Annotated in this window: 100 protein-coding genes, 8 tRNA genes, 4 pseudogenes and 1 riboswitch (1 of these 113 running past the window's edge); of the genes and pseudogenes, 15 read left to right on the top strand and 97 right to left on the bottom strand. The window is 42.5% G+C overall.

Translation table 11 applies throughout. The annotated features are described in order from the left end of the window. The 6 genes from ABHC48_RS14420 to ABHC48_RS14395 all read right to left on the bottom strand — a co-directional run. A protein-coding gene (locus ABHC48_RS14420; protein ID WP_173717277.1) for a hypothetical protein crosses the window boundary here: on the bottom strand, window positions 1-91 show its 5' portion. 62 nt of this gene lie to the left of the window's left edge; only the first 91 of its 153 coding nucleotides appear in the window; the start codon lies at window positions 89-91; the stop codon falls past the left edge of the window. Window positions 92-170: 79 nt separating this feature from the next. After that, complete coding sequence (pyrE, locus tag ABHC48_RS14415) at window positions 171-845, bottom strand: orotate phosphoribosyltransferase (RefSeq protein WP_118579037.1); 675 nt, start codon at window positions 843-845, stop codon at window positions 171-173. A 359-nt stretch (window positions 846-1,204) separates the two neighbouring features. After that, window positions 1,205-2,110: a dihydroorotate dehydrogenase gene (locus tag ABHC48_RS14410; protein WP_118579040.1), complete on the bottom strand. Its 906-nt coding sequence runs from the start codon at window positions 2,108-2,110 to the stop codon at window positions 1,205-1,207. Then, complete coding sequence (locus tag ABHC48_RS14405) at window positions 2,107-2,889, bottom strand: dihydroorotate dehydrogenase electron transfer subunit (protein WP_195699890.1); 783 nt, start codon at window positions 2,887-2,889, stop codon at window positions 2,107-2,109. The genes ABHC48_RS14410 and ABHC48_RS14405 overlap by 4 nt, the downstream gene beginning before the upstream one ends. Before the next feature lie 10 nt (window positions 2,890-2,899). After that, window positions 2,900-3,826 carry an orotidine-5'-phosphate decarboxylase gene (gene pyrF / locus ABHC48_RS14400; RefSeq protein ID WP_195699891.1) on the bottom strand — a complete coding sequence of 309 codons (927 nt, stop codon included), beginning with the start codon at window positions 3,824-3,826 and terminating at the stop codon, window positions 2,900-2,902. A 46-nt stretch (window positions 3,827-3,872) separates the two neighbouring features. Further along, window positions 3,873-5,168: a dihydroorotase gene (locus ABHC48_RS14395; RefSeq protein ID WP_195699892.1), complete on the bottom strand. Its 1,296-nt coding sequence runs from the start codon at window positions 5,166-5,168 to the stop codon at window positions 3,873-3,875. Between the two features lie 321 nt (window positions 5,169-5,489). Here ABHC48_RS14395 and ABHC48_RS14390 point away from each other — a divergent pair, with 321 nt between their 5' ends. Further along, on the top strand, window positions 5,490-5,690 hold the full coding sequence (locus tag ABHC48_RS14390; protein WP_008705499.1) for a cold shock domain-containing protein: 201 nt from the start codon (window positions 5,490-5,492) through the stop codon (window positions 5,688-5,690). A 293-nt stretch (window positions 5,691-5,983) separates the two neighbouring features. On the opposite strand, the gene ABHC48_RS14385 is transcribed toward ABHC48_RS14390, so the two are convergent. Further along, entirely contained in the window at window positions 5,984-6,241 is a 258-nt protein-coding gene (locus tag ABHC48_RS14385) for a hypothetical protein (protein ID WP_118579046.1), read from the bottom strand. An 86-nt stretch (window positions 6,242-6,327) separates the two neighbouring features. Continuing rightward, window positions 6,328-6,462, bottom strand: a pseudogene (locus ABHC48_RS14380) (DUF6783 domain-containing protein); the annotation flags it as partial. Here ABHC48_RS14380 and ABHC48_RS14375 point away from each other — a divergent pair. Then, window positions 6,400-6,552, top strand: a complete 153-nt coding sequence (locus ABHC48_RS14375) for a DUF6783 domain-containing protein (RefSeq protein ID WP_334285707.1) — start codon at window positions 6,400-6,402, stop codon at window positions 6,550-6,552. The pseudogene ABHC48_RS14380 and the gene ABHC48_RS14375 sit on opposite strands and share 63 nt — an antisense overlap. Here the strand turns inward: ABHC48_RS14375 and ABHC48_RS14370 are convergent. After that, entirely contained in the window at window positions 6,536-7,375 is an 840-nt protein-coding gene (locus ABHC48_RS14370) for a DegV family protein (protein WP_173718274.1), read from the bottom strand. The genes ABHC48_RS14375 and ABHC48_RS14370 overlap by 17 nt on opposite strands. 193 nt (window positions 7,376-7,568) lie before the next feature. Between ABHC48_RS14370 and ABHC48_RS14365 the strand changes: the two genes are divergently transcribed. Beyond that, window positions 7,569-8,072 (top strand): DUF5721 family protein, encoded by a 504-nt coding sequence (locus ABHC48_RS14365; RefSeq protein WP_195699893.1) that lies wholly within the window; start codon window positions 7,569-7,571, stop codon window positions 8,070-8,072. Window positions 8,073-8,077: 5 nt separating this feature from the next. Here ABHC48_RS14365 and ABHC48_RS14360 read toward each other — a convergent pair whose 3' ends face one another. The 6 genes from ABHC48_RS14360 to ABHC48_RS14335 all read right to left on the bottom strand — a co-directional run bounded on the left by ABHC48_RS14360 (window position 8,078) and on the right by ABHC48_RS14335 (window position 15,568). Beyond that, window positions 8,078-8,467: a sporulation initiation factor Spo0A C-terminal domain-containing protein gene (locus ABHC48_RS14360; RefSeq protein WP_173772382.1), complete on the bottom strand. Its 390-nt coding sequence runs from the start codon at window positions 8,465-8,467 to the stop codon at window positions 8,078-8,080. A gap of 267 nt (window positions 8,468-8,734) precedes the next feature. After that, on the bottom strand, window positions 8,735-10,801 hold the full coding sequence (htpG, locus tag ABHC48_RS14355) for a molecular chaperone HtpG (RefSeq protein ID WP_195699894.1): 2,067 nt from the start codon (window positions 10,799-10,801) through the stop codon (window positions 8,735-8,737). 191 nt (window positions 10,802-10,992) lie between these two features. Next, a complete protein-coding gene (locus ABHC48_RS14350) occupies window positions 10,993-13,470 on the bottom strand; it encodes a hypothetical protein (RefSeq protein WP_243284547.1) in 2,478 nt (825 codons plus the stop codon). A gap of 504 nt (window positions 13,471-13,974) precedes the next feature. After that, complete coding sequence (locus ABHC48_RS14345; protein ID WP_118579061.1) at window positions 13,975-14,232, bottom strand: glyoxalase; 258 nt, start codon at window positions 14,230-14,232, stop codon at window positions 13,975-13,977. 68 nt (window positions 14,233-14,300) lie between these two features. Further along, window positions 14,301-14,969 (bottom strand): HAD family hydrolase, encoded by a 669-nt coding sequence (locus ABHC48_RS14340; protein WP_118579064.1) that lies wholly within the window; start codon window positions 14,967-14,969, stop codon window positions 14,301-14,303. After that, the gene (locus ABHC48_RS14335) at window positions 14,966-15,568 is read right to left on the bottom strand and encodes a Maf family protein (RefSeq protein ID WP_195699895.1); all 603 of its coding nucleotides are present in this window, start codon (window positions 15,566-15,568) and stop codon (window positions 14,966-14,968) included. Before ABHC48_RS14335 ends, ABHC48_RS14340 begins: the two co-directional genes overlap by 4 nt. 152 nt (window positions 15,569-15,720) lie before the next feature. On the opposite strand from ABHC48_RS14335, the gene ABHC48_RS14330 reads away from it, so the two are divergent. Next, window positions 15,721-16,152 carry a hypothetical protein gene (locus ABHC48_RS14330; RefSeq protein ID WP_148462754.1) on the top strand — a complete coding sequence of 144 codons (432 nt, stop codon included), beginning with the start codon at window positions 15,721-15,723 and terminating at the stop codon, window positions 16,150-16,152. A 168-nt stretch (window positions 16,153-16,320) separates the two neighbouring features. On the opposite strand, the gene ABHC48_RS14325 is transcribed toward ABHC48_RS14330, so the two are convergent. The 16 genes and pseudogenes from ABHC48_RS14325 to ABHC48_RS14250 form a co-directional block, all read right to left on the bottom strand. Then, complete coding sequence (locus tag ABHC48_RS14325; protein WP_118579073.1) at window positions 16,321-17,988, bottom strand: glutamine--tRNA ligase/YqeY domain fusion protein; 1,668 nt, start codon at window positions 17,986-17,988, stop codon at window positions 16,321-16,323. Between the two features lie 255 nt (window positions 17,989-18,243). Further along, window positions 18,244-18,316: transfer RNA gene (locus tag ABHC48_RS14320), tRNA-Thr, on the bottom strand. A gap of 166 nt (window positions 18,317-18,482) precedes the next feature. Further along, the gene (locus tag ABHC48_RS14315) at window positions 18,483-22,580 is read right to left on the bottom strand and encodes an isopeptide-forming domain-containing fimbrial protein (protein WP_195699896.1); all 4,098 of its coding nucleotides are present in this window, start codon (window positions 22,578-22,580) and stop codon (window positions 18,483-18,485) included. Further along, the gene (locus tag ABHC48_RS14310) at window positions 22,577-23,212 is read right to left on the bottom strand and encodes a hypothetical protein (RefSeq protein ID WP_195699897.1); all 636 of its coding nucleotides are present in this window, start codon (window positions 23,210-23,212) and stop codon (window positions 22,577-22,579) included. Before ABHC48_RS14310 ends, ABHC48_RS14315 begins: the two co-directional genes overlap by 4 nt. A 1-nt stretch (window position 23,213) precedes the next feature. Further along, window positions 23,214-23,708 (bottom strand): signal peptidase I, encoded by a 495-nt coding sequence (locus ABHC48_RS14305; protein ID WP_195699898.1) that lies wholly within the window; start codon window positions 23,706-23,708, stop codon window positions 23,214-23,216. Continuing rightward, a complete protein-coding gene (locus tag ABHC48_RS14300; protein ID WP_347505731.1) occupies window positions 23,705-25,093 on the bottom strand; it encodes a hypothetical protein in 1,389 nt (462 codons plus the stop codon). Before ABHC48_RS14300 ends, ABHC48_RS14305 begins: the two co-directional genes overlap by 4 nt. Window positions 25,094-25,112: 19 nt before the next feature. Continuing rightward, window positions 25,113-25,889, bottom strand: coding sequence for a TasA family protein (locus ABHC48_RS14295; RefSeq protein WP_347505730.1), 777 nt, complete (start codon window positions 25,887-25,889; stop codon window positions 25,113-25,115). Window positions 25,890-25,910: 21 nt separating this feature from the next. Beyond that, a complete protein-coding gene (locus ABHC48_RS14290; RefSeq protein ID WP_173716453.1) occupies window positions 25,911-26,597 on the bottom strand; it encodes a hypothetical protein in 687 nt (228 codons plus the stop codon). A 10-nt stretch (window positions 26,598-26,607) separates the two neighbouring features. Continuing rightward, a complete protein-coding gene (locus tag ABHC48_RS14285) occupies window positions 26,608-27,096 on the bottom strand; it encodes a hypothetical protein (RefSeq protein WP_148462760.1) in 489 nt (162 codons plus the stop codon). 480 nt (window positions 27,097-27,576) lie between these two features. After that, entirely contained in the window at window positions 27,577-28,158 is a 582-nt protein-coding gene (gene sigH, locus ABHC48_RS14280) for an RNA polymerase sporulation sigma factor SigH (RefSeq protein WP_118579097.1), read from the bottom strand. 14 nt (window positions 28,159-28,172) lie between these two features. Continuing rightward, the gene (gene rlmB, locus ABHC48_RS14275) at window positions 28,173-28,904 is read right to left on the bottom strand and encodes a 23S rRNA (guanosine(2251)-2'-O)-methyltransferase RlmB (protein ID WP_148462761.1); all 732 of its coding nucleotides are present in this window, start codon (window positions 28,902-28,904) and stop codon (window positions 28,173-28,175) included. A gap of 50 nt (window positions 28,905-28,954) precedes the next feature. Further along, window positions 28,955-29,380, bottom strand: coding sequence for a ribonuclease III domain-containing protein (locus ABHC48_RS14270; protein WP_118579103.1), 426 nt, complete (start codon window positions 29,378-29,380; stop codon window positions 28,955-28,957). After that, window positions 29,365-30,774, bottom strand: coding sequence for a cysteine--tRNA ligase (gene cysS / locus ABHC48_RS14265; protein ID WP_173716451.1), 1,410 nt, complete (start codon window positions 30,772-30,774; stop codon window positions 29,365-29,367). The genes ABHC48_RS14270 and cysS overlap by 16 nt, the downstream gene beginning before the upstream one ends. A 94-nt stretch (window positions 30,775-30,868) precedes the next feature. Then, window positions 30,869-31,342 (bottom strand): 2-C-methyl-D-erythritol 2,4-cyclodiphosphate synthase, encoded by a 474-nt coding sequence (ispF, locus tag ABHC48_RS14260; RefSeq protein ID WP_118579255.1) that lies wholly within the window; start codon window positions 31,340-31,342, stop codon window positions 30,869-30,871. A 305-nt stretch (window positions 31,343-31,647) separates the two neighbouring features. Then, complete coding sequence (locus ABHC48_RS14255) at window positions 31,648-32,019, bottom strand: RidA family protein (RefSeq protein WP_148462763.1); 372 nt, start codon at window positions 32,017-32,019, stop codon at window positions 31,648-31,650. A gap of 184 nt (window positions 32,020-32,203) precedes the next feature. Next, window positions 32,204-32,287, bottom strand: a pseudogene (locus tag ABHC48_RS14250) (DUF6783 domain-containing protein); the annotation flags it as partial. Here ABHC48_RS14250 and ABHC48_RS14245 point away from each other — a divergent pair. Then, window positions 32,264-32,314, top strand: a pseudogene (locus ABHC48_RS14245) (DUF6783 domain-containing protein); the annotation flags it as partial. The pseudogenes ABHC48_RS14250 and ABHC48_RS14245 overlap by 24 nt on opposite strands. Before the next feature lie 40 nt (window positions 32,315-32,354). Here ABHC48_RS14245 and ABHC48_RS14240 read toward each other — a convergent pair. The 15 genes from ABHC48_RS14240 to ABHC48_RS14170 all read right to left on the bottom strand — a co-directional run bounded on the left by ABHC48_RS14240 (window position 32,355) and on the right by ABHC48_RS14170 (window position 48,613). Beyond that, a complete protein-coding gene (locus tag ABHC48_RS14240; protein WP_347505725.1) occupies window positions 32,355-33,857 on the bottom strand; it encodes a serine hydrolase in 1,503 nt (500 codons plus the stop codon). A 123-nt stretch (window positions 33,858-33,980) separates the two neighbouring features. Further along, window positions 33,981-36,350 (bottom strand): ATP-dependent DNA helicase, encoded by a 2,370-nt coding sequence (locus tag ABHC48_RS14235; protein ID WP_347505724.1) that lies wholly within the window; start codon window positions 36,348-36,350, stop codon window positions 33,981-33,983. 89 nt (window positions 36,351-36,439) lie between these two features. After that, window positions 36,440-37,219 carry a TIGR03915 family putative DNA repair protein gene (locus ABHC48_RS14230; RefSeq protein WP_347088824.1) on the bottom strand — a complete coding sequence of 260 codons (780 nt, stop codon included), beginning with the start codon at window positions 37,217-37,219 and terminating at the stop codon, window positions 36,440-36,442. Continuing rightward, entirely contained in the window at window positions 37,216-38,565 is a 1,350-nt protein-coding gene (locus ABHC48_RS14225; RefSeq protein ID WP_173716447.1) for a putative DNA modification/repair radical SAM protein, read from the bottom strand. Before ABHC48_RS14225 ends, ABHC48_RS14230 begins: the two co-directional genes overlap by 4 nt. A 347-nt stretch (window positions 38,566-38,912) precedes the next feature. Then, entirely contained in the window at window positions 38,913-40,232 is a 1,320-nt protein-coding gene (locus tag ABHC48_RS14220) for an aspartate kinase (RefSeq protein WP_226815274.1), read from the bottom strand. A gap of 73 nt (window positions 40,233-40,305) precedes the next feature. Beyond that, entirely contained in the window at window positions 40,306-40,986 is a 681-nt protein-coding gene (tsaA, locus tag ABHC48_RS14215) for a tRNA (N6-threonylcarbamoyladenosine(37)-N6)-methyltransferase TrmO (protein ID WP_148462800.1), read from the bottom strand. A gap of 80 nt (window positions 40,987-41,066) precedes the next feature. Beyond that, a complete protein-coding gene (locus ABHC48_RS14210) occupies window positions 41,067-41,411 on the bottom strand; it encodes a DUF1622 domain-containing protein (protein WP_173718265.1) in 345 nt (114 codons plus the stop codon). Window positions 41,412-41,498: 87 nt separating this feature from the next. After that, complete coding sequence (gene rlmD, locus ABHC48_RS14205) at window positions 41,499-42,656, bottom strand: 23S rRNA (uracil(1939)-C(5))-methyltransferase RlmD (RefSeq protein ID WP_148462769.1); 1,158 nt, start codon at window positions 42,654-42,656, stop codon at window positions 41,499-41,501. Window positions 42,657-42,672: 16 nt separating this feature from the next. Beyond that, entirely contained in the window at window positions 42,673-43,236 is a 564-nt protein-coding gene (locus tag ABHC48_RS14200) for a phosphatase PAP2 family protein (RefSeq protein ID WP_118579130.1), read from the bottom strand. A 176-nt stretch (window positions 43,237-43,412) separates the two neighbouring features. Continuing rightward, window positions 43,413-44,330: an LCP family protein gene (locus ABHC48_RS14195; protein WP_178090676.1), complete on the bottom strand. Its 918-nt coding sequence runs from the start codon at window positions 44,328-44,330 to the stop codon at window positions 43,413-43,415. A 107-nt stretch (window positions 44,331-44,437) separates the two neighbouring features. Beyond that, window positions 44,438-45,193, bottom strand: a complete 756-nt coding sequence (locus tag ABHC48_RS14190) for an immunoglobulin-like domain-containing protein (RefSeq protein WP_347505721.1) — start codon at window positions 45,191-45,193, stop codon at window positions 44,438-44,440. A 27-nt stretch (window positions 45,194-45,220) separates the two neighbouring features. Further along, window positions 45,221-45,955: a Wzz/FepE/Etk N-terminal domain-containing protein gene (locus ABHC48_RS14185; RefSeq protein ID WP_118579139.1), complete on the bottom strand. Its 735-nt coding sequence runs from the start codon at window positions 45,953-45,955 to the stop codon at window positions 45,221-45,223. A gap of 81 nt (window positions 45,956-46,036) precedes the next feature. Then, on the bottom strand, window positions 46,037-46,768 hold the full coding sequence (locus ABHC48_RS14180) for a CpsB/CapC family capsule biosynthesis tyrosine phosphatase (RefSeq protein ID WP_173716439.1): 732 nt from the start codon (window positions 46,766-46,768) through the stop codon (window positions 46,037-46,039). A gap of 52 nt (window positions 46,769-46,820) precedes the next feature. Beyond that, entirely contained in the window at window positions 46,821-47,519 is a 699-nt protein-coding gene (locus tag ABHC48_RS14175) for a CpsD/CapB family tyrosine-protein kinase (protein ID WP_118579145.1), read from the bottom strand. A gap of 173 nt (window positions 47,520-47,692) precedes the next feature. Next, window positions 47,693-48,613, bottom strand: coding sequence for a 3D domain-containing protein (locus tag ABHC48_RS14170; RefSeq protein ID WP_347505720.1), 921 nt, complete (start codon window positions 48,611-48,613; stop codon window positions 47,693-47,695). 243 nt (window positions 48,614-48,856) lie between these two features. Between ABHC48_RS14170 and ABHC48_RS14165 the strand changes: the two genes are divergently transcribed. Next, a tRNA-Gly gene (locus ABHC48_RS14165) sits at window positions 48,857-48,929 on the top strand. Between the two features lie 349 nt (window positions 48,930-49,278). On the opposite strand, the gene ABHC48_RS14160 is transcribed toward ABHC48_RS14165, so the two are convergent. The 11 genes from ABHC48_RS14160 to ABHC48_RS14110 form a co-directional block, all read right to left on the bottom strand. Next, entirely contained in the window at window positions 49,279-50,463 is a 1,185-nt protein-coding gene (locus ABHC48_RS14160) for a phosphoribosylaminoimidazolecarboxamide formyltransferase (RefSeq protein ID WP_118579151.1), read from the bottom strand. 106 nt (window positions 50,464-50,569) lie between these two features. Further along, on the bottom strand, window positions 50,570-51,283 hold the full coding sequence (locus tag ABHC48_RS14155) for an IMP cyclohydrolase (RefSeq protein WP_148462774.1): 714 nt from the start codon (window positions 51,281-51,283) through the stop codon (window positions 50,570-50,572). A 113-nt stretch (window positions 51,284-51,396) separates the two neighbouring features. Continuing rightward, window positions 51,397-51,479: riboswitch (ZMP/ZTP riboswitch) on the bottom strand. A gap of 280 nt (window positions 51,480-51,759) precedes the next feature. Then, window positions 51,760-52,533, bottom strand: coding sequence for a peptidoglycan recognition family protein (locus tag ABHC48_RS14150; RefSeq protein ID WP_173716436.1), 774 nt, complete (start codon window positions 52,531-52,533; stop codon window positions 51,760-51,762). Then, window positions 52,533-53,990, bottom strand: coding sequence for an IMP dehydrogenase (guaB, locus tag ABHC48_RS14145; protein WP_118579160.1), 1,458 nt, complete (start codon window positions 53,988-53,990; stop codon window positions 52,533-52,535). Before guaB ends, ABHC48_RS14150 begins: the two co-directional genes overlap by 1 nt. An 81-nt stretch (window positions 53,991-54,071) precedes the next feature. Continuing rightward, a complete protein-coding gene (locus ABHC48_RS14140) occupies window positions 54,072-54,578 on the bottom strand; it encodes a DUF6106 family protein (RefSeq protein ID WP_118579163.1) in 507 nt (168 codons plus the stop codon). Window positions 54,579-54,973: 395 nt separating this feature from the next. Continuing rightward, window positions 54,974-56,596 carry a chaperonin GroEL gene (gene groL, locus ABHC48_RS14135; protein ID WP_195699913.1) on the bottom strand — a complete coding sequence of 541 codons (1,623 nt, stop codon included), beginning with the start codon at window positions 56,594-56,596 and terminating at the stop codon, window positions 54,974-54,976. A gap of 44 nt (window positions 56,597-56,640) precedes the next feature. Beyond that, window positions 56,641-56,925 carry a co-chaperone GroES gene (gene groES / locus ABHC48_RS14130; protein WP_118579169.1) on the bottom strand — a complete coding sequence of 95 codons (285 nt, stop codon included), beginning with the start codon at window positions 56,923-56,925 and terminating at the stop codon, window positions 56,641-56,643. A 426-nt stretch (window positions 56,926-57,351) separates the two neighbouring features. Next, window positions 57,352-58,137: a GTP-sensing pleiotropic transcriptional regulator CodY gene (codY, locus tag ABHC48_RS14125; protein WP_118579172.1), complete on the bottom strand. Its 786-nt coding sequence runs from the start codon at window positions 58,135-58,137 to the stop codon at window positions 57,352-57,354. 354 nt (window positions 58,138-58,491) lie between these two features. Beyond that, window positions 58,492-60,570, bottom strand: a complete 2,079-nt coding sequence (topA, locus tag ABHC48_RS14120) for a type I DNA topoisomerase (protein WP_195699914.1) — start codon at window positions 60,568-60,570, stop codon at window positions 58,492-58,494. A 42-nt stretch (window positions 60,571-60,612) separates the two neighbouring features. Beyond that, window positions 60,613-61,497 carry a DNA-processing protein DprA gene (dprA, locus tag ABHC48_RS14115; protein ID WP_118579174.1) on the bottom strand — a complete coding sequence of 295 codons (885 nt, stop codon included), beginning with the start codon at window positions 61,495-61,497 and terminating at the stop codon, window positions 60,613-60,615. A gap of 42 nt (window positions 61,498-61,539) precedes the next feature. After that, a complete protein-coding gene (locus ABHC48_RS14110) occupies window positions 61,540-63,135 on the bottom strand; it encodes a YifB family Mg chelatase-like AAA ATPase (protein ID WP_330656130.1) in 1,596 nt (531 codons plus the stop codon). Between the two features lie 204 nt (window positions 63,136-63,339). Here ABHC48_RS14110 and ABHC48_RS14105 point away from each other — a divergent pair, with 204 nt between their 5' ends. After that, the gene (locus ABHC48_RS14105) at window positions 63,340-63,552 is read left to right on the top strand and encodes a helix-turn-helix transcriptional regulator (RefSeq protein ID WP_118579180.1); all 213 of its coding nucleotides are present in this window, start codon (window positions 63,340-63,342) and stop codon (window positions 63,550-63,552) included. A gap of 122 nt (window positions 63,553-63,674) precedes the next feature. On the opposite strand, the gene ABHC48_RS14100 is transcribed toward ABHC48_RS14105, so the two are convergent. From ABHC48_RS14100 to ABHC48_RS14070, 7 genes are all read right to left on the bottom strand, one after another. Continuing rightward, window positions 63,675-64,610, bottom strand: a complete 936-nt coding sequence (locus ABHC48_RS14100) for a YARHG domain-containing protein (RefSeq protein WP_272067042.1) — start codon at window positions 64,608-64,610, stop codon at window positions 63,675-63,677. Between the two features lie 37 nt (window positions 64,611-64,647). Then, the gene (locus ABHC48_RS14095) at window positions 64,648-66,063 is read right to left on the bottom strand and encodes an amidophosphoribosyltransferase (protein ID WP_148462780.1); all 1,416 of its coding nucleotides are present in this window, start codon (window positions 66,061-66,063) and stop codon (window positions 64,648-64,650) included. Between the two features lie 15 nt (window positions 66,064-66,078). Further along, complete coding sequence (locus ABHC48_RS14090; RefSeq protein ID WP_334285706.1) at window positions 66,079-68,055, bottom strand: fructose-1,6-bisphosphatase; 1,977 nt, start codon at window positions 68,053-68,055, stop codon at window positions 66,079-66,081. 21 nt (window positions 68,056-68,076) lie between these two features. Then, window positions 68,077-72,588: a PolC-type DNA polymerase III gene (locus ABHC48_RS14085; RefSeq protein ID WP_195699916.1), complete on the bottom strand. Its 4,512-nt coding sequence runs from the start codon at window positions 72,586-72,588 to the stop codon at window positions 68,077-68,079. Window positions 72,589-72,609: 21 nt separating this feature from the next. Beyond that, the gene (gene ispG / locus ABHC48_RS14080; RefSeq protein WP_118579186.1) at window positions 72,610-73,680 is read right to left on the bottom strand and encodes a flavodoxin-dependent (E)-4-hydroxy-3-methylbut-2-enyl-diphosphate synthase; all 1,071 of its coding nucleotides are present in this window, start codon (window positions 73,678-73,680) and stop codon (window positions 72,610-72,612) included. Between the two features lie 215 nt (window positions 73,681-73,895). Next, window positions 73,896-75,047: a toxic anion resistance protein gene (locus ABHC48_RS14075; protein ID WP_173773358.1), complete on the bottom strand. Its 1,152-nt coding sequence runs from the start codon at window positions 75,045-75,047 to the stop codon at window positions 73,896-73,898. Window positions 75,048-75,145: 98 nt separating this feature from the next. After that, window positions 75,146-76,645: a 5-bromo-4-chloroindolyl phosphate hydrolysis family protein gene (locus ABHC48_RS14070; protein ID WP_195699917.1), complete on the bottom strand. Its 1,500-nt coding sequence runs from the start codon at window positions 76,643-76,645 to the stop codon at window positions 75,146-75,148. A gap of 243 nt (window positions 76,646-76,888) precedes the next feature. On the opposite strand from ABHC48_RS14070, the gene ABHC48_RS14065 reads away from it, so the two are divergent. Beyond that, a complete protein-coding gene (locus ABHC48_RS14065; RefSeq protein ID WP_195699918.1) occupies window positions 76,889-77,914 on the top strand; it encodes a branched-chain amino acid aminotransferase in 1,026 nt (341 codons plus the stop codon). A gap of 329 nt (window positions 77,915-78,243) precedes the next feature. Here the strand turns inward: ABHC48_RS14065 and ABHC48_RS14060 are convergent, their stop codons facing one another. Together ABHC48_RS14060 and thyA are read right to left on the bottom strand one after the other, a co-directional pair. Beyond that, window positions 78,244-78,735 carry a dihydrofolate reductase gene (locus ABHC48_RS14060; RefSeq protein WP_148462787.1) on the bottom strand — a complete coding sequence of 164 codons (492 nt, stop codon included), beginning with the start codon at window positions 78,733-78,735 and terminating at the stop codon, window positions 78,244-78,246. Window positions 78,736-78,802: 67 nt separating this feature from the next. After that, the gene (thyA, locus tag ABHC48_RS14055) at window positions 78,803-79,651 is read right to left on the bottom strand and encodes a thymidylate synthase (RefSeq protein ID WP_118579195.1); all 849 of its coding nucleotides are present in this window, start codon (window positions 79,649-79,651) and stop codon (window positions 78,803-78,805) included. A 251-nt stretch (window positions 79,652-79,902) separates the two neighbouring features. Between thyA and ABHC48_RS14050 the strand changes: the two genes are divergently transcribed. Further along, on the top strand, window positions 79,903-80,418 hold the full coding sequence (locus tag ABHC48_RS14050) for a VanZ family protein (protein ID WP_118579198.1): 516 nt from the start codon (window positions 79,903-79,905) through the stop codon (window positions 80,416-80,418). Window positions 80,419-80,657: 239 nt separating this feature from the next. On the opposite strand, the gene ABHC48_RS14045 is transcribed toward ABHC48_RS14050, so the two are convergent. From ABHC48_RS14045 to ABHC48_RS13995, 11 genes are all read right to left on the bottom strand, one after another. Then, window positions 80,658-81,092: a hypothetical protein gene (locus tag ABHC48_RS14045; protein WP_195699919.1), complete on the bottom strand. Its 435-nt coding sequence runs from the start codon at window positions 81,090-81,092 to the stop codon at window positions 80,658-80,660. 11 nt (window positions 81,093-81,103) lie between these two features. Then, window positions 81,104-82,846 (bottom strand): ABC transporter ATP-binding protein, encoded by a 1,743-nt coding sequence (locus ABHC48_RS14040; protein WP_187566229.1) that lies wholly within the window; start codon window positions 82,844-82,846, stop codon window positions 81,104-81,106. After that, on the bottom strand, window positions 82,846-84,579 hold the full coding sequence (locus ABHC48_RS14035) for an ABC transporter ATP-binding protein (RefSeq protein WP_195699920.1): 1,734 nt from the start codon (window positions 84,577-84,579) through the stop codon (window positions 82,846-82,848). The genes ABHC48_RS14040 and ABHC48_RS14035 overlap by 1 nt, the downstream gene beginning before the upstream one ends. A 1-nt stretch (window position 84,580) precedes the next feature. After that, window positions 84,581-86,104, bottom strand: coding sequence for a 4-alpha-glucanotransferase (gene malQ / locus ABHC48_RS14030; protein ID WP_195699935.1), 1,524 nt, complete (start codon window positions 86,102-86,104; stop codon window positions 84,581-84,583). Window positions 86,105-86,317: 213 nt separating this feature from the next. Further along, window positions 86,318-87,973 carry a peptide ABC transporter substrate-binding protein gene (locus ABHC48_RS14025; RefSeq protein ID WP_118579210.1) on the bottom strand — a complete coding sequence of 552 codons (1,656 nt, stop codon included), beginning with the start codon at window positions 87,971-87,973 and terminating at the stop codon, window positions 86,318-86,320. A gap of 103 nt (window positions 87,974-88,076) precedes the next feature. Continuing rightward, window positions 88,077-89,087 (bottom strand): oligopeptide/dipeptide ABC transporter ATP-binding protein, encoded by a 1,011-nt coding sequence (locus tag ABHC48_RS14020; RefSeq protein ID WP_118579213.1) that lies wholly within the window; start codon window positions 89,085-89,087, stop codon window positions 88,077-88,079. Next, window positions 89,088-90,095 carry an ABC transporter ATP-binding protein gene (locus ABHC48_RS14015; RefSeq protein ID WP_118579216.1) on the bottom strand — a complete coding sequence of 336 codons (1,008 nt, stop codon included), beginning with the start codon at window positions 90,093-90,095 and terminating at the stop codon, window positions 89,088-89,090. A 15-nt stretch (window positions 90,096-90,110) separates the two neighbouring features. Further along, entirely contained in the window at window positions 90,111-91,469 is a 1,359-nt protein-coding gene (locus ABHC48_RS14010; protein WP_118579270.1) for an ABC transporter permease, read from the bottom strand. Between the two features lie 2 nt (window positions 91,470-91,471). Beyond that, window positions 91,472-92,416 carry an ABC transporter permease gene (locus tag ABHC48_RS14005; RefSeq protein ID WP_118579219.1) on the bottom strand — a complete coding sequence of 315 codons (945 nt, stop codon included), beginning with the start codon at window positions 92,414-92,416 and terminating at the stop codon, window positions 91,472-91,474. 380 nt (window positions 92,417-92,796) lie between these two features. Next, window positions 92,797-92,946: a hypothetical protein gene (locus tag ABHC48_RS14000; RefSeq protein ID WP_173716424.1), complete on the bottom strand. Its 150-nt coding sequence runs from the start codon at window positions 92,944-92,946 to the stop codon at window positions 92,797-92,799. A 76-nt stretch (window positions 92,947-93,022) separates the two neighbouring features. Further along, window positions 93,023-93,952: an alpha/beta hydrolase gene (locus tag ABHC48_RS13995; protein WP_118579222.1), complete on the bottom strand. Its 930-nt coding sequence runs from the start codon at window positions 93,950-93,952 to the stop codon at window positions 93,023-93,025. Window positions 93,953-94,346: 394 nt separating this feature from the next. On the opposite strand from ABHC48_RS13995, the gene ABHC48_RS13990 reads away from it, so the two are divergent. The 3 genes from ABHC48_RS13990 (at window position 94,347) to ABHC48_RS13980 (ending at window position 96,050) form a co-directional block, all read left to right on the top strand. Then, window positions 94,347-94,460 (top strand): DUF6783 domain-containing protein, encoded by a 114-nt coding sequence (locus tag ABHC48_RS13990; protein ID WP_319017302.1) that lies wholly within the window; start codon window positions 94,347-94,349, stop codon window positions 94,458-94,460. A 37-nt stretch (window positions 94,461-94,497) separates the two neighbouring features. Then, entirely contained in the window at window positions 94,498-95,607 is a 1,110-nt protein-coding gene (locus ABHC48_RS13985; protein WP_243284548.1) for a DUF5067 domain-containing protein, read from the top strand. Window positions 95,608-95,831: 224 nt separating this feature from the next. Continuing rightward, complete coding sequence (locus tag ABHC48_RS13980; protein WP_148462795.1) at window positions 95,832-96,050, top strand: DUF378 domain-containing protein; 219 nt, start codon at window positions 95,832-95,834, stop codon at window positions 96,048-96,050. Between the two features lie 40 nt (window positions 96,051-96,090). On the opposite strand, the gene ABHC48_RS13975 is transcribed toward ABHC48_RS13980, so the two are convergent. From ABHC48_RS13975 to epsC, 6 genes are all read right to left on the bottom strand, one after another. Continuing rightward, window positions 96,091-96,163 (bottom strand) — tRNA-Gly (locus ABHC48_RS13975). Window positions 96,164-96,166: 3 nt separating this feature from the next. Next, window positions 96,167-96,237, bottom strand: a tRNA-Gly gene (locus ABHC48_RS13970). Between the two features lie 40 nt (window positions 96,238-96,277). Beyond that, window positions 96,278-96,350, bottom strand: a tRNA-Gly gene (locus ABHC48_RS13965). A 3-nt stretch (window positions 96,351-96,353) separates the two neighbouring features. After that, window positions 96,354-96,424, bottom strand: a tRNA-Gly gene (locus tag ABHC48_RS13960). Window positions 96,425-96,521: 97 nt separating this feature from the next. Next, a complete protein-coding gene (locus ABHC48_RS13955; RefSeq protein WP_334285804.1) occupies window positions 96,522-96,707 on the bottom strand; it encodes a DUF6783 domain-containing protein in 186 nt (61 codons plus the stop codon). A gap of 151 nt (window positions 96,708-96,858) precedes the next feature. Then, the gene (epsC, locus tag ABHC48_RS13950; protein ID WP_195699921.1) at window positions 96,859-97,785 is read right to left on the bottom strand and encodes a serine O-acetyltransferase EpsC; all 927 of its coding nucleotides are present in this window, start codon (window positions 97,783-97,785) and stop codon (window positions 96,859-96,861) included. Window positions 97,786-97,897: 112 nt separating this feature from the next. Here epsC and ABHC48_RS13945 point away from each other — a divergent pair. Then, window positions 97,898-97,985, top strand: a tRNA-Ser gene (locus tag ABHC48_RS13945). An 87-nt stretch (window positions 97,986-98,072) separates the two neighbouring features. Then, window positions 98,073-98,143 (top strand) — tRNA-Trp (locus ABHC48_RS13940). A gap of 691 nt (window positions 98,144-98,834) precedes the next feature. On the opposite strand, the gene ABHC48_RS13935 is transcribed toward ABHC48_RS13940, so the two are convergent. From ABHC48_RS13935 to ABHC48_RS13875, 13 genes are all read right to left on the bottom strand, one after another. Continuing rightward, window positions 98,835-100,268 carry a nitroreductase family protein gene (locus ABHC48_RS13935; protein WP_195699922.1) on the bottom strand — a complete coding sequence of 478 codons (1,434 nt, stop codon included), beginning with the start codon at window positions 100,266-100,268 and terminating at the stop codon, window positions 98,835-98,837. Between the two features lie 2 nt (window positions 100,269-100,270). Continuing rightward, window positions 100,271-101,149, bottom strand: coding sequence for a dihydrodipicolinate synthase family protein (locus ABHC48_RS13930; protein WP_195699923.1), 879 nt, complete (start codon window positions 101,147-101,149; stop codon window positions 100,271-100,273). A gap of 10 nt (window positions 101,150-101,159) precedes the next feature. Then, window positions 101,160-102,596, bottom strand: coding sequence for an aldehyde dehydrogenase family protein (locus tag ABHC48_RS13925; protein WP_195699924.1), 1,437 nt, complete (start codon window positions 102,594-102,596; stop codon window positions 101,160-101,162). A gap of 14 nt (window positions 102,597-102,610) precedes the next feature. Further along, window positions 102,611-103,615, bottom strand: a complete 1,005-nt coding sequence (locus tag ABHC48_RS13920; RefSeq protein ID WP_158422654.1) for a 6-bladed beta-propeller — start codon at window positions 103,613-103,615, stop codon at window positions 102,611-102,613. A 4-nt stretch (window positions 103,616-103,619) separates the two neighbouring features. Then, entirely contained in the window at window positions 103,620-104,468 is an 849-nt protein-coding gene (locus ABHC48_RS13915; protein WP_195699925.1) for an SDR family oxidoreductase, read from the bottom strand. A gap of 16 nt (window positions 104,469-104,484) precedes the next feature. Further along, entirely contained in the window at window positions 104,485-105,534 is a 1,050-nt protein-coding gene (locus tag ABHC48_RS13910; protein WP_195699926.1) for a lactonase family protein, read from the bottom strand. A gap of 11 nt (window positions 105,535-105,545) precedes the next feature. Next, entirely contained in the window at window positions 105,546-106,499 is a 954-nt protein-coding gene (locus ABHC48_RS13905; RefSeq protein WP_158422651.1) for an ABC transporter permease, read from the bottom strand. After that, window positions 106,492-108,006: a sugar ABC transporter ATP-binding protein gene (locus ABHC48_RS13900; RefSeq protein WP_158422650.1), complete on the bottom strand. Its 1,515-nt coding sequence runs from the start codon at window positions 108,004-108,006 to the stop codon at window positions 106,492-106,494. The genes ABHC48_RS13905 and ABHC48_RS13900 overlap by 8 nt, the downstream gene beginning before the upstream one ends. Before the next feature lie 2 nt (window positions 108,007-108,008). Next, a complete protein-coding gene (locus tag ABHC48_RS13895; protein WP_158422649.1) occupies window positions 108,009-108,989 on the bottom strand; it encodes an ABC transporter permease in 981 nt (326 codons plus the stop codon). Window positions 108,990-109,067: 78 nt separating this feature from the next. After that, window positions 109,068-110,084 (bottom strand): sugar ABC transporter substrate-binding protein, encoded by a 1,017-nt coding sequence (locus ABHC48_RS13890; RefSeq protein ID WP_195699927.1) that lies wholly within the window; start codon window positions 110,082-110,084, stop codon window positions 109,068-109,070. Between the two features lie 124 nt (window positions 110,085-110,208). Continuing rightward, window positions 110,209-110,856 (bottom strand): dihydroxyacetone kinase subunit DhaL, encoded by a 648-nt coding sequence (gene dhaL, locus ABHC48_RS13885; RefSeq protein WP_158422647.1) that lies wholly within the window; start codon window positions 110,854-110,856, stop codon window positions 110,209-110,211. Window positions 110,857-110,871: 15 nt separating this feature from the next. Further along, entirely contained in the window at window positions 110,872-111,861 is a 990-nt protein-coding gene (gene dhaK / locus ABHC48_RS13880) for a dihydroxyacetone kinase subunit DhaK (protein ID WP_158422646.1), read from the bottom strand. A 269-nt stretch (window positions 111,862-112,130) separates the two neighbouring features. Continuing rightward, window positions 112,131-113,135, bottom strand: a complete 1,005-nt coding sequence (locus tag ABHC48_RS13875) for a LacI family DNA-binding transcriptional regulator (RefSeq protein ID WP_195699928.1) — start codon at window positions 113,133-113,135, stop codon at window positions 112,131-112,133. 259 nt (window positions 113,136-113,394) lie between these two features. Here ABHC48_RS13875 and ABHC48_RS13870 point away from each other — a divergent pair, with 259 nt between their 5' ends. Continuing rightward, the gene (locus ABHC48_RS13870) at window positions 113,395-114,210 is read left to right on the top strand and encodes an SDR family oxidoreductase (protein ID WP_195699929.1); all 816 of its coding nucleotides are present in this window, start codon (window positions 113,395-113,397) and stop codon (window positions 114,208-114,210) included. A 282-nt stretch (window positions 114,211-114,492) separates the two neighbouring features. On the opposite strand, the pseudogene ABHC48_RS13865 reads toward ABHC48_RS13870, so the two are convergent. Then, window positions 114,493-115,343 (bottom strand): annotated as a pseudogene (locus ABHC48_RS13865) (transposase); the annotation flags it as partial.

Here is a 115,343-nt window from a genome sequence, read left to right as displayed (position 1 = left end):
CAGTGGACACACCTGTCACCAGTGTGATAATCCCAAGTGCAATACTTCCGGCACCTACGCCAGATACGATTTTGTAAAGTTTTTCACTCATCAGCATTTCCTCCTTTTATCATTATGCCGCCAGTTGCCACAGCACACTTTCAGAATTTTTAATGCTGCATAGAATTCTCTTATTCTGCGCCGTACTGCTCATAGTATGCATCAATAGCAGCTTTTAATGTGTCATCAATGATGACTTTCCCTTTATACTCTTTGTTGTAAAGATGCTCTACCACCTCTGCCATAGTTACAATAGCAGTTGTCTTAAGACCATATTTCTCCTCAATCTCCTTTAAAGCACTCTTGGTACCCTGTCCGCGCTCCATACGGTCTACAGAAACCACAAGACCGATTGGAGAAACGTCACCCTGAGCTTTGATGATCGGCAGAGTCTCCTGAATAGAAGTTCCGGCTGTCGTAACGTCCTCGATGATCACAACCTTATCTCCATCCTCAATCGGGCTTCCAAGAAGAATTCCCTTATCCCCATGATCCTTTACCTCTTTACGATTGGAGCAATAGCGGATATCCTTGCCATACTCCTCGCTGATTGCCATTGTCGCTGCAACAGTCAGCGGAATTCCCTTGTATGCAGGTCCAAAAAGCACATCAAAATCCAGACCGAATTTGCTTTCAATTGCTTTTGCATAATACTGACCTAATTTTCTTAACTGAGCTCCTGTACGATAAAATCCTGTGTTTACAAAAAACGGAGTCTTTCTTCCGGATTTGGTTACGAAATCTCCAAATTTCAATACATTGCAATCAATCATAAACTCAATAAATTCCTGTTTATACTGTTCCATTTTTATCCTCCTCGTATATGGACTGTATCTGTTATTGGTCTTTCTTAAAGCATATTTGAAAAAGCTCTTGCATACGCCGGTTTCAAAGTAAAACCCGGTTACATTATTGTTCACTCCGTAATCAGTAATGTAACCTTCGCGCTCTCTTTATAGTAGCACAAAATATGGGCATGGTCAAAATCTCTTTTAAACCGCGAAGTAAAACCTATTTCAGTGTTACTGTTCACTCCGTTCACAGTAACACGCTTCGCGATGCACAGAAATCATGCATTCGCATGATTTCGCGCCGCACGTCTCGGGTTTTCTGTGAACTACGTTCACAAAAAACACCTCGCGGAATGTCACCAGTGAACAGTAACCTATTTCACACATCCAATCAGCTCATTAATATCTTCCACTTTCTGTCTCTCAAGGAATGCAGCCATACCATCCACAACCTCCTGAGTAGTGTATGGATTGATGAAATTTGCAGTTCCTACAGATACTGCGGTGGCGCCCGCCATAATAAATTCCAGGGCATCTTCAGCACTTGCAATTCCACCCATTCCGATGATTGGGATCTTCACTGCATTTGCCACCTGATAAACCATACGCACTGCCACAGGCTTCACAGCCGGACCGGACATACCGCCTGTTTTATTTGCCAGTGCAAACGTTCTGCGGTTAATATCAATCTTCATTCCGGTAATGGTGTTAATAAGGGAAACCACATCTGCACCGCCTGCTTCTGCTGCCCTTGCCATCTCTGTAATATCTGTTACATTAGGACTCAGCTTCATAATCACCGGCTGTCTGGCATATTTTTTTACTTCTCTTGTAATGGCCTCCAGAGCCTTGGGATTCTGTCCAAAGGCAATGCCGCCTTCCTTTACATTCGGGCAGGATACATTGATCTCCAGCATATCTACAGGCTCATTTCCAAGACGTTCCACAACCTCACAGTAGTCCTCTGTGGTCTTTCCGCATACATTTACAATGATCTTCGTATCGAATTTCTTCAGAAATGGAATATCTCTCTCACAAAAAACATCGATTCCAGGATTCTGAAGACCGATAGCATTCAGCATTCCTCCTGTGGTCTCTGCTACACGGGGTGTAGGATTTCCAGGCCACGGCACATTTGCCACGCCTTTTGTCACGACTGCACCAAGATTATTCAGGTCTACAAATTCACTATATTCCGCACCGGAACCAAATGTTCCAGATGCAGTCATTACTGGATTTTTCAGAGTCACTCCTGCAAGATTTACGCTCATTTTGCTCATAACTCCACCTCCGTACTTCTGAACACCGGACCGTCTTTACATACGCGCTTATTGTGTACATGAGAATGGGCATCCGTTTCTGTGGACTGGCATACACAGCCAAGGCAGGCACCGATACCACATGCCATGCGCTCTTCCATGGAAACCCAGCAGGGGATTCCCTTCTCCAGTGCATAGGCCTTGATGGCGCGAAGCATAGGCTTAGGACCACAGGCAAAAATCACGTCTGCTTCCAGGTCATTCCCCCGGATCGCATCCATTACATTTCCTTTGGTTCCGGCAGAGCCGTCTTCTGTTGCAATGTATACCTCACCATTTTTTTCAAATTCCTCATTTAAAAACAGCTCATCACGATAGCCAAGAACTGCAATCTTCTTAGCATCCAGCTGCTTCATGGTCTCCAGCATAGGCGGAACACCGATTCCTCCGCCCATAAGGAATACCCTCCTGCCAGCAGCCTCTTCCAGTGGAAATCCATTTCCAAGAGGTCCAAGAAGTTCAAGCTGTGCACCTGCATGCAGTCTGGAAAAGCTTTCTGTACCTGTTTTCGGACCTGTTACACGATAGACAAGGCGAAGTGCACCTTTTTCTTTATCAATTTCACAAAGACTGATAGGGCGTGGCAGCAGTTTGCTTCCATCCTGTGTATAAACGGAAACGAACTGTCCCGGCTTCGCATTCCCTGCAATGGTCTTTGTCTGAATCCACATGCTGTAAATGTCTTTTCCAATACATTCCTGGCTGAGGACTGTACAGGTTTCTTTTACCTTTGTACCCATTTTCTTCCTCCTAGCGGTTCTCAAGTGCAGTGCTGATATCAAGAATCATGTCTTTCACTGCCTGACGGGAAGCATCTGCATAGTTCGCTTCACCAAACTTTGCGTATTTCTCCTGCTTGTAAGCTGCAATAATTCCTCTGGAGGAGTTTACGATAGCGCCAAGACCATCTTTGTTAAAGAAATGTACAAGATCTGCACCCTTACCACCCTGTGCACCATATCCTGGTACCAGAATAAAGGTTTTTGGCATAAGTTTTCTTAATACTTTGCCCATTTCCGGATAGGTAGCACCTACAACTGCGCCTACATAGCTGTAACCGTCTCCCATAAGCTCATCTCCCCATTTGGCAACTTTCTCACCAACCCACTCATAGAGAGGACGTTTTTCAATTATTCTGTCCTGGAACTCACCGCTGGACGGATTGGAGGTCTTAACCAGAACAAAAATTCCTTTTTTCTCTTCTTTACAAACTTCCATGAAAGGCTTCACTCCGTCTGTTCCAAGATATGGGTTTACAGTTGCAAAATCCTCATTAAATGGAACATAAGTCTTGCTTCCCACCTGAACCTTTCCAAGATGTCCGACGGCATAAGCTGCAGATGTGGAACCGATATCACCACGTTTAATATCTCCAATTACTACAAGGTCTTTTTCCTTGCAATAATCTACAGTACGCTTGTAAGCCATAAGTCCCGGAATTCCAAACTGTTCATACATAGCGATCTGCGGCTTCACAGCAGGAATCAGATCGTATGTGGCATCCACAATTCCTTTATTGTACTGCCAGATTGCTTCTGCAGCACCTTCCAGAGTCTCTCCGAATTCCTTAAATGCAGCTTCCTGGATCTGCTTCGGAATATAATTCAGCATTGGGTCAAGGCCTACTACAATAGGGGCTCCGGTTTTCTTGATATTGGCAATAAGTTTGTTGATCATGGGTGTTTCCTCCTTAATATGTTTTCCTGGAAATTTCATTTTTTTCTTATTTAGCAGCAGAATCCTTGTACACAATCTTACCGTCGCAAATAGTGTATAGAATCTTTCCTTTCACCTCTTTGCCCTCAAATGGGGTGTTTTTGCCTTTGGAAACAAAGTCTGCTTTGTGAATGGTATATGGATTCTTAATGTCCGCGATTATCACATCTGCCGGATGTCCTTTCTGTAAGGTTCCACATGGCAGGTTCAGAATCTGAGCCGGATTGTAGCTCATCTTCTCTACAAGCTGGGAAAGAGTGAGGATTCCAGTCGCTACAAGAGCGGTGTAACTAAGTGCAAAGCTGGTCTCGATTCCCACAATTCCGAAAGCTGCGGTTCTCATGGAACCGGTTTTGTCTTTCTGGGTGTGTGGGGCATGATCAGTGCTTATCACCTGAATGTAGCCCTCCTTCAGACCTTCAATCAGCGCATCCACATCTTTCCTGGTACGGAGAGGCGGATTCATTTTATAGTTTGGATCATCTCTTTCAATATCATCAGATGTGAGTATAAAATGATGGGGGCAAACTTCTGCGGTTACATTCTCAACGCCTTCTGCCTTTAACATTTTCATCATAATTGCAACACCTTTTGTAGAACAGTGGCAAAGGTGCAGCTTAGCGCCTGTCTCAATGGCAAGCAAAGAATCTCTTGCCGCAATGGTATCTTCTGTGGAATTGCAGATTCCCGGAAGCCCAAGGCGTTTGGCGTTCTCATCCTCATTCATGCAGCCATTCCCACGAAGAGACATATCCTCACAGTGGTCAAAGATAGGAAGTCCGGCTTTCACGGCTTCTTCCATCGCCTGCTTGCAAAGGCTTGCTTTCATAACAGATTTACCATCTTCGGAAAGAACAGGTACTCCTGCTGCTGCCATGCCTGCAATATCAGAAAGCTCCTCCCCAAGTTCTCCCTTTGTCATGGCTCCTGCCTGGAGCACATGAATAGCGGAAACCTGCGCAGCTTTATTTTTCACATAGTTTGCACGGTCAGGGCTGTCAATAACCGGTGTGGTGTTCGGCATCGCCACTACAGTAGTCACACCGCCTCTTGCAGCTGCATGGGAACCGGTTTCAATGTCTTCCTTCTCCGTCTGTCCAGGATCACGAAAATGTACGTGAAGATCCACAAGGCCTGGCATTACTACCAGTCCCTTAGCGTCTATAATCTTGTCATCTTTATCCTTTGCTTCCAGCTTCTCTCCCACTTTTTGGATTACGCCGTCGTCCAGATAAACATCCGCAATTTTATCAATCTGAGCAGCCGCATCCACAACACGTCCGCCTCGAATCAGAATACCCATTTGGTTCTCTCCCTTCTGGTATAACGTAAACTTTATCACAACCTATCATACACGAATTTTTTCATTTAATAAAGAGTTTTTTTCCCTTCCGGCATTTTTCCTTATATCTTCCATCCAATTATATTTTTTGTTGCACAATTTTAATTATCCTTGACTTTTTTTAGTTCAGGTTATATAATCAATCCATGTCGAAGATTATTTAATGTAAAATCACTAGTTTTTAGAGATTATATATTTACATGATATAGTCTGTAAAATCTGGTGATTTTTTTTCGCCAGAACATCTTTTTAATTTTTTATTTTTTATGGAGGTAACTCAAAATGAACAAGGGCACTGTAAAATGGTTCAACGCTGAAAAAGGTTATGGTTTCATCACAGGAGAAGACGGAGCTGATGTATTCGTACATTTTTCTGCAATCAATGGTGAAGGCTTCAAATCTCTTGAAGAAGGCCAGGCTGTAACATATGACTTAACAGAAGGCGCTCGCGGAATGCAGGCTGCTAACGTTACTAAGTTATAATTGAAGCAACTGAAGCAGAAATTTCCCCTCGGAATCATATCCGGGGGGAATTTTTTATGTAATAAGAAATCTCCTCAGAATTTCCTATTATAAAAAAATTCCTACCTGGCAGGATTACACTGCAGCGGAAGGGTAAATATCGCCCAAGACGCCCCACCGTAGGCGGAGAGTCCTGTAGACAGGATTCTTTTTATTGTTATTATATAAACAAAATGGGGACAGATCCGAAATCCATCCCCATCTTTTTAAGCTGCCTCAGGCAGTTTTTTCTTATATTTTCTTATATTTCATACTTATTCCGCCTCTGAATCTGCACTAAGTCCATTCAGATAAGAATCCAGTGCAGAAGTATCCATAACAGTCTCTGTCGTCACAGTCTCCTGACCTTCTGTAACCTTTCCGTAAACAGAATAACCAATCCAGCATACAGCAACCATACACGCAACAAGCGCTGCCAGTTTCTCAATAGTAAGGATCAGTTTCTCCTTTTTCATAATTTTCTCACGGTTTGCTTTTTCTGCTTTATAGGCATCTACTTTCTTCTGACTCATAGCCGCACGTCTCCTTTGGGATAAAATATCAACTTAGATGAGTATATCATATTTCCCAACAAAATGGAAGTATGTTCACTTACAGTTCACAAAAACGCCTCGCGAAATGTTATCAGTGAATACGCTCTAGAGCATGTTTGAAAAAGGCTTTCTGCAAGATGTGCGTCATAATTTGTGGGAGATTTTGTCCGGATGAGGGCGCCGTAGCGGGCTACGGCAACCGAATTCGGACAAAATATACCGCAAAGTGGGGCGTGCAGATTGCGGGAATGATTTTTCAAACAGACTCTAACATCAGACAGCTACAATAATTCCTCCATCATTTGCATACATACTGCTGACACCGGCTGTGTCAAGAACCACAATATCAGCCAGCTTCATCTTCTCCTGGATGGCTTCTTTAAGCATATTTGCTTTCTTCGGGCTGTTGCAGTGGGAAATGGCAAGAATTTTGTTCTCACTGTTTTCTGTCACTTCCACAATTTTATCCACCATTTTCACAAGCGCCTTATTCATGCCTCGTGCCTGATCCAGCTGGCAGATCGTCCCCTCCGGAGTAGATCCCATGATCGGTTTGATCTTAAGGGCTGTTGCCACAAGCGCTTTCACACGGCTGAGGCGGCCATTTTTACGTAAGGTTTCCAGATTCTCCAGCACAAAAAAAGTGTGCTGTTCTTCAATATATTTATTCACAACGCTGACAACATCCTCAAACGGAAGGCCGGCATCTTCGCACTGTGCAATTTTCATTGCAATCAAAGTCTGCCCTATAGAAGCAGAACAGGAATTGAAAACATGAATCTGAACGCCTTTCTTCTCCTCATGAAGAAGACTTGCTCCAAGCACTGCACTGTTATAGGAACCACTGAGTTCAGAGGAAAGAGTAACGCAATATATATGTTCAGCTTCGCAGTCAAATGCCTTTCTGTAGCTCTCTGGCGACGGGCAGGCTGATTTCGGACATTCCGGGCAGGCGGCAACTTTCTGTAAAAAATCTGCCTGGTTAAATGTCTCATCATCTATTATATTCTCACTTCCAACAGTCAGTGTAAGCGGTACGGAAGCAAATCTTTCATCCTGTTTCCACTGCTCCAGAAGTTCTCCACAGCTATCTATCACAATTTTATAACTCAATTATATCGTCCTCTTTTCCGTAATATGTAGTTTTAAATACCACATCTATATTAACACATTACTATGTGTTTGAAAAGAGTTTTTTCTTCCATTTTCCCCCAAATTGCTTTATAATGGTTATTGTTCATCAGCAACTGATTTTCATATATTGATGTCGTCGACAGGCGACATGCCCTTTAGAAAGGAGGTCCCTATGCTCGCTTTAAAAATCACTGACCAGAAGAATTTTACCAATAAGCTTTTTCTTGGAGATACCTTCGATCTCTTCTGGCTGAACCAGGCAGAGATCATTACCAGCAATGTTTTTTCCATTGACGGCAAACTACAAACTGATTTTTTCGATAATGACGAGCAGGAATTTTTAACTTCCAGCCACCGTACGTTCTCTCTCTGGAAAGAAGTAAAACCATTTTGTTATTCTGTTATCCGTGGAAAAAAAGCGCCTCTTTCTTTCAAAATCGTGCTTCAGTTTTCTCCGAACAAGACCGCTGCATTATTGCAGAGTTCTGCATTTTCACTTTCTCCCGAAATGATAACAGGTCTGTATTTGAATCTCCAATATAAGAATAAGACCTTGTTTTGTATTACCGGAACATCTATGAAAACTTTTCTTCCCGGTAAAGAACTGGACCACCTTTGGGAGCAATATGTGATGGATTTTTTTCATCGCAGCGGATTATCTGTAGAAGAAGTTTAATCCTGTCAGAATAGGTTCTCCATTAATTTTCCAATAGAGTTATTCTGGCATTCCACATCTGGAACCTTGCTTTCTTTTTCATCTCCCAGATAAAAGGCGATCATATCTACAAATTCACTGTTGGTAGGTCTGTATTCCAGAGGATATCCGGCAATCTCTTCCAGTCTTTCCCGATGATTTTCCCAACATACATTTACAATTGTACGAATATCATGCTCAATATTAGATGGCTTGGATTTAAATTTCTTTGCAAGCCTTGGATAAATATCTTTTGTGATCTTCATTGGTCTTTCCTGAAATTCCATTGTCATGCGTATGGCTTCCGCCACAAAATAATATCCTTTATATTTCGATGTCGCACCAAGTTTGCGTATCGTGCCGTATACCTCTCTCATTTTTGTCCCTCCCACAATAAGTTATACTTCTGATTCTGCATCTGCAGTCAGCCCTTGATTTGCCTCTACATATAATACGAGTTAAATTTGCCTTTTTTAGCATTTAGAGACAAAAATTAAGAGAATTGTAATATTTTTTAGGGATTTCGAGATAAAATTCTATAGAAAAGCAGAATAACAGGATAAACTTTTCCAATTTTTCATATAAAAAGGACAGGCGTCCTAAATGCAATACTCATTTAAACGTCTGTCCCTTTTTGTCATAACTTATTTTGTCAGCATAAGCAGAATTTCATTACTTCTCTGAACAAATCTGGTCATCTCTTCCGGTGAAAGCTGTTTATGACTCAGCATAGCAAGATCATACAGTTCCTCGCAAATAACCGGGGTCTTCTCAGAATCCTTGTTATCTGCTACAAACTGAACCAATGGATGTTTCGCATTCAGAACCAGAGTTTCCTGACCGCCAAACATAGATGGATCCATGCCGTACATATTGTACATCTTCATCATATCCTGCATACGGCGGCTCTCTTCAGAAAGAGTCATCATAGCAGCAACTTTTTCATTTTTCAGATTCTCAACCTTCACTTCCAGTTTGTCATTCTTCAATGCATCTCTGAATACTTCTGTAAGAGTCTTGGAAGTCTCCTCGTCAGCAGCTTCCTCTCCACGCAGTTCTTCTGTAAGATCTGCATCAATTCTCTTAAACTGGATAGTCTGATCCTTCTGCTCCAGATGGGAAATAAAAGCGCTGTCAATATTGTGTTTCAGAATAACAGCATCCTTCTTTGCCTCACGGAACATGTTAATATACTGACTCTGCTGAACCTCATCTGTTACATAGAAGATAGTAGTCTTCTCAGGCTCTTTCTCGTCTTTCGCGCCGTCCTCTTTCTTCTCTTCTGTGGATTCAACAGTCTCTTCTGTCTTAGTCTCATCTTCTGGTTTCCTGTTCTCTTCGATGCAATCTTTCAGAGTCAGATATTTGCCATCAATGTTCTTGAAGAGGATATAATCATTCATCTTATCTGAGAACTTGCTGTCCTTAATGCAGCCATATTTGATAAATGGACTGATATCATCCCAGTATTTCTCGTAGGACTCACGGTCTGTTTTACACATTCCGGTAAGCTTGTCCGCTACTTTCTTTGTAATATACTCAGAAATCTTCTTCACAAATCCATCGTTCTGCAGTGCGGATCTGGATACATTCAGTGGAAGATCCGGACAATCAATTACACCTTTCAGAAGAAGCAGGAACTCAGGAATTACTTCCTTAATGTTATCTGCGATAAATACCTGGTTATTGTACAGTTTGATCGTACCTTCAATGGAATCATATTCTGTATTGATCTTCGGGAAGTACAGAATACCTTTCAGGTTAAATGGATAGTCCATGTTCAAATGAATCCAGAACAAAGGTTCCTTATAATCCATAAAGACTTTACGGTAAAACTCTTTATATTCCTCATCTGTACAACTGTTTGGATGTTTCATCCACAATGGCTCCGGATCACTTAAAGATACCGGACGTTTATTGATTTTTACTTTATCTTTCGCAGGAGATACTTCTACGACTTCTTTCTCACCTTTGTCGTTCTCTTTCTCCTCAGTCTTGGCCTCCTCGTGGATACGCTCTACAATTACGTCATCATCACGAAGCTCAGCCTCATCAATGGTCTCATACTCCTGCGGTGCATTTTCCTTAGACAGATAGATATTTACCGGCATGAAAGAACAATACTTCTCAATAATCTCTCTCATACGATATTCGTTGGAAAACTCTGTACTCTCATCATTTAAAAACAGAGTAATTTCAGTACCAACTGTAGTCTTATTGCCTTCCTGCATATCATACTCTGTACCACCATCACAGGTCCAATGTACTGGAGCAGCGCCCTCTTTATAAGAAAGAGTATCAATATGAACTTCATCTGCTACCATAAATGCTGAATAAAAGCCAAGTCCAAAATGACCGATGATCTGATCATCCGTGGTCTTATCTTTATATTTGGAAAGAAACTCAGTAGCTCCTGAAAAAGCAATCTGTGTAATATACTCTTCAACTTCATCGGCCGTCATACCAAGACCTGTATCAATAAACTTCAAAGTCTTCTCTTCCGGATTCACAATAACTTGTACTTCAGCTTTGTAATCATCCGGAAGTGTGTATTCACCCATAACATCAAGTTTCTTAAGTTTCGTAATTGCATCACAACCATTGGAGATTAACTCTCTTGCAAAAATGTCGTGATCAGAATATAACCATTTCTTTATAATTGGAAAAATATTTTCACTGTTAATTGATAAACTACCATGCTTCTCAGCCATGCAGCTCACTCTCCTTTGTCTTCTTAATTATACAAACTATAGTAATACCAAACTGACTAAAAGTCAAGGAAAATTTAGCACTCATTTTAATTGAGTGCTAGTAGTTTTTATTAAAAGAAGGGAGACCATTTCTGGTCTCCCTCATTCGTTCTGCTCTCATTCACAATTACTGTTTATCTGAGAATCCACTATTATTTTTTCTTATTGCGGTAAACAAGTATTCCTGCAATTAATACAATCGCAACAATCAGAATAATTACAAATGGGAGGATTGGAGTATTATCCCCGGTCTTTACTGCATTCTTCTGATTTGCATCTGTTTTGTCTGCAGCCGGTGTCAGAGTCTGATTCGGTGCAGCATTTACAGTGAAATTAATCTGCTTGGTATCCTGTGTTCCGGTGTTTACCCAATTGCTTCCATCAAACTGCTGCTGATTATATGTGACAGTCAAAGTATAATTTCCATTCTTGCCCATGCGGAAAGTTGCTGAATATGGTGCGCCGTCCCAGCTTCTTGCCTCAAGAACCTCCCAGTTCAGCGGCTGATATCTTACATCTCCCTTAATCGGATTTTCAATATCCATACCTGCGCCAACTGCAGTGAAAGTAATCTTGGTCTCTGTAGTATAGTTTCCATCGGAGCTGATTCCTGTGATACTGTTATTCCCTGCATCAGATACAATCGGTCCACGGCTTACAGTGACATTAACAGATACTACAAGGCTCAGGTTATCCGGATTGGTAACACCGTCTGGAAGAGCAACAGTACCTTTCACAGAGAACTTCTGTGCTTCTGTACTGTTCTGATTATATGCACTGCCCTTTACATCCCATTTTACAGAGGCATTCATATCGCCCTTGTTTGTAGTAATCTTAACAGTAGATGGAAGCTGCAGTCCAGCTGCTGACTTCTCAACCCCGTTTGCCAGACTGATATCAGATACTTTGCCTACAGCTGTAAGCTTGGCAGCAGCTTCTGTTACTGTAAAGCTTACTGGAATATTCAGGTAATCTGTCTGATCTGTCTTAATGGAAACAGTCTGTGTATAGGTTCCTGCTGCCAATCCAACTGCCGGTGCAACAGTAAAGGATACAGACTGGCTTGCATTTGCCTCTAATTCTGAAGCAGACGGAGCACTTACTGTAAATTCGTTTCCGCTTACACTTACAGCAATACCGGTTAATTTCACATTTCCAGTATTGGATACATTGATTGTAACTGCAGCTGGTGCTTCTTTGTAACCAGCTTCTTTACTGTCGAATTTCACTTCGGAAATGTCGGTAGTAAATGAAGGAGCTGGAGTAATCTCCGGAGTCACTTCCGGGGTGACTTCTGGTGTTACTTCCGGAGTTACCTCTGGGGTGACTTCTGGGGTAACTTCTGGAGTTACCTCTGGGGTGACTTCTGGTGTCACTTCTGGAGTTACCTCTGGGGTGACTTCTGGGGTAACTTCTGGAGTTACCTCTGGTGTCACTTCCGGGGTGGTTTCCGGTGTAGCTGGTTTCTCTGCTGGCTGCTGATCTGTATTCGTATCATCCTGCTTCTGCTCAGCTACTGTAAGCTTTGCAATGAAGGAAACCTTTACACCTTCCTCTGTTTCATAAGTGATCGTATCACTGTATTCTCCAACAGCTGTACCTTCTCTTGGCATAACCCATGCATCGACTGATTCTCCAGCCGCAAGAGAACCCAGATCCTTTACCATAAAATGTTCCGGACTGATTTCTTTGAAATTAAGAGTGCTGTTGCCAGTATTCTTAACAGTTACATTCTTAGTCATGGAAGAGTTTGCATTTTCCTGTGTGAAGCCTGCATTTACGGTTCCAAAATCAAGTACTGCAGTACCATCTTCTGCAGTATTTTCTGCAACAATTTCTGCTGTATACGCAGGTTTCTGCTGGGCAGGGGATTCAGCTGAAGTTCCCGGATTTGCATCCTCAGTCTGTCCATTCTCAGGAACTTCCAGATAGCCTTCTGTTCCAATGTTAATCACGCTGTCATCTGTAGTGATCTCAGACTGGGAATTGTCAGCAGAATTCTCTGTGTCCTGTCCATCTGCCGGCTGCATAACATCAGCGGAAGAATCAGTTGGTTCATCAGCACCAATGTCAATTACTTCCTCTGTTTGTGTATCTTCTGCTACATCCTGAGCCGGCTGTGTGTTCTCATCTGTCTGGGAACCTTCCGCAGGTGTATCCTCTGCTGCAATTTCCTGAACAGGGGCTTCCTCTGCCGGTGCAGCCTCCTGCCCTTCCTCTGGAAGCTCGGTTGCCTCTTCCGGAGCCTCTTCCGGTGTAGCCACAATTCCAACTGTATTTACTTTCAGTTCTCCGGTTATGCCCATTTCGGTCTTTCCGGTAATTTTCAGCTCGATCTTATTTCCAAGATCTTCATCAACAAGCTTATAGGTCTTCTCAGTGCCTACTTCAGTGAGCTGATCTCCAACTTTTCTTGACCAGCTGAACGTTACATAATCGTCTGTAAGTCCTTCCGGTGTAACCTTTTCATAATCGGCGCTAAGCTCAGAGCCTACAGCTGCAGTTCCCTTAATCTTAAGCTGACCTCCAAGTTCTCCCTCTGGTGCTGCTGCCGCAAATACCAGAGACGGAAGCAATGAAAGCATCATAAGAAAAGTCATGACCATTGCTATAATTTTCCTAGGTCTCATATGCCATCCTCCTTTACATTCCCCTTTTAGGCTGACCTGTAACATTATTGTAACATATTTTAAACATTTTCACAAGCACTTTTATTTTATTGTAATTCTTACAGTGCATGTGACAGTGCTACTGTTCGCTCCGCGCACCGCAACCACTTCGCGCTGCACAGGAATCATGCATCCGCATGATTCCGCGCCCAGATTCTCGGGTTTTCTGTGAAATTTGTTTACAAAAAACACCTCGCGGAACATTGCCAGTGAACCATAACGCGATAGTTGCTGGTCACTTCTTTCTCCGGAAAACATCTTATGGGATGTATCTTCTCTTCTGAACAGTAACACATTATGTTCTCTTGTTTAGTGTCATTATAGCAACCTGATTTTATACTTATGTAATATGAATTTATCCGATAACTGTTCGGAATTCCAACCGGACATACTGCCTTTTCGCCAGTTTCATCACCTTATGTGAAAGTCAGTTACTCTGCAGCTGCAAACCTCTGCTTCAAAAGATCATCCCTCCACAATCAGATATTTTCCATCTGGAAGGGCAAATACTTCACTTGCTTCTTCTAATTCTTCATTACTCATGCCATCCACATCTGCACCCATTCCAGACAGATATTTTCGCACTTCGTCAATAGAATCTGCAACTACAGCCATGCAATCCTCCAGGAATTCCTCTGCTTCTTCGTAAGTTTCTGCAACCGGTTCATCAAAAAGCTGCTCCTGTTTTTCCAAAAATGTCTGAATACACTCCTCTGTATACATTTTTCCGACCTCCTGTTTTATAATAAAAGTTATAACTGTTTAGAGCATGCTAAATAATTATCAAAATTTTACTCTTCGCATTTTTCCTCATATAAATCAAGAATATCCTCTGGAGAATCCACAAGATAGTCCGCTCCATTTTTCAGCAGTTCTTCTTTTTCCCTGTATCCCCACAGAACACCTACCGTGTACATCCCGGCTGCTTTTCCAGTTTGCATGTCTGTTCCGGAGTCTCCCAGATACATACACTCTTCTGGCTTAATTCCAAACTGCTCCGCGATTTTAAGCGGACCATCCGGTGCTGGTTTCTTTCTTACAGAATCACTCTGTCCCATAACTGCATCAAAAATCTGAGACCCAAACATTCTTTCTACCACTTTCACGGCTGCTTCATGTGGTTTATTTGAACACACCCCCAGCTTCACGCCTCTTTTTTTCAACTCTTTTAAGGTTTCCGGCATTCCCGGATAATGCTGTATTTTGTAAAATGGGTCTTTATCAAATTCTTTTCTATATAACGCTCTTGCTTCCTCATAGTGCAGCAATTCCGGATCTCCTGCATCGACCAGAAGTCTTTTCACCAGCATGTCAGCACCGTTTCCACAATAATATCTGTAATTTTCTATAGGCATTGGTTTCAAACCGTATTTTCTTACAACTTCATTTCCTACAACAGCCATGGAATCCAATGTGTAGGCTAAAGTTCCGTCCAGATCAAAAATACATGCTTTTATCATTTTCTCATTCCCCTTATATTGATTTTCATTTTCTTAAGTTCATAAACCAGTCTTCCTACAGGAAGCCCAACCACATTATTGTAGTCTCCGCAGATTCCTTTTACGTAAATTCCAAATTTCCCCTGGATTCCATAGCTTCCTGCTTTATCCATAGGCTCCCCTGTTTTTATATATTCCAGAAGCTCTTCCCTGGAAACAGGATAAAATTCAACTTCGGTCCTTTCACTGAAAGTATAAGGCTTCCAGATACCCTGTTCTTTTACAAGAAGGGTTACACCGGTATAGACCTGATGGGATTTCCCCTGAAGTTTTAACAATGTATCTAATGCATCTTCTTCATCTGACGGCTTTCCAAGAATCTTTCCTTCAAATGCAACTACGGTATCCGCACCAATGATCAGACAAGGTTCACTTTCATTTTCAAGTCTGTCTGCAACCGATATTGCTTTATCCTGCGAAAGCTTTTCCACCGTTTCCGCTGGATCTGTCAGGTTGGTTTTCTCTTCCCCATTGCTTACAACCACAGAAAAAACCACACCGTTTCTTGCAAGCAGTTCCTTTCTTCGTGGGGACCCAGAAGCTAAAACAATTTTCTCCATAATCTCTCCTTTTCTGTCTTAACAGTATAACCCTCCATTTATATGGGTGCAACGATTTTTTTCTTTTCTTTTTGCGTAAAAAGTATTACAATATAGACAACTCCATTAAGCTTTGTTTAGACAGATGGAAAATACCGAAAGGAGCAGACAATATGGCTAAGATTAACAAATATTGGGGAATGGTTGCACTCGGAGCAGCAACAGCAGCAGTAGCCGGTGCCGTAGCAGCAGCTTTTGCCAAAAGACATGCTTTGGAAGAGGCAGCTGACCTTGAAGATGATTTTGAAGATGAGCAGGAAGATGACGAGCAGCCTGAAGCAAAGGATGTCCACGAAGATTTCGTAACCTGGGAAGCTACTTCCGAAGATGAAAAAGATGATGAAACCGAAGGCTCTGAGGAGCCTGATTCACAAGAAAGTTCAGAGGATACAGAAGAGGATTCTGCTGAAAATGCAGAAGAGCAGGATAATGCAATAGCCGATGCTCTTGAAAAAGCAGCGAAAGATGAAGATAAATTCGAGGAAGAACTTGCTGAAGCTGAGAAAGAGCAGGACGAAGAAGAAGCTTCTATCCACATTGATTAATTGCAGGTAAATTCATAATTATTCCACATTTTACAAATAGTGACAATCAGGCTTGCCACTTTCGTTGACAGTATTTAGATTTCACTTTGCAAGAAGAAGTTCCAACAGAATTTTCTATTGCAAAAACCCCCACGGCAATTTGAATATAATTTTCCGTGGGGGTTTCTTTTACGCTTTTGGAAGTTTAAATGAACTCTTAAGAGAAACAATACGGTTAAATACCGGTGCCCCTTCTTTGGAATCATGAATGTCTGCACAATAAAAGCCATTTCTTACAAACTGGTAACTATCCAGTCCTTTGGCTTTCAGAAGCTCTGGTTCAACATAAGCAGACATCTCTATAAGAGAATTCGGGTTCAGATTCAGTTCTCCTGTCTCTTTATCATAAACACCCTTTTCCTCATCTACGATATTCTCATAAAGACGTACCGGAACCTTACCTGCATTTGACGCTTCAACCCAGTGAATGGTTCCTTTTACTTTACGTCCGTCAGGTGCATTTCCGCCCTTTGTTTCCGGATCATAAGTACAATGTACAGCAGTAACTGTTCCATCATCCAATGCCTCGAAACCTGTGCATGTAACAAAATATGCATTCATAAGACGAACTTCCGTACCAAGGAAAAGTCGTTTGTATTTCTTTGGAGGATCGATCATAAAGTCTTCTCTTTCAATATAAAGTTCCTTTCCAAATGGAACCTTTCTGCTACCAAGGGCTTCATTTTCCATATTGTTCGGAGCATCCAGATATTCCACCTGTCCTTCCGGATAATTGTCAATGATCAGTTTGATCGGATCAAGGACTGCCATATAGCGAGGAGCCTTTAATTTCAGATCCTCACGGATACAGTACTCGAGCATTGCATAGTCTACTGAGCTGTCAGCTTTGGATACACCACAAAGTTCCACAAACTTCTGAATAGATTCAGGTGTGTAACCACGGCGACGTAAACCGGAAATAGATACCAGTCTGGGATCATCCCATCCGTCAACAATTCCATTCTCTACCAGCTTCTTAATATAACGCTTACCTGTTACTACATTCGTCAGATACAGCTTTGCAAACTCAATCTGCTTCGGAGGATGTGGATATTCCAGTTCTCTTACAACCCAGTCATATAATGGTCTGTGATCTTCGAATTCCAGAGTACAAATGGAATGTGTAATTCCCTCAATTGCATCCTCAATAGGATGAGCAAAATCATACATCGGGTAAATACACCAGGTATCTCCTGTTCTATGATGGCTTACATGAGCTACACGATAGATAACTGGATCTCGCATGTTCATGTTTGGAGAAGCCATGTCAATCTTTGCTCTCAGAACTTTCTCACCATCAGCATATTTGCCTTCTTTCATCTCTTCAAAAAGCTGAAGATTCTCTTCTACAGTTCTGTTGCGATACGGACTCTCTTTGCCAGGCTCCTTTAAAGTTCCACGATATTCTCTGATCTGATCCGCAGTTAAATCACAGACATATGCCTTACCTTTTTTAATCAGTTTTACTGCGGCTTCATACATCTGTCCGAAATAATCGGAAGCAAAGAACAGTCTGTCCTCCCAGTCAGCTCCCAGCCATTTTATATCGGCTTTAATGGACTCAACAAACTCAGATTTCTCCTTAGTCGGATTGGTATCATCAAAACGCATGTTGAATTTACCATTGTACTCTTTCGCCAGTCCGGCATTTAAAAGAATGGATTTGGCATGTCCTATATGAAGATAACCGTTTGGCTCTGGCGGAAAACGTGTATGAACGGTGTCATAAACTCCTTCTGCCAGGTCTTTATCAATGATATTCTCAATAAAATTTTTGGAAACCTTTTCGTTCTCCATGGTTCTTCCTCCTGATATCAACTCTTTTATAGCATAAATTCCAATATCTGTCAGAGCATGTTAAAAAATTTTCTTCAATATGTGTATCGGGAATAATTTCTCAAACATGTTCTGTTCTTTGATGATTTATCTTATCATAAATAGGTGCATTTTAAAAGTTTTTCTTAAAAAATTGTTGATTTTTATCCCTATCTATGAGAGTATATTAATTTATGCTACAAAAAAATCCCTGATATATAATCAGGGATTAAAAAGAGCTGATGACGGGAATCGAACCCGTGACCTCCGCCTTACCAAGGCGACGCTCTACCGACTGAGCCACATCAGCACTCTCATGTTCGGCATTTCTGCCGCTCACAGTTGATTATATTACCAGAAGGTTATCTTGTTGTCAACACTTATTTTCAAATTTTTTCAAAAAATATAAAATAATTAAAATTTTTTGCTGCAGCACCTGCCGCTGCAACCTGGCAGGTACTGCTATACTGCATTTTTCATTTTTCAGGAATAACAATATTCCGCACATAATCTGTATCTGTCAGTAAGCCATCTCCGCTTTTCTTGTTTGTAAAGGAAGCGGTCCCATTCTGATTTCCGGACAGATCAAACTGAACAGTATTTCCCTGTACAGTTCCATTTACTACCTGGTCAATTTTCTCCAGTTTATACCGCATAACTTTACTCTCCTGAACCTGGTATTTCCCTGCCGGAAGTGCGAATACAGCCCTTTTGCTTACATCTGCCCGGGTGTCTGTGTTTTCTTTTGTAAATTCCACAGTTTTAGAGTAAATACGTTCTTCTCCATCCAGATCTGTTCCTTTCACCGTGAATGTAAAGGCCGGATTTCCCTGTCCCCAGACAATTTCATCTCCATGAAGAATTTTGTTTATTGTAAGAGTCACCATCTTCACATCTGTCATCTGGAACTTCTGAACTCCAGATGTACTTTTTACCGTACAAATCACCGGTTTTCCTTTTTTGTAACCGGAAGGAGCTGTTATTTCTGTAAGTACATATTCTCCGGCTGGCAGTTTATTAATCCTATGAGCAGTTTTCCCGGACGTCCAGGTGTCGATCACTTTTCCGCTTTTATCCGTCAACTGCATAACAGCTCCTGCAACAGCTTCACCTGTCACCTTATCCGTCTTTAAAAATTCCGCTTTTATATAACGGTTTTCAATTACCATTGTATAACCTTGCTCATTCTTTACCAATCCATTTGCATCCACAGTAAATTTATAAACTGTGTTATCTAAAACATATCCGGCAGGTACTGCTGTCTCCTGTATACAATATGTTGCAGGTGACAGCCCTTCCAATTTTATTAATCCGTTTTTGTTTGTTGTGTATGTTGTTCCCGCCGAATCTGCATTTGCACTGCTTTCCCATAAACGGAATTTTACGCCTTCAATAGGAGGACGATTTCCTCCTGCTTCTTCCGTTTCTGTTACTTTTTTGATGTACAGATGCATTTTCTGATTTCTGACAAGGATCGCTTTTTCAGGCTCTGTTTTGCTTAAATTCGCCTCAAATACCTGCCGGCTGATTGCATATCCCTCCGGTGGTCTTACCTCACTTACCTTATATTTTCCAAGATAAATATCTTTTGAAATGGCTGTTCCATTTCTATCCGTTACTATAGTATCTGCTACAGTCCCAGCTCTCAGCAAAATATTTCCAGAAGCAGAACGGATGTCCTCCAAAGCTGTGATCTGAAATTTTCCATTCTGCAGTGCCTTTCCTGTCTCATCCACTTTTCTTATAGTAATATGACCTTTTGGAACTTTTTCCTTTACAATCACCCTGGTCTTTTCTGTATTTTTTGATGTGGAAGAAGGTTCTCCTCCGATCCAGTTAAAAGTACTTGTAGCAATATTGTATATATGGGCTTCCAGTACATCCGGATTTTGATTTGCTACATAGTACTGCTGTAAGTTACTGTTACTCTTCAATCCAACAGTAAGTAAAAGACGCACGGATTTTCCATAACAGCGCTCTGGCAATTCTGCCACAGAAGACAAGGTAATCGAATTTCCAGCAACATTCAGACTCCAATCTCCGCGTACACTGTCAGAAGCGCCAAATGAAGCTTCTACTGTCTGATCAAGATATATCTGAACCCCTTTCAGTTCAAAACAGTCTGCCAAAGTATCCTGGATTTTAAATTTGGAAATTTTCCATTCTCTTTTATTGGAAGGAATTTCCTGAACAATTTCAAACACACTTTCAAAATCTCTGCCAGTATACTCTGCAGTAACTATTCTCTGATTTTCCCTTAGAATCCATTTTTGAGGATTCTTTGGTTCGGTTCTGTTTACGCTTGCCCTATCTGCAACATTGTTCGAGGTAATTGTTACAGCCTGCGAGTCTCCTTTATGCTGTGTCGTAACAGTAAAATGATTGCTGGTCACATAAGAAGCTACAGTTCCGTTATAAGTACAGGAAATCTCTCCTGGTACCATTCTGGCGTTAAAAATCACATCATAGGATTTCCCATAAAATCCTCTGTCACCAAGAGCAGCTTCTGTTGCCTTTAAGGTAATGTTCTTTCCATTTACAGATATCTGGAACCGTCCATCCACTCTGTTCTGCCCGTTTTCATAAACCTCCGCTGTTGCAGCTGTCAATTCTGCTCCCGCCGGCAATGTATCTGCAATTTCCATTCTGGTCATATACCCGCCAAATTCATTATCCGGCACATTTATATTCAGTTTATATTTATACTCACTGTCCGGACCTGGAAGAAGAAGGTCTTCTCTCCATACCCCATCCTGCAAATTGGCAGTATACTTCTTTACAGAGGCATTCACTACTTTGTTTTTATATCTTGTACAATCTGTAGTCACTTCATCTGACCAGGAAGTTCCTGCGAGCCCATTTATATGCTGACAGGTAATCGAAGCCTTATTTTTTACCTCATAACGGTAACTGTCACCACTGTAAACCGGTGTTATTTCAGTAGGATCCATTCTCACTTTTATCTGAAACTCATATGTTTTTCCATAAAAGTCCGCCTGTGACAATGCTGCCTGTGTAGCCTGAAAATTTATCACATCCCCATCTGTAGAAATACTAAACCATGAGGTTACATCATTCTCTGAAGGCAGCATCTTTACAGCTGCGTAACCAGCGAAATCGACTCCTGCCGGCAGGGTATCACTGACTTCGCAAGAGCTGTAATAATACGCTGAATGCTCTTCCGGGATATCTGTCTGCAAGGTATAATAAAATTCCGAGGTACTGTCAGACAAGGTGTTTGACGTTCCCTGGGAAGCCAGTGTATTTCCAGTCTTTTTTACAAGGCCAGGATACTCTACCGGACCATAGCCTTTCGCATCCCAGTTAAGTCCGGCAGACGTTTTACAGGTTCCAGTCTGTACATCAGCAAATACACTTTTGATCCTGCTTGCTGTTTCAATAGAATAAGCTCCGCAACCAGGCCGCAGAATTGCCAGATAGAAGCCGGATGAATTGTCCAGCTCATAAACAACTGTATTTTGCGGAATCTCTCCGTCAACGGCAGGTGCCGGTGCGGTAAGAACTTCAAAGTTTTTGGAAAATAAAGTTTTCTTCACTACATTTACTACAGAATCAGTTGTCGCATACCGGTGTCCTATAGAACCATTCTGAAGATTGATTCCAAATCTCTGGTACAAATCAATATCCAGCCATCGAAAACGATAGTTGCCTGCAACCGGAATATCTGTACCGCTTTTTACAATATCAATTTTGATTTCCTGTGCAGAGAGCTCATCCTTAAAGCTGATCCACAATTCATTTGAATTGCTGACACCAAACATAGGATAAATTCCCGTTATTTTATTTCCCTTGTAATCGTAGGTATAATCCTGATAATTATTACAGGTAAGAAGAAGGTCTACCTTCGTATTTGCTTCTTTATTGTATCCTACATGTGTAACACGAAAACCAAATTTTCCTTTTGCATTGTTATTAAGTGGAACAAAATACGGTCCCTCTACCATTGCTCCCTGCTTCATTCCTGAAATAACGTCATTTCCTGCATTGTTCCATGAATAAACCTGGGTATCCGCATTCCAGCCAAGTCTTGTATATTTGCTGCTGAAAAGCGTACTTCCATTTGCAACAGCGGTAAAACCGCCCTTTCCTTCTCTTACAGGAGTTCCTTCCTGTGCATAATTTTCCGGAGCAACATATGCATCAATCAAGTCATCTGTGCTGCCATCTTCAAGCACTTCCAGACCATCTTGAAAAAACATGGAATCCTCTCCTGAAGTTTCCATTTCCTCCAAAGAAGACAAAAATTCTCCATCCTCATTTGCAATCAGTCCACTCTGAAAAAATTTCTCCTCTTCTGAAACATTCCTGTCGACTTCTGTACTGTCTGTTTCTGTACTATCTGTTTCTGCCCCATCCATTTCATCATGAGCAGGATTTTCTTCACATTCAGCTTCTTCAGGCGCTGTATTGTCTTGCATTACTTCCTGCGCTTCCGTTTCAGTTGACACCTTCTCATCTTCCTGTGCCCTTACTGCCCAGCCAGGATAGGAGAACGCTACAGGCACAGCCAGAGCCGCGGCCAATATAGTTTTTTTCAGATTTCTTTTTCTCATCCCCTCGCCTCCTTCTGGTCAATATCAGCCTGTTTCAAATATTCCTGATAGATTTCTTTCATGGTTTTGCTTCCATCCTGTTCCTGAATAACGCTGGCAATCACAGGTACATCATAGCTTACGCTTGCATCCAGTTCCCCCTCTAAATAGGAAACAGCAGCTATTTTTCGAAATAGCGGTGTAGTGGATTCTCCTGGGTTCAAAACACTTTTATAGCCGTAAATATATTTTTTGTTTCCCGAGGTTTTCTCCTGATAAAGAAGAGCCCACTTCGTCTCGTCTGCCTGAAATGTAAACAATTCTCTGTTTTCTCTTATTGTTTTTCTGCCTGTACTGCCATCCAGAACAGCTATACTTCTCATAGGAACATTTACCTCCAGAAAAACATTTGCACTGTTTTCCCCTATATTTTTCACAACCGGATCTTTCTCCAGGCTCTGACCGGGATAAACCTTTGACGCTTTTTGCGTATCCCAGTGGGCTTCTGTAAGCTGCGCCTTTACAGATCCTGCCGTAAAAACATTCTTTACTTCGCCAGCGGATTTGCTTAAATACGCAGCTGTTCCCCCGGCAAAAGACATAGTTCCGACAAGCAGCCCCACAACTGCCAAAAAGCTTCTATTTTTCCTCAACTTATCTCACTCTCCTTTTTGTCTGCCCTTCAAAAATTTCTGTTGCCAGATAAATTGCAAACAGGAAAAAGACTGCCGCAATTTTACCCGTTCTGCTTCCTGTAAAGTTCAGCACATATCCGGCAAAAGGGATGCAAAACACAACCGTGCCCTGCAGATTTTCCCACTTTACTGGTTTTGTATCCTGATATTGATTGGAATCCCCTTTTGTTACAAAAAAATGCTTTTCCTTATTGTTTTCAGCTACCCGGTGTGTAATCATTGTTCTCCCTTGTTCCGTGGTAAATGTAATGATCTCCCCTTTTTCTACTTTTTCCGGCTCTTTTTCCTTCACATATATGGCGCTTCCAACTGGCAAATCAGGGCTCATGCTTCCAGACATTACGCTGTAACATTTCATGCCATATATCTGGGGAAACGAAAATCCGACTAACAAAATGGCAAAAATCACCCATATGATTTTCAACAGACCTTTTCCCCAGATTTTTAATCTCATCTGTCTTTTTCCTTTCTGTACAGTTTTCTTGCAGTTACTGCAAGAACCACCGCAGCTGCAAATAGCGCAAACCATCTTGCCAGCAGATTTGTGTTATCTCCGGTTTTAGGGCTTGCAGACGCAGTTGCATACACTTTTTCTCCTGCTGCTCCATTTAAGCTTCCCCCTCCGCTGTTGTATCCACTTCCGCCGATGTTTCCGTTTTCGCCATACTTTCCATTTCCGCTTTTATTTCCACTTCCGCCGTTATTTCCGTTATTTCCGTCATCTCCATTGTTCTCATCGTCATTGTGCCCCCGGTCACCATTTCCATTTTGACCGGAAGATGAATCCGAAGAGGCCTGACTCGCAGAAAATACCCATTTCACTTTTCCCAACAGTTCCTGATATTCATTATCCATCTCTTCACTTAAAGACAATTTTACAATCAGATTTTTTCCTGCTCCTGGTTTAAACTCACCAAGGGAAATGTCTTTTTTCATGCTCCAGCCTTTTTTCGTCAGATTTCCATCTACAGTTCCATGATAAAGAACTTTATTGTTCTCCAGAATTTCAATCTTTGCATAACTGGTAAGAAGCTTCCGTATCAGCTCCAGATTCTTTTTGCTGTACTTGTTCTGTTTGGCAGCTTCCGCCCGAAGGCTCATCTTAATGTTTAAATCCGAGTTATTAGCAAGCCTTATTGTCTGGCTTCTTGTACATCCAGGCTGCAGGTTCTTAAAATTTGCAAACAGATCTGTTTTCTCGCCGCCAATGATCAGCTTATGATTTTTGTCAAAAATCACACTGGTAACAACTTCGCAAGTACATGGCTGATAGGTAATTCCAAGATCCTTCTCATTTTTCCCCCATATTGCTTTCATTTCGCCGCTCTCTGCCTGTATACTCTCCAGATTTACAATAATTCTTGCCTCTTTGTTCTTATAACGGTTGTCTGCTTTTTCAGAGAGATAGTAGCTGTCCATCAAAGGCTTTTTCGTGGTTTTTCCTGCCGGCAATACATCCTTATAGTACCAGTAGCCGTCCTCACACAGCTTCCAGAGATCGGTGTTGTAATGAATTTCGATCATCTCAGGATCCAGTTCCCGATTTTCCAGAAACTGACCGTTTTCACTGATACTCCCAAACACTCTTCCAATTTTTATCCGGACAAAGGAATCCACAGTTCCTTCATTTTTTATATTTACCTCTTTCACCACTTTCTGTCCCGGATCTACATGATCTGGCCTTACATAATTTTCCTGTATGGAATTTCTGTAAGAGGACATGGACAGCAGATTTACTGCATATTCAGATACATTCCAGGCAGCCAGCGCAGTACCGCATGCAAGCAGCAGTACTGCCACCACAGTTATGCAGATACTTGTGCACTTATGCTTCTTCATGGTATCTCTTCCTTTCTGATCAGTTCTCACTGCCGCGGTTTATTTCCTGCAAGGTTCCTCCTTTAATTTCTTCATCCAACATACGGTAAGCTTCTGACTGGGTTGCAAATCCTTTGCTCTGAATTGCCTGTGCTGTTACTTTCAGCTGATAATTTCCAACTTTCTGCATCTGTGTCTGGTTCCAGTCTGTAGGAATCGCAATATTGGTAAACAGGGTAGACTCCTCTCCAATATTTAAAATTCCATCCCCTTTTGCTCCCATATAATTGAAAACAAGTTTTGAAGCAGTGGAGCGTGCCGTGTCCTTTGTCCACAATGGATTTACCATTGGATAGGCTGCCAGCTGTGCAAGGTTGTAGCCAGGAATCCTATCCTGAATCAGTCCGGTAGCCTTACCTTCTTTTTTGTCATATCCACCGGTAAAAGTCTTATCAAAATAAATGGTTTTATAAATCAGATTCAACGCCTGATCGTCTGTGATCGGTGTCCCCTGACTATTCAGAATGTCCACACTCATTCTCACATAACAGGGCTCGTCCCCGTTTTTGTCGGAGGTGATGTTCTTTATAGTTGGATTTTTGTATACCGTGTATCCCGGATACATATTTTTTCCATCGTTTTCATTTGGATCCCAGTCCGGTTCTTTCAGACCAATATCAAGGTCCCCTGTGGTAAAAACATTGGTCTGCACAGAATTTTCCGTGAAATAAGCCATTGTGTTTCCAATTCCAAATAACATGGCACATGAAAGTACTCCCGCAAATAATACATTTCTTTTTCCTCTGCTCATTTTCATATTTTCTCTTCCTTTCTCTCATTAAAAATGAAACAATCCTGCTTCATACGCACTTTTTGGATTGTTAAGACCAAAATATTCTTCTCCTGTCATCTGCTGAAGAATCTGTCCGGAAATCTTAATTTCCACCCCGCCCATTTCCTGAATCCAGGTCTGCCTGCGGTTATTTACCTTTTTATCCACCCAGACCTTTGTAAATAGAGGAACAGTTGTTTCTCCTGTACCATTCAGGTTCCTTTTCAAAACTTTCGAGTAGTAAAAATACTGTACAGGGTCTGTCTTTTTCTGCTCAGCAAATCGCACCCATTCTCCTTTAGCGGCATCATCACTGTTATAATCAATGGTATAAACTTGGACTACTTTTTCCATATCCTGAGCGCTTAAGACTTTTCCTCTTTTGCTCTTATCCGGGCAATTCTGACTGTAAACGAACTCACATTTCAATGCTGCAAGCTCATTCATATTCAGTTCTGATGTATTGGTTATCTGAGGATCTTTTGCAACAGAAGAACCTGGAACAGTAAGTAATCCTTTCTGTGGATTCCATGACGGCTCTGTAAGAACTGCATCCAGGCCTTTTTCCCCGGCAAATGTCAGCCTGTTTGCAACTTGTCCTGTGTCACCAAGATAAGCAAGTGTGCCGCCAGTTCCCACAGCCAGACATAACCCGGTTCCAAAGATCAGTGCTGCCTTTTTCATTTTTTTCATGTGCACCTCCTTACAGTCTTGCAAAGGCTTCTTCCGGAGAAGAAAATCCTTCGCTCTGAACCGACTCTTCATACACAAGAATATCAAATGGAACTAAATCTTCTTTTTTTACTGTGTTTTTTATAACAATATTATCAAAAACCGTATCTGTTCGCTGTCCTGGCTGAAGCTGTTTCTGATAATAATAGTATCCGTCTTCTCCTGTTTTCCAACTGTCTTTTATCTTAAGAGGCTCACACTGCGCCTGTGCATCCAGATTGCTGAATACTACCCTGACCCGGACATATACCGGAATCACAGAATCATTTACAATACATGGCTTTTTCTTTATGACCGATCCTGGTCCAGGATCGGCCGGAGGATCAAACTCTTCTTCAATGTGTGTCTTATTCTCCACTATCTTTATCCTGTTAACAGTTTCCTGGCGGTCAATTAAATAGGCATACACCATAGAACCTGCTGCTCCCGCCAAAAGGCAGAACGCTAATACAAACAGCATCCATTTCTTTCTCATGGATCAATCACGGCAGGAACCGTTCCTGCTTACTCCTTTCCTCCTGGAATTTCTGTTATTTTGCAGACCTGCTGCAAAACAGCTACTGCTCAAAAAGACCAGTAACCATAAAATCAGCACATGGGTACCACCTCCTTTACAAAGAACCAGAACGGTCATATCTGTCATTAGGGATTTTTTCGAAAATTAAATAGTAAAAAGAATAAAAGATTTGATTTATAAATACATCTGAGATCAGTGAAATAAATAGAAACTATAATTATTAATATTTTAACAATTTCTAAGATACAATAATTAATTAAATGGATTTTAATAACTGAATTAACAAATTTGAATTAAAGATTAAATTGACGCGTCTTCTGTGACGCATTGATTAATTGATATGATAACATGTTTTTTGAAAAAGTCAATACAGGAAATAGAATTTTTCTATTTCCTGTACCAGCTCCTGGACTAGAAAAGGCTCTAGCTTATTACCTCGCGGATTTTGGAGCGAATTCTCTGCAGAGCATTATCAACAGATTTTGGAGATTTATTCAGGATTCCTCCAATTTCCACATATCCTTTTCCCTTCAGATACAAATCCAGCACTTTATTTTCCATAGGACTTAAATAATCTGAAATTCTTTTCCGAAGATCCTCTGTAGTCTCCTGATCAATAATGATGGATTCCGGATTCTCCACGCTCAGTTCCCAGATTGGACTGCTTTCATCCTCCTGATTCAACGATACATAGGAATTCAGAGGCTGGTGCTTCTGGCGATTAGAATTCTGAATGGCACTGTATATCTGCCTGTCAATACATACTCTGGCAAAAGTAGCAAAAGATGCCTCCTTATCTGTCTGAAAATCCCGGACTGCTTTAAACAAACCGATCATTCCTTCCTGGATCAGGTCATCTGTATCTCCTCCGATGAGGAACATGGCCCGGGCTTTCTGACGTACCAGACCCTTATATTTCTCCATCAGATAATCTTCTATGGCTGTCTCTCCAGCCCGCAGACGGGCAATCAGTTCTTCATCACTTACACCATCGAACTTTCCCATATTTCCTCCGGATTTTATTTCATTCTCTGGCGAACCACCTCATAGGCAAGGATTCCTGCTGCAACAGACGCATTCAGAGAATCAATGTCTCCCTTCATAGGAATAGCTGCCACAAAGTCACATTTTTCCTTTACAAGGCGGCTCACGCCCTCTCCCTCATTTCCGATCACCACACCCATAGGACCGGTAAGATTCAGATTGTACATCAGATCTCCGCCCATATCTGCGCATACAAACCACATACCCTCTTTTTTCAGCTCTTCGATGGTCTGTCCAAGATTAGATACCTTGGCAACTGGTGTGTAGTTCAAAGCCCCTGCAGAAGTTTTTGCAACTGTTGATGTAAGCCCTGCCGCATGTCTTTTCGGAATGATAACACCATGTGCGCCTGCAAGGTTGGCAGTACGGATAATAGCTCCCAGATTATGGGGATCTTCGATATCATCAAGAAGAAAAATGAAAGGTGCTTCTCCTTTTTCCTTTGCTTTATTTAAAATATCCTCAACTGTGGAATATTCATATGCAGCCACCTGCGCGATCACGCCCTGATGGGCGCCTGTCTCGCTTAACTGATCCAGACGCTCTTTCTGTACAAAATTAATGATCGTATCTTTTTTTCTTGCCTCACGGATAATGGTGCGTACTGGTCCATCCTGGCATCTGTCCAGAACAAAAAGCTTGTCCACGCATTTTCCTGAGCGAAATGCCTCTAATACCGCATTTCTTCCTTCAATCTGCTCGCTCATTTGCAGCCTCCTGTCTCTTATTGCCTTTGTAAAATCATTGCTGTTGTTCTTTATAAATTCTCTTCCGGAATTCCTTTTCTCACCAGTTCCACAATTCTGGAATAATCTTCTTTCAGGTACAAATATCCCATCAGTGCCTCAAAGCCTGTAGCCCTGCGGTAATCTGCCATTGTAGCATGCTTGGCCATTGTAGGGGAATGTGCATTTCTGCCTCTTTTATAGACAGCCAGTTCTTCTTCTGTAAGATCAGGTTCCAGAAGCTCCATCATCTTTGACTGCGCTCCTGCCTTTACCAGGCTGCTGGCCTTTTTATGAAGCTGATTCACCGGACAGTTGCCTTTTTTAACAAGGATTGTCCGGATCACCAGTTCATAAACACCATCTCCAATATAAGCCAGTGTCAGCGGGGAATAGGTTCGCAGATCCCTGTCTTTCAGTTCAAACAGTTCTTTTAATTCACTTAAGCCCGTTTCCATTTTACTCCTTCACGTGTATCTTTAAGAATGATTCCCTTTGCAAGGAGTTCATCACGAATCTCATCTGCTCTTGCAAAATTCTTTGCCTTTCTTGCCTCCTGGCGCTCTGCAATCAGATCTTCGATTTCTTTATCCAGAATTTCTTCTTTCTTCACAGCAGCAAGTCCAAGCACATCACAAAGCTTCACAAGAATTTCAAGAATTCCTTCTGCAAAAGCGGCGCTGCTTTCTTCTGTTACATTTGTATTGGCAAATTTGACCAGTTCAAATACAGCTGCAAGCGCATCAGCTGTGTTGAAATCGTCTTCCATTGCTTCTTCAAATTTCTTTACATATCCTTCTGCCTCTGCAAGAAGTTTCTTCTCAGCCTCAGTAAGTTCAACAGCAGATGCCTTCTCCTTACGGTCTTTCAGGCGTCCTGCTGCCTCTGTAATTCTCTCAAGGGCATTCTTGGAAGACTCCATAAGGTCAGCACTAAAGTTCAGCGGACTTCTGTAGTGTGCATTCAGCATGAAGAAACGAAGCACCTGCAGATCATATTGCTCGCTGATCTCACGCACAGTACGGAAGTTTCCAAGGGACTTGGACATTTTACGGTTATCAATATTCAGGAATGCATTGTGCATCCAGTATCTTGCAAAAATTTTATCATTGCAGCACTCGCTCTGTGCGATTTCATTCTCGTGATGCGGGAAAATAAGATCCTCACCACCGGCATGGATATCGATCTCGTCTCCAAGATATTTCTTAGACATAACAGAGCACTCAATGTGCCAGCCCGGACGGCCATCGCACCACGGAGAAGTCCAGTATGGTTCCCCTTCTTTCTTCGGTTTCCAGAGTACGAAATCCAGCGGATCTTCTTTCTGGTCCTCTCCTGATACCTGAAGTGCACGGAATCCAGACTGCAGGTCATCCAGGTTTTTGTGGGAAAGCTTTCCATATTCTTTAAATTTCTTTACACGGAAATATACAGTTCCGTCTGCCACTGCATAAGCATATCCTTTATCCATAAGAGTCTGGATCATGCTGATCATGCCGTCAATTTCCTGAGTTGCCTGAGGATGTGTAGTAGCAGGCTTCACGTTCATTCCTGCCATATCCTTTTTGCACTCTTCAATATATCTCTGGGAAATTTCTTCTGCGGAAACTCCCTCTTCGATTGCTTTCTTGATAATTTTGTCATCTACATCTGTAAAGTTGGATACATAGTTTACTTCGTATCCTTTATATTCCAGATAACGGCGGACTGTATCAAAAATGATCATTGGACGTGCATTACCAATATGGATCAGGTTGTATACAGTAGGTCCGCAGACATACATTTTTACCTTTCCCTCTTCAAGGGGTACAAATTCCTCTTTCTGACGGGTCAGCGTATTAAAAATCTTCATTTTATTTCTCCCTCCGGTCAATTTCTCTAAATGTTATTTCGCAGCTACCAATTCCAGACTTCTGCAGCATTTTGTACTTGTGCACACAACAACATTATTTCTTGTATAAAAGGCAGACTGCCTGGGAAGCAATTCCCTCTTCTCTTCCGGTAAAACCCAGCTTCTCCTCTGTGGTAGCCTTGATATTCAGACAGTCAGGCTCCATATGCAGCGCTTTCGCAATGTTTTCCTTCATCTGTGGAATATGAGGTGCCATCTTCGGCTTCTGGGCAATGATCACAGCGTCAATATTTCCTACACCATATCCTTTTTTTTCCAGAAGAGAGGCTACATGTTCCAACAGCTTTACGCTGGAAATCCCCTCGTATGCCGGATCTGTATCTGGAAAATGCTGTCCAATATCTCCAAGAGCTGCAGCTCCCAAAAGAGCATCCATAATCGCATGAATCAGTACATCTGCATCTGAATGTCCCAGCAGGCCTTTCTCCCACGGTATCTTCACACCGCCAAGGATCAGATTCCGGTTCTCTGTCAGTCTGTGTACATCATATCCCATTCCTACTTTCATAAGATTATCCACATTTCGTCCCTGCCTTTCTTCTTGAAAGGGATTTTCCTGCATAGCAAAAAATCCCCATGCTATCGTTCGCTATTATACATGATTTCCAACTAAAAAGCAATCCGTCAACAGTTTAATATGCCAGGGATTTCTGTCTGACATTCCAGACTGCGTTGCAACAGAATTCTGCACAATTTTTATTTATGACAAAGGCCTCCCGGGTGAACCCCAGAAGGCCTGACAATATATATTCTAAATATTTGCATATCTTTAAATACAAAAACATTTGACACATTTTCCTGTGGACAGTACTATTAAACTTCTGCGATTACCTCAACTTCGCAAAGAACATTCTTCGGAAGAGTTTTCACAGCGACACAGGAACGTGCTGGTTTGTTTACAAAGTATTTCGCATATACTTCATTAAACTTGGCAAAATCTCCCATATCAGCAAGGAAGCATGTTGTCTTAACTGCCTTCTCAAAGCTACTTCCTGCTTCTTTCAGTACTTCGCCAAGATTCTTCATAACCTGCTCTGCCTGAGTCTCAATGGTATTTCCGTTGATCTCGCCTGTTGCAGGATTTACCGGAATCTGTCCAGATGTGAATAATACTCCATTTAAGATCATTGCCTGGGAGTATGGTCCGATTGCTGCGGGTGCCTTCTCTGTATAAACTACTTTCATGGTGTAAATCTCCTTTCAATTTTTCTTTTATTGTCTTCATGCTATCGCAAAATTTTATTAGTGTCAAGCAATTTTTTTGTACGAATCTGGAAAGTAATTTTTTTGTACAAGTCTGGAACGGATTCTGCCTTGCAGGATTTTCCTATTACATAAATAATGTTTGCTGCACAGTCTTAGGGCGTGTTTAAAAAATCATTCCCGCAATCTGCACGCCCCACTTTGTGGGAGATTTCACCTGAATTCGGTTGCAGTAGCCCGCTACGGCACCCTCATCCGGGCGAAATCTCCCACAAATTGTGACGCACATCTTGCAGAAAGCCTTTTTCAAACATGCTCTAATTCAAATAATAATAAACCATCGCAGAAATCCTTTGAATATTGGAAACAGCATCTGCTTCCTTTCCTGCATTCTCAGACATTACGCATAGAATATAATCCGTTCTGGCTCCATAGACAATTCCAATATCGTGCTGGCTTTTATCATTTTCACCAGTTTTATTCGCTACCTGAACAGATTCCTTGAGCCCGCCAGGAATCTTTGTTCTGGTATCCTGATTCAGAAGCAAAGACAGCATCTGGTCAGAATCCTCCGGACTTACACATTCTCTTCGGTAAATCTTCTCTAGCAGAGTGCCACAATCCTTCACAGAGGTCATATTACTGCTGCCAAGCCCTTCCGGATCTGTATTCGAAGGCGCAAGCGTATGAAGTACAGCTGTCTCTTTATAGCCCTGTTCCCTAAGATACCTGTTAATTACACGTGCACCTGCATTGAATTGATTGGAAGCAGTCTGAAGCCTTACCATTTCATTAAAAGACTCATTGTCACTGTAGGTTACCATATTCTCCATAAGCCGAAACAGCTTGTCTGTCACAGTCTGACTAGCTGGATCTGCTTTCAGAAGTATCCCCTCAGCTATCCTGATTTTTTCCATATTTTCATAACTTGCAGCCATTGTAAATGCTTTTATCAGACTTGCAGAAGACATGGCTTTATCATTGATGGAGAACTTCTCTCCGCTCTTCAGATCTTTCACATAGACGCTCCAGTCCCCTTCCAAATTTTCCGTAAATTCCTTCACAGCTTTCTTCAGATTTTTGATCCCCGGATCCGTCAATTCCTTGATACTGCCATCTTTTTGGATTGTCAAGCCCTCTGGTGTAGTACCAGCTTCTTCCACTAATACGCCGCTTGATTCATCAAAATAATAATACCCGGAAAATCTCTTTTCTCCCACATTCATTTCCTGGATATAATAAATGCCACCTTCCTGACACACTCTTCCATTTCTGTCAACGTAATACCCGCCATCTAGTTTTATCTGTCCAATCTCTTCTTTTAGAATACAAACTCTTCCGGTACCGGAAAGCCTTCCAAGGTTATTTACCACATAAATCCCCGAAGTCCATCCTGCTTCCACAGTTCCATCTTCTGCTTTCGGGAGTGCTTCCTGTGAAATGGCTGTAAGATGTGCTTTAGAAGCTTTAAATTTTCCTGTCTCGTCGTGATAATAATATCCATTAAACACTGTTCCATCTACAACAAAATGGTCGAAATAATGTATAGTCTGAACGCAGTCTCCTGAACCATCTTCATTCAGACAGTAAAAGCCGTCACTTTTCAACATATATTTGCCATCACTGTTGGGAATAGGAAGTATCTTAGCTTCCTCTGTAACAGATGACAGGCTGCCGCCACTTTCTGATTCCGCCAATACAGTCAGAACTTCAGGCTTCCATAACAGGAGCCCGCTGTTGCTGCACCAAAATACTGCCCCCAAAAGGACTGCCATTCCAGCTGCTTTATACAGCCATCTGGTTTTTTTGCCTTTTTTCATGTTATTCTCCTTTTAATAAGGGCAGTATAACCTGTTTCTGCTTTGTATGCAACCTCTTTGTTTGCCATGATATTTTTACAGACTCTGTAATGAGTTTGAAGAAGGCTTTCTGCAAAATATACGTCACAATTTGTGAGAGATTTTGTCCGGAATACTCTCCCAAAATTTTTGCAGCTGTGCTTCCACATTTGACAATGTACACGTTTTCCTGTCATTCCACTCCACCGGAAAAAGATTGCTGTATTCTCTCTGCCGGAACCGTTCATCCAAAAGGAGAATAACACCATGATCCTCCCTTGTGCGGATTACTCTTCCAGCAGCCTGCAGAACCTTATTCATGCCAGGATACCTATAGGCGTAATCAAATCCATTTTCCCCATTTTCTGTGTAAAAAGAACGAAGAATTTCCCTCTCATTTCCCAACTGGGGCAATCCGGTTCCCACTAAAATGGCTCCAATCAGTTTTTCTCCCAGCAGATCAATTCCCTCTGAAAAAATACCACCCATAATGCAAAAAGCTACCAGTGATTCCTGATTCTGTTCAAATTCCTGAAGAAACTCTTCTCTTTCCTGTTCCTTCATAGAGCTGTTCTGACAGATACACTTCACCCAGTTTACAGAAAATTCTTCTTCGTAGACTGCATAAACCTCTTCCAACATTTTGTAAGAAGGAAAAAATACCATATAATTTCCCTTGCGCTGCCATACAGTCTTTGCTATATATTCCGCAATTTTATGATATTCCTCATATCCCCTGCGACTATATAAGGAACTTACATCGCCGGCATTTAAAATACAGCGGTTCTTCTGTGAAAACGGTGATTCCACGTAGATTCCATAATCGTCCTGCCTGTTGCTGAGCAATTTCCTGTAGTAGTTCATGGGCAGCAATGTGGCAGAAAAGAATACGGCACTGCGGCCTTTCTTCAGATATTCCCCCAGGTTCACTGCCGGATTTACACAGAACAGTTTCAGGCGAAACAGACCATCTTCTCCATTCTCAGCATAAACTACATAGTTCTCATCTATCAGTTCTGCAATATTCAGGAAATTACGAATATCAAAATAAAACTTCCTTACTTCATCTTCCAGTTCCACATCCTTATGTGCTTCCAGAAAAGCATCAAATTCTCCCTGAACCTTTAAAATCGTCATAGTTATGGAACCCGTGCCTGGGAGAACGAGGTAATTTCCACAGTCCACCTGTAGTTCTTTCAACTGTTTATCCAGCTTTCCAAGGGAGCGGTAAAGCCGGGGTGCTCTTTCTTTCATAACTTTTCGAACCCGAACAGCATCTTCCCTGCAAATAGAAGCGCTGTACATCTCTCTTCCCCGTTCTGCCAGATTATGAGCTTCATCAATGAGAAAGATATAATCTCCACCTGCACCTTCCCCGAAAAAACGTTTCAAATGAACCGTAGGGTCAAACACATAATTATAATCACAAATTACAGCATCCACCCACACAGACAGATCCAGACACATTTCAAAAGGACATACCTGCCATTTCTCTGCCTGCTCCCGGATAGTCTCCCTGTCATATCTGCTCTTCGTCGTCCACAGCTCATAGACAGCGTCATTGACCCTGTCGAAATGTCCCCTGGCGTAAGGACAATGTACCGGATCACATTTGGTTTCGTCCATAAAACACAGCTTCTCCTTGGCTGTAATGGTCACCACTTTGTATTTCATTCCCTTTTCCCGCAGCACCTCAAAAGCTTCCTGAGCCACTGTTCTTGTAATAGTCTTGGCTGTAAGATAAAAGATCGTCTCCCCTTTCCCTTCGCCAACAGCGCGAACTGCCGGAAAAATGGTAGACATGGTTTTTCCTACGCCGGTAGGTGCCTGAATAAAAATCTGACGACTGGCTCCAATTGTATGGTAAACACTGCTCACCATCTTTCTCTGACCTTCTCTGTAGGAAAATGGAAATTCCAGGCTCTGAAGAGAATGCTTTCTCTCTTCCTTCCATTTTTTCTGATAACTGAGCCATTTATGATATTCATCCAGAAGTTTCTGGTACCATTCTTTCAGTTCCTCTATGGAGATCACCTCCCGGAACCTTTTCACCACTTCTGTCTCCAGGTTGGCATATGTCATCTGGATTCCAATCTTCGACAAGCCTTCCTGAACACCGTAAATATAGCCATAACACATAGCCTGAGCCTTATGAACCTTCACAGGCTCTTCCATCTGTTCCACATTTCCATATATTCCTTTAATCTCATCGATCCAGACAACTTCATCTTCTGTAAAAATTCCATCTGCACGACCTTCTAACCGAATGTCCAGATCCTCATAGCTGCAATTCATCCGCAAAGCAACCTCTGCTCTGTAGTCTCCGCCCATTTGTTTCTGAAGCTTCCGATGCAGTCTGCTGCCCTTTAACATAGCATCTTTGTCTATAGTACCTCTTCGGTTATCAAGATCACCGCTTTGCAATATAAACTCCACAAGATTTCTTACTGATATTCGTGTTACCGGATTGTCCATTTCCAATTTACCGCCTTTTACTGGTCTGCTGCCTTCCAAACAAAGATACCTTATCTGTAAGCATTATAACACGAATTTTACTTATCGGCCTATCCTTTCACAGAAAACTCCGGCATATTACTCCGAAAATGCAAAGCAAGCATCTGCTTCTGAAGTTTCTCATTCCTCCTTGCTTCAATGGATATGCTATCACAAAATGTCTGCCACAGTTCCTCGTACTTTCCCATATCCCCTACGGCGCTCCCTGGCACCTGTATATGCACTTCTTTTCTCATGACGCACTCCTTCCCTTTCTCATGGCACAACGCCTTCTGCCTCTTTTCATCATAGATTACCCAGTTCTCATTGGGAAAGCGATTGGAAAAATGAAGAGCCATAAGAGACAGGATATCATTCCCCGGCTGGATCTTTGCCAACAGAAACCTTCCGCCAATCTCCCTGAAACGGACAAACCCAAAATAATGGTGATATTCCCGCTTCACACAGAGTGCCAGTTTCGCAACCCTGGATACATATGGATCTGCCAGTGCCTCCATTACACGTTTTTCGCATCTGCCTCCCCCAAAAGCCCGGTGCAGCACATAATAAATGGCAGTTCCCCTGTCTTCATCTGCTGAAGCTGCCGCCAGACAGATCTGTTCGTAAACCTCGCTTCCCAGTCTCATAAGAATCGTCCTCATAACCTTACCAGCCTTACTCTGATCTGTAGCAATCTCCCGATAAGAAGTGAACAATTCCATGCTTACAGGAAAACTGGTCTGAATGCTCACTTTACAGCCGCCTGCACACTCTTTCCATCCATCATAGACAGCAGAAAAAATCCCCTCCATAGAGTCCTCACATACCAGGATTCTTTTCTCTTGATTCATATAGCTCCCACCTTTCTGTCCACATGATTCTTTGTATTTTCTGTATACAGTCTTCTGCTCCCCATCTCATCTCCAAAGAGGGATAATTGCTGAAATGCAGCTTCATTCTCATGCTTCCGGCAGTTCTCTTCATCCAGAAGATTACGGGTAATATAAGATTCCTCCAACCTGGTATTGTACATCATGCGGCCATTACAGGTGATAAAATATAAGGCACGCTTCAGAACCACACCAATCCTCTTCAAATCTGCAAATTCCAGGGAATGGGTTCTCCTGGCCCCAATGATTCTTCTGGCAGAGGTATAACCGATTCCCGGTACACGAAGAAGTTCATAATAATCTGCCTGGTTGATCTCTACCGGAAAAAACTCCAGATGTGACACTGCCCAGTCTGCCTTGGGATCCAGAAGAAGGTTAAAATCCGGATGCTTCTCTGAAAGCAGTTCTGAAGCCCGAAAACCATAAAACCGCATAAGCCAGTCTGCCTGATAAAGCCGGTGTTCCCGCAAAAGAGGCGGACCTGATAAGGACATGGGCAGATCCTTATCTTCATTTACGGCGACAAAAGCCGAATAAAAAACTCTTTTTAATGCAAAGTTCTTATACAAAGATTCTGCTACTGACACGATCTGATAATCGCTCTCCCCCATAGCTCCAATAATCATCTGGGTACTTTGACCGGCTGGTACAAACTTAGGGGCATGACGGTACAGAACCAATTCCTCTTTATTCTGATCTCGCTGCTGCTGAATCTGCTTCATAGGGCGCAGAATGGTTTGCCTGCTCTTATGCGGTGCCAGTTTCCTAAGCCCGTCTGCAGTAGGAAGTTCCAGGTTCACGCTCATGCGATCTGCCAGATACCCCGCCCTGGCGATCAGTTCAGGAGCAGCACCTGGAATGGCTTTCAAATGAATATATCCCTGAAAATGATATTTATTACGAAGAAGATTTACTGTACAAAGCAGTTCTTCCATAGTCCTGTCTGGACTTTCCTTTACTCCGGAACTTAAAAACAGCCCTTCAATATAGTTCCTCCTATAAAATTCCATAGTCAGACGACACACTTCTTCTGGGGTAAAACTGGTACGCACCACATCATTGGAGGCTCTGTTTATACAGTATTTACAGTCAAATACACATTCATTTGTATAAAGGATCTTCAAAAGACTGATACATCTGCCATCCTGAGCAAAACTATGACAGATTCCGGCAGCAATGCTGTTTCCCATGCCCTTTCCATCTCCCTTTCGATCCACACCACTGGATGTGCAAGCCACATCATATTTCGCGGCATCCGATAAAATCTCCAGCTTCCGCTTCAATGTCATTGATTCCTGAATAATCATCCCGTAACAAAGCTCCTTTTATGTAATCTGTGTTTCGCATTCTTTATTATTCTCAATTTCAGAACGTTTGTTCTTGTTTCATTTTAGAACATATGTTCTGTTTTGTCAATATCATAAAACGGCACGAAATTTTTTCTATACAAAAAGAGCCATAAATCAAAGATTAATTCTAACACTACCTTTGATTTACGGCTCTTATCTCATTCTTTTACTATTAAAGCTCCCGGACGACAGCCAGAAATGGTACATGCTTACATCAGCGAATTCATGAATACCAGACGTTCTGAACGTATGAGCAGATTTTCATATATGTGAATGCTGCCGACAGGTGACCTATCCACTCAATTTCAAATCTGTGTCAGCACAAAAATATCATAAATTGCTTTCACTGCATTTTCAAAATCACGGTTTTCCACACCGATAATAATATTCAGCTCACTGGAACCCTGGTCAATCATCTTAACGTTTACATTTGCATGTGCGAGGGCAGAGAAAATTCTTCCGGCTGTACCGCGGGTGGATTTCATTCCACGTCCTACAACTGCGATCAGGGCAAGGTCAGATTCCATTTCCACAAAATCCGGCTGAACCAGGCGATGGATTCCCGCAATTACCTGCTGCTCCTTTTCTTCAAACTCATCCTGGTGAACATATACTGTCATGGTATCGATACCAGATGGAACATGCTCAAAACTGATTCCCTGGTCTTCAAATACCTGAAGCACTTTTCTGCCAAATCCGATTTCACTGTTCATCATGGACTTCTCAATGTTGATAGAACAGAATCCCTTCTTTCCTGCAATACCGGTTATAGTATATTTCGGCTTGCGGCAGGTACTCTCCACAATAAAAGTTCCCTTATCCTCCGGACGGTTGGTGTTGCGGATATTAATCGGAATTCCCTCTTTTCTTACAGGGAAAATAGCATCTTCATGAAGAACAGTAGCTCCCATATAGGAAAGCTCACGAAGTTCACGGTATGTGATGGTCTCAATCACAGCCGGATTCTTTACAATTCTCGGGTCTGTTACAAGGAAACCGGATACATCAGTCCAGTTTTCATACATATCAGCCTTAATTGCCCTGGCAACCAGAGAACCAGTCACATCAGAACCACCTCTGGAAAAAGTAGTCACAGTTCCATCGTCCTTTGCACCATAAAAACCCGGCACAACTGCATTCTCACATTTGGAAAGACGCTTGTTCAAAAGTTTGTCTGTCTTCTCTGAATCCAGATTTCCGTTTTTATCAAAACGGATTACTTCTGCTGCATCCACAAATTCATAACCAAGATAAGCAGCCATCACTTTGCCGTTCAGATATTCTCCACGGGAAGCGGCGTAATCCCTGCCAATCTGTGCTTTAAAATTCTCTTTGATCAACTGGAAATCCTCTTCCATGGAAAGAGCAAGGCCAAGCCCTTTAATAATCTCATAATAACGAGATTTGATTTCTTCTAAAACCTTTTCAAAATCACCGCCATTTGCAGCTGCGTCATAACAGCTGTAAAGAAGATCTGTTACCTTCGTGTCCCCGTCAAATCTCTTACCTGGTGCAGAAGGAACAACAAAACGTCTGCTCTCTTCACTTCTGATAATATCTCCGACTTTTTCAAACTGCTCCGCATTTGCAAGGGAGCTTCCGCCAAACTTTACAACTTTTCTCATAATCCTTATGCTCCTCAAAAACTTTTTCTCCATTTTATGAAAAAATTCGACTTTTTGCAAGGGTTTTTTCGATTTAATTCGTGAAAGTGTTAAATACCTCCAATACCTGCAGCTGTTCTCCATCTACTTTAAAATGAATATCCCAGGATCCAAAAGACATTCCGTATTTTCTTTCAGGGTCTTTCTGATACCCAGGTCTTGGATCGTTTGCAAGGACAGCCAGAAGTGCTTCTCTTTTTTCCTCTGGAATCTTCTTCAAAAGCTTTTCCGGAAACTCTACTTTCAGCTTATGATCCTGAATCTGGTCGGTAAATCCGCCCGCTGCTTCCGGATGGCTGTCCACGTAAGCCAGATAGGGCTTTATATCATAAATAGGTGTTCCGTCCATAAGATCCGCTCCTGATACATGAAGCACCGGTCCATACTTTTCAGAAAACTCTACGCTCTCCAGCCTTACACTGGAAAGTCCTATGGGATTTGGACGAAAAGGAGACCTTGTAGCAAAAACGCCCATTCTGACGTTTCCCCCAAGTCTTGGAGGACGCACTGTAGGAGACCACTCCTTGCGGACAGCCTGTGAAAATTCCCAGATCAGCCAGATATGGGTATACTCTTCCAGCCCTCGAAATGCCTCATGGTTCCGATATTCCGGTTCAAAAATAATATCCGCCTTTAGTTCCTGTATTCTGCCGCTCTGATGGGGAATTCCAAATTTCGTTGGAAAATCACTTCTGATATGAGCAATTACTTTCATTTCCATTGTTTATTATACCTTTATCAATCTTTATGTGTGCTCCTATAAACCCGCAGATATCATCTATAAACAGCGAACCTCTATTCCTCATGTCCGCCGCTTTTTTCTTCCTCCTTGATTTCCCAGTGAAGCAGGAACGTAAGGGCTGCTCGAAGAGCAATAATTCCGGCTACAATTCCGATTTCTTTCCACTCACGTACCACTACAGTACGAAGAATCTCACTTCCCATTTTAAATTCCAGTCCCATAGCAAGTCCCCTCGCCAGATAGACACCAGTATCTCCGGCATGTTTCAGCCACTTGATAAATCCAGTAATTCCACTCCAGATAATAATGGCAACTCCAATAAACTCAAAAATTACAATGGCGAAACCAGCAATATTCTCCAGAACCCACTCCATAATTCCAGTTATGGTCGTCATCATAGGTACCTCCTTTTTCCTGCTGACAGGATACCTTTTCTTGCAGAATGTATTTTCATCGCTGCACAGCCTGTAAACAGCAACAGTTTCTTATTTTTGCTCCAGCCAGGTCACCACTTCTGTGTGATCTGTAAAACAGAACATTTCCACAGGCTGGATTTCTTTAACTATATAGTTTTTTCTCGTAAGGAAATTAAGGTCTCTTGCAAGTGTTTCCGGGTTACAGGAAATGTAAACAATTTTCTTCGGAGAGAGTTTTATTACGGAATTCAGGAATTTCTCGCTGCTGCCTGAGCGGGGAGGATCCATAAATACCACATCTGCCTTTTCACCAGCTTCTGCCATTGCCTCCATAAATTCACCGGCATCACCCTGGCGGAAAGATATGTTTACCACCTTATTCTCTCTTGCATTGATCCTTGCATCCCTGACTGCATCTTTATTCAGTTCCACTCCGACCACTTCTCTTGCCTTACCAGAAGCTACCAGACCGATGGTACCAATTCCACAATATGCATCAATGACTTTTTCTTTCCCTGTCAGTCCTGCAAATTCCACAGCTTTACCATAAAGAAGTTCGGTCTGCACTGGATTTACCTGATAGAAGGATTTCGGTGAAATACGGAAGGATTTTCCACAAAGGGTATCACGGATAAATCCCTTACCATAAAGTACGATTTCCCGCTCGCCAAGAACCATGCTTGTATTTTTGTCATTAATATTTAATACCACAGTACTGATCTCTGGATGAACTTTTCTTAATGCCTTCACAAAGTTATTCTTGGATGGAAAAATAGGAGAGGCGACCACCAGTACTACCATTACCTCACCTGTAGAAAAGCCACGACGCACCAGTACATGGCGCAGAAGTCCATATCCGGTATCCTCATCATATGTTTTGATCTTAAAAGACTTCAGCATTCCCCGAATGGTACGGATGATTTCCTGACTCTTCTTATCCTCAATCAGACACTGTTCAATAGAAACCACTCTGTGGGTACCAGCCTCATAAATTCCAGAAATAATATTTCCCTTCCGGTCACGGTCAAATACAGCATGAACTTTATTCCGGTAAAAATAAGGATCTTTCATTCCAATTACCGGCTTCACATTCCCAAACTTCTTCAAAAGCCCCTGTACCTGATTTTGTTTCTTTTTAAGCTGTGCGGAATAAGGCACACCCTGATACTGGCACCCACCGCACTTTTTTGCGTATGGACAGACTGTCTGTGTTTTTTTCTCTTCCATAAATTCTCCCTTATCTTTATTTGGCTTTTCGTTCTTCATAATATCTGACTAGAGCGTGCTCTAGCTTCAGCGCCGCCAACGCACTAAAAGTGCCTACAAGGGCTCCAGCCAGCACATCTGTAGGATAGTGTACTCCCACGTACAATCGGGACAAAGCGATCAGTACTGCCAGGACCATGGCTGCTTTTCCCCATTTTCCAGGAAAGGCTTTATAATATACGCCTGCACAGGCAAAAGATGCGCAGGTATGACCTGATGGAAAAGAATAGTCCTTCAGCCTGGCAACCAGAGGCACAAGTCCCTCCACAGAATCATAAGGTCTTATACGCGCTACCAGATCCTTAAGGCATAAATTCGTAACCACTGCCCCTATAGCCAGTGCCAGAAGTGCGGTTACACCTGCCTTTCTTGTCTTCTTTGGAAAAAGAAAGAGCAGCCCCAAAACAATCCAGAACCAGCCTCCGTCTCCTAGAAAGGTAATTCCCTTCCACAGCCAGGTAAACAGATCACTTCTTAAATACTGCTGTATAAAAAGCAGAATCTGTGCATCAATATTATGTATCCATTCAAGCAATTCCACTTATCCTCCACCCGCTTTCAATTCTGATTGCTGTCTATATATTTCTATAATTTATTTTTATAATGGTTCAGCAGACAGTGTGTAACTGCAAAGGAACTCAACAGCTGCTTTTATTTCGTTATTATAGCGTAAAAGACGGTTCGTGTGGTGCGAACCGTCTTAATTCTTTTTAATTCTTATTCACCTGCGTGATACAGGATCTGCTGAAGATATTGCCGATTCTGCTCAAGATCAGGAACCAGAACCTGCATGCCGTCAATCGTCTGAGGTGTGTAGGCTCCATCCTCCGGAATCCGGTATGATGCAATTTCATCTGTACCGATGTTCATCACATCCATGGCATATCCGGTTATATCCCACAAAGAAAGATCCGTAGTAACCATTGGAAGAACATCCTTAACCAGACCTGCAATATCAAAAACTCCCAGATCTTTTATCTTGGCAAAAGCAGCCATAAGTACTTCCTGCTGCCGCTCTGTTCTCCGATAATCGGAATTTCCAATAGAACGGTTGCGTGCATGGATAAGTGCCTGTTCTCCATCCAGATGGTTCATTCCTTCCTGAAGATTCCAGTCGCTTCGAAGAGGCTGAGGGTAAAGAACACTCTGATCTCGTCCGCAGATATAATCTGCTTCCGCCTGAGTCAACTCCAGATCTATTCCTCCAACCTTGTCAACCAGAACCTGGAAAACTTCAAAATCCACTTCCACATTTCCATCTATCTTTACTCCGAAATTTTCTTCCAGAGTCTGGTCCAAAAGATCCATTCCTCCATATGCGTAAGCCGCATTAATACGAGTAGTCGAATATCCAGGAATGGCAACATAAAGATCTCTCATAAAAGAGGTCAGGCTTACAGTACCCTGATCCTTGTCCAATGTAGCAAGAATCATGGAATCGGAACGCTGACGGGACTCTCCCTCTCTTTTGTCCTGTCCGATCAGCAAAATACTCTTGATATTGCTGGTGGCCGCTTCAGCATCCGTATTCTCTGCCTTTACTGTATATGCAAACGCCGTACTCACAGCCGGGCTTTCCAGAAACAGCACCGCGCCAAGGCAGATAAGGGTCTTCTTCCATATGGTAGATCTCATATATTTGCTCCTATGTACATGTGCATGGTCAAAAAGGAATCTTTCTGCCGGTTCTTTCATAACCAGCAGTCGCTATTGATTAATGTTCACTCCGTTCACAGTAATCATTATTTTACTACAATTGTCAGAACAGCTCCGTTTGAAGCATTGCCATTGGAGTCAACAACATAATAAGTCAGTTCATAAGTACCCGGAGTATTCACATCAACAGCTCCAGTGATCTGAATTTTACGGTATAGATCACTTGTTGAATCTTTATCATCCTGAATGTCTTTGACATAACTCAGTCTGTCAATCTGTGTTCCCTTGGCAATTTCAACGTAGTAAGTATTCAGATAAAAACGCGGATCCTGAGGGTTCAGCTGGTCAATCTTTTCTTCTTCCCTTTCCTGCGCTTTTTCTTCTTCTGTCATTTCTGGTTCTTCTTCATCTTCTGAATCAGTCTCATTTTCATCCTGCAGGGCTTCATCCGTTTCTGCATCTGTATCTGTATTGTCAGAAGAAGTTTTGGTTTCTGAAGTAAATCCCATAAGATTTCCCTCGGAAGTCATATGATAAGTTACCTTTGTTACATTGTTACTGTTATCCTTTGCAACATAAACAACTGTGACTTCATCCCCTTTTTCATTTGGATAAACATTCTCAACTGTCAGGCTGGCTGAAACATCTCCATCTCTCTTGTCAACAGCTTTTACTCCTTCCAGAAGATCTTCCGTTGTCATATCCGAAGTGTAGCTGTTTTTCTTGCTCTCTGCAATGGTAATTTCCGGTCCCTTGCGATCCTGCCTCATATACAGCCATCCCAGGATTCCGGTCGCTCCTATTGCCACTGCCGCCATTAAAACAATCAACCATTTACGCATATCTGCAGCTCCTTATACTCAATTTCATCAGCGACGTTTTCTTGATTTCTGTTTCTTGGATCTGCTTTCTTTCTCTGAATATGGAATGCTTCCCAGAACAGAAAGTCCAAGATAACGCTCTACATCTTCCTCAACCTTGATCGTATCATTTGTAAGATAAATGATGATCACAATCGCCATTGCAATGATAACACCTAAAAGTCCACCGATCACACCATTCTTCGCAAGGCTTGGGCTGGCTTTTTCACTTGGGATGTTTGCGCTGTCAACTACGTTAACCGCCTCAATATCCATAACTGACTGAATGTGCTCTGCTGCCATATCACGGATAGCATTGGCCATCTCGCTTGCTGTATATGGATCTTCATCAGATACTATGATCGTTACAATACGGCTGTCTGTAGAAGTATCTACCGTCAGTTTGCCAAGCAGCTGCTGATAGGTAATATTAAGATTCAGCTGTGCAATTACACCTTCAAGAACTGTACGGCTCTTAATAAGTTCCGCATAGTCCTTAGTCAGCTGTGTACTGGTCTGCATATCAGCACTGGTCAGTGTATTGCTGTCCTGTTTATTCAGCACCATGATCTTCGTGGTAGATTCATACTGTGGAGTGATAAAAAGCATTGTTCCGATAATGGAAATCACACCCAGAATGATACCGGAAAGAATAATCACTCCCAGCCTGCTAAGAATCAGGTGAAAAATCTCACCTAAATCGATTTCAATTTCATCGTTATTATTTGTAACCTGATTTTCCATTCTTCTTCTCCGTTACCCTGTAATTTTCTTTACTTTTTCTAAACAGATACATCGTTTCCAACGACATCCCATATATAAAAGTCAAAATCTCTCGTTATTTATAATGCACTCCGGATTGCTGATAAAAATCATATCCGCGTAATCCGTACCCATCATTTTTTCAATTTTGTCGTAACATTTGCCAATGTGAGGCGTTCGTCTGGCCAGATCATGACCGTCAGACCCCACAAAATCCAACATTTCTTCTTTAATTACTTTCTTGCAGAAACGCTTGATCATAAAGCCATCCTCACCAATAATACTGTCCGCATTCATCTGAATATAGGCACCCATATCCCTGAGTTCATCAATAAAATCCAGACCGTTTTTTACTACCGAATGATAGCGTTCTACATGTGCGATAATAGGATAATACCCTTTCCGGATCAATGCCTGCACCCGTTCCCTGATATAGGACTTTTCGTCTGAAGTCCGAAACTCCGTTAACACATAACGGGAACCTGACATGGTAAGTCTTTCCCCTTTTTTCAGACAGTCTGTCATATCCATACTGGAATGAAGCTCGCAGCCCAGATACATCTGAATACCGTCTTCTCCAATCTCAGCGGCAGCCTTCCTCACACGAAGGAACTGCTTCTTAACCTGTTCCAGAGACGGCTCAAACATATCATATCGAAAATGCGGAGTGGCAATAATGTTGCGGACACCATCATCATATTCCTTCTGGAGCATGCGTACAGATGTTTTGAGATCCTTCGCTCCATCATCAACTCCCGGAACAATATGACAGTGAATATCATAAATACCTTTCATTCGCTTCGCCCATTTCCAATCTCTTCATATAGCAATCTCGAATAATGACGGATCAATATTTTCCGTATTCTCCGTACTTGCCATATTTGCCATATTTACCATACTTACCGTATTTACCATATTCCTTAGTATCTACCTTGTTCAAAATTGCACCGATGATCGGACAGTTGGTCTTCTCCAGCTGCCCCTTGATCTCCTGTACAAAATGGTAGCTGATACTACCGGATTCAATTACAATGACAGTTCCATCGCAGGAATCCGCCACAACTGCACAGTCGATTACTCGTCCAAGAGGCGGTGTATCTATGATAATGTAATCATATACATCTCTTACAACACGGATCATGTCTTTAAACTGTCTGCTTCCTAAAAGCTCTGCCGGGTTCGGCGGTACAACACCGGAAAAAATAATGTGAAACTTGGGAAGATTGGTTGCGCAGATAACGTCCTGCAGTTTCGCCTGCTTGGACAGGTAGTGGGTCAGTCCCTTCACTTCTTCCTCAACCTGTACACGTCCCATAAGTACGGATTTACGAAGGTCTGCATCAATCAAAAGTACAGATTTACCACTCTCTGCCAGGGAAGCTGCAAGATGGAAAGTTACATTACTCTTTCCTTCATTCGGGGTACAGCTTGTAAATGCAATCACCTTTTTGTCGGCACCGCAAAATTGAATGTTTGTACGAAGTGCCTTATAAGCCTCATCCATGGATGAATCAGCTTTCCAGTCGCTAATTTTTACTTTTACCATAATTTCGTTTTCACCTTATCTATTTGTTATCCTGTAAATCTGCCATATTTTCCTTCTAATTTCCCATAATTCACGTCATGGCAGTGTCTGCCTAAATATTATACACTAGAAGTACCGCATTGGCTAGTACATTTTCGAACTAAATATGCACAATTTTTCACAAAATTTTCATATTATTCTTGATTCCCTTCCTGAATCCCTTCTATACCCTGAACGGATGATCCCTCTTCCAAAAGATAAACTTCTACATCAAATACACCGCTGTTCAATGCTTCCGCATGGCTTCCCATATAAATATCAATGCGGTTGTTCTTAATGGCGCCGCCGCAGTCTTCTGCCACATAGACCTGTCCATTGATAACTACTTTAGAACCGTAAGGAATTACAGTTGGATCTACTGCAATAGTACGGTTCGTGGTAGCTGTCACACCTGTGGATGTGATTCCGTTTGCCCACGGACCGCAGCAAATGCTGCACTGGCAGTAATGGGTAATATGGAAAACACCAAGTGGACGAAGGCTGCTGTCTGCGGAAACCATAATCGGCTGTCCTTCAAGAACACCTGCATTTCCCCCTGTCTGGGTAACACCTTCTACTGCTTCTGCAAATACGCCCTCTCCTGTACTTTTATGTATAATTCCTGCTTCTACAGTTCCATCTGAGGTTGCATCTGAAGCTACCTGATCCTTATCTTCATACTCCTCCAAAACAGAGGTTGGGATATATCCCACCTGTTCTTCTCCATTATCATCCTCAAATAGAATCCTGCTCCAGATATCATCAATAGTACCTGTACGGCTGATTTCATCTTCTTCCAGCACTTCACCGATCACAGAACCCTCTTTTCTGCCAGGATAATCTAATACATCTGTATCTGCCGCTACTGTGACAGTATCCTGGACTTCCGTAATCTCGTCCTCGATTTTCCCGGAATCCTTTTTTTCGATAGCTTCTTCTGAAACTGTTTCTTCTTTATTATCAGTATTTTCCTGTGCTGTACCTGAAATGGCCGGACCGGCTATTTCCGCTCCAAGCGCAGAAACAGGCATACATGCAGAAACACATACTGCCATAACCAGAAATCTTTTTTTCATGAATTTATATCTCCTGATCTGTTCAATTTTCCCCTCTACTCTTTGTTTATCATAGCACAGCTATTTTCTTATTTCAAATCCCATCAGGCTTTTTAGAAATTTTTCACATTTATTATTGTAGCTTTTTTATTTTTTCATTAAAAAAAACATTATTTCATTTTTTTCAAAAAAACATTTGACAAAATAGATTTTATACTGTATTATATGTTTTGTCGCTGAGGAAAACAGTTGACAGCAATAAATGCGATAGTGGCGTAGTTGGTAACGCGCGACCTTGCCAAGGTCGAGACCGCGGGTTCGAGCCCCGTCTATCGCTCTGAGGCTCCGATTTAGTCGGAGCTTTTTTGTGTCTGAATCCGCCTTACAAAGCGGTCACTGTCTCTTGTATACTTCATAAGAAAATCCCGCTTATTCTTTCGGAAATAATTTATAAAGGACATCTTATTTTAAACAAAAAAGCCTTGTACAATTTGCTTTTCTATCTGAAGATTCTCTATTGACTCATCTTTCAATAAGAGTTTTCAGTTCTTTGCACTTTGTACAAGACCTTTTATTACTTCATTTTATTATTCTGTCCAGAATCCAATATTTTTTCTTAAAACATGTAAAAAAAACTTTCCGCAAGATGTGCGTCTCAATTGCAGGAATGATTTTTCAGCCACGATTTAGTGATGGAATAATCTAATTCCGGTAAATGCCATTGCTATATTGTATTTATTGCAGGTATCGATTACGTCTGCATCTCTCACAGAACCGCCTGGCTGTGCAATATATTTCACGCCACTTTTGTAAGCTCGCTCAATATTGTCGCTGAATGGAAAGAACGCATCAGATCCTAATGTTACATCTGTCATCTGATCCAGCCATGCTCTCTTCTCTTCCTTTGTGAAAACTGCAGGTTTCTCTGTGAATGTCTTTTCCCAGTTTCCATCCGCCAGAACATCCATATACTCATCGCCAATGTAAACATCAATAGCATTGTCGCGCTCAGCTCTTGAAATACTTTCCTTAAATGGAAGATTCAATACTTTCTGGCTTTGGCGAAGGAACCAGTTATCTGCTTTCTGTCCTGCAAGACGTGTACAGTGAACTCTTGACTGCTGTCCTGCACCAACTCCGATTGCCTGTCCGTCTTTTACATAGCATACGGAATTGGACTGGGTGTATTTCAGAATGATCAGGGAAACTTTCATATCACGCTTTGCTTCCTCAGATAATTCTTTATTCTCAGTTACGATGTTGGAAATCAACTCATCATCAATTGCAAGCTCCTGTCTTCCCTGCTCAAAAGTAACGCCGAACACCTGCTTATGCTCTAATGGAGCCGGTACATATTCCGGATCGATCTGAATTACATTGTAGTTGCCTTTTTTCTTCTGTTTCAGAACCTCAAGTGCCTCCTCTGTATAACCAGGAGCGATCACACCGTCGGAAACTTCTCTCTTGATCAGAAGTGCTGTGTCTTTGTCACATACATCAGAAAGGGAAATAAAATCACCGAAGGAAGACATTCTGTCTGCGCCTCTTGCACGGGCATATGCACAGGCAAGCGGCGAAAAATTCTGCCAGTCCATATCCTCTACCCAGTAGATTTTTGCAAGCGTCTCTGTGAGCGGAAGACCAATGGAAGCACCTGCCGGGGAAACATGTTTAAATGAAGTAGCTGCGGGAAGTCCGGTTGCCTTTTTCAGATCACGCACCAGCTGCCAGCCGTTAAAGGCATCCAGAAAATTAATATATCCAGGTTTTCCGGAAAGTACTTTAATTGGCAGTTCACTTCCATCTTCCATGTATATTTTAGATGGTTTCTGATTTGGGTTACAGCCGTATTTTAATTCTAACTCTTTCATGGTTATCTCCTCCATTTTATCTTTTAAGGTAACGATTCAGTAGGTACTATTCCGTGAGGCATTCCGTTTTGTGAATATAATTTACCCAAAACGGAAAGCTTTATTTTCAGTGATTCTTGTTGATAATTTTTGATTCATATTTACCAGTCTCGATATCAATGTATCTCACAAAAAGTGAAACCTTATTGTCTTCATTCAGGCTCTCCCACAACATATCTGCAAACTCATCCATGTTATCCGGAATCTGAACAAGCTTCGGCTCACCCTCAAAGCTTGGCAGCGGGTTTCCATCACATTTATAAGTATGGATAAAATGTCCCTCACCGGCCTTTGCATTCTGATATGCAAAAGTGTAACGGTTGCAGGAGGAAGGATCTCCATTATTGCTTTTCAAAATGGACATTGCATAACTGTAAGAGCCGTTCTCCACATGCATAATTCCGGAAATACGTGGTGTATAGTTTGGTGCATCTGGCTCAAACTCTCTGGAACGTAAAGACTGCTCGAAAGTGAGCTGATGATCCATTCCTTCGTAAATAGTGTCTGTCTGGTCACCATTTGTCACGATTGTTTTATTTCCAAGTACGCGGACAGGTGCATAAATGATCAGGCTTGGATCTACCAGTTTGGAAGGGTCAAATGCCTGTGTGCGGATTCCCTCGCCATCCTCCACAAATACACGGTTGCGGCTGTTTTCACTTCTTCCCATAATAAAGTAAGCAGTAACTGCCTTCGTTCCATCAGCGCTGCGGCCAATGATGATTCCTCGTCCCGGGTAAGAATTTTCCTTCAGTTCTTTGTCCAATGCTATCATTTCCATGCAGATGTTCTCCTTTCGAAATTTACATGAGTATATTACCGCAGCCACCAGATTTTCATCAATCGTGTAAATGTTGACTGCGTGTATAAAAAAACGCCTGGGAAGCCTCTCTTCCAGGCTGCCCAGGCGGTCGACACAATGATATTACTGCACTCCCTGTGGGTATTCCCACGATCCGCCAGTCATGCAGTTCTTTTTTATACTACAATATTTTTTTCGTTATTTCAAGATGGGAAATCTTTTTCTTTTATGTACAATTTTTTTGTGGTTACTGGTCACGGAGTGACCAGTAACACGCTTCGCGATGCACAGAAATCATGCATTCGCATGATTTCGCGCTGAGATTCTCGGGTTTTCTGTGAACTTTGTTCACAAAAAACACCTCGCGGAACGTTACCAATGACCAGTAACTTTTTGTGGTTACTGGTCGCAATGCCTGCATAAGCAAATTTATGGATATAGTCCGTACTTTTTTCTCAGGAAATCCCCATCAAGCCCTGATCTATTGTGATCTGTGCACTGATATCCGCCTTCATCTGCTCCCAGGCATCCGGATGATCCACATAATACTTGGGGCATTCCTTGCCTGTCACATCATAATGCCGGATCACCTGCTCTGAGGTCAGCCCAAATCGGGCGCACAGCCATGCAGCCAGCTTTACCACAGAATCATAAGTTTCCTGTTCAAAAACGCCGGTATCATCTTTATGACAGCACTCAATGGAAATACTGTCCACATTCCTTGAGTTAGTCGCATAAGACATCTCCGAGGTAGGAATACACTGGATCACTTCACCCTCCAGTCCTACTACAAAATGGCTGCTTACTTTCGCCTCATGAGAAATGGAAAGATTCTCAAAATAATCCCTGTTATTCTGGGCTGTGGCACCGGGATTGGCTGTATAATGGATCGCTATGTAATCAGCTCCATTCAGGGGCAGCTGAGGCCTGGAATACTCATTTGGAGTCAATAATTGTACATCTATGTAGGGAGCACCCTGGGACATCCATTCTTCCGGTCCATAATTCGTATGATCATTCGTTTCCTGGAATGTCTCTGCACTTTCCTCCTGCTTCTGTCCTTTCCTTACCATCAGAATAACCACTCCTGTCACAACCAGAAGCAAAAGAAGCACCAGTAATGCCAGACGCTGATTTCTCTGACGGATTCTGCCGCCCTTATCTGTTTTTTCTCTTTTGTTAAAAGAAGGCCGCCTTGAAAAAGACGGCCTTGCAGATTTTCTTTTCATTATTTGTCATCCACACTGTAGTTCGGTGCTTCTTTTGTAATGTGAATGTCATGTGGGTGAGACTCTTTCAGGGAAGCAGCAGAAATCTTCACGAATTTACCATTCTGTTTCAGTGCTTCAATATTCTCAGCTCCACAGTATCCCATACCGGAGCGAAGTCCTCCGATCAGCTGGAATACAGTGTCCTCAAGGTGTCCCTTGTATGCAACACGTCCTTCCACACCTTCCGGAACAAGCTTCTTGGCATTCTCCTGGAAGTAACGGTCCTTGCTGCCATTCTCCATAGCTGCAATGGATCCCATTCCACGGTATACTTTATATTTTCTTCCCTGATATAACTCGAAAGTTCCCGGGCTCTCATCGCATCCGGCGAACATGCTTCCCATCATACAAACGTTTGCACCAGCTGCGATTGCCTTGGTAACATCGCCTGAATACTTGATACCACCGTCTGCAATAATCGGAATACCATATCTCTTGGCAACCTCATAGCAATCCATGACTGCTGTGATCTGCGGTACACCAATACCAGCAACTACACGGGTGGTACAGATAGAACCAGGTCCGATTCCGACCTTAACTGCATCTACACCAGCATCGATCAGAGCCTTAGTAGCGGCTCCTGTGGCAACGTTTCCTGCGATAACCTGCAGCTCCGGATATGCAGCCTTGATCTCTCGTACAGCACGGAGGATATTCTCAGAATGACCATGAGCAGAATCAACAACGATGACATCAACATTTGCCTTCACAAGTGCGTCTACACGGGCAAGCACGTTGGCGGTAATACCAACAGCAGCCCCACAGAGAAGACGTCCCTGTTCATCTTTGGCAGCCAGAGGATATTTGATCTGTTTCTCAATATCCTTGATGGTGATAAGTCCTTTTAAGTTAAAATCATCATCTACAATGGGTAATTTCTCTTTACGGGATTTCGCAAGGATCTCTTTCGCCTCTTCCAGTGTAATACCTTCTTTGGCTGTGATCAGTCCCTCAGATGTCATGGACTCTTTGATCTTCTTGCTAAAATCTGTCTCAAACTTCAGATCACGGTTGGTAATAATACCTACCAGCTTCTTGCCTTCTGTGATCGGGACACCGGAAATACGGAATTTCGCCATTAAGTCATTGGCATCCTTCAATGTATGTTCCGGAGATAAGAAAAATGGATCTGTGATAACACCATTCTCAGAACGCTTAACCTTGTCCACCTCTTCTGCCTGCGCCTCGATAGACATGTTCTTGTGAATGATACCGATACCTCCCTGACGTGCCATGGCAATCGCCATATTGTACTCAGTAACGGTGTCCATTCCTGCACTCATCATGGGAATGTTCAGTTTAATCTTCTTTGTAAGGTAAGTTGAAACGTCAACTTGATTCGGGATTACTTTGGAGTACGCCGGAACTAAAAGGACGTCGTCGAAAGTAATGCCTTCACCAATGATAGTACCCATTGCTTTTCCTCCCTTGTCTTATTGTGTCTTTGGTTTGTAGATTAGTGTAGCAAAAAACTAAAAGTGTGTCAATCTAGTAAATTAATCTAAAAATACTTTGCTCGGAGCAGTATTTCTCATGGTTTTTGCCAATATTTCATCTGGCTCGATAATTACTTTGCAGGTATCTGCGCCATCGCGGCAGACAATTGCAAAACGCTTATGTTCCGGATTTCCGGAGGAAAAATCCTGTACTTTCAGCTTCTGGTTGCTGTTGTAATAGTCCATTCTATGTGAGTTAAGAGGTGCCATAATATCACATTCTGTGATGTTCAGGCTTTTTACTCTTTTTCTCTTGGACTTTGCCATGATCTTGTCAATGTCAAGTTCTCCGTTTACAAACAGGTACTCAAATTCCAGATCAGTGCCTGGAAAGATAAAAAGATAGGCACAGACTCCCAGCACAATTGCCGCGATCAGAAGCAGGGGCATGATAAACAGACCTGCGAGTACCAGAAGCACGATCAGTGCAATGATACTGCCTTTTACCAGCCTGTCCTTTGCGGTCCGCTCTTTTTTTACAAGCAGCTCAGAATACAAATCGCTCATATTACAATTCTCCTTTGTTTTTTTGCCAGCCGGCATGTTGTTTTAAGTATAACACACAAAAGTTTTCCTGTGAACATCGTTCCTGATAAAACGCGGAATATTGCCAGTACACAGTTACTGTTCACTCCGTTCACAGTAACGCGCTTCGCGATGCACAGAAATCATGCATTCGCATGATTTCGCGCCGCAATTCTCGGGTTTTCTGTGAACTTTGTTCACAAAAAACGCCTCGCGGAACGTTACCAGTGAACAGTAACAGTACACAGTTACTGTAAAAAATGACTTTTATTGAATGCAAAAGGGCCAGCGTCTTTGACACCGACCCTTATGAGTTCTGAATTATACCTTCAAAAATCCTTTCATGGATTTTCCGTTCTGTTTTCCGCTGCCGGAAATTACATCATTCCCATACCCTGACCGCCAGCTGGCATTGCCGGAGTATCTTCTTTGATATTTGCAACAACAGACTCAGTTGTAAGCAGAGTAGAAGCAACACTTGTTGCGTTCTGAAGAGCACTTCTTGTAACCTTTGCAGGATCAAGGATTCCCTCGTCTACCATGTTTACATATTTGTCGTTCAGAGCATCAAAACCAACACCTGGCTCAGACTCTCTTACTTTGTTGATGATAACTGCACCTTCAAGACCTGCATTAGCAGCAATACGGAACAGCGGAGCTTCCAGTGCTTTCAGGATGATGTTTGCACCAGTCTTCTCATCTCCCTCAAGACCTGCTGCAAGTTTTGCAACCTCTTTGGAAGCGTGGATATATGCAGAACCGCCTCCTGCAATGATTCCTTCTTCAACAGCTGCTCTGGTAGCTGCAAGAGCATCTTCCATACGAAGTTTTGCTTCTTTCATCTCAGTCTCAGTAGCTGCACCAACACGAACCACTGCTACACCACCAGCAAGTTTTGCAAGTCTTTCCTGAAGCTTCTCTCTGTCGAAATCAGATTTTGTCTCCTCAATCTGAGCACGGATCTGGGCAACACGATTGGCAATTGCTTCTTTATCTCCCATACCATCGACAATAACAGTATTCTCTTTTGCAACTTTAACAGATTTTGCACGTCCTAACTGAGCCATTGTAGCATCTTTCAGTTCAAGACCTACCTCGTCAGAAATTACAGTACCACCTGTCAGAATTGCGATATCCTGAAGCATTTCTTTTCTTCTGTCACCATAGCCAGGAGCTTTTACAGCTACTACCTGGAAGGTTCCTCTTAATTTGTTTACGATCAGAGTGGTAAGAGCCTCACCCTCAACATCCTCAGCGATGATAAGAAGTTTTGCTCCAGCCTGTACGATCTGCTCCAGCAGCGGAAGAACTTCCTGAATGTTGGAGATTTTCTTGTCTGTGATCAGAATATATGGATCCTCAAGGTTTGCTTCCATCTTCTCCATATCAGTGGACATGTATGCGGAAATATATCCACGGTCAAACTGCATACCTTCTACAAGGTCAAGCTCTGTGTGCATGGTCTTGGACTCTTCTACAGTAATAACACCGTCGTTGGAAACTTTTTCCATTGCATTTGCAACAAGCTCTCCGACTTCTTTATCTCCGGCGGAAATAGATGCAACGTTTGCGATCTGTTTCTTTCCGCTTACTTTCTGGCTCATGTTCTTGATTGCTTCTACAGCAGCATCTGTAGCTTTCTTCATACCGCGTCTCATAACGATCGGGTTAGCACCTGCTGCCAGATTCTTCATTCCTTCATGAACCATTGCCTGGGCAAGTACAGTAGCAGTTGTAGTACCGTCACCAGCTACATCGTTTGTCTTGGATGCAACTTCCTTGATCAGCTGAGCTCCCATGTTCTCGAAAGCATCCTCAAGCTCGATCTCTTTTGCGATTGTAACACCATCGTTTGTGATAAGCGGAGCACCGAACTGTTTATCAAGTACTACGTTTCTTCCTTTCGGTCCAAGTGTTACTCTTACGGTATCAGCAAGTTTATTTACACCAGCCTCTAATGCTGTTCTGGCTTCTGCGCCATATTTAATCTCTTTTGCCATAATGAATCATCCTCCTGATTTCAAGTTATTTATAAGGTTATGTCTTATTTCACAATTGCAAGAATATCGCTCTGTTTTACAATGATATACTCTTCACCGTCAAGCTTAACCTCTGTTCCTGAATATTTGGAATAGATAACCTTGTCGCCTACAGTAACTTCCATTTTCACTTCTTTGCCGTCAACAACTCCGCCAGGTCCTACTGCGATTACTTCTGCCTGCTGTGGTTTCTCCTGTGCCTGTCCTGGAAGAACGATACCGGATTTTGTTGTCTCTTCTGCTTCTAACTGTTTTAATACAACTCTGTCGCCTAATGGAACTAATTTCATGATCTATGTCCTCCTTTAGAATTGCTTTTCTTTTCCTTGCTAGCACTCATTATTGCCGAGTGCTAATCACTGTCCATTATATTATTGAATTATCGTTATTTGTGCAACTCTTTTCATAGTTGTATTTTTAAGTATATTCTTTTTTATTCTCTTTTATGCTCTTTTTTTCTCTTGTTTTCTCACTTTAAAAATTTTCTGAATTTTTTTCTATTTCGAAGCTTCTGAAGACTGCCTGGTAAAGTTTTTTTGTGAAATCATGAATTCCAACGAAGTTTCCTGTTATACACAAAAAAGAACTGCCCTCCAGAGCGTGTTTGAAAAATCATTCCCGCAATCTGCACCTCACAATTTGCAGAAAGCCTTTTTCAAACACGTTCAAAGGAAAACAGTTCTTCTGTACACTTGTTTATTATTTATTGAATTCACTCAGGCCTTTTTATTTCTCTGGGCCTTAATCTCTTCTAATTCATCAAAGATCACTTCATTGAGAACCTTGATATAGGTTCCCTTCATACCGGATGACCGGGACTCAATAACGCCTGCGCTCTCGAACTTGCGGAGTGCATTTACGATTACTGATCTGGTAATACCTACTCTGTCTGCAATCTTGCTGGCAACAAGAATTCCCTCATCTCCGTCAAGCTCATCAAAAATGTGGATGATAGCTTCCAGTTCAGAGAAAGAAAGTGTGTTAAAAGCAGATTTTACAACCTGTTTCTTTCGGTCTTCCTCAGCATTCTCTTCATGTACAGCCCGCATCATCTCAAGACCTACAACTGTAGTGCCGTATTCACTGACAATAATATCCTCAATATCATATGGACGATCCTTGCGGTACATAAACACCGTTCCAAGACGTTCTCCTGCAATATCAATAGGATTGATGATTCCCTGATAGCTGCTGGAAACATGCTCAAAGCCAAGTGTCTGAAGATTCACGTTCTCTTTGGTAGATAATACCCCTAAAAAACGCTCATTCAGCAGAGGGTCAACATGACCGCCCACCTCATCAGCTATCAGCTCCTGGATTTCCTCAACTCCCGGGCAAAAGCTTACACCAAGCACCTTGCCTTTCTTGCTGAGAACCAGGATATTAGAACTTAAAGTATCCATCAGGACCTGGCAGATATCATTAAAAACCACCTTACTGGAACTGCTGTTATGGAGAAGTTTATTGATTTTTCTTGTTTTATCAAGTAACTGAACGCTCATTTTGTCCTCCCTTCGCTTTTGTTACATGAGAGCCTGTTTGAAAACCCACTCCCGCAATCTGTACGCTCCACTTTGCAGGAGATTTTGCAGAAAGCATTTTTCAGGCATGCTCTGACTTTACCTGTTATTCTAATACTACACGTTTTTCAAACTATTTACAAGCTATTTTTTACTATTTTTCAATTTTGTTTAGCTTTTCTGAAAATATCACGTTTTTGAAACTATTCATCAAACAATGGAAGTAATAGAGCTTTTATTTAAAAAATCCCCTGCAAAACATAATACATCTGCCTTGCAGGGGATCTTTCCCGAAAACTTCTTAATTTGTTACTGTTCGCGAGCTTCACAGCAACCTTAATTTTCTTTTTCATCCTTCGGCCTGGCTTCTACATAGCCGCAGGTTTCCTGGCTGCACACCAGTTTATTTCCTTTTTCCACCATGTAGCTTCCGCACACCGGACATTTCTTATCCGATGGCTTCTGCCATGACATAAAGTCACATTCCGGATTATCTTCACAGCCGTAATACTTACGGCCTTTCTTCGTCTTCTTAAGCACCACTTCCTTACCACACTTCGGGCAGGCTACACCAATCTTTTCATAGTAAGGCTTGGTATTGCGGCATTCCGGAAATCCCGGGCATGCAAGGAAACGTCCGTGAGGACCATATTTAATCACCATATGACGACCACAGTTATCACAGATCACATCGGTCTCTTCATCATGGATGTCTACTTTCTCCAGCTCTTCCTGGGCAGCATCCACATCATGTTTCAGATCCGGATAGAAGTTCCGGACTACTGTCTTCCACTGTACAGTACCATTCTCCACACAGTCCAGAAGTCCCTCCATGGTAGCCGTGAAATTCACGTCCACAATGCTTGGGAACGCCTGTTTCATAATACTGTTTACCACCTCGCCCAGCTCTGTCACATAAAGGTTACGCTGCTCCTTGGAAACATAACGGCGGCTGATAATGGTGGTGATGGTCGGCGCATAAGTACTCGGACGGCCGATTCCAAGTTCCTCCATGGTCTTTACCAGGGACGCCTCTGTATAATGTGCCGGCGGCTGGGTAAAATGCTGTTCCGGCTTTAACTCTTTCAGTTTCAGCTTCATGCCTTTGCTCAGGCTCTGGCTTAACACATTTCCCTTCTTCATATCCTCTTCCTGCATATATACCGAAAGGAAGCCGTCAAATGCCACCTTGGAGGCGGACACAGTGAACGTATAATCTCCACCAGCCACTTTTACAGAGGTAGTCTCATACTTTGCAGGAGCCATACGGCTGGCCGCAAAACGCTTCCAGATCAGCTGATACAAACGGAACTGATCTCGTGTAAGGGATTCTTTTATCTGTACAGGTGTACGGCTGATATCAGTTGGGCGGATAGCCTCATGAGCATCCTGGATCTTCTGTCCCTTCTTCACTGTCTTGGCAGTTTCTGACACATATTCTTCTCCATACTGGCTGCCGATGTAGCTTCTTGCTGCCGCATCTGCCTCATCAGAAATACGTACAGAATCAGTACGAAGGTATGTGATCACACCTACAGTACCGTTGCCCTTGATGTCAACGCCCTCATAAAGCTGCTGTGCCAGACGCATAGTCTTCTGGGTGGAAAAATTCAGTGTTTTGGATGCCTCTTGCTGAAGGGTACTGGTAGTAAAAGGAAGCGGAGCATTCTTAATTCTCTCGCCTTTTTTCACCTCAGAGATCTCAAATTCTTCGTTCTTAAGAGCCTTAAGAATCTCGTCCATCTCAGCTTTATTGTGGATATCCATCTTCTTGTCTGTTCCGTAGAATTTAGCCTCCAGAGGCTTTTTTTCGCCATCCACAAGGAATTCACCATTCAGGCTCCAGTATTCTTCCGGGATAAAAGAATTAATCTCCTCCTCCCTGTCACAGATGATGCGAAGTGCAACAGACTGCACACGGCCAGCACTTAAGCCTCTCTTTACTTTCGCCCAGAGAAGCGGGCTGATGGTATACCCCACCATACGGTCCAGCATTCTTCTCGCCTGCTGTGCATCTACAAGATTCATATTCAGACCTCGTGCATGCTTCAGGGAATCCTTTACAGCAGTCTTTGTGATCTCGTTGAAAGTGATTCGGTGCATTTTATCCGGATTTTCTTTCAGAGCCTGCATCAAGTGCCAGGAAATTGCTTCTCCTTCACGGTCAGGGTCAGTGGCAAGATAAATCTTATCAGCTTTTTTGGCTGCCTTGCGAAGTTTGGCAAGCAATTCCCCCTTGCCGCGGATGGTTATATATTTCGGCTCAAAATCATTCTCCACATCTATTCCAAACTGACTCTTGGGAAAATCACGGACATGTCCGTTAGATGCCTCTACCTCATAATTTGCCCCAAGAAATTTCTTTATTGTCTTTACTTTTGCAGGTGACTCAACTATCACCAGATATTTAGCCATACTACCTCTCCTACTTTGTATTCAGTCTACATACACTACAAATTATCCCCCTGATATTCTGTAGTATTGTCTGCCTGTCTCTCCCACAAGCCCCATTAGCTGAAGTTCTGTCAGAAGAGCACAGACTTTTGATGCTGAAAAACCGGTTTTTCGTATTAAATTATCCAGATTTTCAGGTCGTAAATCGAGACCACTATACACCAAATCCAAATCCGGCGCAAGCCCCAACTTCTTTTTTTCCACATTTTGAGGTCTGTTTTTTGCCTCGATTCCCCATTCCATAAGCATGATTTCCGGGCTGTAAGCGATTCCTGCACCATCGAAAATCAGCTTGTTGCAGCCTCTGCTCAGTTCCTCTGTCACAGCTCCCGGAAGGGCATAAACACTGTGTCCATGTTCCAGGGCAAAGTTTGCAGTGATCAGGGAACCGCTCTGTTCCTTGGCTTCTACCACAAGAACAGCATCGGAAAGTCCGCTGATGATCCGGTTTCTTGCCGGAAAAGCCCAGTTCACAGGCGGAGAGCCCGGGGGAAGCTCGCTGATGATCCCGCCGCCTTTTTCCAGGATCCGCTGATAAAGCCATCTGTTGGAATTGGGATAACACACGTCCACTCCGCTTCCCAGCACTGCAAAAGTAGGAGTGTCCGTATCCAGTGCACCTTTATGCCCCTCTGCATCAATCCCTCTTGCCATTCCACTGATGATCTGCACACCGTAGCTTGCCATGGTCCTTGCATATTTAAATGCCTGACATCTGCCATAAGGACTGCACATGCGGGCACCTACCACTGCTGCAGCAGGCTTCTTCGGATCTGGCAGGTTTCCGATGTAGTACAGTTTTTTTGGCATTCCGGAAAGTTTTCTCAAACGATCTGGAAAATTGGAATCCTCTATAGTTAAACATTTGATTTTCTGCATTGCTTCCATACTAAAATACCTCCCTGCGTGCGGTTTTATGAATAAATTCATTCAGCTTCTGTACTTCTTATCAAATGCTTTGTAAGTAAGGGCTTCTGCAACATGTCTTGTGTGTATCAGTTCCTCTCCTTCCATATCCGCAATGGTGCGTGAAACCTTCAGAATCCGGTGATAGGATCTTGCACTGAGTTCCATAAGCTCAAAAGCATTTTTTGCCACCTGAAAGGCATTCTCTGTCAGCACACAGTATTTCCGGATCTGCTTCCCGGACAGTTCTCCGTTGAAACAGATTTTCTCATTCTGGTAGCGTTTCTGCTGTATTCTTCTGGCTTTTTCCACTCTTTTCCGGATAAGGGCAGAACTTTCTCCTGACTTTTCTCCTGAGATCTGGGAAAAATTAACAGGCGGCACATCTGCACATAGATCGATCCGCTCCAGAAGGGGCTGGCTCAGCTTATGAAGATAATGACTCACCTCGCCAGGTGTGCACCTGCATTTATTCATATCCGGATAATAGCCGCAGGGACAAGGGTTCATGGCTGCTACCAGAATAAATCCCGCCGGAAACACGTACGTTCCACTTGCCCTTGACAGCTGGATCTGCTTGTCCTCCAGGGGCTGTCGCAGCACTTCCAGGCTGCCTCTTGCAAATTCCGGCATTTCATCCAGAAACAGAACGCCTCTGTGAGCCAGGGTCACTTCACCGGGACCCGGGATCCTTCCGCCTCCAGCCAGAGCTGCAGACGAACTGGTATGATGCGGACTTCGAAAGGGTCTTGCCTTAATTAATGGTCTCTTTGAACTTAAAAGTCCTGCAATGCTGTAGATTTTTGTAAGCTCCAGGCTTTCTTCAAAAGTAAGAGAGGGCATGATCGTAGGTATTCTTTTGGCAAGCATGGTCTTCCCAGTGCCCGGAGGGCCGATAAACAGGATGTTGTGAAATCCGCTGACTGCAATCTCAGCAGCTCTTCTGGCACTCTCCTGACCACAGATTTCCCCGAAATCCAACAGATTCTCTTCTGCCTGATTCTCTTCTGAATTTTCCTCTGAAAACGGATTTTCTTTTCCAAATGCATCCGGATCTGAGACAAGCTTCAAAACTTCTTTTATATTTTGGACTCCGACCACTTTCATATCCTTCACCAGAGCTCCTTCTGCCAGATTTTCAAACGGAATGATACAATACCGGCATCCCAGTTCCCTTGCCCGGATCACTCTTGGCAGCACTCCGGATACACTCCTTACCTCCCCATTCAGACTGAGTTCGCCAACCACCATTACATTCCGAAGAAGCTGTGGTTCTATAAATCCCGATGCTGCCAGCACTGCTGCTGCCACGGGCAGGTCAAAACCGGCCCCTTCTTTTCGCAGATCAGCAGGTGCCAGATTCACCGTCACCTTCTTAGGCGGCAGACTGATCCCATTATTTTTTAACGCTGTGCGCACTCTGTCCTGTGCTTCTTTCACCTGGGTGCTGGGAAATCCAACCATGGTAAAACAAGGCAGACCGCTGCTTACATCAGCTTCCACCTGAACCGGGCAGACTTCCATTCCGGAAATCGCCGCTGATAAAACACTTGCAAACAATCTTATCCCTTTCTGCAGATACAGTCCTTCCCCATATACGAATCTGCTCTGCCATTTCAATGTATCTCTGGAATAAAAAAGAATAAAAGTTAAAAAGATATGATTAAAAGATATATAAAATTCATTATAGCCCATTTTGCTCTGAATTGCAATAGTGCATTTCGTTCTGATTTATACTTTCTGAAAGGATTCGGGGACAGACGGTTTTCGTTGTTCGTTACATTTGGTCCCTGCAGACTCTACAGAAGAAAAAGAGGTGAACCTATGAAATTTCAGAGAATTCAAGACCTTCGGACAGACGCTGATCTGTCCCAGAAGCAGATCAGTGATATCCTTCACATCAGCCAGCGTTCCTACTCCCACTACGAAACTGGCTCCAGGAACATTCCAATCGAAATGCTGATCCGCCTTGCAAATTATTATGAAACCAGCATTGACTATCTGGTTGGGCGTACTGATAATAAAAAAATGCCGTAATTGTAAAGGTACACAGCAGATACAAAATGAGGGGGATGCGATTTCCCCCTCATTTTGTATACCATAAATAAAGTTATTACCATTCACCCGTAACATTCCGTAAAGTACTTTTCATATATCCGTTACTTTCCCTCACTTCGAAGCTTTCCTTCCGTATCTGCAATTTTCTGAATATTTGCGACTTCATATTCATTAAACACAGAAGTATCTGCATCAAAGGTCTCCGGCTCCACAGTTCCCTTATACCAGGATTTACTGTTAAAATAATCCGCAATTCTCTGTGTCACAAATTTCCTGCCATGTCGGGCATAAATCTCATTTTTCGCCAGTTCCAGCTGGTCAGATGAATAGCCTGACAAATCCTCATCTGTAAGGTATCGGCTGTTGCTGTCCGGGAATATATAATCCCTGGAAGAGAGATCCGTTTTATCTGTATTATCAGCCGGAGTCACTGAAGGTGCCTGTGTCACAGAAGCGGCTTTCTCCCTTGTAAGGACCCCATCTACCTTTGGTGTCACCCCGGCACCCTCTGCAGCGGAAGCTGTATTAAGGCGCAGATAAAGTTTGCCCTGATCAAAGGTCATATTTCCACGCACCTGGTTTCCCCAGGAATCTGTAAAGGAAAGCTTTGCTGCATTTCCAGCCACTTTTGCAGTATCCGAAGCTTCCGAAACCTTAGTGCCGGCATTGTCACCAGCCTGAGAAAAAGTAAAAGTAACAGACTTCAGGGTAAGGTCGTCTATAGACAGTGTCACCATTCCATCCTTGCTGTACCAGGTTCCCATATAATCATTTACCATGAACGCCGGTGCTCTGGTAATCACAGGAGTCGGTGTCACTGTGGCTGTAGGCTCCGGTGTGGGCGTAGCTGTAGCCGCTGGAGTCGGTGTCACTGTGGGCACCCTTTCCAGAGCCTCAATGGCAGCCTTCTTCTGCTGCTCCTTCTGAATCTTTTTCTTATGTTCGGCAAACAGAAGCCCCGCTGCTCCAATCATGATAAATATGGCGATCAGAGCAAACAGCGTTGCTTTTAGTACATCTTTGTTGTGCTTTTTCACAGGCAGTCACCTCCTGTTTATTCCTGTTTATTCCTGTTTATTCCTGTCCGTTCCAGCAATAAGTGCAAAGCTTGCACGGTTCAATATCAATTGACTTCTTCAGATCATCCAGACGATGATATTTCAGGGATGTAAAATTCAGTTCCTTGCGGATTTCTTCCAGCATTTCTTTGTAGTTTGTAGAATCCGGATTTGCATAATCCTGCAAAATCCGGTCTGATACATTGTCCCCTTCACGTTTCGCAATGATCCTTCTTGTGATCAGATCCATCTCTGACTTAGAGCGTGAGAAATTCAGGTACTTACATCCATATAAAAGCGGCGGGCAGGCAGGTCTGATATGAACCTCCTTAGCACCATTGTTATAGAGGAATTCTGTTGTCTCACGAAGCTGGGTACCTCTTACGATAGAGTCGTCAATCATAAGGAGGCTTTTATCTTTGATCAGTTTATGTACTGGGATCAGTTTCATTCTGGCGATAAGATTTCGCTGGCTCTGCTGAGTCGGCATAAAAGATCTTGGCCATGTGGGCGTATATTTAATAAACGGACGGGCAAACGGCACACCAGAGCGGTTAGCATAGCCGATGGCATGTGCAATACCGGAATCCGGTACTCCTGCAACCAGATCCGGATTCACTTCTCCGGCATCTCTTCCTGCCAGAATATCGCCGCATTTGTAACGCATTTCCTCTACATTTACCCCCTCATAAGTGGAGGTTGGATATCCATAATATACCCAGAGGAAAGAACAGATTCGCATCTTGTCTCCTGGCTTCTGCAGAACCTGGGCTCCCTCCGGGGTAATAAAATCAATCTCTCCAGGTCCCAGCTCTTTCAGGTCTTCATAGCCAAGATTAATGTAGGCATGACTTTCAAAAGAAGCACAGCATGCATCTTCCTTCTTGCCGATTACAAGAGGAGTTCTTCCATAACGGTCGCGTGCTGCGTAAATGCCCTCCCCTGTCATAAGAAGAAGGGTCATAGAGCCCTCGATCATCTCCTGTGCATAGCGGATTCCCTCAACAATACTGTCCTTCTGATTGATCAGCGCTGCAGTCACCTCTGTAGGATTCACACTGCCACCGCTCATCTCCAGAAAATGGGTATGCCCGTCTTTGAAGCATTTCTCTACCAAAGCTTCTATATTATTGATCTTGCCTACTGTTGTAATTGCAAAATTTCCCAGATGGGAACGCACCAGAAGAGGCTGCGGTTCATTGTCAGAAATACAGCCTATTCCAAGATTGCCTTCCATCTCTGCCACATCTTTGTCAAATTTGGTACGGAACGGTGAGTTCTCAATATTATGGATCACGCGGTTAAATCCACTGCTCCTGCTATAAACGGTCATTCCGCCCCTTCTTGTACCCAGATGGGAGTGATAATCAATTCCAAAAAAAAGATCCATTACACAATCAGACTTTGACGCAACACCAAAAATTCCACCCATTTTTCCTTAGTCTCCTTATTTTTTCTCCTTTATAACGCCTTTTCTGTAGGCATCCAAAAGCTGTTTCAGCTCCTGAATTCGTTCTTTCAGTGCCTTACCGTTATCCGTATCTCCCACAAGGGCACGCCTTGGATTATAGCGGACAGCCACACGGTTGGACACAATGTCCCTCTCTGTTTCCACTGCATCTTCCGCCGAAGTAAAAGGCTCATGGGCAGTCAGGCTCAGACCATAGGAACTGTAAACAAGAGTATATCCGGCAATACCGGTCACATTCCGGTATGCCTCACAAAAACCACCGTCAATTACGATCACCTTGCCATCACATTTCACCGGATTCTCTCCCTCCAGCTGATGAACAGGCACGTGACCATTGATAATATGCCCCTCATCCGGATCCAGCCCGAATTCTTCCAGCATACGATTTACTACCTCTTCTTTTTCCCAGAGGTGATAGTAGGCATTCTTTTTCTCTTTGTGTGTCTCTTTATCTGCGATAAAATAACGCTCGAAGGTAGTCATTTTATCTTTTCCATAAAGGGGAGAATTAGGCCCGGCCCAGATATACCACAGAATATCCTGGCTTGCTTTCTTCTCCTTCTCATCTACGGTAAAAAAAGCTTTTCTTACGTAGGCTTCCAGTTTATCATAAAGTGCCTTGCCTTTACAAGTCTCACCGTAAATCTCAACCTCTTTCAGAGTTCCATCTTCGTTCAGCGGAATACTTCCATGGAAAAGAAGGTTCCCGTTATAGGTCTTATAAAGGCCGCCTTTATCCAGAAGCAGCTGCATGTGGTTCTGAAGCTTCTCGCAGTTTCGAAATGCTGAGTTCAGGCGCTCCACTACTTCTTTTTCCCCATCTGTCAGCTCATAAGGATGTTCCCAGTCAATGGTTGGAAAATGGGTGTCCAGAAGATTATGCATACTTCCATCCGGCAGCTGCACAGTGCCCTTCTCCGGATCAATCCCCTCCAGAACGCATCGATTCTCCATATGAAAATCCGGATGTTCTTTCGCCAGTACCCCTTCCAGCTTAAACTGGATAATGGAAATGGCTTTGTGCATTTTCCTGCTCAGCTCTTTCTCAAGAGCATTGTAATTGGAAGGATTGCCATGTACTTCAAATACCTGGCAGGGATCATCCCCGTAAACCTCCATGGCAAAAGCAGCAAGAGGCATCATATTGATTCCATAACCATCCTCCAGAATATCCAGATTGCCGTAACGGATACTGTTACGGATCACTGTGGCCATACAGGCAGCCTGTCCTACAGCGGCGCCCATCCATACCACATCATGGTTTCCCCACTGAATATCCAGAGAATGATAATCCATCAGTCTGTCCATAATAAAATGAGGACCGGGACCTCTGTCATATATATCTCCAAGCACATGAAGGTGGTCTACAACCAGTCTCTGGATCAGTTCAGCAAGAGCGATAATGAAGTTCTCTGCCCTGCCGATATCTATAATGGTATCCACAATGGAATCGTAATAAGCCTCTTTATCCAGAACTTCTGCTTTCTCCGTGATCAGCTCTTCGATCACATATGCATAATCCGAAGGCAATGCCTTACGAACCTTGGATCTGGTATATTTGGAGGCAGTTGTCTTGCACACTTCAATAAGACGGTACAGGGTGATCTTGTACCAGTTCTGCATATCAGACTCTTTTTTCTTCACATAGGCAATTTTTTCCTTCGGGTAATACACGAGAGTTGCCAGGGAACGCTTGTCACTGTTGCTTAAGGTATGTCCAAATACATCATCTATCTTCTTTCGCACAGCTCCCGAGCCGTTTCGAAGCACATGGGAAAAAGCCTCGTACTCTCCATGGATATCGGAAAGAAAATGCTCGGTGCCTTTTGGAAGATTGAGAATGGACTGAAGGTTGATGATCTCTGTAGAAGCCTTCCCGATGGTGGGGTAGAGCTCCGCCAGACGTTGTAGGTAGCGCAGTTCTTCTGTTTTCATGGAACCTCCTAAATTCATATTACTCTTATTTAACCAGCGTTAGAAATCAAACAATGAAATCTGGTTGGATTGTGGAATATCTCCAAATAATCCAAGTTTATCCATCAGATCAATTACGGTCTTGCTGACCTTGGTCCTGTCACGGAAATCATCCTTGGAAAGAAATCTTCCCTGTACAGCAGCATCCACTACAGCATCTGCCGCCTTATCTCCAAGACCCTCTATAGAATCAATGGACGGCATCAGTTTTCCTTCTATGATCTGGAAACGATGTGCCTTCGCCCGGTAAATATCAATGGGCATAAAATCATAACCTCTTGCATACATTTCCTGGACAATACGCATATCTTTCAGGGTATCCTGCTCTTTTTTGGATGCAGCGTCCCCTTTCTTGCGTATCTCTGCCATATAAAACTCCAGCTTTTCTTTTCCCATACACATCAGTTCATAGGAAAAAGCTGTGGCACGGATACTGAAATATGCACCGTAATAAGCCAGCGGCTGGAATACCTTGAACCAGGCGATTCTGTATGCCATCATAACGTAAGCTGCCGCATGGGCTTTCGGGAACATATATTTGATTTTTTTGCAGGACCAGATATACCAGTCCGGAACGCCGTGTTCTTTCATGGTGGTGATCCACTCATCCCGAAGGCCTTTTCCTTTACGGACGCTCTCCATAATAGTAAAGGCAAGACCACTTTCCACACCCTGACCGATCAGGTAGATCATAATATCATCTCGGGTACAGATTGCCGTGGAAATAGTAGCTTTTCCCTCTTCGATCAGTGTCTGCGCATTTCCCAGCCATACATCCGTACCGTGGGAAAGTCCGGCAATACGGACCAGATCAGAAAAATATTTCGGCTTGGTATCCACAAGCATCTGCATGGCGAAATCAGTACCAAATTCTGGAATTCCCAGACAGCCAAGCTTGCAGCCGCCGATATCCTTCGGATCAATTCCAAGAGCTTCTGTACTGGCAAAAAGTGACATAACCGCCTTGTCATCAAGAGGAACCTCTCTTGCATTCAGGTCTGTCATATCCTCAAGGGTACGGATCATGGTGGGATCATCGTGTCCCAGAATATCCAGCTTCAGCAGGTTTCCATCAATGGAATGGTAGTCAAAATGGGTGGTGATAAATCCACTGCTGGAATCGTTCGCCGGGTACTGGACCGGGGTAAATTTCTCTATTTCCTCTCCCATTGGGAGTACAATAATTCCGCCAGGATGCTGTCCGGTGCTTCGCCGGATACCGGTACACCCCTGTACAATACGGTTGATCTCGCAAGAACGCTTGTGCTGTCCCCGCTCTTCAAAATAGTTCTTTACATATCCGAATGCGGTTTTATCCGCAAGGGTACCGATGGTTCCCGCCTTGAAGGTCTGACCTTTTCCGAATATAACCTCTGTATAATGATGGGCATTGGACTGATACTCTCCTGAGAAGTTCAGGTCAATATCAGGCTCCTTATCTCCTTTGAATCCAAGGAAGGTCTCAAAGGGAATGTCAAAGCCCTGTTTGGTCATCCTGGTGCCGCACTTTGGACAGATCCTGTCTGGCATATCGCATCCCGCCATACCGGAAAAGGCCTTGATCTCCGGAGAATCAAAGTCACTGTACTTACACTCCGGATTGGGGCACAGATAATGGGGAGGCAGAGGATTTACCTCTGTAATACCAGACATGGTAGCCGCCAGGGAAGAACCTACAGACCCTCGGGAGCCCACCAGATAACCATCTGCATTGGACTTCCACACCAGCTTCTGGGCAATAATATACATCACCGCATATCCATTAGAAATAATGGAATTCAGCTCTTTGTCCAGACGGTCTTCTACGATCTTGGGAAGCACTTCACCGTACATTTCATGGGCTTTCTGGAAGCACATATCCTTTAAGTCCTGGTCAGAATTCTCAATAACCGGCGGATATTTATCCGGATGGATCGGTGACATTTTCTCTATCATATCCGCAATCTTCACTGTATTTGTAATTACCACTTCCTCTGCCTTCTCGCTTCCCAGATAGGAAAACTCCTCCAGCATTTCCTCAGTAGTGCGAAGATAAAGAGGTGCCTGATTGTCGGCATCCTTGAAGCCGCTTCCAGCCATGATAATACGACGGTAGATTTCATCCTGGGGATCCATAAAGTGAACGTCACAGGTAGCAACAACCGGCTTGTTAAACTGTTCACCAAGCTTTACAATTTTTTTGTTGATCTCAATCAGATCCTCTTTCGAATGAATCGTATCATTCTTTTCATCCTCCACCATGAACATATTGTTCCCAAGGGGCTGGATTTCCAGATAATCATAAAAGCTTACCAGCCTTGCGATTTCCTGCTCCGGTGCATTGCGCAAAAGAGCCTGGTAAAGCTCACCAGCCTCGCAGGCACTTCCAATAAGAAGTCCCTCCCGATGTGCCTCAAACACGCTCTTTGGCACACGGGGTCTGTGGTTAAAGTACTTGATATGGGACTGGCTTACCAGCTTGTACAGATTGATACGGCCGGTCTCATTCCGCATGAAAATAACGGCATGGTAAGTAGGCAGTTTCTTAATGGTGTCCGGGGAAACCTTTCCCTGCTCATTCAGCTTGTCTACATCCGTAATATCTCTTTCCCTGCACATTCCCACGAATTTCTCGAAAATACGGGCCGTACACTCTGCGTCATCAACTGCACGATGGTGATGATCTAGGGAAACGCCAACTGCCTTGGCAACGGTATCCAGCTTAAAACGGTTCAGCGCAGGCAGCAGGAATCGTGCCATACCTACCGTATCCACATAGGTGAAATCATTTGGGATGCCCATGCGGTTACAATTCTCTATAATAAAACTCATATCGAAATCTGCGTTGTGGGCTACCATTGTAGTTCCTTCACAAAATTTCAGGAATTCCGGTAAAATTTCTTCAATTGGACGGGCATTCATAACCATGCTGTCATTAATACTGGTCAGCTGCTCAATTCGAAATGGAATTGGAACCTGAGGATTAACAAATGTGGAAAAACGATCTGTGATCTTTCCATTTTCCACCAATACAGCACCAATTTCAATGATCTTACAGGTAAGGGGGGAAAATCCTGTGGTCTCAATGTCGAAAACCACGAATCTGCCGTCCAGGGACTGTTTTTTCGGGTTGGTGACCATACCCTTTAAGTCGTCTACCAGATAGGCCTCCATACCGTAAAGCACCTTAAAATCAGAATCCTTTGGCACGCAGCCTCCCCACGCATCAAAGCAATGGTTTGCCTCCGGGAAAGCCTGCACCACACCATGATCTGTGATGGCAATGGCAGGATGCCCCCACTCGTAGGCACGTTTTACCAGCGCTTTTGCCTCGGTTACACCATCCATATCGCTCATTTTCGTATGACAGTGAAGTTCCACACGCTTCTGAGGGCTGGTGTCCACTCTGGAGCTGCGGAAATCGGAGATTTTCTTAATTCCGGAGATGGAGCCTATGGTAAGCTCACCATCGAAACGGTCAATAGAAGTAACGCCTTTGATTTTCAGGAAGGCACCTTTTTTCACATGCTCTTTGATCTCCGGCACCTGCTCATTGCGCAGGAACATTTTTACTGTGATGGAATCTGTGAAGTCCGTAACCGGGAAAATCAGTATGGTCTTCTCATTTCGGATTTCTCTCGCTTCCACATCCATAACCTGGCAGCGGATGATAACCTCTCCCATTTCCTGCACAATATTTTCCAATGGAATAGGCTCGTCCTCAAAATCCCTTCCATAAATAACATCCGGATTTGGATCCTTGCGGAAGCCACCACGGAAATCGCCCCATTTGCCTTTCTTTTCGAATGGCTTTTTCTCGAAAGGCTTCTTTTCACTGGCTGCCTCTGCTTTTTTCTCCGGCCTGGCAGCGGCTGTCTTGCCGGCTGCGGCCTCTTTTCCTGTTTTTTCCTCAGCTGCAGGAGCTGGTGCTGCGCTCTCTTCTTCTGTGGAAAGTCTGGCATGCTTCAGCACATTAGCTACTTCCTGACGGATCTGGATAGCTGCATTTTTGCGGTACCTGCTCTCCTCCGTCTGCACATAATCCAGAGAAACTTTCAGGTCCATTCCACAACGCTCGCAGAATACTTTGTGAAGATATTCAATAAGTATCTCACTTTTCTGTCTGGAAATCACAGAATCCGGAAGTACCATATTCAGGCAGTCATCTTCTGGAAATGTGATCTGTGCCTGCTTGAACAGATTGTATTCCAGCATGTTGTAATTGCGAAGCTCCAGTTCCATGCTGGAGCGGTAGGTATCCAGGAAATTCTTTGGCGTGTATTGTCTGGACAGATGGAACTTCTCAATTACTTTCACACTCACTTCAAGACCTGGAAAGCACTGTCTCTGAATCTGCTCTTCCAGGCTGAAAATATGCTTTTTGTGGATCCAGCGGTCGCTTTTCAGGTAAATCCGGACACAGGTTTTAGCAGAGTTGCAGGCAACCTTGGTGACGATCACCTCTTCCAGAAGTTCACTTAACTCCTGTTTCAACTTTAAATTTGGAAATACGTCAAAAAATTCTTTTTCCATTTATAGAATATACACCTTCTGTCATTTCTGTGTCTTATTGCTATCCCAGTTCATCAATTCTTCTCTCAAAGTATCCAGTAGCTGGTCTTCCGGTACTTTCTTTACAATCTCACCGCCTTTGATCAGAAGACCTACACCTACGCCGCCTGCAATTCCGATATCGGCTTCTTTCGCCTCTCCCGGGCCGTTTACCACACAGCCCATAACAGCTACTTTAATGTCAAGAGGGATATCCTGCACCATAGTTTCTACTTTATTTGCAAGACCGATCAGATCGATCTGGGTGCGCCCGCAGGTTGGACAGGATACTACTTCCACGCCGCCTTTGCGAAGTCCAAGGGTTTTTAGGATACGTCTGGCAGATTTTATCTCTTCCAGAGGGGCACCAGTCAGGGAGACGCGGATCGTGTCACCGATTCCCTGGTATAAAATAATACCAAGCCCTATGGCAGATTTGATATTTCCAGAATAAAGGGTTCCTGCCTCTGTAATTCCCACATGGAGAGGATAACTGGTCTGTTCCGCAATCAGTTCGTGAGCCCTGGCGCACATCATAACATCAGAAGATTTGATGCTGATCACCAGATTGTCGTAGCCAAGCTCTTCAATAATGTGCACCTTGTCAAGGGCGCTTTCTACCAGACCTTCTGCGGTAACACCGTGATATTTCTCCACCAGTTCTTTCTCAAGAGAACCGCTGTTTACCCCAACACGGATGGGAATATTCCGCTCCTTCGCCACATCTACAACTGCCTTGATACGCTCTGTGCTTCCAATATTTCCGGGATTGATACGGATCTTGTCGGCACCGTTCTCCATGGCCGCAATCGCAAGACGATAATCAAAATGAATATCTGCTACCAGCGGAATGTGAATTTGTTTTTTGATCTCTTTCAGAGCCTTTGCCGCTTCCATGGTCGGCACTGCACAGCGGATAATGTCGCAGCCAGCAGCCTCCAGGGCAAGGATCTGCTCTACGGTTGCCTGCACATCCTCTGTTTTTGTATTGGTCATAGACTGGATCAGGATGGGATTTCCGCCTCCAATCTTCTTATTTCCTATCTGAATTACTTTGGTATGGTCTCTGTACATACGAAATTCCTCCATATATTATGAACATGATATTCTTTGATTACTGTTCACTGATAGCATTCTTTGCGGTTCACTTTTACACCGCAGGCGCTTATCAAACTTTTCTATGCAAAAAGGCACAAAAGGGATGTCTCTGACACCCCTGCTGTACAGTTATTTTCACAGCATTCTGCAAGTATTTTCAAACAGGCTCCAGAGCCTGTTTTCTTTGCAATTTAATGCTGGATTTCCAACAATTTATTCTTCAAGTCTTCTTCCATCTTGCGCATTTCCAGTTCTGCCTGGGCTCTCTTGGCGCGGCCCTCTTTCTGAATATTCATGACATCATCCAAAGTAGCGATCAGCTCCTGATTGGTCTGCTTCAGAGTCTCAATATCCACGATTCCGCGCTCAGATTCCCTGGCAGTCTCTGTGGATGCAAGGTGAAGTGCCTCCGCATTTTTCTTCAAAAGTTCATTTGTCAGGTCTGTTACCTGGCGCTGGGCCTGGGCTGCTTCTGTGGAATGGGCGATTCCAAGTGCCAGCACCATCTGGCTCTTCCAAAGTGGAATGGTATTTACAATGGTTGTCTGGATTTTTTCTACCATAAGGGTGTCATTGTTCTGCACCAGACGAATCTGCGGTGCTGTCTGCAGGGAAATGGTTCTGGTCAGTTCCAGATCATGCAGCTTCTTCTCGAAACGATTGCACTTACTGTCCAGATCCTTGGCTTCCTGCGCATCCTCCGGAAGTCCGCTGACTGCTGCTTTTGCCTCCAGATCTTTTAATTTTCCCTCCCGTACTTCCTGCAGCTTCTGTTTTCCTGCAAGGATGTACATGGTCAGTTCTTTATAATAGTTCAGGTTCTGAGCATACATTTTTTCCAGAACTGCGGAATCCTTCATGAGACGCATCTGGTGATCCTGAAGGGAGGTAGTGATCTTCTGCACATTTACCTCAGCCTTGGCGTAGCGGTTCTTCATATTTTCAATCTTGCTGCCCTGTTTCTTGAAAAAGCCAAGAAAGCCTTTCTCCTCCTCAGCAGCATCAAAATCGCGAAGCTCGCCTACCACCTGGGTGATCAGCTCTCCAACCTCACCCAGATCCTGTGTCCGTACATTTTCAAGAGCTGCATCGGAAAAATCAGCCATTTTCTTCTGGGTTCCGGCACCGTACTGGAGGATCTGGTTAGTATTCTCAATGTCAATTTTCTTAGCAAAGCTGTCTACCATCTGCTGTTCTTCCGGGGAGAGAACGGTCTGTTCCATTTCCTTTTTCACAGCTTCGGCTTCCGGCTCTGCTGCAATCTCTGCCTTTGGCTCTCCCAAATCCGGTTCTAATGTAAGTGTAGGTGCGTTATCTTCAAAACCTGTAAATTCGTTTCCCATAGCATCCTCCTTGTGTATAGGTCTGCCCATATTTATCAGCAGCCTTCAGTTTGGCATTTTCGTTATTTTTATAACACGCTCTAACCCCGCTGCAAATCTTATCTTTTCATATACTTAACATTCCGCACACTGCTAGAGCCTGTTTTTTCAGCCTCTTTTCTCATACGGGTAAGCTCGTCCTCAGTCAGCCCTTCCTGTGCCAAAACTGTATTCAGAACAGAAATATCACTGGATACATCCATAGCCGTGTCTTCAAATATGGAATCCAGAAGCTTCTCAAAAGCCACATTCAGCGTATCAATAGTCTCTTCGATTTCTTTCTTGGAAGAAGTAATATTCTCTCCCTGAACCGGCTGGCTGTCCATTTCTTCATATGCATTCAAAAGCTTCACAGTCATAGGAAGATAATAATCCATAAGGCGGTTCAAATCCGGAATAATCTCCGGATGAGCCTTGGCGCGTTCAAAAATCTTCGCTATGATCAGCTCCATACGGGAGATTTTTCTGGAAATCTCTTCTCCTGGAATGGCATCATTGCTGCGGTGGATTTTATCAAGAAAGTCATTTCCCTTATCCAGAACCTGCCGGACTTCCGGGGAAAGTCTGATTCTTTCCGCAGCATCCCGTTCTGCTTCCACACACGCCCGGGCATCTGCCTGTTCATGCTGGTTAAATTTCTGCCTTTCTTTTTCCTCTGCCTGCTGACGAAGCGCTGCCTCCTGGCGTGCACGCTCTTCATCCTGCTGATGATCTCTTTCTTCCAGCCGCTTCTGAGTGCTTACATATTGGTCGTAAGTCTCATTGCTTGTGATCAGGCAGGTTTCCTGTTTATCAACATGTCCCTGAAGGAACCAGCCTTTGCTTATCATACGTTTGATATCTTTTTTTACAAATTTCACCGGCTTGCCGACTGCCTGTGCCAGCTGCTGGAAATTGCAGTAGGTGTGAGTGCCAAGAGCCTTGATATACTTGTTTCGGCGGCTTAAACTGGTAAGACTGCTGCAGCCCTGGCCGAGAAGAATACCTCCGCCGACCGTAAATGCCGCCAGCACTGCCGAAATTCCAAGCATTACACTGCTGCTAAAGCCAGCTCCAATTCCACCAACTACCATTGTAGCAATTCCAAATACTCCAGTAAGAATCCCACCAAACACTGTCTTCAGAATTCCCCCGACCTTGATTCCATTCGTCGGTAAATACAATGCCAGATCCGAATTCTGGTGATTGGTATCCTGCCTGCCTGTACCATTTCTCTGGAAATTTCCATTACGCGAATCATTCCCTTTCGCATCGGCATATCCTTGATAACCAGTTCCATGATCCTCCCCGGTACTCCGGTTTTTCTTTCCATCCTTCTGAAAATCCCAGGACCGATTCTCTCTGTAATCATAAGAACTGCCGCTGCGGTAATTGGTATATTTCCCACTGCCCACAGTATTATTAAGCGCATCCCGAAGGGCATCACTCCCATTATCAATAGCCTTATTCAGCGCCTGATTAATACTCTGGCTCAGTTTCTGGTAATTTTTTTCATTTACTGCACTGTCAATGATGCTCTGGATCTTATCTCCAAGTTCATCAAATTCGTTATATCCCATCTTTTCCTCCGGATATTTTATTTCACAACGCTTGTTTTATCATTATACAAAAATCCCCCTCAAAAAACAAGACACCATAAAATATAAACACATTATACTTTTTGTAACCTTTTTCACAGGAAAATCACTTAAAAAATCTGCTTTTCCCATTGAATTTCACACGTAAAAGTTTTACAATAGTAAAAACATTGGGGATTCACAATAAGAATCTCCCCCCAAAAACCACGCTAGGAGGAAATTGTTATGGAAAAAAAGAACATTGACTGGGGCAACCTGGGCTTTGGTTATTTAAAAACAGACTACCGTTATGTATCCAATTATAAAGACGGCAAGTGGGATGAGGGAGGCCTTACCACAGATGATATGGTTACCATCAGTGAGTGTGCAGGTGTCCTTCAGTATGCACAGACTGTTTTTGAGGGTATGAAAGCATATACTACAGAAGACGGACATATCGTTACTTTCCGTCCTGACCTGAACGGTGAGCGTATGGAGCATTCCGCCGCAAGACTGGAAATGCCTGTATTCCCGAAAGACCGTTTTGTTGACGCAGTTGTTCAGACAATTAAAGCAAATGCAGCATATGTTCCGCCATATGGTTCTGGTGCTACTTTATATGTACGTCCGTACATGTTCGGAAGCGACGCTGTTATCGGTGTAAAACCTGCCAGCGAGTATCAGTTCCGTGTATTCACCACACCTGTCGGACCATACTTCAAAGGCGGCGCTAAGCCGATCACAATCCGTGTCAGCGACTTTGACCGTGCTGCACCAAATGGTACCGGTCATATCAAAGCTGGTCTTAACTACGCAATGAGCCTTCATGCGATCGTTGACGCTCATAAGAACGGATTCGATGAGAACATGTATCTTGATTCCAAAACTCGTACCAAGGTTGAGGAGACAGGCGGAGCAAACTTCTTATTCGTAACAAAAGACGGCAAGGTTGTTACTCCGAAGTCTGACAGTATCCTTCCATCCATCACACGTCGTTCTCTGATCTACGTTGCGAAAGAGTACCTTGGACTTGAGGCTGAGGAAAGAGAAGTATACTTCGACGAAGTGAAGGATTTCGCAGAGTGCGGTCTTTGCGGTACTGCTGCTGTTATCTCTCCTGTTGGAAAGATCGTGGACCACGGCAAAGAGATCTGCTTCCCAAGCGGCATGAACGAGATGGGACCGATCACCAAGAAGCTGTATGAAACCCTTACCGGAATCCAGATGGGACGCATCCAGGCTCCAGAGGGATGGCTGAAGGTTATTGAGTAATTTCTTAAGCTTCCCATTTTTCGTATTTTTTTCAAACACACTCTGCACAGCATATAACAAAAATCAGTTCTGTCGTGATGGCAGAACTGATTTTTTTGAAAAACACATTATATGATACCAGTGTCAAAAGATCAAAAAGCTGTTCGTGCTTGCACGATAAAGCTTTTGAACTTGGGACACGCCAAATATGAGAAAATAGCGATTTACGCAGTAAATCAGCGGATTTCGAATATTTGGAGGATTGCGGGAGCAGCGTAGCTGCGTAGCAATCCGGGTATCAAATGAGTGTCAAAAGACCTTTTGACACTCATATCATTATATTTTCCCGCTTATTTATTTCTTTCATATCTCACAAACTTATATTCCAGATCAAAATATGTCTGCTCTTCGCTCTCTGCTGCCACATGCCACTGTGGATCTTCATCCAGATTCGGAAAATAACTGTCTGCAATATAGGCGAAATCGATCTTGGTCACTTGAGCAGCATCGCAATAAGGAAGAAGCTGCTTATAGATAGTGTCGCCGCCGATGCAGTATACATCTTCTGCCGGATACTTTTTCAATTCTTCCATAAGCTCTTCAATAGAATGAACGATTATGGCATCTTTCACCTTGTAATTCTCATTTCTGGTAAGAACGATGTTTATGCGGTTTTTAAGAGGAAGCCCTCCTGGGAAACTCTCCAGGTTCTTTCTTCCCATAACACAAACCTTGCCAGTGGTCTCCTGACGAAACATTTTCATATCCGCCGGAATGCTTACAAGAAGCTTATTGTCTTTTCCAATTCCCCAGTTTTTGTCAGCAGCTACTATTATTTTCATTTCTTATAATCTCCTTTATACGAACTTAGTACTATGGCTTTGGAACCCTTTCCCATTTACTCCATGTTTAAATGGCAATCGGAATATTTTTAATCTGAGGCCAGGTCTGATAATTCTCCACGATCAGATCATCCGTGGTAAAATCATAGAAATTCTTCACATTCGGATTCAGTTTCACAGTCGGTGCCGGATAAGGTGTCCTGGAAATCAGCTCCTTGATAACCGGAACATGTCTGTCATAAATATGACAATCCGCGATCACATGTACCAGCTCACCGGCTTCCATGTCACAGCATTGTGCGATCATCATAAGAAGAAGGGAGTACTGGCATACATTCCAGTTATTTGCAGCCAGGATATCCTGGGAGCGCTGGTTCAAAATGGCATTTAAAGTCAGCTTGTCCTTTCCAGGCTCCTTTGTTACATTGAAGGTCATAGAGTAAGCACATGGGTAAAGATTCATCTCATGAAGATCTTCATGCACATAAATATTGGTCATAATACGACGGCTGTATGGATTATTCTTCAGATCATAAAGAACACGGTCTACCTGATCCATCATGCCTTCTTTGTACTGATGCTTCACACCCAGCTGATAACCATACGCTTTTCCAATGGAGCCATTCTCGTCAGCCCAGCTATCCCAGATATGGCTGTGAAGGTCATGAATGTTGTTTGATTTCTTCTGCCAGATCCAGAGGATCTCATCCATAGCGCTCTTTAATGCGGTCTTGCGAAGGGTCAGCGCTGGAAATTCCTTTCTCAGATCATAACGGTTCACAACACCAAAACGTTTGATCGTATAAGCAGAAGTGCCATCCTCCCACACTGGCCGGACCTTCTCCCCTTCTGTACTGGTTCCGTTCTCAATTACGTCTTTACACATATCTATAAAAATATGATCAGCTAAACTCATACCTGTCTTTTTCCTCCTGGTCTCCATTATGCGTTCTTTATAGCAACACGATACCTGGCTGCCAGAGTCTCTCCACACCAAGTATCTCGCTGCTTTTCATACTTCAACAATTTTAGCATAGATTCCTGTAAATAACAAGTTCTTTGCCCTCCTGTCTCCCTTCTGCTTGCTCTGGTTTTATTGTTTTTTCAAAGCCTTGTCAAATCACCTTTTTCTTTACAATCTTATTTTCCCGTGTTATAGTAAACCCCATGAAGAAAATTTTAATCCATTTACTGAAACCTCTTTCTTTTCTTCCTGCAATTCTGATGATGTATCTGATTTATTCATTTTCAGCCCAGACAGGGGAGGTGTCCGGAGCCCTAAGCTATGAAGTCAGCTACCAGATTGTGGAAACCAAGAATGAAGTTCTCAACGAAAACAAAACTTATGACGAGCTCGCCTATTCTGCCAGCTCCATCGAATTTTATGTGCGAAAAGCAGCTCACATGACAGAGTACTGTCTGCTTGCCATTGCCATTTCTTTCCCACTTTATGTTTACGGAGTAAGAGGTATCTGGCTGATCCTGCTGGCAGGCGCCATATGCGTAGGCTTCGCAGGCTTTGATGAATACCACCAGTCCTTTGTGGCAGACCGCGGACCTTCTGTACGTGATGTGGGAATCGACAGCATCGGAGTCACAGCGGGAATCCTGTTGGTGCAGGCATTCTGCTGGTCCACTCTACATAACCCAAGCGGGAAACGCAGGCGCAGGAAACGGCGCTAGAGCGTGTATTTCAACAAAAAACAGACTTCTGATTGATTATCACTCATTCGGAAGTCTGTTTATTTTTTTTATATTTAGTATTGTATTCGTAATTTCGTGCTGTTATAATCATAAAACGCAAAAGTAACCGCCCGGTCTGCAAACTAGTACATCGTTCTCGAAATAACTACACCACTCATTTTTCATACATATATTAGCACTATCTAATATATCAATTTCTTTTCAAAAAACAATACTCTCTATTCTTCATCCTCTGTCGCATCCCCTAACTGGCTAACCAGATTAGCGCGGTCAGCAATAGACATTTTCTTATTCAAGGATGAAGTACTTTCCATTTTAGATTCAACTGTCCTTGAAGTTTCTGTCTCAGAAGCCTGTGCTTCACTTTCTGCATTCGGCTCCTTCTGAATCTTGCCAGCCTTTATGCTGCCGCGGATTCCATTGATCACGAAAGCCACGCCAAGCACAATAAAAATCACTCCCGCAACCATAAAGCCAGGACTGCTGCCCTCAGCACCATTTATTACATTCTGGCAAAGTGAAACACCCAGATAAGCCACATAAACCCCTGCCAGAATCATAACCAGGCAGGTTCTCATAGGCATAGCAGACTTCCCATTTCTGGCTTTCTGCTTCTCATTTACATCAGTCTCTTCCAGATTCTTATTTTCCATATTCATCCCCCTTATGAAATAGCAAACTGACTCTCATACAGATTCGCATAGAAGCCCTTCTTCGCCAGCAATTCCTCATGTCTGCCCTGCTCGATAATATTTCCGTCCTTCATGACCAGGATCAGATCTGCCTCCTGAATAGTGGAAAGACGATGTGCTACAATAAAGCTGGTTCTTCCTTCCATCAACTCTGCAAAAGCCTTCTGCACCTTCACCTCAGTACGGGTATCAATGGAAGAAGTGGCCTCATCCAGGATCAACATAGCCGGGTGCATCAGCATAACCCTTGCAATGCAAAGAAGCTGCTTCTGTCCCTGGGAAATATTTCCGCCTCCCTCTGAAATCACGGTATCATAGCCGTTTGGCATACGCTTGATAAAACTGTGGGCATGTGCATGCTTAGCTGCCTCCATAACCTCTTCCAAAGTCGCATCCGGCTTTCCATAGGCAATGTTCTCGCGGATGGTTCCTGCCTTCAGCCAGGTCTCCTGAAGCACCATACCAAAGTTTCGTCTCAGGCTGTCTCTTGTCAGCTCTCTTACCGGATAACCGCTTACCTTAATCTGTCCCTTATCTACATCATAGAATCTCATAAGAAGGTTGATCATAGTGGTCTTACCGCATCCGGTAGGTCCGACGATGGCGATCCTCTGTCCAGGTTTTACGTCAATGGAAATATCAGTAAGAAGCGGAACTTCTTTTCTGTAAGAAAAGGAAACACTCTCCACGCTTACACGGCCGTCTGCTTTCTCCAGCTCCCAAGCATCTGGCGCATCTGGCTCCTGTGCCGGTGTATCAATAAAGTCAAAGAGACGTTTTGCACATGCCAGCGCATTCTCCAGCTCTGTGATAACGCCGGAAATCTCATTAAACGGCTTGGTATACTGATTTGCATAGTTCAGGAAGCTGGTCAGCTGTCCCACAGTCATACCGCCCTTAATTACTGTAAATGCACCAAAAATTCCAACTGCTGTGTAAACAAGACCATTTACAAAGCGTGTGGATGGGTTTGTAATAGAGGAAAAGAAAATCGCTTTGATTCCGCAGACGCGAAGCTCTTCATTTACTTTTCCAAACCTTTCATTAGCTCTCTCCTCATAGGAAAAAGCCTGCACGATCTTCTGATTTCCAACAAGCTCTTCCACAATAGAAGTCATCTCCGCTCTCTTCTCGGACTGCTCCTGAAACATGCGGAAGGTTCTGCCTGCGATAAAGCTTGCCACGAACAGGGAAATCGGAGTGAGCAAAATAACGATCACTGTGATCTTCACACTGATGGAAAGCATAAATCCAATGGTTCCAAAGATGGTCAGCACACCGGTAAACAGCTGGGTAAAGCCCATAAGGAGACCATCTGAAAACTGACTGACATCAGAAACAATACGGCTTAAAATATCTCCTGGCTGATTGGCATCTATATAAGATACCGGCACCTCCTGAAGATGGGCAAACGCCTGGCTTCGCACATCCTGCACCACGCTGTAGGTAACCTGATTGGTAAGAAGGTTCATCACCCACTGGGAAACTGCATTTCCCACAACGATCACAGCCAGAGCTCCAAGCACCTTCAAAAGTCCGGCTGTATTTACATTTCCCGGACCTACGATATTATCTACACCATTACCAATCAGAATGGGTGTATACAGGGTAAATCCAACGGTGACAAGCGCTGTCAGAAGCATAATGATAATTTTTGCTTTGTAAGGACTGATAAATTTCAGTACCCTCTTCATAGTCTCTTTATTCCTTCCCATCAGCGGTTCACCTCCTGTTCGGAAAGCTGTGACAGGCAGATTTCTCTGTAGACCTCACAGGATTCCATAAGCTCTTTGTGTGTTCCCACACCAGCCAGCTCACCATCATCCAGAACCAGGATCTTATCTGCCTGCTTGATGGAGGTTGCTCTCTGGGAAACGATAAACACAGTCATTCCCTTTGTCTGCTCATGAATGGCATGACGAAGAGCCGCATCTGTGGCAAAGTCAAGGGCAGAAGCACTGTCATCCATGATCAGGATCTCCGGATCTCCCACCAGTGCTCTTGCTATGGTAAGACGCTGGCGCTGTCCGCCGGAAAGATTGGCGCCGCCCTGACTTACCATGGTATTTAAGCCCTCCGGCTTACTTTTTACAAAACCACTTGCCTGCGCAATGGAAAGAGCCCGTTGGATTTCTTCTTCGGAAGCGTCCTCTTTGCCCCATTTCATATTGTCACGGATGGTTCCCTTAAACAGAACTGCCTGTTGTGGTACCATCCCCACCTTTTTACGAAGCTGTGAAAATGGATATTCTTTTACATTATTTCCATCAATTACCACATTACCGGAAGTTACGTCATAGAAGCGTGGGATCAGATTGACCAGAGTGGATTTACCACATCCGGTACCACCAATGATACCGATGGTCTCACCTGGTTTTGCCGTAAAGGAAATATGGGAAAGCGCCGGCTCCTTGCTGCCTGCATAGGTAAAGCTCACATCTTCAAAGACAACTCTTGCAGCGCCTGCATTTTCTTTCTGAACACTATTGCCCTGATCCGTGAGAGACGGCTGTGTATCCAGCACCTCATTCAGACGCACACCGGAAGCCATAGCCTTTGTCACTGCCACGATCAGGTTTGCAAGAGCGATCAGTGCGATCAGGATCTGGTTCATATAGTTTACAAGGGCAACCACTTCCCCCTGTGTAAGAATACCCACAGACACTTCCTTGCTTCCATACCAGAGGATTCCGATAATGGCAAAGTTCATGATAACCGTAGTGGCAGGATTCAGAAGTGCGGAAATTTTTCCCGCTCTTACCTGCACCTTAGTGTAATCGTCGTTTACTTCTGAAAATTCTTTATATTCTTCCTGCTGTCTTCCAAAAGCCCTTACTACTCTGGCACCCACATGATTCTCTCTGGTGATCAGGGAAATCCTGTCCAGGAATGACTGAGCCTTTTTGTAAATTGGCACTGTTGTGCGCATAATTCCGTAAATTACAATGGAGATCACCGGAACCGCAATCAGGAAGATCAGGCCAATCTTCACATCAATGGTAAAGGACATGATCACTGCACCCACAACAATAAAAGGGGAACGAAGGAACAGACGCAGCACCATGTTCACACCAGTCTGTGCCTGATTCACATCATTGGTGATCCTTGTCACAAGGGTAGGAGTTCCAAGCATATCCAGTTCTCTGTAAGAAAGTCTGCTGATATGGGAAAAAAGCTCCTTGCGAAGGGCAGTGCTGAATCCCATGGCTGCCTTTGCAGAAAAATACTGTGCAGTCAGAGAACATGCAAGGCCGATCACTCCAAGCAGTACCATGATCACACACTGGTGCCAGATATAGACATTGTCCTGATTCTTAATGCCGATATCCATGATTCTGGCAACAACCAGAGGCACGATCAGCTCAAAGGTGGCCTCCAGCATTTTGAACAAAGGAGCCAGAAAACTTTCTTTCTCATAGCCCTTCAAAAATCTGATCAGTCTCTTCATCTTACTTCTTATTCTCCTGGATTCGTCCGTATAATCTGGTCATGGCGTTAATTCTGTGAATGATCTCATCCGTAAGCTGACCTCTTGTAAGACGCCATTTCCAGTTGTCTCCCAAAGTAGAAGGCGTATTCATTCTCGCTTCATTTCCAAGACAGAGATAATCCTGCAAAGGTACTACGCACACTTCTGCTACTGAGGACTGTGCCGCCCGGATAAGCCCCCATACACATTCATCTGTGTCTTTCTCCTCACAGGCTGTGTACTGGTTCACATAGGCTCTGTTTGACTGGGTAAGGTTCCCAAGCCAGCCCTTCGTAGTCTCATTGTCGTGGGTTCCAGTGTATACAATGCAGTTTTTGTCATATCGGAAAGGAAGATATACGCTCTCGCCGCTTTCATCAAAGGCAAACTGAAGCACCTTCATACCCGGATATCCGGATTCTGCCAGAAGCTCCCTGACGCTGTCTGTAAGGAATCCCAGATCCTCTGCGATCACATCCAGATCCTTAATTTTCTCCTCCAGGACCTTGAACAGTTCTATTCCAGGACCTTTTTCCCACTTTCCATTCTCAGCGGTCTCATCTCCATAGGGAACTGACCAGTACTCGTCAAAACCGCGGAAATGATCGATCCGGACCTTGTCGTACAGCTTCATACAGTGAGTCATACGAAGGATCCACCAGTTATAACCTGTTTTCTTATGATATTCCCAATTATAAAGTGGATTTCCCCACAGCTGACCAGTTGCGGAAAAAGCGTCTGGAGGACATCCTGCCACTGCTGCCGGTGTAGCCTCCTCATCAAACTGGAACAGATCCGGGTTCGCCCATGCATCTGCGCCATCAAAAGCCACATAAATAGGAAGATCACCGATGATCTTAATACCTCTGTCATTTGCATATTTCTTCAGCCGGCCCCACTGGCGGTAGAACCAGAACTGCTGAAAGGCATAGAAGCTGATATCCTCCTTCAGCTCCTCTCTTGCCTTAGCAAGCGCCTCCGGCTTACGTGTCTTTAAGTCCTCCGGCCACTGATTCCAGGAAATTCCCTCCAGGCTGTCCTTTACTGCCATATAAAGACAATAATCTGCAAGCCAGAAGCCCTGCTCTTTCTCAAAGGCTTCCATCTCCTCACGGATCAGCTGAAGCTCCTTTTCTTTCCCATCCATCTGGTAAAAACGTCTGTAAGCCTTCCGAAGAAGGGAAAATCTGGAAAGATAAACCTTCTCATAGTCCACATAGCTTTTGCTGCCGCCCCAGTCACATTCTGCACATTCTGCTGCTGTGAGAAGGTCTCTCTGGATCAATTCCTCCAAATCAATGAAATAAGGATTTCCTGCAAATGTGGAAAAAGACTGGTAAGGGGAATCCCCGTATCCGGTAGGTCCAAGTGGCAGGATCTGCCAGTATTTCTGACCCGCTTCTGCAAGCTGATCTACAAAAGCGTAAGCTTCTTTAGAAAAACATCCGATTCCATAGTTGGAAGGGATACTGGATATAGGCAATAAAATACCGCTGGCTCTCATCATATGTTCCTCCTGTCTGGTTCAATAACCATTATCTGCTTATTATACCGCTATCATGCATAATCGGTCAACAGAATAAAACAGCTTCGCAAATTTTATCCTGCTTTCGTTGCTGCTCAAAAAAACAGGCACCCGGAAAAATTCCGAATGCCTGTCATTTTCTTCTGCATCACATTTAAGTAATACCAAAAGACTTATATTCTTTTGACTTGATTATTTCTTACTTGTATAACCGAAGAAGAAGTATCCAAGTGGTGTGTAGTACATGCCGTCAATGTCTGGATTGAGCATATATGGCTGTGTATAGAAGTAGATCGGAGCAAGTACGCTGTCCTGTCCAATGAGGATATCCTCAGCTTCGTGGAATGCTTTCATACGCTCTTCCGGATCAGAAGTAGCTTTTGCTGCATCGATAGCTGCATCATAGTCTGGGTTAGAGTACTGAGCGTCGTTGTTACCGCCGTCTGTGTACCACATATCCAGGAATGAGCAAGGATCGTTGTAGTCTGCGATCCAGCCGTTACGGGCGATCTGGAAGTTACCATCTTTTCTGTTCTGAAGGAATACGTTCCAATCCTGGTTGTTCAAGTTAACAGTTACACCAAGCTCTGTCTGCCACATGTTCTGAAGAGCCTCACCGATCTTCTTGTGGTTATCAGCTGTGTTGTACAGATACTCTACAGTCGGGAAGCCTTCGCCGTTCGGATAACCAGCGTCTGCAAGAAGCTGACGGGCCTCTTCGCAGTTAGCCTCATAATCCTCATCGGAAATGCTGTAGTAAGAACCGCCTACTGTACGGAAGTCATCACTACCAGCACCAGCTGCATCATTTACACCGTTCGGTACATATCCGTCAGCCGGAACCTCACCAGCCTGAGAAACGTTCTCTACGATGTAGTTACGGTCGATTACAAGTGAGAACGCTTTACGGATGTTAGGGTCAGAGAAAACTTCGTCCTCTGTGTTGAAGCATACATAGTAGGTTCCAAGATAGTCACCAATCTCAAGCTCGCCAGAAGCAAGGTAGGTCGGGATCTCGTCTACAGGAAGGTTCTCGATGAAATCAAGCTCTCCGTTGTTGTAACCTTTGAGCATTGCGTTGTTGTCATCAAGAAGTGTAAACTTGATAGTATCCGGTCCAAGATTCTCATAGTCATAGTAGTTCTCGTTTTTCTCCATGGAGATGTAAGCATTGTGAGACCACTCTGTCATTTTGTATGGTCCATTGCCAATGTATGTGCTTGGATCAAATGTCCAGTTGTCACTGCTCTCTACCATATCCTGACGAACCGGGAAGGTTGCCGGGAATGCCATGATTTCTTCGAAATACGGGCAGTCATAGGTAAGATCGATCTGAAGAGTCTGATCATCAACTGCTGTAATTCCAAGAGTGCTTGGATCCGCACTTCCGTCAGCAACTGCGTCATATCCTTTTACCATGTCGATCATGTAGCAGTAATCTGCTGCTGTCTCAGGATTTGCTAGACGCTGCCATGCATAAACGAAGTCACCAGCTGTTACAGCCTGTCCATCAGACCATTTGATTCCGTCACGAAGTTTAACAGTGTAAGTAACTGTACCATCTTCGTTCTCGGCCTTTTCCCAGGACTCAGCCTGTCCAGGAGCTGTGACAGCATTTCCTTCACCATCATTTACCCATTTAGCCAGACCTTCGAACATATGGTTGCACATGATAGCTCCATCAACTGCAGAGTTCAGTGCAGGGTCAATTGTCTGTGGTTCAGATGCGATACAAAGGTTCAGGTTGAATCCTTCGTCAGATGCTGTATCCTCGGCGAATACAGGAGTTGCTGCCATGCTTAATACCATAGCTGCAGTCAGTGCCATAGACATAAATTTTCTTCTCATTACATTTCCTCCTTTATGCTTTTTTGCGCCGCATGAGAGATGAGAATCGACGCTTGTATTCATCAGCTCTTCCGTGAAGAAGAACGAAATACCTAAACTTCCTTTATTTGTCCAGCAAATGGCAGGCTGCCCAGTGGCCCGGCTCATGCTCTCTGAACACAGGAGTTACCTGGCTGCACTTTTCAGTGGCATATGGACATCTGGTGTGGAAACGGCATCCGCTTGGCGGATTCATAGGACTTGGCACGTCTCCTTCCAGAATAATACGCTTTCTTGTCCGGCTCAGCTTTGGATCCGGAACCGGAACTGCGGAAAGCAGGGTCTGTGTATATGGATGGATCGGATGTCTGTTCAGCTCATAGCTCTCGCCCAACTCAACAAGAGAGCCAAGATACATAACACCGATTCTGTTGGAAATATGACGGACAACGGAAAGATCATGGGCAATGAACAGATAAGTCAGACCCATCTGCTCCTGCATGTCCTCCAGCATGTTTACCACCTGTGACTGGATAGAAACATCCAATGCGGAAATCGGCTCGTCACAGACGATGAACTCCGGTTTTACTGCAAGGGCGCGGGCAATACCAACACGCTGCTGCTGACCGCCGGAAAACTCATGTGGATAACGGTTTGCATGCTCTGTATTTAATCCAACCTGCGCCAGCAGCTCTTTGATCATGTCAGCGCGGTCTTTCTTACTCGCTGCAAGCTTGTGGATATCAATGGCCTCTCCAATGATCTCACCAACTGTCATTCGAGGATCCAGGGAAGCGGACGGATCCTGGAAAATGATCTGCATTTTTCTTCTGTAGGGAAGCATTTTGGCAGCTTTGGCTTTTCCAAGAGGTTTGCCGTCTTTATCCAGAGGATTGTCGTAAATGGTTTCGCCATCATAAATAATCTTTCCTCCGGTTGGCTCATAAAGGCGAAGAATCGTTCTTCCCAGTGTGGTCTTTCCACATCCGGACTCTCCTACAAGACCGAGTGTTTCACCTTTTTTGATATAAAGGGAAACATCCTGTACAGCCTGTACCCCCGGACCTTTTATGCCATTTACCGGAAAATATTTTCGTAAATTCTCAATTTCAAGAAGCTTCTTTTCTTCTGCCATTTATTTCTCCTCCTTGTTCATAAGCTCCTGAACCCGAAGCCAGCAGGCGGAACGATGTTTCTCGCCCACTTCCACGTAAGGAGGCATTTTCTTCAGACAGATCTTCATGCAATGCTCACAACGTGGAGCAAACGGACATCCTTCCGGCGGATTCAGCATATCAACCGGGGTTCCCTCGATTGGGATCAGTCTTTCATAGCTCTCGGCATCAACACGGGGCATGGAACGAAGAAGACCCTTTGTATATGGATGTGCAGGCTCGTAGAAAATGTCATCTACAGGTCCCTGCTCCACAATTTTACCTGCATACATAACGGATACCTTGTCACAGATATCTGCCACAACACCAAGGTTGTGTGTGATGAAAATGATTCCCATTCCGGTCTTTTTCTGAAGATCCTTCATCAAGTCAAGGATCTGTGCCTGAATGGTAACATCAAGGGCTGTGGTCGGCTCATCTGCGATCAGAAGCTGCGGATGGCAGATCAGTCCCATAGCGATCATGACACGCTGTCGCATACCGCCGGAAAACTCGTGTGGATACTGCTTCATACGCTTCTCCACATTATTGATTCCAACCAGTTCCATCATTTCCATGGCACGTTTCTGGGCTTCTTCTTTGCTGATTTTCTTATCATGGGCACGAAGAGCTTCCACAAGCTGATTTCCGATGGTGTAAACCGGATTCAGACAGGTCATGGGATTCTGGAAAATCATAGCTACTTTGTTTCCGCGGAACGCAGTCATCTCTTCCTTGGAAAAAGAAAGGACATCTTTTCCCTCGAAGGTAATGGAGCCTCCGATAACTTTACCTGGGGACTGAAGAAGCCCCATAATAGAATATGCCTCCTGGCTCTTTCCAGAACCAGATTCTCCAACAACTCCCATAACTTCGCCATAATCAAGGTCATAGGAGATACCGCCAACGGCTTTTACCTCGCCGGCCGGGGTAAAGAAGGAGACTTTCAGGTCTTTTACTTCCAGCAATTTATTTTTCTGTTCAGACATTGTTCTCCTCCTCTCTTATTTCTTCAGCTTCGGATCAAGAGCATCGCGAAGTCCATCGCCAAACAGGTTGAATGCAAGGATCATAATGCTCAGGATCACGGAAGGTACGATCAGTCTGTAAGTATAAGTGTACATACCGCTAAGTGCGTCTGTTGCCATGGATCCAAGGCTTGGAAGAGGTGCAGAAACACCAACTCCAAGGTAGGATAAGAAGGATTCCAGGAAAATTGCAGACGGTATCTGCAGGCAGGTAGTAACAACGATCTGTCCGATACAGTTTGGAAGCAGATGACGGCGGATGATTCTGCCGCCAGATGCACCAAGAGCTCTTGCTGCGGTTACATATTCCTGCTGTTTCAGCTGAAGTACCTGGCCACGGATAATACGACTCATGGTAACCCAGTATAACAGACCAAATGCAATAAACATGGAGATCAGGTTCGGTCCAAGTACATTGACAAAGGATTTCATAGGACTGGTTCCTGATGAATTCACATAGTCAGTAAGGATTGGTTTCAGTGCAGTTGCGATCAAAAGGACAACCAGCATCTCCGGAACTGCATAAATAAGTTCAACAATACGCTGCATCACTGCGTCCACCTTGCCGCCACAGTAACCGGAAATAGCACCATAAAGGGCGCCGATCACCAGTACCAGGATAGCTGCGAATACGCCGACAGACATGGAAACACGGGCACCATACATAACACGGACCAGAATATCACGGCCATACATGTCAGTACCAAATACATGAGGGAATACTTTTTCCCCATTTGCCTTGCGCTCAAGCTCTGCCTGGGAATAACCGAAAATATGCTTCTTGATTCCAAGCTCCTTGCGGATGGAATCCTCATCTACGCTCTGCTCCTCAGAAGAATCTTCTGAAGGTTTTGCAGCGACTTTTGCTTTTGCACGGATAACTGCTTCATCTTTCTTTGTAAATTTCTCGCCCTTTTTCTCAGCTTCTGCTTTCGCCTGGGCGATCATTTCATCTACATCCACTACATCGGACTGGGTTCTGGAAGCGATCTCGTCGTTCACACGCTGGGTGTCCTCCAGTGTGTAGTGATAGGGATAAAGGTTCTCAGCACCTTTGTTAAACTCGTCATAACCATATGGGATCAGAAGCGGGCCCACAAAGGCAAATAAAAACAGGAATACGATCACACCAAGTGCAACCATAGCCACCACATTTTTCTTTAATCTTCTCCAGGCATCTTTCCAGTAGGAAACACTCTGGCGGTCCTGAATAAAATCATCCTTCTCCTGTCTGGACGCAGATGCAAAATCATCCGGACTTAAATCCTGAAGGAGGTTCTCAATATCCGGCTGAAGACTCACCGGACATTTCTTAATCTTCTTATCTTCTGCCACGATCATTCTCCTCCTTTCGCAAGGCTGATTCTCGGGTCAGCAACCTTATAAAGGAGGTCTACAACCAGGTTCATCAGAATAATAAATGCTGCCAGGAAAATGGTAGTTCCCATAATAACCGGATAATCACGGTTCTGGATGGACTGTACGAAGTAACGTCCAAGTCCTGGAATTGAGAATACGCTCTCTACAACAAAACCACCACAAAGAGTAAAGGCCACCTGCGGTCCTAAGTATGTAATAACCGGAATCAGTGCATTTCTAAGAGCATGCTTGAAAATAATCTTTTTGTTCTTCAGACCTTTGGCGCGGGCTGTCTTAATGTACTCCTGGCTTAAGGAATCCAGCATGGCAGAACGTGTCTGACGTGCTGTATAGCACATTGGGTAAAAGCCCAGGGCAAAGCATGGCAGTACATAGGCGCGCCATCCCTGCGACGGATCAAAAATAGACGGAAACAGATTCAGTGCATTGTTTCCAGTCAGGGTTACCAGAAGAACAGATGCCACAACGAAGCTTGGCATGGAGATTCCAAGTGTACAGATCACACGAAGAATGCTGTCTGTCAGCTTGCCTCTCTTAAATGCGGCAAGACAGCCAAGAGGTACACCCACCAGAATCGCCCATGCAAGTGCAAGTGCACCTACCTTGGCAGATACCGGGAACATATCCACGATAATGTCAAGAACTGCACGGTTCTTCTGCATCTTAAGTGATACACCGAAGTCACCGTGAAGAATATTTTTCAGATACATAAACAACTGTACATAGACCGGCTTATCCAGTCCATATTTGGCATTCAGCGCAGCCAGTGTGGTCTCAGAAGGTGTTTTTTCACTGAGCCATGGGCTTCCAGGTACAGCATTCATCAGCAGGAAGGTAAGACAGGCTACCAGAAAGATAGTCAGAATCGCCATTCCAAGTCTTTTTGCAAAATACTTTCCCATTTTTCCTCCTTATTTTTTCCGGTCGAAAACATTTATTTCGGTTTCCTTTATGAGCGATGCCGTCAAAAACGCCACACCCATATCAGACTGATTTCTGACCAGAGTTCATTTTTATAATATATGAAAAAAATTATAGCATTTCAATTCGCTTTATTCAAGTAACATTTTAAACTTTAGAACGGTGACGGTGCAATTTTTTAAGCTTGTACTATTTTTCAGTGCTATTATGGTATATTTTTTGTGTATTTTATACAAAGACATTTGTTTGTTTCACAAGCGCAGATTGTTTATCATAACTCTACAGCATGTTTAAAAAAAACTTTTGAGCCTGTTTTAAAAATCATTCCTGTAATCTGTACAGGACCAATCTATTTTCCAATTCAAAAAAGAAGGATACCAGCTTGGCATCCTTCTCTCTCAATTCTTACCAGTTCCCCTTTTGCTTCATCCGGCTCCGTATCTTTGCCGCAGCTCATAAGAAAAGCCACACCCAGAAGAACCAGCAGCAGAATCCAGCCTTTTTTTCTCATATAGTTCTCCATTTCACACTGTATTTCTGTGAGTATGTGCAAAATAGAGCATATTATGCATAATGGACGTGTTTTCTCAAAAACCCTTTTTCTTTATATAGAAGGCAATGTCATGATAAACCCGCTTCCGGTCTGTCTCATTCAGAATTTCGTGGCGCATTCCCGGATACAGCTTGCCTTTCACGTCTACATAACCGGCGCGCCGCATATCCTGCACTGCTTTTGCAAAATGACGCACGTTGATCATACAGGGATCATCAGAACCACTGACAAAAAGCACGGGCATTTTCGGTCTGGTGCAGTGCCAGTGCTTTACATCGTAAGCACGCTTCATCAGCTCAAAAAGTGCCAGATAGCCATCATCTGTAAACGTAAAGCCACAAAGTTCAGAATCGGAGTATTCCTGAGCTGCTGCCTTATTGGCACAGATCCAGGAAGTACAGTTTTTGTCCTTGCGGAAGCGCATCACATTTCCGGCAAAGGAAAGGGTTTCGATAACTTTACTCTTGTGAGCTGGTCCAAACACAGCACTTTCCATATGGGCAATTGCTTCTCCAAGAGATCTTGCCCCATTCTTGCTTGGAGAACCACAAACGATCAGCATGTCCATGCAGTCATCATGATCTCTTGCAAAAGCGCGCACGGCCAGCGAACCCATACTATGCCCGAATAAGATCAATGGCAGATCCGGAAGCTGCTGGTGCATTTCCCGGTTCACCACCTCAATGTCCTTGAGGATCGCATCCGCGCCGCCGCCATACATATATCCCAGGTCATCCAGCGCCCGCACACTTTTCCCATGGCCACGGTGATCGTGGATCACGCATACATAGCCTTTTTTAGCCATGTATTCCATAAAGGGAAGATAGCGCTCCTTGTATTCGCTCATCCCATGAACAAGCTGCAGGATTCCTTTGTACGGTGTCTCATCCGGAACCACTGCCAGAACGGAAATATCAAGTCCATCCGCCTCTGATTCTATATAAGCTTCATACTTTGCACCCATAGTTTTTCCGCCTTTCTTCTTTTTTATTATCTTAACATAAATACCCGGTATCCGTAAAGTTACTGGTTACTGTTCGCGACCTGACTAGTAACGTTCCGCGAGGTGTTTTTTGTGAACAAAGTTCACAGAAAACCCGAGAATTAAGTTTGCGCAGCAAACACTACTTCTTGTGCTTGTCACAAGAAGGTTCGTTTTTCTGTGCATCGCGAAGCACGTTACTGTGAACGAAGTGAGCAGTAACACTCTGTAAATACTTTGACACTCTTCCAAGAGTATACTATAATAAAAAAGATGTCACACAGATTTATATGTGAAATTTTTACAGACGGTCAATTTATGAAATTATAATATCATAGACATCACCAGAGCATGTTTGAAAAAGGCTTTCTGCAAGATGTACGTCACGATTTGTGGAAGATTTTGTCCGGATGAGGACGCTGTAGTGGGCTACGTAGGCCGAATTCGGGCGAAATATACCGCAAGTGGGGCGTGCAGATTGCGGGAATGATCTTTCAAACAGGCTCTAAACCTAACAAGGAGGAAACATGGAAGAAAAACAACTAAATATGCCAGATGAACACCCTGTTCCGAAGAAAAAAAGAAAAGGAAAGGCCGGACGCATTCTGCTTCTGCTTATTCTTATCCTTGTCGCCGGCGCAGCCATTGGCTACTATTTCTACGAACGCAGCCAGCCAGCCAAAGAATTGGATAAATATCTTACCGGCATCCAGAGCCTTGATTTCGACACAATGGAAAGTATGCTCCAGAGCGCCGATCTTTCCGCTCTTGACAATGCAGATGTGCGAAACGCCACCTACGAAAGCTTCTTCAAATCCATCAACGCCAAAATGACCTGGAAGATCACAAAGACACGTTTCAGTTTTCAAGACGGCACTGCAGAAGTCACTGCGCGGATCCGCTATGTAGACGGATCTGACATCTACCGTGAAACTGTAACCGAATTCCTTCGTCAGATCGTTTCCAGCGCCTTTTCCGGAGAAAGTCTTACAGAACAGGAAACCCAGGACAAGCTTGCTGCTATTTTAATAGAAAAAGCCTCCAGCCTGGAAGACAAATTCAGTGAAACAGACATTGTTTATCCTATGATCAAAGTAAACGGCCAATGGAAGGTTACAGCTCTTGATGATGAAACAGTAAAGATCATGTCCGCCAATTTCAAAAGTGTAGAGGATGAGATCAGCCAGACACTGGCGGCTTCCGATTCCACAGCGGAGGGAACCGATGGTCCAGCTGATTCTGCAGACCAGACGCCGGCCACATCCGCTGGAACCATTGATCTTTCCAACCAGCGTTTCTCTATCCACTATACCAGAAATGTAGTTTCCACAGACTTTGGCGGTGAGCCCTGTCTTCTCGTCTACTACGACTACACAAATAACGGAGAAAGTTCTTCCAGTGCTATGGTAGATGTAAATCTTACCGCTTATCAGAATGATGCGGCTCTTGAAGCAGCTATTCCGGCAAACAGTGATGAGGCTGTTGATGCATTTATGAAAGAAATCCAGCCTGGAGAAACGGTAAATGTATGTCAGGCTTTTTCCCTTAATGATATGAGCCCGGTTACCTTGCATGCTTCAGACGCATTTGGTCTGGATACTGGAATTACAGCAGCACAGACATTAAATCTCCAGTAAAAGAAGCAACCAGCACATCACCATATGGGAAGCACAATGAAATCTTTTATACGCGAAAGTTCCGTTTAAGGCTTTCGCGTATTTTTATGTCTCTCTTTGCAGTTTCAGACAGTCCCCCTGTTTTTTGCTGCTAAAATTCCATCTTTTACCACATTTTATACAGGCTTTTTCGTATAATTTCCACGATAAAAAGAAACACTATAGTTACGAAAGGATGGTGACTTATGGAAAATAAATTTTTAAATTGTTTCTGTCTGACTCTTACAATAATCGGCGCTGTCAACTGGGGACTGATCGGGTTCTTCAACTTTAACCTGGTAGCTCTCATCTTTGGCAGTATGAGCTGGATTTCCAGAATCATCTACGCACTGGTCGGACTTTCGGGTCTGTATCTGCTCAGTTTCTATGGAACGCTCTGCTCCAATGAAAATAATGCGTCATAAGTTAAAAAAAGCCAGGAAACTTAATTCCTGGCTTTTAAAGAGCGATAGACGGGGCTCGAACCCGCGGTCTCGACCTTGGCAAGGTCGCGCGTTACCAACTACGCCACTATCGCACAAGCGGGTGATGGGAATCGAACCCACGTATCCAGCTTGGAAGGCTGGTGTTCTACCATTGAACTACACCCGCACATCATATTCAGATGTGTTTACCTGACATTTGTCAGAAGAGCGATAGACGGGGCTCGAACCCGCGGTCTCGACCTTGGCAAGGTCGCGCGTTACCAACTACGCCACTATCGCATAAGCGGGTGATGGGAATCGAACCCACGTATCCAGCTTGGAAGGCTGGTGTTCTACCATTGAACTACACCCGCACATTTGTGCTTGTCCGTCACAACGAAGATTAGTATATCTGATGTTGGAATATTTGTCAACAACTTTTTTGAAATTTTTTAATTTTTTCTTTTGTTTCTAAGATTGATGCAATATTGCTTGTCTGTTAAAGCATGTTTGAAAAAGGCTTTCTGCAAGATGTACGTCACAATTTGTGGGAGATTTTGCCCGGATGAAAGAGCCATAGCGGGCTACGACAACTGAATTCGGGCGAAATATACCGCAAAGTGGGGCGTGCAGATTGGGGAATGATTTTTCAAACATGCTCTGGAGCAGTCAACAGTTACACGGTTCACCATATTCAAAGCGATGCATGTTACCAGATTCACACTACGACTTTCTGTTTTTCCAGAAATGATATTTTCTAAAACACCACCGTGCCTGCTCTGTTAACTGCCATTTTCACTTTATTCCGTTAATTTTCCCAATCCCAGACATTGGAAGCTTCCACATGTGTACGCGGTTTCTTGATCACCAGCTCTGGACTCTTCGCACTTACCTTGGAGTTTGCAGGAATCGATTCTGTGATAAATGTGTTTCCGCCGATGATCGTATTCTCCCCAATCACAGTTTCTCCACCAAGTACAGAAGAATTGGAATAAATGGTTACATTATCTTCAATAGTAGGATGACGCTTCACACCAGAAAGCTGCTGTCCTTTTCTTGTAGAAAGCGCGCCAAGGGTAACTCCCTGATACAGCTTCACATTATTCCCAATAGTAGTCGTTTCACCGATTACTACGCCAGTGCCATGGTCAATAAAGAAATATTCCCCAATCGTAGCACCTGGGTTAATATCGATTCCTGTGTGGTCATGAGCATACTCTGTCATAATCCTTGGAATAAACGGAACCTCCTCCAGATAAAGGATGTGTGCCAGACGATACACATAAATTGCCAGAAATCCCGGATAGGAGAAAATAATCTCCTCTTTACTCTTCGCAGCCGGGTCACCATCAAAACCAGCCTGCACATCTTTCAGCAGCATCTCCTGCACTTCCGGAAGCTGCTCAAAAAATCTGGAGGTTATCTGTGCTGCCTTGCCGCATGCACTGGGCATATCCTCGCCAATATACAGAAAAGCCGTCTCGATCTGTGCCTGCATACGGTCAAACAGGTCATTGAGCAGATATCCGGTATAATGTTCCGGAAAAACAGCTGCTCCCGAATCAATATCGAAATATCCCGGAAAAATAACTGATCTCATTTCTTTCACAATATTAATAATCGCTGCACGGACTGGCAGATGTCTTCCGCTCTTTGTCAGAAACAGCTCTTCCTTACGGTAATTGGCAGTCAGACGTTCTACTGCATTCTCTATGGATGTCTTTTTGTCACTCATAACTGGTCTCCTCGTATTTTGCTTTCCTTTCATATTATTACACTATTCTTTTTACGTCAATAAAAAAAAGATTGACCTTTATCCAATCCCCCGATATAATGGAGAATGTCATGGAGATGTACCCAAGTGGCTGAAGGGTCCGCACTCGAAATGCGGTAGGCCGGGTAACCGGTGCGAGGGTTCAAATCCCTCCATCTCCGTTTCATAATTGTTTTCGTACAAATTTTATTAATTTTGCCTTGACAACTGTTCCTTTTGTATGTATAATTGCAACAGAAGCAAAACATAGGGGATTGGTCAAATGGTATGATAGGGGTCTCCAAAACCTTTGGTGGGAGTTCGATTCTCTCATCCCCTGTTTTCTTAAAAAGTCTGAGTCTTTTCAAGACACTCAGATTTTTTTTATTTTAATAACTTCAGAACTTCTGACAATATTTTGGTTGCACCGCCTCTAAAATCTTCCGTTTCAAATACAGCAGGTGTCTGCCATAGAAACAGATCATAATTCCAGTTTGGATATTCTTGTCTCAAGAAACCTTGATTCCGGTAACATGGAAACCGGTATTCCGGAGCGGAAACCATCATTGATTGGCTTGATTAAACCCCATAAGAAATCGAACGAATGTCAAGCCCAGAGCCGCTTTGCGGGGCATAAGCCGGCTTTACATTTGTGAGATTTCTTGTATTTTTCATAATTGCCAATCGGTTTCCTTATCACCGGACTGCATGGACACCGATACTGGAATATTCACAGTTATTTACTCTCATCACTATTAACAGAAAATCCATTCCCAGAACTAAGTCCCTTAAAGAAGAAAAACGGCTACCAAAACCCATATTTGCTGAGTTTGTAGCCGTTATATCACCTTACACTATCTGATTTACTACAATTATAACAATATATACATCACCCTTTTTAGCATAATCTAAAATTACCTTAATTGTTCATAGAACTATTAAAACTGCTCAGTATTGTTTCACAACCCAATTATTTCAATAAAACATGGAATTATTCCGCACTTACTGGCAATCGCAATTTAATATCTTAATCAACTGCTGCAATGTTTTTCACTAACTGAAAAAAAATGAACAATGTCTGAATCATAACGATCCTTCTCTAAAGCTTCTCCATCTCTATATCCTAATGCAATTACTGAAAATGGAAGTAGCACATTTTCACATTTTAAATACTCAGCTAATAATTTCACTCGCATTTCATCCGGATAAAAACCAAGCCATACACCATCAAGATCCTCTTCCTTTGCCGCAAGCAATACTCCATAAGAGCAAATTGCCATGTTCTGCACCCACCAGCTGTTTCCCTGCTTATCTGTCCATTCTTTTTCCTTCCTAAGACATGGAATAATCAGTACAGATGCATTTTTTGCTGGAACCGCATATGGACTCATCTGTGAAATTTTTTCTTTTGCTGCATCTTCTGTAATTACAATAAATTCCCATTCTCTAGAATTTCCTGCACTAGGAGATGCCGTTGCATATTTCAGAATACGCATGATTTTTTCCTTGGTCACCACCTTCTTTCTAAATTTTCGTACAGAAATGCGTTTTGATAAAATTGATTTTTTTTCCTCATTTTCCAAAAATGCATCAACTTTTGGTGAAAGAAGTGTAACACTGTATGTCACGATCTCCGAATGTCCCGGCTTCAAAACATGAATACCTTTTTTCTGATACGGATCATAGCCTTCTTCCTCTGATGCTGCTATTCCGTTACACGGTTCAATGCATATATAAGAAGCATTAGGCACCGACCAAATAGAAAAATGGCTGAATCCAGGAAAGTCAATTATAATTTTATGCTGATTTTTTTCACTAGCTAAACAAACACGCTGAGAAGAAAGCCCCTTAAAGTTCCATGCTCCATTTACAAACATCTCTGAATGTAACGGGATTTTCTTTGTCTGCATAAGGCATGGTACAGGTTTTCCTATTGTTCTTCCATTCAACAATGGATATCTATTGGCCGTTTCTTCCTTCTCAAACTCTAAATAATAATCTTCATAAACCTCTCCTTTATAAAGCGGAACACAAAAACCTATATGTTCTCCAATAGAATATGGCATTTCTTTTTCCGATTCATTGTTTATAAATTGTTCCACATGAAGAATATTTCGATCAAGGCTATATACTATTGTTAGTGAAAAATCAAAAGGATATATTGTCTGTATTTCTTTGTTTGAATGCAACGTACATATCATTTCTGTATCCTTACAATGAATTTCAAACTTTTCTAACCTTCCAAATCCATGACATGGCATTTCATATTCTTTTCCGTCTATAACATATTTGTTATCTTTCCAGTCACCAATAGCAGGAAATAAAAGCGGTGAATGATCTGACCAATATTTAGGATCCCCTTGCCATATATATTGCAAATCATCCATTTTATTCCGTAAGGAACAGATTTCTGCTCCTATTTCTGAAACAATCAGTTCCAGATATTCATTTTGAATGATATACAAACTTATCCTCCTATTCTCTCCAAATATTCCACAATCTTTCTTCCCTGTTCTCTCTGTGCTTCCGTGATTAATGCATTAGGTTTTTTTAATTCACCGCACTGAACACCCATTATTTGTAATGCAGCCTTAAGTGTAGGGAAAAGACCAGTGGCATTCAGCATATCCTCTACATCATTGATATTTCTCTGATACTTCAAAGCAGTTTTATAATCTTTATCTTGTACCGCATCATAAAGTTTTTTTGCCAACCGTCCAGTAAGATTAAAAGTACCTCCTATTGCTCCATCTGTTCCCATTAAAAGAGCATGGTACAATATATCGTCAAAGCCTGTAAAAAGAATAGCATCCGGGCATTTTACTCTCACCCTGTCAAGAAGATAATAATCATTGTGGGTAAACTTCAATCCCACAATATTAGGATGCTTCAAAAGCCGCACCAACATACTCTCCGTAAAGTCCACCTTTGAAAAAGAAGGAATTACATAAATCATCAGCGGAATAGAAATGTTATCCGCTATATAAATATAATAATCCACAATTTCCTCACTGTTGTATCCATGGAAAATCGGTGCGATCATAGCTACCCTGGAATAACCTTCTTCTTTTGCACAAGCTCCCAACTCAAGAACTTCTTCAAAAGCAAGTGCAGAAATATTAGCAACCAGATCAACTTTTCCTGCAGTTTCATCTGCCACAATGTGATATAATTCTTTCATCGCTGCCGTTGACATTTTATATCGTTCACCCATTGTACCGCCCACGAATAGCCCTTTTACACCACAATGATCTATATTATGTCTAACTATTTCCCTGATTCCTTTTTCGTCCAAAGAACCATCTTCCTGAAAAGCAGTAACCATTGCTGCATAAATTCCCTTCATTTCCATACTCCTAAAAAACTCCCTTCAAAATATAATTTTTTTCCTGGGTTAATTCTTCCAATGTTCTGGAAATTCCTTCTCGTCCAATACCACTCTTTTTATATCCACCAAATGCCAAATCCGGTATTCTATATGCACTGCCTCCATTGATTACATTTCCGGCAGTTTCCAGCCTGGACGCAATGGAAATTGCTCTTCCTACATTCCTGCTAAAGATTGCCCCTGATAAACCATAACAGGACTGATTTGCTATTTCTATGGCTTCTTCTTCAGAATGAATTGTTATAATTGGAAATACCGGTCCAAAAATTTCCATATCTTTTGCGACATCCATTTCAGCCGTTACACAATCCAAAATTGTTGGTTCAAAGAATGCCCTACCAAATCTTTTTCCTCCTGTCACGCAAATTGCACCCTGTGCAATGCAATGCTCTACCTGTTTTTCTACCTGTTCTGCTGCATCCTCACTGATAAGACATCCTACTTGTGTTTGTGGATCCATAGGATCTCCGATTTTCATTCCATTGATTTTGTCCTTCAACTTTTTAACGAATTCATCTTTCAATGTTTCATGAATCAAAAACCGTTTGCTAGCGCAGCATATCTGCCCTGCATTTCCCATTCGACTTCCTACAGCCTCATTTACTGCCAGTTCAAGATCTGCATCTTCCAAAACAATAAACGAATCGTTCCCTCCAAGTTCTAAGAATACTCTGGTTAAATTGTCTGCTGCTTTTTTATAAATGCTAATTCCAACTTCTGTACTTCCGGTCATAGAAATTGCATTGATTCCATGGTGTCCACAAAGATAATTGCCAACCACTCTTCCCTTTCCCGTCACGACCTGTACAGCACATTTAGGAACTCCAGCTTCATAAAGAATCTGCGTCATTCGAATAATTGCCAATGGATTATATGACGGTGGTTTGATAATCACAGAGTTTCCTGCCACTAATGCAGACATCACTTTTTGTGAATATAAATCAACTGGATAATTAAAAGGAATAATAATCACCATTACTCCAAGCGGTTCTCTCCTAGTAAAAATAATATCCTTTTCTTCGTTTCCATTGGTGCTTCCACCCGGAATACAATTTCCATATAAATGCGCCGCCATTTCACAATATCCTCGAGTTACTTTTGTACACACATCAATCTCGTCTTCTGCTTCTCTTAATGTCTTTCCAGTTTCTGCCGCTAACAATTCTGAGATTTCATGTCGTCTGGATTCATAAAGCTGGATATATTTATAAATAACTGCATTTCTGTTTGCTTGAGAAAGTCCGCCCCATATTTTAAGCCCTTCCTGAGCAGCTTTCACAGCCTCATCCATCAATTCCACTGGCACATCTGGAACGGTATCTATACATTCTCCATTAAAAGGGTTTATTACATTTATTGCCGGCAATTCTTTGCCAATATCTTTACCATTTATATTAATCAGCATGTTATTTTTCTCCTTTATAGGCGTTTAAGTTTTAAGAGTGAGTACGGAAGCGCATCACTTAACGTCATTATGTAAAGATTTCCTTTCGAATCTCCACAGAATCCATGGGTCATTAGGGAGGACATATAAAAGCCAAGCTGTGCCACTACATTTACATCATAATCGAAAATAGTAATTCCTCCACGCTCACCTACATAAATATACTGATCATCTGCCCATATCTCCGACGGTTGATATAATCCTTCTGAGCAATATGCAATCAGTTCCCCATCATCTGTAAATACCTGAATACTGTTTCCTTCTCGATCAGCAACCCAAATACGGTCTTTTTTATCCAACCACAGACTGTGCATAACGAAAAATTTACCAGGTCCCATTCCAGGTTCTCCCCAAGTATTGAGTAGACTTCCATCATTGGAAAATTTATGTAAAGCACAATTTGCATAACCATCACTTACAAAAATATCGCCTTTAGATGTTTCTACTGCACAGGTTGGTCGATTAAAAGGAGGTGCTGCGCGCTTAATAGTTTTAATACTTTCGATAAAACACCAGTCTTTTTGGAATGGTAAATTCATAGGAATCATATTTCCCATTCTATGCATATCTCTCCAAATGCCTGCATCATAACCGCTATCACTAGGTTTATTATAATTTCCAAAATCCCGAATTAACTCTCCATCTGTTGTAAGTTCACGAATCACATGCGTATTGGAATCAGCACAGAGAAGTGTGCCATGATTTGTCACAAACACAGAATGAATAAACTGAAACAGATTTTTCCCAAAATCTCTTATATAATTTCCATTTGAATCTACTACAACAATTGGTCTCTCTCTATCTCTGGTAGCAAGATAAATATTGTCATTTTCATCACAACATCCAGTACAAATTGGCGTATATCTTAAAAAATCTGGAAGTGTCAAAAAGTCTTTATCCAATTCATAGGCAAATTCACCACATTTAAAAATCGTCTGGGCGATTAAGTCTCTGTCCCTATTGGCCTTTATCATTTTCATAGTGTTATACCCTCCATCTTCGTTTAAAATTACACCAAGTCTTAAACTCTTCATCTTCTTTAGGACGATTCTCTGGAATTCCAGGAAGTGATGCAGCTCCATCTACAACCAAATTTGCCCCCGTTATATAAGATGCTTGATCACTTGCCAAAAAAGCGACGGCATTCGCAATATCTTCTGGTGTTCCCATCCGCTCTAATGGCAACTGTTTCCAAAGATTATCTAAATCTTCAATCTCCTGCTCACAAACACCCTCTTCCCGCATTTCCTCACTGGTTCTCACACGAATAGGTCCTGGTGAAACACAATTTGCACGAATTCCATAAGGTGCCAGATCCAATGCAAAGGTCTGAATTGCGCGGATAAGCCCGGCCTTTAATCCACCATATAATTCATCATATGGGAATGCACGGATTCCTCTGCAAGAAGAGATAAAAATAATATTTCCTTTAATATTATTTTCTCCCATAATTCTTCCAGCTTCTCTGGCTGCCATAAGATAAGAACGAAAATCCAAATTAATTAAAAAATCAATTGTTTTTTCATCCATTTCATAAATGCTATTTACCAAAGACTGTCCAGCATTACATATCAGAAGATCCAAACCACCCAGTTCATCATAAGCCGTCCTTACAAATTCTTCTGCTGTTCCTTTTTCATTCAATGCAAACTGATGCATAAAGCACTTTACCGCATATTTTTCCGTTACTTCCTCCACTAATGCTTCTGCCTGTGCTTTTCCTCTCTCAGAACTGTAGGTAAAAGCAATATCATAACCTTCTTTTGCCATTCGTCTTACAATGCCACGGCCGATTCCACGACTTCCACCAGTAATTGCTAATTTTTTACTCATTCATTTTCTCCTTTTCTTATTCGCACCATACGCAAGTTGCCTCAGGTATAGCACATTTATCACTTTTTTTAATTTCACCAGTTTCTTGACTAAATCGAAAACTAATTACATCTCCAGAATACTGATTTGCTATCAACACATAACTTCCATCTGATGTTATACTAAACATACGAGGATGGCACCCACCTGACTTCACCACTTTCTTCAGCACCAACAAACCATTTTTGTCAATCTCAAATATTGTTAAAAACCCCTGTTCCTCTTTGGCTGCTCCCCAGGTGCGAGTTCCTGCCAAAAGATATTTTCCATTTGAAGTTACAGCAATCTCTCCTGCAATATATTCATTTTTCATATCTTTTGAAAGAAGTGAGATTCTCTGAATTTCTTCCAGACCGTTCTCTTCTGAATACAAATATACATACACTACATTTGTAATCTCACAAATCAGGTACACCCATTTCCCATTTGGATGGAATACCAAATGCCTTGGTCCATCTCCCGGCAACACCTTTTTTGACATTCTCTTTCGAAGCTGGTCCTTTTCAATCACATACATCACAACTTCATCGGTTCCAAGATCCGGTACAAAAAGGTAATCTTCATCTGGCGAAAGATGCACCCCATGAGGATGAGGTTCAGTTTGTCTTGCATGAACACTCTTTCCAGAGTGTGAAGTAATATACTCTTCTTCCTCAAAATGTCCCGTCTCATCTAACAATACCATACCCACATCTCCACTTATATAATTAGCAAAGAATACTCGTCTGGCATCAGAATCCATACAAATATGACATGGACCACGTCCTGAAATATCTTTCTGATCCAAATAACAAAGAAACCCATCATCCTGTATTTCATAAGAACTTAGCCAGATTCCTTTGTCACTTTCATTTAACGCACAAAGAATTTTTTTCTTCCAGTTCACTGCAATAAAATTGGGATTTTCGCACTGTTCTTCTACAGAAATACGTCTCAGTGCTCCCGTTTCTGTGTCCAGAAGACAATAATAAATTCCTTTTCCCTTTTCTGGCCCCGTATAGCTTCCAACGTATACTTTTTTTTCCATAGAACCCTCATTCAAATCTTATTTTTTTTAGAATCAATATACATCATCACAAAGATAATCAGTGCTTTAGCAATCTGAAAGACATAGATATCTGCTCCAATCATCGTAAGTCCATTTTCAATCATTGTTAAAATAAGAACACCGATAAAGGCTTTAGGAAATACGCTGCCTTCACCACCCGCAAGGGATACACCCCCAAGCACAATCGCAGCCACTGCAGTAAATTCGTATCCATCTCCCAATTCTCTGGTAACGCTTCCTAAATTTATACAAATTAACATACCTCCCAGCCCTGCAAAAATCCCACTGATTGTAAATGCCGCAAGTTTGTAATTCTTTACACTAAGTCCCAGTTTTGATGCAGCATTTGGGTTGGATCCAACTGCAACAATTTTTCTTCCGAAAGTTGTATACTTTAAAACAAACTGCATAATCAACATTACAACCAAAATAAAAACTATAAAGCTGGACAAACCAAATATTTTAAAATTACGGAACTGTAGCACCTCCTGAGGCATATTAATCGCAACTGTATTAGTCAGTTTCACTACAATTCCAACTAATGCCAATTTCATAGAAAGAGTCACTAACCAAGCATTTAACTTTACTCTTGTAACCAAAATTCCATTTACTAATCCAACTAATCCTCCAAGAATTGGCATCATGATCATGCAAAGGTATGGATTCCATTTATAATTCACCATCAAAAGTGCACATACAGATGCTGAAAAACGACAGTTTGCTCCCACTGATAAATCCAGCTCGCCAACAATTAATGCGAAAGTCATACCAATACCAATAGACAGCATCAATGTAGATGCTCGCAAAATTGAAGTCGCATTTGTGACTGTGAAAAAGTATGGAGACATTACAGAAAATACAGCGATAATCAATATTCCAAAAATATATACCGCATTGTTGAGGGCAGCCAATTTCATATTCTTTATTTTTACTTCCCTATTCATACTTGACCTCCTCTCGTATACCCTGACAAAGATCCATCAGCTTTTGTTTGCTAATATCCTTCTTTGCAACTTCAGCAACAATTTCACCGTTTCTTACAATTAACACTCTATCGCACAAGTTAAGATTTTCTTCCAGTTCTGAAGATATCATAACAATGGCACATCCACATTCTGCCAGTTCTACAATTTTCTTATGAATAAAAGATTTAGCATTAATATCTACACCCCTTGTCGGCTCATCAATAAAGAAAATATCTGGATTTTTACCAATTGATCTTGCCATAACCACTTTTTGCTGATTTCCACCACTGAGAGTCTCTACAAGCACATTTTCATCAGACGCTTTTATCTGCATTTCATTGATCATTTGAAGTGCATAATCTCGTTCTTTCTGCTCGTCCATTATAAAATGCTCAAACTTCTTCAAATTTGCCATAGAGATATTTTTCCAAATCGGCATTTGCATAAACAGTCCATCCAAATGTCTGTCTTCTGTAACATATGCACACTCTTCCAAAAGCTTATGACCACTAATTTTTTCCAAAATCCCTTTGTTATTACGCTTATAGACAATTCCGGAATCTGGTTTATCCAAAGCCAGAATATTTCTTACAATTTCTGTTCTTCCAGAACCCAAAAGCCCCCAAAGTCCCAATATTTCACCTTTTTTTACTGCGAAATTTACATTTCTCACGACCGGATAACAATTAAGATTCTCAACTTTCAGAACAATTTCTTTATCCCTTTTATCTGTTGCATTCACAATTGTCTCTACTTCCTGCCCTGCAATACCTGTAACAAGTTCTTTTGTTGTGACATCTTCGTTCAAAAATTCACCTGTCACACACCCATCACGCATAACAACTGTTCTATCGCAGATTCTCATTATTTCATCAATAAAATGTGTAATATACATTACAATTTTATTTTTCTGCTTTAATTCTCCAATAATGCGAAACAGATTCTCTTTTTCGTCTAGTGACAATGATGAAGTCGGTTCATCAAATAATACAATTTCTGCATCTCTAACAAGAGCTCTCGCAATTTCGATCATTTGTTTTTCACCAATTGTAATGTTTTTTACAATTTCTTTTGGATCAATATCAGCACCAATCATTGAAAGATACTTTGATGCATCCTCAAATAATCTCTTATATTGTATACGTCCAGCCTTTGTATATTTGTTTAAATTATAAATAAATATATTCTCAGCCACTGTCATGTCCTTAAAAACAACTGCTTCTTGATGTATTAATGCAATACGACATTTTCCTGAGTCGTTCTGATTCCTGATTATTGTTTCTTTTCCATCGATATAATATGTTCCTTTATCAATACAGATTTCCCCAGCCAATGCGTTCATAAAAGTAGATTTCCCAGCACCGTTAATTCCAATAATTCCCAGTACTTCTCCCTTATCTGCAACAATCGTTACATTATTCAATGCATGAACACCTGGATAGTATTTATGTAAATTTCTTGCTTCAAAGTACATTCTTTTTTCCATCTTTATACCCTCCTTGCATTTGCACGAATGGTGTCAAACCAGGTAATAAAAATAAAGACTGCGCCCTTAATAATCTGAATCGTATAATAATCAATACCAAATAATACCAAGAGATTAGAAAGACCATTAATAATAAAAGCCCCTATCAACGCACCAAGTACTGTTCCTACACCACCTTTAATACTTGCGCCGCCTACAATTGCCGCCGCAATTACATCTAATGATGTACCATCAGATGCAAGAGAAAGAGAAGATGACGAAATTCGTGCCGTCAAAGCAATCGCAGCAAGTCCTGCCATAATTCCAGAAATCAAAAATACTTGTATTTTTATTTTTCCCGTTTTAATGCCACATGCCTGAGCTGTTTTTTCATTTGTTCCAATGGCATAAATGCTTCTTCCAAATGCTGTTTTGGTCAGTAAAAATTGAAGGATAATCAAACAGACGAGCATCATTATGATATTTGCGTGAAACGGTCCGTAATATTTTCCAAATAGCTCAGTAAACTTTGGAAGAACCGGTATACTGGTTGATTTTGTTACTCGAAGCGACAAACCATTGGAAAAAATCATGGTAATCATAGTTGCTACAAATGGATTAATTCCAATTTTTGCCACAGAAAATCCATTAAACAACCCTAAAAGAATTGCTATCATCATAATAGCCAATACTCCAAGCATTATATTTTCAGTTTCGCGCATAGTATACGCTCCGATACATCCAGAAAGCATCATAACGGAAGGAATTGATAAATCAATACCGCCACTTACCATAACGTAAATCTGACCAGCTGCCATAATCGCAACAGCACTGCTTTGAATTAAAATACTGGACAAGTTTCTAAACGCATAAAACTGAGGTTTTGCAATAGCGATTGCCACCAGAAATAGAACACCCAATATAACGCTAGTTAACAGAAAATTTTTATCTTTTCTGTTGCTAAAAGCTTTCTCTTTTTTTGTAAAATACTCTTTTATATTCATAAAAGATTCCCCCTTTTAGATGTGACTGCCCCAAAAATTCCCGAATCTTTTGCGGCAGTCACAGTCAGGTTTTAGAACTTATTTTGTCCGCTCTGCATAGTCATAAACCCAGAAATGATTTTCATCCAGCAATGGCTGAATATTTTCCTGTGTGATTGGTTCTGATTTTACAAAGAAATCGTCTGCTTCCTCACCCAGTGCCAGTTTTACAGCAACATCAACCGTATTTGTAGATACCTGCGGAAGATTTTCATATCCAGTTGCATCCAGATAACCTTCTTGAATCATATTAAGACCTATTTCACAGCCACCTGCTGCTGCCAGATAAATATGTCCTTCTTCATCTGATTTCTTCCATAATTCCTTTCCTTCTAATACGCTCTGTACACCGAGCATTAAATCTTCATTAGGTGTAAAAATCATATTTGCATCTGTATTTGCCTGAAGTGTAGGCGCAAGCTTGTTCATAAGAGTTTCTACAGACCAGTTACACTCAATATCGGCAACGATTGTTGCTCCATTATCTTTTACTGCCGCCTCACAGCCTTCACCATATCTAACTGCATTTTGATCTTTTAAATCTCCCTGTACTCTTACTATTTTAATTTCCTCAGCGGGAATTCCATCTGCAATCATTTTTTTAATTGCAGCATCAACTGAAACATACGCAGTATCGTAAGTGTCCGGTCCAACTGTAGAATCTGCTTCTGGTCCACCTGGAGTCAGCCTACGGCAAAAAGAAATAAATTTCTTACCCGCATCATGTGTTTCTGTAATCGAAGACCAGATTGCTGTTGTATCAATCGCACCTGACACAACTACATCAACATCCTGATTTAACAAATCTCGAATCTGTGTTTCCTGTGCCGCTGCATCATCCCCCGCCGTTGTTTCAATTAATTTTACCTGGACTTCGTTTTCCGCATTGTAATCTTCCACATACCATCTTAAATAATCAGCCATTGCTGACCATGCCTGAGTTCCAAGAGATGGCCATGCTATACCAATTGTTACTTCTTTTGGCTCTTCTGCAAATACACTTACAGGGCTAAGTGCCAATGTAGCTGCAACCACTGCCATTACTGCTTTTTTCATAGTTTTCTTCATAATTTGTACCCCACTTTCATTTAGTTTTTGCTTTTATAGTTCACATCCTCTTTATAAATTCACTCCGGATTGAAATTACATTAGGGATGCCACTAATTCATTTTCACGTTGATCAGTTATAGTTACAATTTGCAAAACACTCTGCCATGCATTCCAACTGCATTGCCATTGTTACAGCACCTGGATCCAAATACCCCACTGATTTATCTTCCCGATAACTTGCCCTTCCCTTTACGGCTTCCATTTCCCGTGTACTATCTGCACCTTGTTTCGCCGCCATCACCATTTTATGTAAACAATCTGCGATATCATTTCCTTCATTCAATGATTTCTGATATGCATTTGCTGCAGGATATATAGCATCCAACATGGTTTTATATCCTGGTTTCGCATTTCCTCTCGATGCTATGGCCTCTGCCCAATCCAAGAGCATTTCTCCAAAAAGCATTTCATCCATTATCTCTTTGTCTTTCATAAGCATAGAAGATTTTAAATACGCACTTCCATATAAGACACCAGAAGAGCCACCCATAGCAGACATCAATACCATAGCGATATTTTGAAAAAGTTCCTGAAAATTCATTTGTTTCCATTCCCCTGTTTTCTCCACTAATTTCTGGAATCCAATGTTCATATTCAGCCAATGGTCTCCATCACCTGTTTCTGAATCTAGCTCTGTAATATACTCTTTGTTTTCTTCAATTACTTTTGCTACCTTTTTTAAATAAATAATGAAATCCTCTGGTTTTAAAGCAAACATATACTTTTCTCCTTTCTAAAACTTTAATCCTGGCGTATTACATGGTGCATCCAAAAGTCTTTTCGTTTGTTTATCCAATTTAAACATTGTAATTGAACATCCTGCCATGTCCAACGATGTCATATAATTCCCAACCAAAACTTTATGTGCTGATATTCTTTTTGCCTTCAGAAGTTTTTGAATACATCCTGCGAAAACGTACAACTCCATTAGAGGAGTCGCCCCCAACCCATTGATCATCAAAGCAATTTCACTTTCAGAATAATCGTAATCCTCAATAATTTTCGCAAGCATGATTTCTGCCAACTCTGATGCTTTCTTTATTTTAGTTTTTTGAATCCCAGGTTCCCCATGGATTCCCATACCAATTTCAATTTCATCATCAGCAACCGTAAATCCTGGTTTATCTAATCCAGGAAGGGTGCATGCCGTCATAGACATTCCTATACTTCTAATATTTGCGTTTGCTATTTCGGCTGCTTCTTTTACTTCTTGTAAAGAAGCTCCCTCATTTGCTTTAGCTCCAGCAATTTTATGTACAAATATAGTCCCGGCAATTCCACGTCGTCCTGTAGAATAAGTGCTATCCGGAACAGCTACATCATCTTTTACCACAACACATTCCACTTCTATCCCCTTCATTTGTGCCAACTCTTTTGCAACAGAATAATTCATCAAATCTCCGGAATAGTTTTTAAGAACTACTAACACTCCTGCTCCAGTATTAATTTCCTCCATAGCCTTTAGCATTTGATCTGGAGATGGAGATGCAAACAAGTTTCCCGCTACCGCAGCATCCAACATTCCCTTCCCTACATATCCAGCATGAGCCGGCTCATGACCACTTCCCCCTACCGACATGATGCCAACTTTACCCTTTTTCTTTTCCTTCAACGCAACTACACGATAATTCGGAAACCATTCAATTTCTTCATGTGCAAATACAAATCCCTCCAGCATTTCGTCTACAATGTTTTGTGGTTCATTCATAATTTTTTTAACCATAATCACCTCTCCTTTTATGGAATCGCTTCCATGTTTTATATTTTTTTAACCAGGCTCATTGTCTGGTTAGTAAACAGATATGTCTCCTGTTAGTGATATCACTATATACGAAAATCAACAATTTCGTGTCTTGGTGCATTCACAACTGATGGGCGAATGAGTAATGCGAGATAGTCTCACAAATTACTCATTCGGTCTAATCCGTCCAATATTCATAAATTTACTCATAAAAGCAGGCTCATTCATAACTATTGTCCGAGATCTTCAGGTTATAAATTAACTCTAATCTCTGAAGGCATATAATACTTTCTAACTGGCATAGACGTATTCGCAATACGTTCCATCAGCATAGTCGTTGCTAAATGCCCCATTGCTTTGGGATCTCGTTCGATATAACTATATTTTAAGTCTTCGAAAGTGTTTACCTTATCAAAGGAAATACATCGAATATCTTTTCCTAATACCAGTTTTGCATCATATACTGCCTTAATAAACCCTATAGTTGTCAGATTATTTGTTGTAAAAACTGTTGTCGGATATGTTTTTCTTTCCAAGATCTTTTGTGTTATCTGGTATGCTGTCTTAGTGGTAAAATCACCTTGGAATATATTTTCTTCCCTTACCGCAAGCCCGTGTTCTTCAAAAGCTCTAAGATATCCTTTATATCTGTCCCTTGCAGTTTTGGTATTCAAATTACCCGTAATTATTCCAATATCATCAAATCCATGTTCAATCATTACTTTGGTTGCATTGTAAGCACCGCCTGCATTATCAAAATATACTGTATCCCAATCATTAAAATCTAATCCTGAATCCATAAAAGTCACTGGAATTCTCAATGATTCTATTAATTTTTTATATTCCAGTATTTTTTGCACATCCAGATCGTCAATTGCCGGAGTAATAATGAGTCCCTTAAGTTTCTGTTGCTTTAATAATTTCAATATTTTTTCTTCTTTATCAAAACTTTTGTTAGAATTACAAAGCACTAATAACAGTTCCTTTTCTTCCAGCACTTCGTAAATTCCTTCCAATGCAGCTGCAAAGTAAGGGTTGTGTGCTTCTGGAACAATTACTCCAATCATATTACTATCCTGCTTTGCAAAATTTCTTGCAGTTGCTGATGGAACATAGTTGCAACTCTGGATAACTTCCTCTATTTTTTTTTTTGTCTTTTCATTTACATAACCCTTATTATTAAGGACACGAGAAACTGTAGTTCTTCCAACTCCCGCTTTTTTTGCAATATCATCAATTGTTGTTTTATTCTGCATGTTTTACCTCATTTCATTGTCCCATCATTTATGGAATCGCTTCCTTTTCTCGGTGTACTTAATATAGCACAATATTTTCCGTAAGTAAATATAGTAATATATACAAATTATACATATTATTTTTATTTAACTTGCCTTTTTTCATTTTAATCCCAAAATTAGAATTGTATTTTCACATTTTTTATGATATTTTTTAAACATCATCATACATTTTATGGAATCGCTTTCATCTCAATGCTTATGAAAGGAGAATTAATACATGAATTTAAATTTAAAAGACAAAATCGTAGTTATCACAGGAGGAACTAGTGGTATTGGTAAAGCCACTGCCTTTGCTTTTGCGAATGAAGGAGCAACTGTTATCGTTTGCTCCCGTTCTCAAACGAAAATTGATAAGTTTCTATTTGATTCTGATCAATTAGGTTATCATATTGAGGCAATGTCGGTGGATATATCCAACTTCAAATCATTAAAAGCTTTTATTGATTATGTGGGAAATACTTATGGAAGGATTGATGTCTTATTTAATAATGCTGCGCAAGGACATATGGATTATTTAACTCAATTGAGTCTGGAAGACTGGAATGCAGTAATCTCATCCAATCTAACTTCTGCTTGGTTAGCTTCCAAATATGTTGTTCCGTACATGAAAAAGAACGGAGGAAGTATTATTTCTACCAGTTCTTTAGCCGGAAGAATCGCCACCACATCCATTGGAATTTATGGAATTACGAAAAGTGGACTCAGTGCCATGACCAAACTTCTTGCTTCTGAACTAGCACCTTATCACATCCGTGTAAATGCAGTTTCACCGGGAGTTATTTCTTCTGATATGGTTAAAAATGGCATTTTAAAAACCAAAGGTATTAATTATCTCAGTAATACTGCTGTTATGCAACGTATAGGAACTCCAGAAGAAGTAGCTAAGCCTGTTGTTTTTTTAAGTTCTGATGCTGCATCTTTCATAACTGGAGAAGTCCTTGATATTTCTGGTGGTAAATTTATTGTGCAAGATCCATGGGCGCCATGGGAAGATTTTGATATAAAAAAACCTTTTGAAACAGTGGAAGAATAGCAATATAGCTAATAAGAGCTGAGTGCTATATATAGACTGGAATTTCATTAAATTCCAAAACAATCAGGAAACGAATGTCTGAATGTCTTTTAGAGCATTTCAGAATTCATTTAAAATTATTGCTTTTTCTGCAAGAGAGCACAATAAAAACGCTGGTAATCAAACAGCCTTTCTCTTTTTTCTACTTTATTTATATGAACTGAAATTCTATATTCATTAAAAGATATGTCGCACTAAGTAATTAGTGCGACATCAGACTGTAGACAAACTTGGTGTTGGGGATTATGCCCAGCACCATTTTTCTTTTAAAACTTCTTTTCTTTTTATTTTCTTCAAAATCAACAAAAATATGGCTGTGTTCCAACCTCGTTTTTCCAGGATCTTTGCCAGTTTTTTCAAATTCATGCATGCAAAGGTAAACCCGGCTTTCATTTACATCCGTGCTTTTCCTACATACTGTGTATATCGAAATCCATGCTGTTCTTTCGCTGTACCGAAGATTCGCTCTATGGTTTCTTTTCTTAACTGGTAGATCTGTCTGTTTCCGATCGTGTGCCGAATGTCTTCTACCACTTCCATATATTCTTCCCATACATGATGTGTGATCAGTTTTACATGATCCTTACTTTCTGTGCATTTTGAAAGACATTGGCATTCAGCACAATGTTCACCGCAGCTTTTATACTCTTTATATCCACTTCTGTTTGTTGTACTGTATGTCAATATATGTGCTCCCGGACATATATAACAATCATAGTATTCATCATATGCGAATTCGTGTTTTCCGAAAAAGCCTTCTTTGGTCTTGGGACGGGTATACGGAAAAAGTAGTTGAATTCCATCTTCCAACAGCTGATGGGCGATTGCCGGAGTTTTATATCCTGCATCTGCAACTACCATCTGCGGATTCAGTTTAGATATCTTATCGTATAATGCTTTAAAAGTACGACTATCATGCTCATTACCAGGATGTACTGTATATCCAAGGATCCAGCCATGTTTATCACAGGCAGTTTCTACGGCTTATGCAAAAACGTGTTTATGTTCACCCTTTCAAAACCATCCACTTTCCGGATCGCTGATGCTGCATTTTTGTGTTTTCACATCTTCAGGAAGTTCTTCAGATATAGAAT

Origin of the sequence: Ruminococcus sp. 1001136sp1 (assembly GCF_039841815.1) — a bacterium.
GTDB lineage: Bacteria > Bacillota > Clostridia > Lachnospirales > Lachnospiraceae > Blautia_A > Blautia_A faecis.
This window is presented reverse-complemented; position numbering and strand designations above follow the sequence as displayed.

Excerpts from the sequence above, each read along its gene's own strand:
- dprA (WP_118579174.1), bottom strand. The coding sequence starts at position 61,497 with ATGGAAGCAATGCAGAAAATCAAATGTTTAACTATAGAGGATTCCAAT.
- sigH (WP_118579097.1), bottom strand. The coding sequence starts at position 28,158 with ATGGGAAAGTTCGATGGTGTAAGTGATGAAGAACTGATTGCCCGTCTG.
- thyA (WP_118579195.1), bottom strand. The coding sequence starts at position 79,651 with ATGAGTTTAGCTGATCATATTTTTATAGATATGTGTAAAGACGTAATT.
- ABHC48_RS13910 (WP_195699926.1), bottom strand. The coding sequence starts at position 105,534 with ATGGAAAAAAAAGTATACGTTGGAAGCTATACGGGGCCAGAAAAGGGA.
- ABHC48_RS14005 (WP_118579219.1), bottom strand. The coding sequence starts at position 92,416 with ATGGGAAAGTATTTTGCAAAAAGACTTGGAATGGCGATTCTGACTATC.
- ABHC48_RS13925 (WP_195699924.1), bottom strand. The coding sequence starts at position 102,596 with ATGCTGATTAATATAAATGGTAAAGATATTGGCAAAGAATTGCCGGCA.
- ABHC48_RS14090 (WP_334285706.1), bottom strand. The coding sequence starts at position 68,055 with ATGAATTTAGGAGGTTCCATGAAAACAGAAGAACTGCGCTACCTACAA.
- ABHC48_RS13900 (WP_158422650.1), bottom strand. The coding sequence starts at position 108,006 with ATGGAAAAAAGAATGTACTTTGAAGCAAGAAATTTACATAAATACTAT.
- ABHC48_RS14395 (WP_195699892.1), bottom strand. The coding sequence starts at position 5,168 with ATGGGTATTCTGATTCGAGGCGGACGTGTTGTGGATGCGGCTGCTCAG.
- ABHC48_RS14410 (WP_118579040.1), bottom strand. The coding sequence starts at position 2,110 with ATGAGCAAAATGAGCGTAAATCTTGCAGGAGTGACTCTGAAAAATCCA.
- ABHC48_RS14240 (WP_347505725.1), bottom strand. The coding sequence starts at position 33,857 with ATGAAAAAAGGCAAAAAAACCAGATGGCTGTATAAAGCAGCTGGAATG.
- ABHC48_RS13870 (WP_195699929.1), top strand. The coding sequence starts at position 113,395 with ATGAATTTAAATTTAAAAGACAAAATCGTAGTTATCACAGGAGGAACT.
- ABHC48_RS13920 (WP_158422654.1), bottom strand. The coding sequence starts at position 103,615 with ATGAAAATGATAAAGGCCAATAGGGACAGAGACTTAATCGCCCAGACG.
- ABHC48_RS14105 (WP_118579180.1), top strand. The coding sequence starts at position 63,340 with ATGAAATTTCAGAGAATTCAAGACCTTCGGACAGACGCTGATCTGTCC.
- ABHC48_RS14210 (WP_173718265.1), bottom strand. The coding sequence starts at position 41,411 with ATGATGACGACCATAACTGGAATTATGGAGTGGGTTCTGGAGAATATT.
- guaB (WP_118579160.1), bottom strand. The coding sequence starts at position 53,990 with ATGGGTACTATCATTGGTGAAGGCATTACTTTCGACGACGTCCTTTTA.
- malQ (WP_195699935.1), bottom strand. The coding sequence starts at position 86,104 with ATGAGAGCCAGCGGTATTTTATTGCCTATATCCAGTATCCCTTCCAAC.
- ABHC48_RS14330 (WP_148462754.1), top strand. The coding sequence starts at position 15,721 with ATGGCTAAGATTAACAAATATTGGGGAATGGTTGCACTCGGAGCAGCA.
- ABHC48_RS14390 (WP_008705499.1), top strand. The coding sequence starts at position 5,490 with ATGAACAAGGGCACTGTAAAATGGTTCAACGCTGAAAAAGGTTATGGT.
- groL (WP_195699913.1), bottom strand. The coding sequence starts at position 56,596 with ATGGCAAAAGAGATTAAATATGGCGCAGAAGCCAGAACAGCATTAGAG.
- ABHC48_RS14180 (WP_173716439.1), bottom strand. The coding sequence starts at position 46,768 with ATGAAAGGTATTTATGATATTCACTGTCATATTGTTCCGGGAGTTGAT.
- ABHC48_RS13895 (WP_158422649.1), bottom strand. The coding sequence starts at position 108,989 with ATGAATATAAAAGAGTATTTTACAAAAAAAGAGAAAGCTTTTAGCAAC.
- ABHC48_RS14015 (WP_118579216.1), bottom strand. The coding sequence starts at position 90,095 with ATGTCTGAACAGAAAAATAAATTGCTGGAAGTAAAAGACCTGAAAGTC.
- ispG (WP_118579186.1), bottom strand. The coding sequence starts at position 73,680 with ATGTACAGAGACCATACCAAAGTAATTCAGATAGGAAATAAGAAGATT.
- ABHC48_RS14345 (WP_118579061.1), bottom strand. The coding sequence starts at position 14,232 with ATGTATACAGAGGAGTGTATTCAGACATTTTTGGAAAAACAGGAGCAG.
- ABHC48_RS14230 (WP_347088824.1), bottom strand. The coding sequence starts at position 37,219 with ATGAATCAAGAGAAAAGAATCCTGGTATGTGAGGACTCTATGGAGGGG.
- ABHC48_RS14185 (WP_118579139.1), bottom strand. The coding sequence starts at position 45,955 with ATGGAAAATCAGGTTACAAATAATAACGATGAAATTGAAATCGATTTA.
- ABHC48_RS14300 (WP_347505731.1), bottom strand. The coding sequence starts at position 25,093 with ATGAAGAAGCATAAGTGCACAAGTATCTGCATAACTGTGGTGGCAGTA.
- ABHC48_RS14340 (WP_118579064.1), bottom strand. The coding sequence starts at position 14,969 with ATGATAAAAGCATGTATTTTTGATCTGGACGGAACTTTAGCCTACACA.
- ABHC48_RS14225 (WP_173716447.1), bottom strand. The coding sequence starts at position 38,565 with ATGATTATTCAGGAATCAATGACATTGAAGCGGAAGCTGGAGATTTTA.
- ABHC48_RS14325 (WP_118579073.1), bottom strand. The coding sequence starts at position 17,988 with ATGGAGAACGAAAAGGTTTCCAAAAATTTTATTGAGAATATCATTGAT.
- ABHC48_RS13985 (WP_243284548.1), top strand. The coding sequence starts at position 94,498 with ATGGAAGAAAAACAACTAAATATGCCAGATGAACACCCTGTTCCGAAG.
- ABHC48_RS14140 (WP_118579163.1), bottom strand. The coding sequence starts at position 54,578 with ATGAGCGATTTGTATTCTGAGCTGCTTGTAAAAAAAGAGCGGACCGCA.
- ABHC48_RS14405 (WP_195699890.1), bottom strand. The coding sequence starts at position 2,889 with ATGGGTACAAAGGTAAAAGAAACCTGTACAGTCCTCAGCCAGGAATGT.
- ABHC48_RS14285 (WP_148462760.1), bottom strand. The coding sequence starts at position 27,096 with ATGCTGTTTGTATTAGCGTTCTGCCTTTTGGCGGGAGCAGCAGGTTCT.
- ABHC48_RS14385 (WP_118579046.1), bottom strand. The coding sequence starts at position 6,241 with ATGAGTCAGAAGAAAGTAGATGCCTATAAAGCAGAAAAAGCAAACCGT.
- ABHC48_RS14075 (WP_173773358.1), bottom strand. The coding sequence starts at position 75,047 with ATGGGAAACGAATTTACAGGTTTTGAAGATAACGCACCTACACTTACA.
- ABHC48_RS14025 (WP_118579210.1), bottom strand. The coding sequence starts at position 87,973 with ATGAGAAGAAAATTTATGTCTATGGCACTGACTGCAGCTATGGTATTA.
- ABHC48_RS14335 (WP_195699895.1), bottom strand. The coding sequence starts at position 15,568 with ATGGAGAAAATTGTTTTAGCTTCTGGGTCCCCACGAAGAAAGGAACTG.
- ABHC48_RS13930 (WP_195699923.1), bottom strand. The coding sequence starts at position 101,149 with ATGAAGGGAATTTATGCAGCAATGGTTACTGCTTTTCAGGAAGATGGT.
- dhaL (WP_158422647.1), bottom strand. The coding sequence starts at position 110,856 with ATGTTTGCTTTAAAACCAGAGGATTTCATTATTTATTTAAAAAAGGTA.
- ABHC48_RS14315 (WP_195699896.1), bottom strand. The coding sequence starts at position 22,580 with ATGAGAAAAAGAAATCTGAAAAAAACTATATTGGCCGCGGCTCTGGCT.
- pyrF (WP_195699891.1), bottom strand. The coding sequence starts at position 3,826 with ATGATCAACAAACTTATTGCCAATATCAAGAAAACCGGAGCCCCTATT.
- ABHC48_RS14060 (WP_148462787.1), bottom strand. The coding sequence starts at position 78,735 with ATGAAAATAATAGTAGCTGCTGACAAAAACTGGGGAATTGGAAAAGAC.
- ABHC48_RS14365 (WP_195699893.1), top strand. The coding sequence starts at position 7,569 with ATGCTCGCTTTAAAAATCACTGACCAGAAGAATTTTACCAATAAGCTT.
- ABHC48_RS14220 (WP_226815274.1), bottom strand. The coding sequence starts at position 40,232 with ATGAGAAAAGTTGTAAAGTTTGGCGGAAGCTCCCTTGCAAATGCGGAG.
- ABHC48_RS14040 (WP_187566229.1), bottom strand. The coding sequence starts at position 82,846 with ATGGGAAGGAATAAAGAGACTATGAAGAGGGTACTGAAATTTATCAGT.
- ABHC48_RS13980 (WP_148462795.1), top strand. The coding sequence starts at position 95,832 with ATGGAAAATAAATTTTTAAATTGTTTCTGTCTGACTCTTACAATAATC.
- ABHC48_RS14195 (WP_178090676.1), bottom strand. The coding sequence starts at position 44,330 with ATGAGATCTACCATATGGAAGAAGACCCTTATCTGCCTTGGCGCGGTG.
- ABHC48_RS13995 (WP_118579222.1), bottom strand. The coding sequence starts at position 93,952 with ATGGGTGCAAAGTATGAAGCTTATATAGAATCAGAGGCGGATGGACTT.
- ABHC48_RS13875 (WP_195699928.1), bottom strand. The coding sequence starts at position 113,135 with ATGCAGAATAAAACAACAATTGATGATATTGCAAAAAAAGCGGGAGTT.
- ABHC48_RS13955 (WP_334285804.1), bottom strand. The coding sequence starts at position 96,707 with ATGTTTGAAAAATCATTCCCCAATCTGCACGCCCCACTTTGCGGTATA.
- ABHC48_RS14150 (WP_173716436.1), bottom strand. The coding sequence starts at position 52,533 with ATGAAAAGAAAATCTGCAAGGCCGTCTTTTTCAAGGCGGCCTTCTTTT.
- ABHC48_RS14065 (WP_195699918.1), top strand. The coding sequence starts at position 76,889 with ATGGAAAAAAAGAACATTGACTGGGGCAACCTGGGCTTTGGTTATTTA.
- dhaK (WP_158422646.1), bottom strand. The coding sequence starts at position 111,861 with ATGGTTAAAAAAATTATGAATGAACCACAAAACATTGTAGACGAAATG.
- ABHC48_RS14070 (WP_195699917.1), bottom strand. The coding sequence starts at position 76,645 with ATGGGATATAACGAATTTGATGAACTTGGAGATAAGATCCAGAGCATC.
- ABHC48_RS14000 (WP_173716424.1), bottom strand. The coding sequence starts at position 92,946 with ATGAGAAAAAAAGGCTGGATTCTGCTGCTGGTTCTTCTGGGTGTGGCT.
- epsC (WP_195699921.1), bottom strand. The coding sequence starts at position 97,785 with ATGAGTGACAAAAAGACATCCATAGAGAATGCAGTAGAACGTCTGACT.
- tsaA (WP_148462800.1), bottom strand. The coding sequence starts at position 40,986 with ATGAAAGTAATTGCTCATATCAGAAGTGATTTTCCAACGAAATTTGGA.
- ABHC48_RS14290 (WP_173716453.1), bottom strand. The coding sequence starts at position 26,597 with ATGAAAAAAATGAAAAAGGCAGCACTGATCTTTGGAACCGGGTTATGT.
- ABHC48_RS14175 (WP_118579145.1), bottom strand. The coding sequence starts at position 47,519 with ATGGTAAAAGTAAAAATTAGCGACTGGAAAGCTGATTCATCCATGGAT.
- ABHC48_RS13915 (WP_195699925.1), bottom strand. The coding sequence starts at position 104,468 with ATGAGTAAAAAATTAGCAATTACTGGTGGAAGTCGTGGAATCGGCCGT.
- ABHC48_RS14170 (WP_347505720.1), bottom strand. The coding sequence starts at position 48,613 with ATGAAAAAAAGATTTCTGGTTATGGCAGTATGTGTTTCTGCATGTATG.
- ABHC48_RS14095 (WP_148462780.1), bottom strand. The coding sequence starts at position 66,063 with ATGGGTGGAATTTTTGGTGTTGCGTCAAAGTCTGATTGTGTAATGGAT.
- ABHC48_RS14155 (WP_148462774.1), bottom strand. The coding sequence starts at position 51,283 with ATGGAAATGATAGCATTGGACAAAGAACTGAAGGAAAATTCTTACCCG.
- ABHC48_RS14305 (WP_195699898.1), bottom strand. The coding sequence starts at position 23,708 with ATGAGATTAAAAATCTGGGGAAAAGGTCTGTTGAAAATCATATGGGTG.
- ABHC48_RS14350 (WP_243284547.1), bottom strand. The coding sequence starts at position 13,470 with ATGAGACCTAGGAAAATTATAGCAATGGTCATGACTTTTCTTATGATG.
- ABHC48_RS13990 (WP_319017302.1), top strand. The coding sequence starts at position 94,347 with ATGTACGTCACGATTTGTGGAAGATTTTGTCCGGATGAGGACGCTGTA.
- ABHC48_RS14190 (WP_347505721.1), bottom strand. The coding sequence starts at position 45,193 with ATGCGTAAATGGTTGATTGTTTTAATGGCGGCAGTGGCAATAGGAGCG.
- rlmB (WP_148462761.1), bottom strand. The coding sequence starts at position 28,904 with ATGAGCGAGCAGATTGAAGGAAGAAATGCGGTATTAGAGGCATTTCGC.
- cysS (WP_173716451.1), bottom strand. The coding sequence starts at position 30,774 with ATGAAGATTTTTAATACGCTGACCCGTCAGAAAGAGGAATTTGTACCC.
- ABHC48_RS14035 (WP_195699920.1), bottom strand. The coding sequence starts at position 84,579 with ATGAAGAGACTGATCAGATTTTTGAAGGGCTATGAGAAAGAAAGTTTT.
- ABHC48_RS14360 (WP_173772382.1), bottom strand. The coding sequence starts at position 8,467 with ATGAGAGAGGTATACGGCACGATACGCAAACTTGGTGCGACATCGAAA.
- groES (WP_118579169.1), bottom strand. The coding sequence starts at position 56,925 with ATGAAATTAGTTCCATTAGGCGACAGAGTTGTATTAAAACAGTTAGAA.
- htpG (WP_195699894.1), bottom strand. The coding sequence starts at position 10,801 with ATGGCTGAGAAGCATGGTAGTTTATCAATTAACAGTGAAAATATTTTT.
- ispF (WP_118579255.1), bottom strand. The coding sequence starts at position 31,342 with ATGAAAGTAGGAATGGGATATGATGTACACAGACTGACAGAGAACCGG.
- rlmD (WP_148462769.1), bottom strand. The coding sequence starts at position 42,656 with ATGGAAGAGAAAAAAACACAGACAGTCTGTCCATACGCAAAAAAGTGC.
- ABHC48_RS13905 (WP_158422651.1), bottom strand. The coding sequence starts at position 106,499 with ATGAATAGGGAAGTAAAAATAAAGAATATGAAATTGGCTGCCCTCAAC.
- ABHC48_RS14160 (WP_118579151.1), bottom strand. The coding sequence starts at position 50,463 with ATGAAAGAGTTAGAATTAAAATACGGCTGTAACCCAAATCAGAAACCA.
- ABHC48_RS14050 (WP_118579198.1), top strand. The coding sequence starts at position 79,903 with ATGAAGAAAATTTTAATCCATTTACTGAAACCTCTTTCTTTTCTTCCT.
- ABHC48_RS14270 (WP_118579103.1), bottom strand. The coding sequence starts at position 29,380 with ATGGAAACGGGCTTAAGTGAATTAAAAGAACTGTTTGAACTGAAAGAC.
- codY (WP_118579172.1), bottom strand. The coding sequence starts at position 58,137 with ATGAGCGTTCAGTTACTTGATAAAACAAGAAAAATCAATAAACTTCTC.
- ABHC48_RS14020 (WP_118579213.1), bottom strand. The coding sequence starts at position 89,087 with ATGGCAGAAGAAAAGAAGCTTCTTGAAATTGAGAATTTACGAAAATAT.
- topA (WP_195699914.1), bottom strand. The coding sequence starts at position 60,570 with ATGGCTAAATATCTGGTGATAGTTGAGTCACCTGCAAAAGTAAAGACA.
- pyrE (WP_118579037.1), bottom strand. The coding sequence starts at position 845 with ATGGAACAGTATAAACAGGAATTTATTGAGTTTATGATTGATTGCAAT.
- ABHC48_RS14045 (WP_195699919.1), bottom strand. The coding sequence starts at position 81,092 with ATGGAAAATAAGAATCTGGAAGAGACTGATGTAAATGAGAAGCAGAAA.
- ABHC48_RS14375 (WP_334285707.1), top strand. The coding sequence starts at position 6,400 with ATGTGCGTCATAATTTGTGGGAGATTTTGTCCGGATGAGGGCGCCGTA.
- ABHC48_RS14085 (WP_195699916.1), bottom strand. The coding sequence starts at position 72,588 with ATGGAAAAAGAATTTTTTGACGTATTTCCAAATTTAAAGTTGAAACAG.
- ABHC48_RS14235 (WP_347505724.1), bottom strand. The coding sequence starts at position 36,350 with ATGGACAATCCGGTAACACGAATATCAGTAAGAAATCTTGTGGAGTTT.
- ABHC48_RS14255 (WP_148462763.1), bottom strand. The coding sequence starts at position 32,019 with ATGAAAGTAGTTTATACAGAGAAGGCACCCGCAGCAATCGGACCATAC.
- ABHC48_RS14295 (WP_347505730.1), bottom strand. The coding sequence starts at position 25,889 with ATGAAAATGAGCAGAGGAAAAAGAAATGTATTATTTGCGGGAGTACTT.
- ABHC48_RS13890 (WP_195699927.1), bottom strand. The coding sequence starts at position 110,084 with ATGAAAAAAGCAGTAATGGCAGTGGTTGCAGCTACATTGGCACTTAGC.